Annotated in this window: 98 protein-coding genes, 2 tRNA genes and 1 other RNA gene (2 of these 101 running past the window's edge); 59 read left to right on the top strand and 42 right to left on the bottom strand. The window is 70.7% G+C overall.

Annotated features, from left to right (window positions below; translation table 11 throughout):
- The 3 genes from EBO15_RS00750 to EBO15_RS00740 all read right to left on the bottom strand — a co-directional run.
- Positions 1 to 320, bottom strand: partial view of a WD40 repeat domain-containing protein gene (locus EBO15_RS00750; RefSeq protein WP_147481332.1) — the beginning only. Its footprint begins 2326 nt before the window's first position; only the first 320 of its 2646 coding nucleotides appear in the window; it begins with the start codon at positions 318 to 320; its stop codon lies off the left edge, out of view.
- A gap of 149 nt (positions 321 to 469) precedes the next feature.
- Positions 470 to 1525 (bottom strand): M4 family metallopeptidase, encoded by a 1056-nt coding sequence (locus EBO15_RS00745; protein ID WP_199744256.1) that lies wholly within the window; start codon positions 1523 to 1525, stop codon positions 470 to 472.
- A gap of 145 nt (positions 1526 to 1670) precedes the next feature.
- Positions 1671 to 2771, bottom strand: coding sequence for an ArsR/SmtB family transcription factor (locus EBO15_RS00740; protein WP_122192294.1), 1101 nt, complete (start codon positions 2769 to 2771; stop codon positions 1671 to 1673).
- Between the two features lie 174 nt (positions 2772 to 2945).
- On the opposite strand from EBO15_RS00740, the gene EBO15_RS00735 reads away from it, so the two are divergent.
- The gene (locus EBO15_RS00735; protein WP_122192293.1) at positions 2946 to 4268 is read left to right on the top strand and encodes an MFS transporter; all 1323 of its coding nucleotides are present in this window, start codon (positions 2946 to 2948) and stop codon (positions 4266 to 4268) included.
- A gap of 155 nt (positions 4269 to 4423) precedes the next feature.
- Positions 4424 to 5512, top strand: a complete 1089-nt coding sequence (locus EBO15_RS00730) for an NBR1-Ig-like domain-containing protein (RefSeq protein ID WP_122192292.1) — start codon at positions 4424 to 4426, stop codon at positions 5510 to 5512.
- Between the two features lie 69 nt (positions 5513 to 5581).
- Here EBO15_RS00730 and EBO15_RS45045 read toward each other — a convergent pair whose 3' ends face one another.
- From EBO15_RS45045 to EBO15_RS00715, 3 genes are read right to left on the bottom strand one after another with little or no spacing between them, the layout of a single operon-like run.
- Complete coding sequence (locus tag EBO15_RS45045; RefSeq protein WP_199744255.1) at positions 5582 to 6523, bottom strand: SpoIID/LytB domain-containing protein; 942 nt, start codon at positions 6521 to 6523, stop codon at positions 5582 to 5584.
- A 39-nt stretch (positions 6524 to 6562) separates the two neighbouring features.
- Positions 6563 to 7465 (bottom strand): peptidase inhibitor family I36 protein, encoded by a 903-nt coding sequence (locus EBO15_RS00720; protein ID WP_122192291.1) that lies wholly within the window; start codon positions 7463 to 7465, stop codon positions 6563 to 6565.
- Between the two features lie 38 nt (positions 7466 to 7503).
- Positions 7504 to 8343 carry a peptidoglycan-binding domain-containing protein gene (locus EBO15_RS00715; RefSeq protein ID WP_122192290.1) on the bottom strand — a complete coding sequence of 280 codons (840 nt, stop codon included), beginning with the start codon at positions 8341 to 8343 and terminating at the stop codon, positions 7504 to 7506.
- A gap of 294 nt (positions 8344 to 8637) precedes the next feature.
- Here EBO15_RS00715 and EBO15_RS00710 point away from each other — a divergent pair, with 294 nt between their 5' ends.
- On the top strand, positions 8638 to 9993 hold the full coding sequence (locus EBO15_RS00710) for a pyridoxal-phosphate dependent enzyme (RefSeq protein ID WP_199744254.1): 1356 nt from the start codon (positions 8638 to 8640) through the stop codon (positions 9991 to 9993).
- 342 nt (positions 9994 to 10335) lie between these two features.
- On the opposite strand, the gene EBO15_RS00705 is transcribed toward EBO15_RS00710, so the two are convergent.
- Positions 10336 to 10423, bottom strand: a tRNA-Ser gene (locus EBO15_RS00705).
- 10 nt (positions 10424 to 10433) lie between these two features.
- The gene (locus EBO15_RS00700) at positions 10434 to 10784 is read right to left on the bottom strand and encodes a DUF952 domain-containing protein (RefSeq protein WP_122192288.1); all 351 of its coding nucleotides are present in this window, start codon (positions 10782 to 10784) and stop codon (positions 10434 to 10436) included.
- A 72-nt stretch (positions 10785 to 10856) separates the two neighbouring features.
- Between EBO15_RS00700 and ffs the strand changes: the two genes are divergently transcribed.
- The 5 genes from ffs to EBO15_RS00675 all read left to right on the top strand — a co-directional run bounded on the left by ffs (position 10857) and on the right by EBO15_RS00675 (position 15284).
- An RNA gene (ffs, locus tag EBO15_RS00695) (signal recognition particle sRNA small type) lies at positions 10857 to 10952 on the top strand.
- A 39-nt stretch (positions 10953 to 10991) separates the two neighbouring features.
- A complete protein-coding gene (locus tag EBO15_RS00690; protein ID WP_122192287.1) occupies positions 10992 to 13292 on the top strand; it encodes a DNA polymerase III subunit gamma and tau in 2301 nt (766 codons plus the stop codon).
- 312 nt (positions 13293 to 13604) lie between these two features.
- Complete coding sequence (locus EBO15_RS00685) at positions 13605 to 14021, top strand: YbaB/EbfC family nucleoid-associated protein (RefSeq protein ID WP_122192286.1); 417 nt, start codon at positions 13605 to 13607, stop codon at positions 14019 to 14021.
- Between the two features lie 122 nt (positions 14022 to 14143).
- Positions 14144 to 14743 (top strand): recombination mediator RecR, encoded by a 600-nt coding sequence (gene recR / locus EBO15_RS00680; protein WP_122192285.1) that lies wholly within the window; start codon positions 14144 to 14146, stop codon positions 14741 to 14743.
- The gene (locus EBO15_RS00675; protein WP_122192284.1) at positions 14736 to 15284 is read left to right on the top strand and encodes a DUF5063 domain-containing protein; all 549 of its coding nucleotides are present in this window, start codon (positions 14736 to 14738) and stop codon (positions 15282 to 15284) included. Before recR ends, EBO15_RS00675 begins: the two co-directional genes overlap by 8 nt.
- Before the next feature lie 53 nt (positions 15285 to 15337).
- On the opposite strand, the gene EBO15_RS00670 is transcribed toward EBO15_RS00675, so the two are convergent.
- The 3 genes from EBO15_RS00670 to EBO15_RS00660 all read right to left on the bottom strand — a co-directional run bounded on the left by EBO15_RS00670 (position 15338) and on the right by EBO15_RS00660 (position 17411).
- Positions 15338 to 16420, bottom strand: a complete 1083-nt coding sequence (locus EBO15_RS00670; protein WP_122192283.1) for a hypothetical protein — start codon at positions 16418 to 16420, stop codon at positions 15338 to 15340.
- Entirely contained in the window at positions 16407 to 16970 is a 564-nt protein-coding gene (locus tag EBO15_RS00665) for an RNA polymerase sigma factor (protein WP_122192372.1), read from the bottom strand. Before EBO15_RS00665 ends, EBO15_RS00670 begins: the two co-directional genes overlap by 14 nt.
- A 99-nt stretch (positions 16971 to 17069) precedes the next feature.
- On the bottom strand, positions 17070 to 17411 hold the full coding sequence (locus tag EBO15_RS00660; protein ID WP_122192371.1) for a DUF5713 family protein: 342 nt from the start codon (positions 17409 to 17411) through the stop codon (positions 17070 to 17072).
- A gap of 162 nt (positions 17412 to 17573) precedes the next feature.
- Here EBO15_RS00660 and EBO15_RS00655 point away from each other — a divergent pair, with 162 nt between their 5' ends.
- The 5 genes from EBO15_RS00655 to EBO15_RS00635 all read left to right on the top strand — a co-directional run bounded on the left by EBO15_RS00655 (position 17574) and on the right by EBO15_RS00635 (position 22253).
- Complete coding sequence (locus EBO15_RS00655) at positions 17574 to 18017, top strand: hypothetical protein (protein ID WP_199744253.1); 444 nt, start codon at positions 17574 to 17576, stop codon at positions 18015 to 18017.
- A 107-nt stretch (positions 18018 to 18124) separates the two neighbouring features.
- Positions 18125 to 18721, top strand: a complete 597-nt coding sequence (locus EBO15_RS00650) for a class I SAM-dependent methyltransferase (RefSeq protein WP_122192282.1) — start codon at positions 18125 to 18127, stop codon at positions 18719 to 18721.
- 123 nt (positions 18722 to 18844) lie between these two features.
- Complete coding sequence (locus EBO15_RS00645; protein ID WP_122192281.1) at positions 18845 to 20119, top strand: aspartate kinase; 1275 nt, start codon at positions 18845 to 18847, stop codon at positions 20117 to 20119.
- Positions 20120 to 20251: 132 nt separating this feature from the next.
- A complete protein-coding gene (locus tag EBO15_RS00640; protein ID WP_122192280.1) occupies positions 20252 to 21451 on the top strand; it encodes an FAD-dependent monooxygenase in 1200 nt (399 codons plus the stop codon).
- Between the two features lie 136 nt (positions 21452 to 21587).
- Positions 21588 to 22253, top strand: coding sequence for a TetR/AcrR family transcriptional regulator (locus EBO15_RS00635; RefSeq protein ID WP_122192279.1), 666 nt, complete (start codon positions 21588 to 21590; stop codon positions 22251 to 22253).
- A gap of 24 nt (positions 22254 to 22277) precedes the next feature.
- On the opposite strand, the gene EBO15_RS00630 is transcribed toward EBO15_RS00635, so the two are convergent.
- The 5 genes from EBO15_RS00630 to EBO15_RS43970 all read right to left on the bottom strand — a co-directional run bounded on the left by EBO15_RS00630 (position 22278) and on the right by EBO15_RS43970 (position 27141).
- Positions 22278 to 23069 (bottom strand): hypothetical protein, encoded by a 792-nt coding sequence (locus EBO15_RS00630; protein ID WP_122192278.1) that lies wholly within the window; start codon positions 23067 to 23069, stop codon positions 22278 to 22280.
- Positions 23070 to 23282: 213 nt separating this feature from the next.
- A complete protein-coding gene (locus EBO15_RS00625) occupies positions 23283 to 25043 on the bottom strand; it encodes a S9 family peptidase (protein ID WP_122192277.1) in 1761 nt (586 codons plus the stop codon).
- A 17-nt stretch (positions 25044 to 25060) separates the two neighbouring features.
- On the bottom strand, positions 25061 to 26017 hold the full coding sequence (locus EBO15_RS00620) for a serine hydrolase (protein ID WP_233615840.1): 957 nt from the start codon (positions 26015 to 26017) through the stop codon (positions 25061 to 25063).
- A gap of 80 nt (positions 26018 to 26097) precedes the next feature.
- Positions 26098 to 26931, bottom strand: coding sequence for a MerR family transcriptional regulator (locus EBO15_RS00615; protein WP_233615839.1), 834 nt, complete (start codon positions 26929 to 26931; stop codon positions 26098 to 26100).
- Positions 26932 to 26964: 33 nt separating this feature from the next.
- The gene (locus tag EBO15_RS43970) at positions 26965 to 27141 is read right to left on the bottom strand and encodes a hypothetical protein (RefSeq protein ID WP_158628089.1); all 177 of its coding nucleotides are present in this window, start codon (positions 27139 to 27141) and stop codon (positions 26965 to 26967) included.
- 216 nt (positions 27142 to 27357) lie between these two features.
- Between EBO15_RS43970 and EBO15_RS00610 the strand changes: the two genes are divergently transcribed.
- Entirely contained in the window at positions 27358 to 28491 is a 1134-nt protein-coding gene (locus EBO15_RS00610; protein WP_233615838.1) for a pyridoxal-phosphate dependent enzyme, read from the top strand.
- 45 nt (positions 28492 to 28536) lie between these two features.
- Here the strand turns inward: EBO15_RS00610 and EBO15_RS00605 are convergent, their stop codons facing one another.
- Entirely contained in the window at positions 28537 to 28977 is a 441-nt protein-coding gene (locus tag EBO15_RS00605) for a MarR family winged helix-turn-helix transcriptional regulator (RefSeq protein ID WP_199744252.1), read from the bottom strand.
- Between the two features lie 115 nt (positions 28978 to 29092).
- Here EBO15_RS00605 and rnhA point away from each other — a divergent pair, with 115 nt between their 5' ends.
- Complete coding sequence (rnhA, locus tag EBO15_RS00600; protein WP_233615837.1) at positions 29093 to 29533, top strand: ribonuclease HI; 441 nt, start codon at positions 29093 to 29095, stop codon at positions 29531 to 29533.
- A 19-nt stretch (positions 29534 to 29552) separates the two neighbouring features.
- Here rnhA and EBO15_RS00595 read toward each other — a convergent pair whose 3' ends face one another.
- Positions 29553 to 30182, bottom strand: a complete 630-nt coding sequence (locus EBO15_RS00595; RefSeq protein WP_122192274.1) for a class I SAM-dependent methyltransferase — start codon at positions 30180 to 30182, stop codon at positions 29553 to 29555.
- 109 nt (positions 30183 to 30291) lie between these two features.
- On the opposite strand from EBO15_RS00595, the gene EBO15_RS00590 reads away from it, so the two are divergent.
- Positions 30292 to 31692 (top strand): FAD-binding oxidoreductase, encoded by a 1401-nt coding sequence (locus EBO15_RS00590; protein ID WP_122192366.1) that lies wholly within the window; start codon positions 30292 to 30294, stop codon positions 31690 to 31692.
- A 188-nt stretch (positions 31693 to 31880) separates the two neighbouring features.
- Here the strand turns inward: EBO15_RS00590 and EBO15_RS00585 are convergent, their stop codons facing one another.
- Positions 31881 to 33287: an MFS transporter gene (locus EBO15_RS00585; protein WP_199744251.1), complete on the bottom strand. Its 1407-nt coding sequence runs from the start codon at positions 33285 to 33287 to the stop codon at positions 31881 to 31883.
- A gap of 200 nt (positions 33288 to 33487) precedes the next feature.
- Here EBO15_RS00585 and EBO15_RS00580 point away from each other — a divergent pair, with 200 nt between their 5' ends.
- Positions 33488 to 34618, top strand: coding sequence for a GDSL-type esterase/lipase family protein (locus tag EBO15_RS00580; RefSeq protein WP_122192273.1), 1131 nt, complete (start codon positions 33488 to 33490; stop codon positions 34616 to 34618).
- Between the two features lie 108 nt (positions 34619 to 34726).
- On the opposite strand, the gene EBO15_RS00575 is transcribed toward EBO15_RS00580, so the two are convergent.
- Both EBO15_RS00575 and EBO15_RS00570 read right to left on the bottom strand, forming a co-directional pair.
- Positions 34727 to 35728, bottom strand: a complete 1002-nt coding sequence (locus EBO15_RS00575; RefSeq protein WP_122192272.1) for a DUF5954 family protein — start codon at positions 35726 to 35728, stop codon at positions 34727 to 34729.
- 170 nt (positions 35729 to 35898) lie between these two features.
- Entirely contained in the window at positions 35899 to 36873 is a 975-nt protein-coding gene (locus tag EBO15_RS00570) for a bile acid:sodium symporter family protein (RefSeq protein ID WP_122192271.1), read from the bottom strand.
- A gap of 119 nt (positions 36874 to 36992) precedes the next feature.
- Between EBO15_RS00570 and EBO15_RS00565 the strand changes: the two genes are divergently transcribed.
- From EBO15_RS00565 to EBO15_RS00555, 3 genes are read left to right on the top strand one after another with little or no spacing between them, the layout of a single operon-like run.
- Positions 36993 to 37583 carry an RNA polymerase sigma factor gene (locus EBO15_RS00565; RefSeq protein WP_233615836.1) on the top strand — a complete coding sequence of 197 codons (591 nt, stop codon included), beginning with the start codon at positions 36993 to 36995 and terminating at the stop codon, positions 37581 to 37583.
- Entirely contained in the window at positions 37580 to 38650 is a 1071-nt protein-coding gene (locus tag EBO15_RS00560) for a hypothetical protein (protein WP_122192270.1), read from the top strand. Before EBO15_RS00565 ends, EBO15_RS00560 begins: the two co-directional genes overlap by 4 nt.
- Before the next feature lie 11 nt (positions 38651 to 38661).
- Entirely contained in the window at positions 38662 to 39870 is a 1209-nt protein-coding gene (locus tag EBO15_RS00555; protein WP_147481330.1) for a hypothetical protein, read from the top strand.
- A 49-nt stretch (positions 39871 to 39919) separates the two neighbouring features.
- Here the strand turns inward: EBO15_RS00555 and EBO15_RS00550 are convergent, their stop codons facing one another.
- Together EBO15_RS00550 and EBO15_RS00545 are read right to left on the bottom strand one after the other, a co-directional pair.
- Positions 39920 to 40732: an ABC transporter ATP-binding protein gene (locus EBO15_RS00550; protein ID WP_122192363.1), complete on the bottom strand. Its 813-nt coding sequence runs from the start codon at positions 40730 to 40732 to the stop codon at positions 39920 to 39922.
- A 37-nt stretch (positions 40733 to 40769) separates the two neighbouring features.
- A complete protein-coding gene (locus tag EBO15_RS00545; RefSeq protein ID WP_122192268.1) occupies positions 40770 to 41699 on the bottom strand; it encodes an ABC transporter permease in 930 nt (309 codons plus the stop codon).
- A gap of 185 nt (positions 41700 to 41884) precedes the next feature.
- Between EBO15_RS00545 and EBO15_RS00540 the strand changes: the two genes are divergently transcribed.
- The 7 genes from EBO15_RS00540 to EBO15_RS00510 all read left to right on the top strand — a co-directional run bounded on the left by EBO15_RS00540 (position 41885) and on the right by EBO15_RS00510 (position 64219).
- Positions 41885 to 42487: a TetR/AcrR family transcriptional regulator gene (locus EBO15_RS00540; RefSeq protein WP_122192267.1), complete on the top strand. Its 603-nt coding sequence runs from the start codon at positions 41885 to 41887 to the stop codon at positions 42485 to 42487.
- Between the two features lie 94 nt (positions 42488 to 42581).
- Entirely contained in the window at positions 42582 to 42815 is a 234-nt protein-coding gene (locus EBO15_RS00535) for a hypothetical protein (protein WP_122192266.1), read from the top strand.
- A gap of 271 nt (positions 42816 to 43086) precedes the next feature.
- A complete protein-coding gene (locus EBO15_RS00530; RefSeq protein ID WP_122192265.1) occupies positions 43087 to 48081 on the top strand; it encodes a DUF7507 domain-containing protein in 4995 nt (1664 codons plus the stop codon).
- Positions 48082 to 48392: 311 nt separating this feature from the next.
- Complete coding sequence (locus EBO15_RS00525) at positions 48393 to 61736, top strand: DUF7507 domain-containing protein (protein ID WP_122192264.1); 13344 nt, start codon at positions 48393 to 48395, stop codon at positions 61734 to 61736.
- Between the two features lie 266 nt (positions 61737 to 62002).
- Positions 62003 to 62596: a L,D-transpeptidase gene (locus EBO15_RS00520; protein ID WP_158628088.1), complete on the top strand. Its 594-nt coding sequence runs from the start codon at positions 62003 to 62005 to the stop codon at positions 62594 to 62596.
- A 39-nt stretch (positions 62597 to 62635) separates the two neighbouring features.
- Positions 62636 to 63316, top strand: a complete 681-nt coding sequence (locus EBO15_RS00515) for an SUKH-4 family immunity protein (protein ID WP_122192262.1) — start codon at positions 62636 to 62638, stop codon at positions 63314 to 63316.
- A gap of 342 nt (positions 63317 to 63658) precedes the next feature.
- Positions 63659 to 64219, top strand: coding sequence for a hypothetical protein (locus EBO15_RS00510; RefSeq protein WP_122192261.1), 561 nt, complete (start codon positions 63659 to 63661; stop codon positions 64217 to 64219).
- A gap of 309 nt (positions 64220 to 64528) precedes the next feature.
- On the opposite strand, the gene EBO15_RS00505 is transcribed toward EBO15_RS00510, so the two are convergent.
- Positions 64529 to 65005 carry a GNAT family N-acetyltransferase gene (locus EBO15_RS00505; protein WP_122192260.1) on the bottom strand — a complete coding sequence of 159 codons (477 nt, stop codon included), beginning with the start codon at positions 65003 to 65005 and terminating at the stop codon, positions 64529 to 64531.
- Positions 65006 to 65124: 119 nt separating this feature from the next.
- On the opposite strand from EBO15_RS00505, the gene EBO15_RS00500 reads away from it, so the two are divergent.
- Together EBO15_RS00500 and EBO15_RS00495 are read left to right on the top strand one after the other, a co-directional pair.
- A complete protein-coding gene (locus EBO15_RS00500) occupies positions 65125 to 65865 on the top strand; it encodes an ArsR/SmtB family transcription factor (RefSeq protein WP_122192259.1) in 741 nt (246 codons plus the stop codon).
- 405 nt (positions 65866 to 66270) lie between these two features.
- The gene (locus EBO15_RS00495; RefSeq protein ID WP_122192258.1) at positions 66271 to 67611 is read left to right on the top strand and encodes a tyrosine-type recombinase/integrase; all 1341 of its coding nucleotides are present in this window, start codon (positions 66271 to 66273) and stop codon (positions 67609 to 67611) included.
- 67 nt (positions 67612 to 67678) lie between these two features.
- Here EBO15_RS00495 and EBO15_RS00490 read toward each other — a convergent pair whose 3' ends face one another.
- The 3 genes from EBO15_RS00490 to EBO15_RS00480 all read right to left on the bottom strand — a co-directional run bounded on the left by EBO15_RS00490 (position 67679) and on the right by EBO15_RS00480 (position 70075).
- Positions 67679 to 68122, bottom strand: coding sequence for a hypothetical protein (locus EBO15_RS00490; protein ID WP_122192257.1), 444 nt, complete (start codon positions 68120 to 68122; stop codon positions 67679 to 67681).
- Positions 68123 to 68189: 67 nt separating this feature from the next.
- Entirely contained in the window at positions 68190 to 68813 is a 624-nt protein-coding gene (locus EBO15_RS00485; protein WP_147481329.1) for a 2'-5' RNA ligase family protein, read from the bottom strand.
- Entirely contained in the window at positions 68810 to 70075 is a 1266-nt protein-coding gene (locus EBO15_RS00480) for a hypothetical protein (protein WP_122192255.1), read from the bottom strand. The genes EBO15_RS00485 and EBO15_RS00480 overlap by 4 nt, the downstream gene beginning before the upstream one ends.
- A gap of 654 nt (positions 70076 to 70729) precedes the next feature.
- Here EBO15_RS00480 and EBO15_RS43495 point away from each other — a divergent pair.
- The 5 genes from EBO15_RS43495 (at position 70730) to EBO15_RS00455 (ending at position 74196) form a co-directional block, all read left to right on the top strand.
- Positions 70730 to 71137: a hypothetical protein gene (locus tag EBO15_RS43495; protein WP_147481328.1), complete on the top strand. Its 408-nt coding sequence runs from the start codon at positions 70730 to 70732 to the stop codon at positions 71135 to 71137.
- Positions 71138 to 71285: 148 nt separating this feature from the next.
- Positions 71286 to 71771: a MobC family plasmid mobilization relaxosome protein gene (locus tag EBO15_RS00470; RefSeq protein WP_122192253.1), complete on the top strand. Its 486-nt coding sequence runs from the start codon at positions 71286 to 71288 to the stop codon at positions 71769 to 71771.
- A complete protein-coding gene (locus EBO15_RS00465; protein WP_122192252.1) occupies positions 71768 to 73291 on the top strand; it encodes a relaxase/mobilization nuclease domain-containing protein in 1524 nt (507 codons plus the stop codon). The genes EBO15_RS00470 and EBO15_RS00465 overlap by 4 nt, the downstream gene beginning before the upstream one ends.
- 180 nt (positions 73292 to 73471) lie before the next feature.
- Positions 73472 to 74011, top strand: coding sequence for a hypothetical protein (locus tag EBO15_RS00460; RefSeq protein WP_122192251.1), 540 nt, complete (start codon positions 73472 to 73474; stop codon positions 74009 to 74011).
- Positions 74008 to 74196 (top strand): MerR family transcriptional regulator, encoded by a 189-nt coding sequence (locus tag EBO15_RS00455; RefSeq protein WP_122192362.1) that lies wholly within the window; start codon positions 74008 to 74010, stop codon positions 74194 to 74196. Before EBO15_RS00460 ends, EBO15_RS00455 begins: the two co-directional genes overlap by 4 nt.
- 243 nt (positions 74197 to 74439) lie before the next feature.
- Here the strand turns inward: EBO15_RS00455 and EBO15_RS00450 are convergent.
- Both EBO15_RS00450 and EBO15_RS00445 read right to left on the bottom strand, forming a co-directional pair.
- A tRNA-Pro gene (locus EBO15_RS00450) sits at positions 74440 to 74513 on the bottom strand.
- An 82-nt stretch (positions 74514 to 74595) separates the two neighbouring features.
- The gene (locus EBO15_RS00445) at positions 74596 to 75525 is read right to left on the bottom strand and encodes a metallophosphoesterase (RefSeq protein ID WP_233615835.1); all 930 of its coding nucleotides are present in this window, start codon (positions 75523 to 75525) and stop codon (positions 74596 to 74598) included.
- 99 nt (positions 75526 to 75624) lie between these two features.
- On the opposite strand from EBO15_RS00445, the gene EBO15_RS00440 reads away from it, so the two are divergent.
- Positions 75625 to 76083 carry a GatB/YqeY domain-containing protein gene (locus EBO15_RS00440; protein WP_122192360.1) on the top strand — a complete coding sequence of 153 codons (459 nt, stop codon included), beginning with the start codon at positions 75625 to 75627 and terminating at the stop codon, positions 76081 to 76083.
- 150 nt (positions 76084 to 76233) lie between these two features.
- Here EBO15_RS00440 and EBO15_RS00435 read toward each other — a convergent pair whose 3' ends face one another.
- Positions 76234 to 78537, bottom strand: a complete 2304-nt coding sequence (locus tag EBO15_RS00435) for a penicillin-binding protein (protein ID WP_147481327.1) — start codon at positions 78535 to 78537, stop codon at positions 76234 to 76236.
- Between the two features lie 339 nt (positions 78538 to 78876).
- On the opposite strand from EBO15_RS00435, the gene EBO15_RS00430 reads away from it, so the two are divergent.
- Positions 78877 to 79188, top strand: coding sequence for a WhiB family transcriptional regulator (locus EBO15_RS00430; protein ID WP_117357385.1), 312 nt, complete (start codon positions 78877 to 78879; stop codon positions 79186 to 79188).
- Between the two features lie 514 nt (positions 79189 to 79702).
- On the opposite strand, the gene EBO15_RS00425 is transcribed toward EBO15_RS00430, so the two are convergent.
- Both EBO15_RS00425 and EBO15_RS00420 read right to left on the bottom strand, forming a co-directional pair.
- Positions 79703 to 80857, bottom strand: coding sequence for an ArsA family ATPase (locus tag EBO15_RS00425; RefSeq protein ID WP_122192249.1), 1155 nt, complete (start codon positions 80855 to 80857; stop codon positions 79703 to 79705).
- Positions 80858 to 80999: 142 nt separating this feature from the next.
- Positions 81000 to 81995, bottom strand: coding sequence for an ArsA-related P-loop ATPase (locus EBO15_RS00420; RefSeq protein ID WP_233615834.1), 996 nt, complete (start codon positions 81993 to 81995; stop codon positions 81000 to 81002).
- Between the two features lie 255 nt (positions 81996 to 82250).
- Between EBO15_RS00420 and EBO15_RS00415 the strand changes: the two genes are divergently transcribed.
- Positions 82251 to 83324 carry a slipin family protein gene (locus EBO15_RS00415; protein WP_122192247.1) on the top strand — a complete coding sequence of 358 codons (1074 nt, stop codon included), beginning with the start codon at positions 82251 to 82253 and terminating at the stop codon, positions 83322 to 83324.
- A gap of 59 nt (positions 83325 to 83383) precedes the next feature.
- Here the strand turns inward: EBO15_RS00415 and EBO15_RS00410 are convergent, their stop codons facing one another.
- Positions 83384 to 84628 (bottom strand): MFS transporter, encoded by a 1245-nt coding sequence (locus EBO15_RS00410; protein WP_122192246.1) that lies wholly within the window; start codon positions 84626 to 84628, stop codon positions 83384 to 83386.
- Positions 84629 to 84701: 73 nt separating this feature from the next.
- Between EBO15_RS00410 and EBO15_RS00405 the strand changes: the two genes are divergently transcribed.
- On the top strand, positions 84702 to 85193 hold the full coding sequence (locus EBO15_RS00405; RefSeq protein ID WP_122192245.1) for a MarR family winged helix-turn-helix transcriptional regulator: 492 nt from the start codon (positions 84702 to 84704) through the stop codon (positions 85191 to 85193).
- 36 nt (positions 85194 to 85229) lie between these two features.
- Here the strand turns inward: EBO15_RS00405 and EBO15_RS00400 are convergent, their stop codons facing one another.
- Entirely contained in the window at positions 85230 to 86162 is a 933-nt protein-coding gene (locus EBO15_RS00400) for an NADP-dependent oxidoreductase (RefSeq protein ID WP_122192244.1), read from the bottom strand.
- A gap of 156 nt (positions 86163 to 86318) precedes the next feature.
- On the opposite strand from EBO15_RS00400, the gene EBO15_RS00395 reads away from it, so the two are divergent.
- The 5 genes from EBO15_RS00395 (at position 86319) to EBO15_RS00375 (ending at position 89222) form a co-directional block, all read left to right on the top strand.
- Complete coding sequence (locus tag EBO15_RS00395; RefSeq protein ID WP_233615833.1) at positions 86319 to 86750, top strand: winged helix-turn-helix transcriptional regulator; 432 nt, start codon at positions 86319 to 86321, stop codon at positions 86748 to 86750.
- Between the two features lie 5 nt (positions 86751 to 86755).
- Positions 86756 to 86914 carry a DUF4177 domain-containing protein gene (locus EBO15_RS00390; protein WP_117357377.1) on the top strand — a complete coding sequence of 53 codons (159 nt, stop codon included), beginning with the start codon at positions 86756 to 86758 and terminating at the stop codon, positions 86912 to 86914.
- Between the two features lie 2 nt (positions 86915 to 86916).
- The gene (locus EBO15_RS00385; RefSeq protein ID WP_122192242.1) at positions 86917 to 87378 is read left to right on the top strand and encodes a RidA family protein; all 462 of its coding nucleotides are present in this window, start codon (positions 86917 to 86919) and stop codon (positions 87376 to 87378) included.
- Between the two features lie 74 nt (positions 87379 to 87452).
- Positions 87453 to 88310 carry an NUDIX hydrolase gene (locus tag EBO15_RS00380; RefSeq protein ID WP_233615832.1) on the top strand — a complete coding sequence of 286 codons (858 nt, stop codon included), beginning with the start codon at positions 87453 to 87455 and terminating at the stop codon, positions 88308 to 88310.
- Positions 88311 to 88436: 126 nt separating this feature from the next.
- Positions 88437 to 89222, top strand: a complete 786-nt coding sequence (locus EBO15_RS00375) for an MBL fold metallo-hydrolase (RefSeq protein WP_378239443.1) — start codon at positions 88437 to 88439, stop codon at positions 89220 to 89222.
- A gap of 99 nt (positions 89223 to 89321) precedes the next feature.
- On the opposite strand, the gene EBO15_RS00370 is transcribed toward EBO15_RS00375, so the two are convergent.
- Positions 89322 to 90008 (bottom strand): Crp/Fnr family transcriptional regulator, encoded by a 687-nt coding sequence (locus EBO15_RS00370; protein WP_026412280.1) that lies wholly within the window; start codon positions 90006 to 90008, stop codon positions 89322 to 89324.
- 472 nt (positions 90009 to 90480) lie between these two features.
- On the opposite strand from EBO15_RS00370, the gene nth reads away from it, so the two are divergent.
- A complete protein-coding gene (gene nth, locus EBO15_RS00365) occupies positions 90481 to 91227 on the top strand; it encodes an endonuclease III (RefSeq protein WP_199744249.1) in 747 nt (248 codons plus the stop codon).
- 58 nt (positions 91228 to 91285) lie between these two features.
- Here nth and EBO15_RS00360 read toward each other — a convergent pair whose 3' ends face one another.
- Positions 91286 to 91858, bottom strand: coding sequence for a TIGR03086 family metal-binding protein (locus EBO15_RS00360; RefSeq protein WP_122192240.1), 573 nt, complete (start codon positions 91856 to 91858; stop codon positions 91286 to 91288).
- A 324-nt stretch (positions 91859 to 92182) separates the two neighbouring features.
- On the opposite strand from EBO15_RS00360, the gene EBO15_RS00355 reads away from it, so the two are divergent.
- Both EBO15_RS00355 and EBO15_RS00350 read left to right on the top strand, forming a co-directional pair.
- A complete protein-coding gene (locus EBO15_RS00355; protein WP_233615830.1) occupies positions 92183 to 92848 on the top strand; it encodes an NUDIX hydrolase in 666 nt (221 codons plus the stop codon).
- Between the two features lie 153 nt (positions 92849 to 93001).
- A complete protein-coding gene (locus EBO15_RS00350; RefSeq protein ID WP_199744248.1) occupies positions 93002 to 94198 on the top strand; it encodes a MarP family serine protease in 1197 nt (398 codons plus the stop codon).
- A gap of 63 nt (positions 94199 to 94261) precedes the next feature.
- Here the strand turns inward: EBO15_RS00350 and EBO15_RS00345 are convergent, their stop codons facing one another.
- From EBO15_RS00345 to acs, 5 genes are all read right to left on the bottom strand, one after another.
- The gene (locus tag EBO15_RS00345; protein WP_233615829.1) at positions 94262 to 94576 is read right to left on the bottom strand and encodes a DUF309 domain-containing protein; all 315 of its coding nucleotides are present in this window, start codon (positions 94574 to 94576) and stop codon (positions 94262 to 94264) included.
- A gap of 171 nt (positions 94577 to 94747) precedes the next feature.
- Complete coding sequence (locus tag EBO15_RS00340; RefSeq protein WP_122192238.1) at positions 94748 to 95671, bottom strand: alpha/beta fold hydrolase; 924 nt, start codon at positions 95669 to 95671, stop codon at positions 94748 to 94750.
- 13 nt (positions 95672 to 95684) lie between these two features.
- Positions 95685 to 96143, bottom strand: coding sequence for a phage holin family protein (locus EBO15_RS00335; protein ID WP_122192237.1), 459 nt, complete (start codon positions 96141 to 96143; stop codon positions 95685 to 95687).
- Positions 96144 to 96279: 136 nt separating this feature from the next.
- On the bottom strand, positions 96280 to 97452 hold the full coding sequence (gene nhaA, locus EBO15_RS00330; RefSeq protein WP_233615828.1) for a Na+/H+ antiporter NhaA: 1173 nt from the start codon (positions 97450 to 97452) through the stop codon (positions 96280 to 96282).
- A gap of 347 nt (positions 97453 to 97799) precedes the next feature.
- Positions 97800 to 99767 (bottom strand): acetate--CoA ligase, encoded by a 1968-nt coding sequence (acs, locus tag EBO15_RS00325; RefSeq protein WP_122192236.1) that lies wholly within the window; start codon positions 99765 to 99767, stop codon positions 97800 to 97802.
- A 390-nt stretch (positions 99768 to 100157) separates the two neighbouring features.
- Between acs and EBO15_RS00320 the strand changes: the two genes are divergently transcribed.
- The 13 genes from EBO15_RS00320 to EBO15_RS00260 all read left to right on the top strand — a co-directional run bounded on the left by EBO15_RS00320 (position 100158) and on the right by EBO15_RS00260 (position 114802).
- Positions 100158 to 100958, top strand: a complete 801-nt coding sequence (locus EBO15_RS00320; protein WP_122192235.1) for a Fic family protein — start codon at positions 100158 to 100160, stop codon at positions 100956 to 100958.
- Positions 100959 to 101870: 912 nt separating this feature from the next.
- On the top strand, positions 101871 to 103079 hold the full coding sequence (gene ssd / locus EBO15_RS00315; protein WP_325051856.1) for a septum site-determining protein Ssd: 1209 nt from the start codon (positions 101871 to 101873) through the stop codon (positions 103077 to 103079).
- Positions 103080 to 103081: 2 nt separating this feature from the next.
- On the top strand, positions 103082 to 104413 hold the full coding sequence (locus EBO15_RS45685; RefSeq protein WP_233615826.1) for a TadA family conjugal transfer-associated ATPase: 1332 nt from the start codon (positions 103082 to 103084) through the stop codon (positions 104411 to 104413).
- A gap of 182 nt (positions 104414 to 104595) precedes the next feature.
- Entirely contained in the window at positions 104596 to 105297 is a 702-nt protein-coding gene (locus EBO15_RS45040) for a tyrosine-type recombinase/integrase (RefSeq protein ID WP_199744247.1), read from the top strand.
- Complete coding sequence (locus tag EBO15_RS00300; RefSeq protein WP_199744246.1) at positions 105294 to 107786, top strand: tyrosine-type recombinase/integrase; 2493 nt, start codon at positions 105294 to 105296, stop codon at positions 107784 to 107786. The genes EBO15_RS45040 and EBO15_RS00300 overlap by 4 nt, the downstream gene beginning before the upstream one ends.
- Positions 107786 to 108040 (top strand): hypothetical protein, encoded by a 255-nt coding sequence (locus tag EBO15_RS00295; protein ID WP_122192233.1) that lies wholly within the window; start codon positions 107786 to 107788, stop codon positions 108038 to 108040. The genes EBO15_RS00300 and EBO15_RS00295 overlap by 1 nt, the downstream gene beginning before the upstream one ends.
- Before the next feature lie 117 nt (positions 108041 to 108157).
- Complete coding sequence (locus tag EBO15_RS00290; protein ID WP_407643366.1) at positions 108158 to 108400, top strand: hypothetical protein; 243 nt, start codon at positions 108158 to 108160, stop codon at positions 108398 to 108400.
- Positions 108394 to 109107, top strand: coding sequence for a type II secretion system F family protein (locus tag EBO15_RS00285; RefSeq protein ID WP_122192232.1), 714 nt, complete (start codon positions 108394 to 108396; stop codon positions 109105 to 109107). Before EBO15_RS00290 ends, EBO15_RS00285 begins: the two co-directional genes overlap by 7 nt.
- A gap of 1312 nt (positions 109108 to 110419) precedes the next feature.
- The gene (locus tag EBO15_RS00280; RefSeq protein WP_233615825.1) at positions 110420 to 111040 is read left to right on the top strand and encodes a type II secretion system F family protein; all 621 of its coding nucleotides are present in this window, start codon (positions 110420 to 110422) and stop codon (positions 111038 to 111040) included.
- Between the two features lie 308 nt (positions 111041 to 111348).
- On the top strand, positions 111349 to 111546 hold the full coding sequence (locus EBO15_RS00275; RefSeq protein WP_378239430.1) for a DUF4244 domain-containing protein: 198 nt from the start codon (positions 111349 to 111351) through the stop codon (positions 111544 to 111546).
- Positions 111547 to 111572: 26 nt separating this feature from the next.
- Entirely contained in the window at positions 111573 to 111920 is a 348-nt protein-coding gene (locus EBO15_RS00270) for a TadE family type IV pilus minor pilin (protein ID WP_233615824.1), read from the top strand.
- Positions 111921 to 112210: 290 nt separating this feature from the next.
- Positions 112211 to 112762, top strand: a complete 552-nt coding sequence (locus EBO15_RS47190; protein WP_407643367.1) for an Rv3654c family TadE-like protein — start codon at positions 112211 to 112213, stop codon at positions 112760 to 112762.
- 261 nt (positions 112763 to 113023) lie between these two features.
- Positions 113024 to 114802, top strand: coding sequence for a hypothetical protein (locus tag EBO15_RS00260; RefSeq protein WP_122192229.1), 1779 nt, complete (start codon positions 113024 to 113026; stop codon positions 114800 to 114802).
- A gap of 207 nt (positions 114803 to 115009) precedes the next feature.
- On the opposite strand, the gene EBO15_RS00255 is transcribed toward EBO15_RS00260, so the two are convergent.
- Positions 115010 to 115343, bottom strand: partial view of a GNAT family N-acetyltransferase gene (locus EBO15_RS00255; RefSeq protein ID WP_233615823.1) — the 3' portion only. The gene runs 296 nt beyond the window's last position; only the last 334 of its 630 coding nucleotides appear in the window; its start codon lies off the right edge, out of view; its stop codon occupies positions 115010 to 115012.

Here is a 115343-nt window from a genome sequence, read left to right as displayed (position 1 = left end):
GCGTCGACGGCCGACGCGATCGACGCGTGATCCGCGAAGACTCCCAGGTCGGACGGGGTGGACTCGTCCTCGGCCGAGGGCCCGGCGGCCTTCTCGAGAACCATCCGCAGCGTTTTCCAGTCATAGATCGGAATGCCGCGCGTGCTGGCACTGCCGACTTTGACGCCTCGTACTCCGTGCGCGCGGAAGACGACATCGGTCTTGCCGGACACCGACCCTGATACCCGCGCGCCCAGTGCTTCGAGCCCGGCCTTCGCGGTGGCCTGGGACAGCTCGTGAAACCGTCCCATCAACACCACGGTCTTCCCTTGAAGATCCATGGGCCTCGACCGTAGAGACTCCCTCCGACAATGTGCCACCGACATGACGAAAATGCTCAGCACGGTCGGAACGGTGATCTGAGGGGAGAAATTCGCGGTGTCGTCCGGCCGGGTGCCGGACCGGAAGCGGCCCGGCACCCGGAGGGTCGTCAGAGCCCGGGGATCTGGCGGGCCGCGAAAGCCCGCCGGACGGTCTCGGCGGCCTTGTCGCCGTACATGGTGCGGGCCGTGGCGACCGTGGTCTTCGCGGCGGCGCTGAAGTCGGTGTCCGGCGCGAAGGAGAACTGGGCGTTCACGATGATCCGGTCGGCGACGCGGGCGCCCAGCGCCTGGCGGATGTCCCAGAGCGCGTTGGACCAGATCTCGCCGTCCGCGTGGACCTCGCCCACCTTGTCGCCGTACACCTTGCCCGTGTCGAGGCGGCGCAGGCAGTGCGGGGTGGTGGAGGTGTACGCCGTGGAGTCCCAGTCGCCCACGCAGGCCTCGGGGGTCAGGCGCGGCCAGCCGTACCGGGCGTCCGCGGCCAGGCCGACCTCGACGCCCAGGTAGTCGCCCCACGCCTCGCCGATCGCGCCGGCCTCCTCCGAGCTCCCGAACCCCGGGACCTGGGACTCGTGCACGGCGTGCCCGTACTCGTGGACGATGACCTCGCCGTCCTCGGCGTCGTCCACGCCGCCCTTGCCGAAGCGGATCTCGTCCTTCTTGTCGGTGAAGAACGAGTTGTCGGCGCCGTACTGGTTGATCCGGACGTTCTGCGGCCGGTCGTTCGCGCCGCGGAACTCGCCGCCGAAGCCGAGGCCCTGCAGGTACTCCTGCGCCTCGTTCACCCAGAAGTACGCCATGACCTGCTCGAACTGGTCGGCGTCCCGGGTGTAGGCGAAGGTGCCGGTGGACGAGAACGCGGGCGCCCCGGTCGACGAGCGGATCACGGCCCAGCGTCCGGACAGGTTGCCGCTGCCGTCCAGGTTCCGCAGGGCGACCTTGGCGTACGCGGAGGCGGGGACGGCCGAGGCGGCGTCCTTGTCGTCCGTCAGGTTCTCGTTCCCCGAGGACTGGACGGGGTTGACCATGAAGACCTGGCCGGTGCCGGTGGTGACCCCCGTCGCGGGCGCGGCGAGGGCGGGAGCGGCGGCGAGTCCGGACGCGGTGACGACCGCGCCGACGGCGGCCAGCGCGAGGCGCGGTGCACGGATGAGACGGGTCAAGGCTCCTCCAGAGGGGGTGGCCGAAGGACCGGCCAGGGGGGCAGACCCGGTCCGTTGGGGGATCATGCACCACCGTGGGAGCCCTTGGGTAGAGGGGATGCGCTACGGGCTCTCTGCCCGAAAGATCCCGAACTGCCCGGACGTGTCAGCCCAAGGGAGCGCCCTCGGCCAAGGCGGTGTCGCCGGCCAGGGGAGGGCCATCGGCCAGGGGAGGGCCGTCGGCCAGGAGGCGGCGGCCGAGCTCCGTGGTGGTGTGGCGCACGCTCCGCCCGACGCGATGGGTGGTGACCAGGCCCGCGGCGCGAAGTGCGGCCGCGTGCTCCGACGCCGTGGACTTCCCGACTCCGAGACGTCCGGCGAGTTCGGTGGTCGTGGCGGTTCCTTGGACGGCGCGCAGCGCACGAGCCCGTCCCCAGCCGACGAGGACGGTGAGGGCGTCCTGCCCGTCCCGCCTGTCCCGCCCGTCGCGCCGATCGCGCCCGGTCGCGGTGCCCTGCGGAATGGCGGTGGCGTGGTAGGCGATGACGGCCTGGCGGCCGGCGGTCACCGATCCGGTGATGCTGAGCGAGTCCGGGCCGGTGAACGGGCTCGGCATGAGGAGCAGCCCGTGTCCGGACAGGCTGACGGTCGTCTCCTCGGCGCCTCGTCTCGGGCGGCATCCGTCGAGCCTGAGCGTCAGCGTGTCGTCGTCGCGCCAGGTGAGTCCGCTGCTCAGCCCGGCCAGCATGGACGCCGGGCCCGTGGTCGCCATCTGGGCTCCGCGGCGGGCGATGTCCGCGCGAAGCCGCTGCTCGAACCCCGGCCAGTCCTCGGCCAGGCAGGCGCGGAAGAGCGAGCGCGCCGCGTCGACCAGGCCGGACAGGCCGCGTCCCGGTCCCTCGCGGAGTTCGAGCGCGCTGCGCGGCGCTCCGGGAAGGGCGTCGAGGAAGCGGAGATCGGCCTGGATCCGGGCCTCGCTGAGGGAACGCAGGGCCTCGAGTTCGGTGGCGAACGAAGGACCCGCCCCGTCCCGGGCCGCCGGAAGCACCGGCGTGAGGAAGTCGGGCACGTACCAGGGATGCGCGTTGATCAGCTCGAGCAGCGGAGCCGCGGCACGCGGAACGTGCCGGCGGTGAGCCCGCTGCCACGCCTGGGCCTCCCGTGAGGGCTGATGCCCCCAGAAACCGATGACCAGGTTCTGCAGGGGCGACACCGCGATGCGGGTGCGCCCCAGGTCCTGAGTTTCCGCGACCAGGTTCAGCCGCAAGACGCGCCCCTTTCCCCTGGCGGCCGCCCAACTCCACCGCCGCCGCTGTCCACGGTAGCCCTGGCCATGGGAACACCGACGGTTCGGTACTCCGCCGAACTGCTGGCTTGGCGCGAAGGCGCGGAGTGAACCTGACGGTTCACAAGACCGGACATACCGCACAGGAGAGTTGTGATGCAAGACCAAGATGCGGGCGGCGTCGCCGTCGACGATGCCCGGCACGAAGGCCAGGACCAAGACCGGGACCAAGACGGGGCGCGGCGGTCGGCCGATGACGCGAGTCGTCGCAACGCCCAGGTGCTGGTGGCCTTCACCGCCGTGACGAACCTGACCGACGGCGTCACCAAGGTGGCCCTGCCGCTGATCGCCAGCTCTCTGACGCAGTCCCCGGCCCTGGTCTCCCTGGTCCTGTTCACGATGACCCTGCCCTGGCTCCTCATCTCGCTGCACGTCGGCGTCCTGGTCGACCGCGCCGACCGGCGGCGGCTGCTGTGGGCCGCGAACGTCCTGCGGGTCGCGGCGGTCGGCGTCCTCGTGGCCGCGACCGCGTCCGGCGCGATCGGCCTGCCGCTGCTCTTCGCCTGCGCGGCCGTCCTCGGCGTGGCTGAGGTGGTCGCGCTGACGTCGGCGTCCGCACTCGTCCCGGACGCCATCGCGCCCGCGGGCCGCGAGCGGGTGAACGCCGTGATGACCGGAGTGGAGACGGTGTCGAACGAGTTCGTCGGACCGTTCGCCGGCGGCCTGCTCGTCGCCGCTGGCGCGAGCCTGGCCCTCGGCGTGTCCGCAGGCGGCTACCTGGCGGCGACGGCGCTCCTGCCGCTGCTGGTCGGACGGTTCAAGGTCGTCCGGGCCGCCGGACGCCCGCCGGTCTCGGTGAACCGGCAGATCGGCGAGGGGCTCCGCTTCCTGTGGCGGCAACGGCTCCTCAGGACGCTGTCGCTGTCGGTCGCCGTGCTGGTGACCTGCTGGGCCGCGTGGTTCGCGCTGATGCCGCTGGTCGCGACGAGGGTGTGGGGGCTGAGCCCCACCGGCTACGGTGCGCTGGTCGGCGCGCTCGGCGTCGGCGGACTGGTCGGCACGCTCGTCGTGGGCCACGTCAACCGCCTGCTCGGACGCCGCTGGGCGATGTTCGCGAACATCTTCGCCGCGGCCTCGATGGTGGCCGTCCCGGCCGTCACCGCGAACGTCTGGGCCAGCGGCGCGGCGGCGTTCCTCGGCGGTCTCGGCAGCACACTGTGGGTGGTCAACGCGCGCACCATCGGCCAGTCCCTCGTGGAGCCGGGCATGATGGGCCGCTTCAGCGCGGCCTCCCGGCTGTTCGGATGGGGATCCCTGCCGCTGGGGTCGGCCGCGGCCGGGGCGCTCGCCCAGGCGGTCGGGTACCGGGTCGCGTTCGGGGTCTTCACCGCCGCGGCGGTGGTGGTCGTCGTCCCGTTCCTCCGCGCCCTCACCCCCGAGGCACTGGACGAGGTCGAGGCCCGCCTGCGCGCCCAATGATCGTCCTTTCGCAGGTCACGACGGCGCGGACGAGCCTTCCGCCGATCGGTTACCGATGGGTGCACAGAGAATGCGCGTGGCGGACGATCAGGGTTCGCCCACTGGTCCAAGTTCACGCTTGAGCTATGCGTGTGGGCGCTGTTAGCTTCACGACGGTGGACGCCATTCGTGCGCGCGCGGAGGCGATCGAGCACTTCGCCGAGCTTCTGCGGGAACTGCGCAGTTCCGTTGGCAATCCCTCGTTCCGGGAGATGTCCGGCCGGTCCCGGGCGATCTCGCACGCGACGCTCCACGAGGCCACGCGAGGCAACCGGCTTCCGAGCTGGGCCACCACCGTCGAGTTCGTCAAGGCGTGCGGCGGAGACCCTGAGGCATACCGCGAACGCTGGGAGAAGGCGAACCTCGCGGTCAGGTCGGTGACCACCGGCGGCCACCCCGTCCTGGCCGACCCCGACCCCGACCCCGCGTCCGCGTCCGTGCCCGGCGAAGGCTCCCCGTCCGGGAAGCCGCCAGGCGGAGAAGCCTCCGGCGGCGAGGCCGCCGCGGACGTCCCCCTCGGTGAGGCGCTGCCGGCCGACTGGGGCACGGGCGAGCTCCTGCCGGTCGGGGGCGGTGCGACGGAGCCCCGGCCGGTCGACCTGATCAGCGGCGAGGTCCTGCTCACCGGAACGGCGACGGAGCGGCGGAGGCGCGTCCGTCCGAACCGCCGGGTCACGGCCGTGTCCGCGGCGGTCGGCGTCGGAGTGATCGCCGTCTGCGCCGTCGCCGTCGCCCGCGGCTCCTTCGACTCCGGCGGGCACGCCCTGAACCCGTCCGGTGCGGAGTCCGAGGCCACGGCCGCCTGCCCGGTGGTGCTGCCGCAGCCCTCGCCGACACCGCCCGCGCACGACGGCGACGCGTCCATCTTCGTCATGGACGTCACGCTGCCCGACTGCGCGCACGTCGCCCCGGGCAAGACCGTCACCAAGACCTGGCGGATCAAGAACATCGGGACCGTGCCGTGGACGGGGTACTCCCTGATCAGGCTCGACCTGCCGCAGGGCGACGACGACTGCCGGACCCCCGCCCGCATCCCGGTCAGGGACACGGAGCCGGGCCAGGTGGTCGACATCTCGGCCGACGTCTCCACTCCAGGCAGACCGGGCCTCTGCTACGTCCGCTTCAAGATGCTGGACGCGTCGGGGACGGTCGCGTTCCCCGGAAAGCGTCCCGTCAACTTCCAGATCGTCGTCGACGCGCCCTAGTCGCCCTAGTCCTCCGCCGCGCACGTGCCGCGGCGGAGGACCAGGGCGGTCGTCACGTCCCCTCAGGGATCAGGAGAGGGCGATCCCCCGGTAGTAGTGCTGGAGGATGCCCGCGTAGCCCCAGCCGCTGTTGGCCAGGTCGCGCGAACCGTTCTGCGACATCCAGTCCCCGGTCTTCCAGTCACCGCACGCGCTCGTGGTGGCGCAGTACTGCGCCATGAAGACCGAGCCGCCCCGGGTCATCCGGGTGCCCCACGTCGCGTCCACGGCGGCGTTGGTGGGCGCCGTCGCGGAGCCCGGACGGTACACCTGGCTCGACGTGCTGTCGTAGACGTCGAAGCAGTGGCCGTTGACCTTGCGCGTCGAGTGCAGCGCCCACCACCAGGCGTAGCTCTTGACCGCCACCGCACCGGCCTTGAGGGATTCCCTCGGCCAGCCCGACACCCACTCGTTCGGCAGGACGTTCTTGACGTACGTCTTGAAGTCCACCCGGTCCACCCGGTGCTGGGACACCCGGTACACCAGGATCGACGAGGGCAGCCTGCTGTTCGACCCGTCCGTCTTGCATCCGGTCGACGGCGGCGGGGTGCTACCGAGGAACTGGTGCGAGGCGTTCTGGTTCTTCAGCGTGGAGTCCAGGTTGCCCCGGGCGCCAGGGCCGAAGTCCTGGTAGTGGCCGCCGTAACGGCTGTTGAAGTAGACCCGCACGGTCGAGGACGAGCGGTTCCACACCGAAGCCGCGTTGTTCTTGACGCAGATGCCCTTGCCGGCCCCCGCGCCCTTGAAGTCGTAGCAGGACGGCTGCTTCGCGCCATAGTCGGCGACCGAACCGGTGAAGTCCGAGACCGACCCCTGGGTGTTGCTGTTGAAGTAGTAGCAGAACTCGCCGCTGTCGCAGACTCCGTTGCGTCCCGCCGCCATGGCGGGCGAAGCGGTGGCGAGCACCGCCCCGCTGAGCGTCATCGCGGCCGCCGCCGCGGTGAGCCCCGGGATCAGCCGTGCACGTCGCATCGACACACTCCTCCTTCGCTCGTGGACGTCTGGGGCGCGTCAGCGGACGCTGTAGCCCTGGGAGATCCAGAACGAGGTCGGGTTCGGGTTGTCGAGGTGCCAGTCGTTGACGCTCTTGGCCGCGAGGGTCGTGCGGCCCATCCGCATCTCGACGTGGGTGTGCTCGCCGTTCACGCTCGAGACGCCGCGGTAGGACTCGTTGGCGATGTACTGCCCCTTGTTGATCCACTGGCCGGTGCGCAGCGAGCCCAGCGGGGCCGAGTGCAGGTAGATGATCGTCCGGCCGAGGGAGGCGTTGTACACGGCGATCGTGGACAGCCCGCCCGAACCGGTGTGCCCCCAGACGACGTTGATGATCTGCCCGGAGACCAGGGCGTGGACCTGCGAGTTGAAGCTGCGGGAGATGTCGATGCCCTCGTGGCGTCCGGGGGTGCTGGTGTAGCCGTCGAAGCCGCAGCTGATCCGGCCGCCGCCGGTCTGGTAGAGCGCCCACGACATGGCCGTCTGCCCCGACGGCGGCGGGTTGTTGCCGAGGAACTGGTGCGAGGCGTTCTGGTTCTTCAGCGTGGAGTCCAGGTTGCCCCGGGCGCCAGGGCCGAAGTCCTGGTAGTGGCCGCCGTAACGGCTGTTGTAGTACACGCGGACGGTCGAGGAACTGCGGTTCCACACCGAGGCGGCGTTGTTCTTGACGCAGATGCCCTTGCCGTTGCCGGCGCCCTTGAAGTCGTAGCAGGACGGCTGCTTCGCGCCGTAGTCCGCGATCGAGCCGGTGAAGTCCGAGACCGACCCCTGGGTGTTGCTGTTGAAGTAGTAGCAGAACTCACCGGAGTCGCAGACTCCGTTGCGTCCCGCCGCCATGGCGGGCGAAGCGGTGGCCAGGACGGCCCCGCCGAGGGCCGCCGCGGCGGTCGCCGCGGTGAGGAACTTGTTGAACGTGCGCATGCCTTTTCTCCTTCTGCGGTGCGGGGGATCGGTTTCGGTTAGCGGACGCGCAGGTATTCCTCCCAGGTGCGGATGGGCACCTGGGGACCGTCGTCCTTGCCACGGTTCGCGAGACCGTTCTGGCCGAGGTAGTAGTCGCCGATCTGGTGCTGGGCCTGGCTGGACAGATCGGTGTCGTTGATCGCGGCGGCGTGGATGTGCCACGGCCAGTCGCCCTGACTCGGGTTGCGGACCCAGGCCGCGAACCCGACACGACGCAGCGCCTTGGCCACGGACGTGCGGGTGGCGGCGCTCATCCCCTTGACGTTGACGTCGACGACACCACCGCCGTCATGGGTGCCGGCGGACGTCGGGTCCCCACCGGGGTTGTAAGACCCCTGGTCCAGGACGAGCCTGCGGTGCAGCAGCCGTCCGGCCTCGGCGAGCATGGCCCGCGTCCGGGTGTCGACGACGAACTTCCCGGCGGGGACGCGCGGACCCGGCACGATGACATGGGTGACCTTGAAACGCCCCGCGCCGAGCTTGGTCAGCGACGTCCTCCCCGGCAGCCCGTTGGCCCCGAGCCCGCTGAAGCCCAGCGACTGCTGGTACTTCGCGAAGGCCGTGACCGTCATCGTGCCGAAGTAGCCGTCCACCCACTTCGCGTCGAGCAGGTGCCTGTCCGCGAGGGCCTTCTCGACCAGCAGCACACTGGCCTTCGCGCCGGGCGTCAGCGTGTCGTCGGGCCGCCGCGGGTCGATCTGGGCCGCCTTGACGACGGCCTCCATGTTCACGGTCGGAAGCGGCTTCGTCGGCGCCGCCAACGCCTCCGACGCACCCGCCGGCGACGCGACCATGACGGCCGCCGCGAGCACGGCGACGCTTGTGGGGAGCTTCATCGGATCTCCTGTGCGGACCGGGGGCAGAGCCACGACCACCGGTGGCTCACAAGGCCGAAAGCTTCACGGCTTTCGCAAATGTCAACAACGGATCCGATGTCGTCAACTTGTCAGACCCCCCTCTGACCAGCCCAAATGAAAACCCCCTGACCACTCCCCTGACGCCCCCTGAACACCCCCACCCCTCACACCCCGCCTCCGAACCCACCCACAAGTCCCAGGGAACCCGTCCCCGGATGCCGAGGAGGAGCGCATGTCCGAACCGTCCCCCGACCGACGTCCTGTGGTGGATCGGTGCGCGGGCGGTTGCCGCCCGCGAGATGCGAGGGCATCCTGACGGCTCCGGACCGCAGCGCGGCGCCGAGCTCCACGGCGCCGCCGCCGACCGGAGCAACCTGGCCGGCAGCGGACCGAGACACGACGCTGACCCTCACCGAGCCGCCCCATGCCGAGTCCTGGGCCCGTCACCCGGAGGTGCGGATCGACCTCCAGCCCCACGGCTACGCCGCCCCGTCCGCCGGCCTCGTGGACGGCTCGGTCGCTGTCGCCCGCCTCCGCCTGCCGATCGACGGCGGCAGCGACTGGCTGCCGCCGCAGCGGCCCGGCTCCCACCTCGCGGGTCATGCACAGGAGCTCCATCCCGAAGGACGACAACATCCACCGTGCCCTGGGAGAGATATGACGACCCCGCAGTTGCACCGGCGCTTCCCGGCGCTGGAGCGAACGCTTCCGTTCCTACGGCTGGGGGACGCCCCGACCCCCGTACGGAAGCTCACCGGAACCGGCAGGGACGACCTGTGGTGCAAGGACGACAGCGGCTATGGCTCAGGCGGCTGGGGCGGCAACAAGGTGCGCAAGCTGGAATGGCTGCTGCCCGAGCTGCGCCGGCGCGGGGTGCGCACCGTGCTGACCGTGGGCGCGACCGGGACCAACTGGGGCCTTGCGGCGACACTGTACGGGCGTGAACTCGGCATCGACACCGTCATCGCACTCGTCGACCAACCCGAGGACGAGCACGTGCGCGAGCAACTGCGCAGGCTGCGCCGGTCCGGTGCGACGCTGCACTTCACCCGCAGCAAGCCGCTGACCATGGCTGCCGCGCCCTGGCTCTTCCTCCGGCACGCGCGCGGTCTGCGGCTCCCGTCCTATCTGCCCGCCGGTGGCTCGGCGCCGATCGGCGTGCTCGGCTACGTCGAGGCGGGGCTGGAACTCGGAGATCAGGTGGAAGCGGGCGAACTACCGGAACCCCGGTGCATCGTCACCGCCGTCGGCTCCGGTGGGACCGCCGCGGGCCTGGCCCTGGGCTGCGCGCTGGCGGGCCTGCGCTCGCAGGTACTGGCGGTGGTGGTCAACGAGACGCTGCCGCTGGCCACCGTCGACCTGACCCGGCTCGCCGGCCGGGCCGCCGCCGTCCTGCGCAGGCGCGGGGCCGCCTTCGACATCCCACCGCCACGGCTCACCTCGACGCGCGCCCACCTGGGCCGCGGCTACGGCCACCACACGACCGAGGCCACCGCCGCCGCGCAGGTCGCCGAGGCCGCCGGGCTGCACCTTGATCCCGTCTACACCGCCAAGGCGTTCGCCGCCGCCCTGACCGCCGCCCCGGACGGCCCGGTCCTCTTCCTGAACACCTACGGCCCAAGAACCTGAGCCCTCGGGCCACCTGAGACGACTCGGACCAGCCCCACACGAGCCGTGAGCCGTCACCAAGCCCGACGGAGAACAGGACGAGACAAGCCCACCCCCGCCCGTGCCAGGGAGCAGTGCGCGCAGTCCCCAGATGTTCCCGGGCTGGCTGGGATTGCTCGTGGTCCTTGGGTGATCAAGCGACGCTCTGTGACGCCCGCCACACGGCCGTGACGGTCCTGCTGATCCTGGGGGCTCCGAGGGGGCGAGGTCACCTGACGGGCACCTGAGACCCGAATCGGGACCCAAAGCAGTGAGGGCGGCACCCGGTGGGTGCCGCCCTCGACGTGCTTAGCCTGTTCAGGCTGGCGGAGGATACGAGATTTGAACTCGTGAGGGGTTGCCCCCAACACGCTTTCCAAGCGTGCGCCCTAGGCCACTAGGCGAATCCTCCGCGAACGAGCTTACCGGGTTTCGGGGACTGGTTGGACCTTGATTACCGCCGAGGGCGGGATCGGGCCGTAGATGTGGGGGAAGAGAGTGCCGTCGGCGGGCTCCAGGCGGACGTCCAGGCCGGTCGTGTCGATCGTCAGGAGGGCGAGATCGGACGGGGGGACGTCGCCGTAGAAGGCCGTCAGGACGCCGCGGACCTGATCAAGGTCGGAGGAGCAGTGGATGAAGCCCTCGTCGTCCAGTGTCCGGCCGCGGGTGGACATCGCGTACGACGCGCCGGAGGAGCGGGCGGAATCCCAGTGGACGCGTTCCGCGATGTGCAGGACCGTTTCGGGCGGTGGGGAGGGGGTGTGATCCGTCATGGACGCGGAGCCTACGTCCGGGCGGTGTCCGGGAGGAGGCGCGAGCGGGACCGGGGATGCCATAGACTCTGGGCAGACCCCTCGCACGGCGTCACCCTGTGAACCTCCCCAGGGCCGGAAGGCAGCAAGGATAAGCAGGCTCTGGCGGGTGTGCGGGGGGTCCTTTTCGCTTCTGACGCTCTGCTGCTTAAGGGAGGGCGGCCCCCGATGAGCCTGGCTCTGTACCGCAAGTACCGTCCAGCGACGTTCGCCGAACTCAAGGGGCAGGAACACGTCGCCGAACCGTTGCAGCAGGCGTTGCGCAACGGGCGCATCAACCACGCGTACCTCTTCAGCGGGCCCCGCGGATGCGGCAAGACCTCGTCCGCGCGCATCCTGGCGCGATCCCTGAACTGTGAGCAGGGCCCCACGCCCGACCCCTGCGGGGTCTGCGACTCGTGTGTCGCGCTCGGGCCCACCGGGACGGGCCACATCGACGTCATCGAGATCGACGCCGCGTCCCACGGTGGTGTCGACGACGCCCGTGACCTGCGGGAACGTGCTTTCTTCGCGCCGGTGGCCGCGCGCTTCAAGGTGTACATCATCGACGAGGCGCACATGGTCACCCGGGAGGGCTTCAACGCGCTGCTGAAGCTCGTCGAGGAGCCCCCGCCGCACCTGAAGTTCGTCTTCGCGACGACCGAGCCCGAGAAGGTCATCGGGACGATCCGGTCGCGCACGCACCACTACCCGTTCCGGCTCATCCCGCCCGGGACGCTTCAGGAGCTCGTCGAGGAGATCCTGAAGAGCGAGGACGTCCCCTACGAGGCCGCCGCGCTGCCGCTCGCCGTGCGGGCCGGCGCCGGATCCGCCCGGGACACCCTGTCGATCCTGGACCAGCTGCTCGCCGGGTCGGACGAGCAGGGCATCACCTACACGCGCGCGGTGTCGCTCCTCGGATACACGGACTCGGCGCTGCTGGACGAGGTGATCGCGGCGTTCGCGACGCGGGACGGCGGGGCCGTCTTCGCGGCGATCGACCGGGTGGTCGAGAGCGGGCAGGACCCGCGGCGCTTCGCGGCCGACCTGCTGGAACGCGTCCGGGACCTGGTGATCCTGTCGAACGTTCCGGAGGCCGGGGGATCGGGGCTGCTGAACGTTCCGCCGGACGAGCTGGAGCAGATGCGGCGGCAGGCGTCGTCGATGGGACCGGCGGAGCTCACGCGGGCCGCCGACCTGCTGCACACCGGGCTGACGGAGATGCGGGGGGCGACCTCGCCCCGGCTGCTGCTCGAGCTGATGGCCGCGCGGATCCTGCTGCCGGCGGCGTACGGGGACGAGGCGTCCCTGCTGGCCCGGCTCGACCGGCTCGAGCGGACCGTGGCTTCCGGGGGCATGGCGCAGGGCGGCCCCACTTCCAGTGTTCAGCGCTCCGCGGGGTCGCTGGAGGGCGAACGCGGTTCTGTGGACAACCGGGGTTCCTCGGGTCCTCAGGCTTCGATGCCCCAGGCTTCGGCCGCTCCTCAGGTTTCGGCGCCCCAGGCAGCGGCGTCCCAGGTTTCGGCGCCTCAGGCCCCGGTGGCTCCGACTTCGGGGGCCCAGGGGGGCGCTCCGCAGAGTGCGGTTCCCCAGGCTGCGGCGCCCCAGGCCGCAGCGCCCCAGGCTGCGGCGCCTCAGGCCGCAGCGCCTCAGAGCTCGGCTTCTGGTTCCGCGTCCGGGTGGCCTGCTTCGGGTGGGGGCGCCGCCGCTCCCGCCACCGCGGTCGCCGCCGCTCCGGCGGGGCAGGGCGGCGGGGACGTGTCGACGGTGCAACAGCGCTGGCCGGAGATCGTCGAGGCGGTCAAGTTCAAGAGCCGCGTCGCGTGGGTCTCGATCACGAACGGGGTCCGGCCGGTCGGGCTGGTCGGGAACCAGCTCACCCTCGCCTTCGAGGCCGAGGGAGCGCTCAAGAACTTCACCGCGGGCAACCGTGACACCGTCCTGCGCGAGGTTCTGCGGGAGCGGCTGGGCGTCGACTGGCGCATCGAGGCCGTCCTCGGCGGCGCGGCTCCGGCCGGGCCCGGCGGCGGACGTCCCGGATCCGGGGGCGGTTACGGCGGAGGAAACGGCGGCGGTGGCGTTCCGGCGGCCGGATTCGCCGGAGCGTCCACCCCGGCGCCGCCGCCCGCTCAGGGGCCGCGGCCGTCCGGACCTCCGCAGAGCCCGTCCGTTCCGGCGCCCGCCCAGCCCTCTCCGCCCGCTCAGGCTGTGTCGGGCACCGGTCAGGCGCAGGCGGGGCAGAACGTTCCGGCCAGTAGGCCGGGCACCTCGAACGCCCCGGGCGGCGGCTCGTTCTCGGACCCCGGTCCGCTTCCGCCCCCGCCGGACGAGCCTCCGCCGCCGTCCGAGCCCGGCCCGCCGGACGACATCGACGTGGTCGACCCCGAAGGCGACGCCGACTACGACGGCACGGAGGCGGAGGCCGGCGGCATGGCGCTGATCCAGCGCGAGCTCGGCGGCACGGTCATCCGCGAGATCGACAACACCTGATCGGCGGGGACGGCCTCGTCCCGAGGTCGCCGGCCAAGGGCGGGTTCGGCTCGGTACGTGCGCGGATTCGTCCATCTTCGGCCCAGGCCCGGGAGCTCTCGGGACGCGGGGAGAAGGGCGTCCTAACGGGCGATCGGTACGGTGCGTCGTGGGGAACGAGCGGACGCGTCGTCCGATCCGAGGCGCCGGGGCGGTGAATACCGCATCCGGTTCCAAACCCGTAGTCTCAGGTAGACAAACGTCCGGTGCCGGGCGGACGGGCCGTTCCGCGGTCCGCGCCCGGTTGAGGGATGCGACGGAACGGAGCTCACCGTGGAACCCGGTGGATTCAACATCCAGGATCTGCTGCAGCAGGCGCAGCGCATGCAGCAGCAGCTCCTGGACGCCCAGCAGGAACTCGCCGACGCCGAGGTCACCGGCACGGCGGGCGGCGGGCTGGTCACGGCCACGGTGAACGGCCAGGGCGAGGTCACCGGCCTCACCATCGACCCGAAGGCGATCGACGTCGACGACCCGGCGGACACCGCCGAGACCGTCGCCGACCTGGTCCTCGCCGCGATCCGGGACGCCGGGCGCGCCGCCCAGGAACTCCAGCAGGAGACGATGAGCCCCCTCACCGAGGGCCTGCCCGGCGGCATCCCGGGACTGGGCGGCGAAGGCGGCGTCCCCGGCATCCCCGGCCTTCCGGGCTTCCCCGGCGGCCCCCCGGCCCACGGATCCCCCGAGTAGGACCCGAAGCCTCCGAGGTGACCGCGCGCCGCCGTGCGCGGCGCGCGGGCCCGGCGGCACGGCATCGACTTCGAGCGGGCGGGCACCCGGCCCACCACCTCTGACCAGGAAGGACGCGACCGTTGTACGAAGGGGTCGTTCAGAATCTCATCGACGAGCTGGGCCGCCTGCCCGGCGTCGGCCCCAAGAGCGCGCAGCGGATCGCCTTCCACCTCCTCGCCGCGGACCCGGCCGACGTCGAGCGCCTCGGACGGGCGCTCAAGGAGGTCAAGGACAAGGTCCGCTTCTGCAAGACGTGCGGCAACGTCGCGGAGGAGGAGGAGTGCCGCATCTGCCGTGACCCGCGTCGCGACCCGCAGGTGATCTGCGTGGTCGAGGAGTCCAAGGACGTGGTCGCGATCGAGAAGACCCGCGAGTTCCGCGGCCGGTACCACGTGCTCGGCGGGGCGATCAGCCCGATCGAGGGCGTCGGCCCCGAGGACCTGCGGATCCGCGAACTGATGCAGCGGCTCGCGGACGGGACGGTGCAGGAGCTGATCCTGGCGACCGACCCCAACCTGGAAGGGGAGGCCACCGCCACCTACCTCGCGCGGCTCGTGAAGCCCATGGGCCTCACCGTCACCCGTCTGGCCAGCGGCCTTCCGGTGGGCGGCGACCTGGAGTACGCGGACGAGGTCACGCTGGGCCGCGCTTTCGAAGGACGGAGGCTGCTCGATGTCTGATCCCAACAGCCCGCAGGACTGGAACACCCTGGCCGAGCGCGTGGCCTGTCACGTGGAGAACTACCTGAGCGGGCTGGAGGCCGTGGCGCGCGGCGAGGCCGGGTCGCACACGGTGCCGATGCTGCTGCTGGAGGTGTCCCAGGTCATCCTGGCGGGCGCCCAGCTCGGCGCGAGCGCGGACGTGATCCTGCCGGACAACTGGGAGCCCGAGGTCGGCGACGACCCGGACCTCGACCAGGTCCGCCAGGGCCTCGCCGAACGGCTCCACGACCTCGACGAGTACGTCGAGGTCTTCGACCCCTACAAGGACACCGAGCCCACCGCCTACCGGCTGTCGGACGACCTGGTGGACGTCGCCAGCGATCTCGTCCACGGGCTGCGCCACTACCAGCAGGGACGTCCGCTCGAGGCGCTCTGGTGGTGGCAGTACTCCTACTTCAACCACTGGGGCAACCACGCCGGGGCCGCGCTCCGCGCCCTGCACGCGGTCGTCGCCAACGCCCGTCTCGACGTCTCCGAAGAGGCCGCGGTAGCGGGCTGAACGGCGGCGTCGGCCCAGCGGGCCGGGCGGACGCCGCCGAACCGGCGTGGTCGCTACCAGGCGGCGTCGGTGTAGTCGGTCGCCCGCGACACCCAGGAGAAGCGGCCGTCGTCGACGCGTCCGAGGCGTCCGTCGATGATCTGCAGGAAGTGCCGTCCGGTCGTGTCCGGCTTGACGAAGAACGAGTCGCTGGGCAGCCGGGCCGTCCAGCCGGTCGGCCGCCCGGTCGTCGCGGAGAGCCGGACGAGCCGGTAGTCGGCGTCGTCCCGGGGGCCGTGCTTGGCGCCCTGCACCTGGGCGGTCAGCGTGGTGCCGTCCGGGTCGACGACGAAGACGTTGATCAGCGCGTCGTCCGGCATCGTGGCGCTCCGCAGGAGGCGCGGGGTGAGCCGGTCCGTGTTCGTGTCGAGCAGGTACAGGGCGGGCGGCCGGCCGTCCTTTCCTTCGGCGATGTAGCCGAGGGTCCGGTTGTCGGGCGCCCAGGTGGCGCTGGTGGCCGGAAGGGCGCGGCCGACCTCTTCCATGCTGTGCTGACCACCGGTGCGAACGTCGATGAGCGTGATCTCGGACCGTCCGCCGTTCGCGCCGACGAGGGCGAGCTTGGAGCCGTCCCGGTTGGCCGCGAACCGCTCCGGTTTCCCGAGCCCGGAGTCCATCTGGACGGGGTCGTCCGTCCGGACCATCTCGGGACTCGACGGGGTGCCGTTCGCCGCGAGGGTGACGCGGTAGAAGGTGTGGGTGTTCTTCCCTGACGCCGTCGCGAGGAAGAACACGCGTCCGTCGCCCGTCCCCGCGACGGCCTCGTAGTGCTCGCCGCTGATCCGCGCGATCGCGTGTCCGGCGCCGTCCTCGACGAGGGCGCGGCCGTCGCGGATCGCGAGCACGTGGTCGGGCGCGCCCGCGAGGATCCGCGGACCGGCGGCCGGACGGGGCGACATCCTCCCGCCCAGCAGCGACGTGCCGACCAGGATGAGCCCGAGCGCCCCGGCCACGACGACCGGCACGCCCCAGCTCCGGCGCGCCCGCGCCCGTGCCCGCCCCCGTGACGGGACGGTGAGCGGCGTGAGGGATCCGGGCCGGATGGTCTCGGCGGCGCCCTGGAAGGCGTCGCGGAGGCGTTCTTCAGTCCTGGTCATGGCTCTCCCCGAGGCGCGTGGCGAGCGCGGCGAGCGCCCGCGCGGTGGTGGACCTGACGGTGCTGCCGCGAATCCCCATGACCTCGGCGATCTCGGACTCGCCCAGGTCCAGGTAGTAGCGCAGCACCAGGGCTTCGCGCTGGCGGCGCGGGAGGCCCTGTAAGGCGAGGAACACCTCCCGGCGCTCCTCGCCGAGGATCGCGGCCGACTCGGCCGACCACACGGGAGGCTCGTGCACGCGCGCGATGGAGAACGCGAGTTTTCGTCTCCGCAGGACACTCCGGCACCGGTTCACCACAGAGGCCCGGATGTAGGGCAGCATCCGGTCCGGGTCACGGAGCCGGTCGATCCGGCGGTGCGCCTCGACGAAGGCGTCCTGCACCACGTCCTCGGCCGTCGCCCGGTCGCCGACGATCATCAGGGCCGTCCGCGCCAGCCCGAGCTGATGCTCGCGGAACAGTCTCACCAGCTCGGCCGCCGGCGCGTCGTTCGCGCGTTCACGCTCGTCTGCGCGTTCACGCTCGTGCGTGCTTGATCGGGGAGGGCGCATCGCTCCCACCATGTCGCTTTCCACGCCACTTACACGCCCGGCACCCCCGATCCGCTGCTTCCCCGGCCAAGGAGATTCATCGTGTCGCGCGGACGCCGGTCACCAGTCGCGTGTGGCGACGAGTTCCTCGATGTCGGCGTCCTTGAAGCCGTAGGACTCGGCGACGAAGTAGAAGTCGGACGCGATGTGATCCCGGGCGACCGTCTCGATCTCGCTGTCGGCGTCGAAGAACTCGTCCTGGAGGTCGTTGAAGCTCTCGGTCGCGGCGTGCGTGAGGGCGTACAGCGCGGGAAGGTCGGCGGGAGGATCGGCCTCGATCCGGCCGCACAGCCTCCGCAGGATCCCCTGGCCCTTCGCGACCAGGTGATCGGGGTAGTAGCCGTCGCCGAGCATGCCGTCCAGGAAGGTGTGGCCGACCACCTGAGGGTTGGTGATTCTCACGGGCGCGATCCTGCCGCACGCCACCGACAAATCCGCCTCGCCTTACGGCGACCGTGACATTTGTACCGTCGAGGAGCGGAGGGATGTTCCTGCCGCCGGACGGGGCCCGCGCGACAGGATTCAGGGGTCGGCAGGACGCGGACACGGACCCTGGAGCAGGACATGAGCGAGACCCTCGGGCAGAACGACATCAAGCCCCTTCCGATCTGGTTCTTCGCCTTCGAGGGGACGATGGGGGCGGCGTACGACCTGCTCAAGGCGTGGGACGGCGCCTGGATGGTGCTCGCGGCCCTCGGCGCGGTCAACATGGCCGTCGGGCTGACCGTCCTGCGGCGGCGCAGGCGGCTCGTCAAGGCGATGCTGAAGAACAGCCGGACGCGGAAGATCTTCTTCGCGCTGATCGGCCTGCGGTTCGGGGTGCACCTCGTGCTCGGCGCGGTCGGGGCCCAGGTCACGAGCCCGGCGCTGCACCTGGCGCTCGGCCTGACGATGGCGGCGGTCACCGTGGGCCTGCTCTGGTTCGACCAGCGTGTCACCTTCCGCGTCCTCGGCCTCACGGGCGCCGCGGTGCCCTCCAAGATCGCGACCGTCCAGGCCGCCGCCTGACGTCCCGGGACGGCGGGTTCCGTGGCGACGCCGAGATCGCCTTCGTCCGCGCTGTGTTTCTGGCAGCCTCGTCGGGGAGACATCGCAGCGGCGGGGAGGCGGTCGGGATGGGACGCGACGAACGGTGGAACCACAACATCCACTACCACCCGCGCATCCTCGGGGCCGTTCCCGAGGGCGCGCGGACCGCGCTCGACGTGGGCTGCGGTGAGGGGATGCTGGCCCGCGCGCTCCGCCGGACGGTCCCGGAGGTCATGGGCGTCGACCTCGACGGGCCCAGCATCGAGCAGGCCCGCGCCCACCCGGACGAGATCGACTACGTCCTCGGCGACTTCCTCGATCATCCCTTCGAGCCCGCGTCGTTCGACGTCGTCGCGTCCGTGGCGACCCTGCACCACATGGACGCCGCCACCGGCCTGTCCCGGATGCGGGATCTGGTCCGTCCCGGCGGGGTGGTGGCCGTGGTCGGCCTCGCCCGGAACGAGCTGCCCAGGGACCTGCCGCTCGTCCTGGCCGCGCTGGGCGCCGGGTACGCGTACCGGGCGCGGAAGGGGCACTGGGAGCACCCGTCCCCGACCGTGTGGCCGCCGCCGGTCACCTACCGGGAGATGCGGGCGCTGACCGCCGGGATCCTGCCCGGGGCCGAGTACCGAAGGCACCTCTTGTGGCGGTACAGCATCATCTGGCGGAAGCCGTCCGAATGATGCGCATCTCAACATGTGGACGATTCATCTCAGGCTGACAGTTACCTGGTCGTAATGACACCGTCCAACCTCGGTAGACTCTCGACGGCAAGCCCTGATCCCCGAACCCGAGGAGCGCTGCCCGTGGCCCTTGTCGTGCAGAAGTACGGTGGCTCCTCCGTCGCCGATGCCGAGCGCATCAAGGCGGTGGCCCAGCGGATCGTGGCGACCCGGAAGGCGGGCAACGACGTCGTCGTCGTGGTGTCCGCGATGGGCGACACGACCGACGACCTGATCGACAAGGCGAAGCAGGTGTCTCCGCTGCCCCCCGGGCGCGAGCTGGACATGCTGCTCACCGCCGGCGAGCGCATCTCGATGGCGCTGCTCGCCATGGCGATCTCCAACCTGGGCCACGAGGCCCGTTCGTTCACCGGCTCGCAGGCCGGCGTGATCACCGACGGCGCGCACGGCCGGGCGAAGATCATCGACGTCACGCCGGGCCGGATCCAGACCGCCCTGGCCGAGGGCTCGATCTGCATCGTCGCCGGGTTCCAGGGCGTGTCCCAGGGCACCAAGGACATCACCACGCTCGGCCGCGGCGGCTCGGACACCACGGCCGTCGCGCTCGCCGCGGCGCTCGACGCCGACGTCTGCGAGATCTACACCGACGTGGACGGCGTGTTCACCGCCGACCCGCGGATCGTCCCGGCCGCGCAGCGCATCCCGCGCATCTCCTACGAGGAGATGCTGGAGATGGCCGCGTCCGGGGCCAAGATCCTGCACCTGCGCTGCGTCGAGTACGCGCGCCGTTACAACATGCCGATCCACGTGCGGTCCTCCTTCTCCACGAAGGAGGGGACCTGGGTCGTCGACAGCAGCGAGATCGAAGGGCACGAGATGGAGCAGGCGATCATCTCCGGCGTCGCGCACGACCGGAGCGAGGCCAAGATCACCGTGGTGGGGGTGCCGGACAAGGTCGGCGAGGCCGCCTCGATCTTCTCGGCGCTGTCCGAGGCCGAGATCAACATCGACATGATCGTGCAGAACGTGTCCGCGGCGTCCACCGGGCGCACCGACATCTCCTTCACGCTGCCGGTGACCGACGGGCAGGCCGCGCTGACCTCGCTGAACAAGCTGAAGGACCGGATCGGCTTCGAGTCGCTGCGGTTCGACGACCGGATCGGCAAGGTGTCGCTGATCGGCGCGGGCATGCGCTCGCACCCCGGCGTCACCGCGAAGTTCTTCGGCGCGATCGCCGACGCGGGCGTCAACATCGAGATGATCTCCACCTCGGAGATCCGGATCTCGGTCGTGGTCGCGCAGGACGACGTGGACACCGCCGTCGCCTCCGCGCACCGCGCGTTCGACCTCGACGCCGAGCAGATCGAGGCCGTCGTCTACGGAGGCACCGGCCGCTGACCTGCGGTTTCGTGAAGGGCCGTCCGGCTGACCGGGCGGCCCTTCGCCTTGTCAGCGGGTGGTGCGCGGACGGTCAGCGGGCCCGGCGAGCCTCTGTGTCATCGCAAGGAACGACGACACAGGGAGCACGTCATGAAGGTTCTGATCTCGGGCGCGAGCATCGCCGGTCCGTCCCTCGCCTTCTGGCTGACCCGGTACGGGCACGAGGTGACCGTGGTCGAGCGGGCGTCCGGCATCCGGCCCGGCGGGCAGGCGGTCGACTTCCGCGGGCACGTCCACATGGACGTCCTGACGAAGATGGGCGTCCTGGACGAGATCCGCGCGCACCAGACCCAGAACGGGCCGCTGCACCTGATCGACGGGGACGGCGGCGACCTGGTGGTGCTGCCCGACTCGTTCACCGGCGGGCAGGTCGAGATCCAGCGCGGCGACCTCGCGCGGATCCTGTACGAGCGGACGAAGGACGCCGCCCGCTACGTCTTCGACGACTCGATCACCTCGCTCCGGGAGACCGGGGACGGTGTGCACGCGTCCTTCGAGCGGAGCGCCCCCGAGTGGTTCGACCTGGTCATCGGCGCGGACGGGCTGCACTCCAACGTCCGGCGGCTGACCTTCGGGGACGAGGCGCGGTTCGTGCGGGACTCGGGGTACAACGTGGCGATCTTCAACGCGCCGAACCGGCTCCGGCTGGAGCGCGACGCCCTCCTCTACAGCGAGCCCGGACGCGGCCTGTCGGTCTACCCGCTGGACGGCGGGACGTCCGCGAACGTGATGTGCGTGTACGCCGCCGGAGAGGGCCCGGGCGTCGACCGGCGCGACCTGGAGGGGCAGAAGCGCCTGGTCGCGGAGCGGTTCGCCGGAATGGGCTGGCATGCGGCGGACGTCCTCGGCGACCTGGCGAACGCGCCGTACTTCTACCACGACTCGGTCAGCGTCGTCCGGATGAAGACCTGGACGAAGGGCCGGATCGCGCTGCTCGGCGACGCCGGATACGGCGCGACCTGCGGCGGCATGGGCACCGGGCTCGCGGTCGTCTGCGCCTACGTCCTCGCCGGGGAGCTGGCGGCCGCGGGCGGCGACCACCGGGTCGCGTTCCCCGCCTACGAGGACGCGATCCGCAAGCTCACCAAGGCGTGCCAGCAGGTCGCCGGGGGCGTCGGGCCGTTCTTCGCGCCGAGGACCGCGCGCAGCCTGCGCCGCCGCACCCGGATCTACAAGGTGCTGACCGCCGGTCCGCTGCTGCGGATCCTGGACAAGTTGACCACGAAGGCCGCGACGTCCATCGACCTCAAGGAGTACCCGGCCCCGGCCGGTGTCCCCGCGCACGCGTGAGCCGCGACGATCGCGGGCGGGACCCGCTGCCGGGCCGGGCCGGGCCGGGCCGGGACGTGAACCCCCACGTCCCGGCCCGGCAAATTCGCGTCGAGGGCGACGGCGAAGTGCGTTCATCGGCCTTTAGGGTGAGGACGTGACCGAGACCAGAGCCGTCAGGTCCGAGACCCGGACACAGATCGTCCAGACCGCGCTCCGCCTCTTCCGGGAGCGCGGATACGAGGCGACGACGATGCGGGCCATCGCCAAGGAGGCGGGGGTCGCGGTCGGGAACGCCTACTACTACTTCGGCTCCAAGGAGGAGCTGCTCCAGGCGTACTACGACCAGCTGCAGGAGGAGCACGAGGAGGCCTGCCGGGCCGTCCTCGCGCGCGAGCGCGACTTCGCCGCCCGGCTGCGCGGCGTGCTGCGCGCCCGCGTGGAGACGATGATCCCGTACCACGAGTTCGCCGGGAAGTTCTTCAAGTTCGCCGCCGAGCCCGACAGCCCGCTCAACCCGTTCAGCTCCGAGTCCGGGTCCGCCCGCTCCGCCGCCGTCGCGCTGTACCGCGAGGTCGTGGACGGCTCCAGCCTGAAGATCGACGACGACTTCCGCGCCGAGCTCCCCGAGCTGCTCTGGCTGTACTCGATGGGCATCGTCCTGTACTGGGTGCACGACTCGTCCGACGGCTGCCGCAAGACCTTCCTGCTCGTGGACCGGACGGTCCCGCTGGTGAACAAGATGGTCTCGATGTCCCGGCTGCCGGGGTTCAAGTCCGTGACCCGCGACCTGGTGGGGATCATCCGCGACGTCCGCGCCTGACCCCGGAGCCGTTATCGGGAAGAGTCACGGCATGAGGATGTCCCAATGGCTCGGCTCGCGGGCGAAGACGTCGCCCGTGTGGGAGCGGTAGAGCTCCGCGCCGTCCCCGCGCAGTCCGATGTAGCGGAAGCGGCGGGGGATGAAGCGGTCCAGGCACCTGGTCGGCATCACGTCGAGCTTGTGGCCGGTGCCGTGGCTGAGCCGGCCCCGCGCGTGCCCGCGCTCGGTTCCCCCGGAGACGGTGAGCGGGCAGCGGCTGAGCCGGGCGAAGGCGAACAGGTCGTCCAGCGAGCCGTGCAGCAGCCCCTGGAAGGACGTGCAGGACGGGTTCGCGCGGTTCTCGCAGTGCCCGTTGGAGCGCCAGCGGATGTGGTGCGCGAACAGCATCCGTTCGGCCGTCCCCTGCGAGAGCCGGATCCCGCGGGCGGCGTGGGCCATGCGCGCGGTCAGGTCCGACAGGCGTCTGGGCAGGTCGCCCAGGGCGAACGCGGACGCGGTATGCCGTCCGTCCGGTTCGCGATCCGACGAGCGGTCCAGGTGCGCTCGCGGTCTCCAGGCGGCGATCAGGGCCAGGCGGGCCTGGGACCTGCGGGCCGCCGGGAGCATCCGCTGGGACCTCCGGGCGTCGGAGTGCGACTTCCGGGTTTCCGGGCGCGGTGTCCGGCCTTCCGGGTGCCTGTGCGGGTGTGTCCGGCCGTCCGACGCCATGGCGCGGGGCGTCAACGGCGGGAGATGCGGCCAGGACGGCACGGACGCGGTCACGGCCGCGACCGGCAGGACGGCCATGGCCAGCCCGCAGATGATCCGCTTTCTCACCAGGTCCTCCCGGCTTGGCGGTCACCGCCGGGGGGGACGGCGCTTCGGGCGCCGTGCGGCATTCGGGCGGAACGATTCCCGTGCCGCCCGGCCGCCAAACAAGATCGCCGTCCGGGGCCGTCCCGGCGAGACGCCGGGACGGGTGTCCGGAATGTCGAGAAAGCCGGTCCCTGAGGGGTTCTGGAAGGGGGCCGGCCTTCCGGAGGTGATCTGTTAGAGATTCTTCAAGGCGAAGCCGATCTCCGCTTCCATCTGCTTGATCCGCTCCTCGACGACCAGCGATCCGTGCCCGGCGTCGTAGCGGTAGACCTCGTGCGGACGGCCCAGTTCGGCGAGCCTTCCGAGGTAGTTGTCGATCTGCCGGATCGGGCAGCGCGGGTCGTTCTCCCCGGCCAGGACCAGCACCGGCGCCCGCACCTGCTCGACGTAGGTGATCGGGGATGATTCGCGGTATTTGTCCGGAACCTCCTCGGGCGACCCGCCGAACAGGGACCGGTCGAACGCCTGGAGCGCCTCCATCTCGTCCTCGAACGCGGCGACGTAGTCGGCGACCGGGACGGCCGCGACCGCCACCGTCCAGTCGTCCGGCCGCGTGCCGACGCCGAGCAGGGTGAGGAACCCGCCCCACGAACCGCCGGTCAGGACCAGCCGGTCCGGGTCCGCGAGCCCGGACGCGACCGCCCAGTCGCGGACCGCCCGGACGTCCTCCAGCTCGGTGAGCCCGACGCGTCCCTCGATCGCGTCCCGCCAGGCCGAGCCGTACCCGGTCGAGCCCCGGTAGTTGACCCGGACGACCGCGAACCCGTGGTCCACCCACGCGGCGACGGCCGGAACGAACGAGTCGTCGTCCTGCGCGGTCGGCCCGCCGTGGACGTCGAACACCGTCGGGAACGGCCCCTCGCCCTCGGCCGGACGGCACACCAGCGCGTGGATCCGGCCGCCGGGACCGTCCACCCACGCGTCCTCGACCGGCACCGACGACGGCGCGGCCGGGCCCTCCGGCGCCAGCACGACCCCGCCCGACGACGACCGGATCACCGGCGGCTCGGCCGCCGACGACCAGGAGAACTCGACCGTGCCGTCCGGGCGGGCCGCGGCCCCGCCGATCGACCCGCGCGGCGTCTCGATCCGGGTCAGCTCCCGGGACGACAGGTCGTACCGGTACAGCTCGTCGCGGGCCTCGTGCGAGTGCGTGACCAGCAGCGCCGTCCCGTCCGGGAACCAGGTCGCGTCGATCTCGCCGGGCAGGTCGAAGGTGATCTCGCGCTGCTCGCCGGCGACCGGGTCCCACAGGAGGATCTCGTCGCGGCCGCGCCGCTCGTGGCTGACCAGCAGCCGCGTGTCGCCCGCGACCGGCGCGAACCCGCCCGCGTACACGCCCTTGCCCGGGCCGTCCCACAGCTCGCCGACCGTGGAGCCGTCGTCGGTCCGGACGACGCGGATCGCCATGTGGCGGCTGTCGCCGTGCTCGCTGTGCCCGATCGCGGTGAGCGACTCGTCCCGCGAGAGGGCGCCGACGTGCGCGTCCTCGGTGTGCTCGTACAGCGCGGCGAGCTCGCCGTCGCGGTAGCGGTGGACCGTGCTGCCGTGCTCTCCGGACCGTCCGACCAGCACCGTTCCGCGGCTGCCGAGCGCCAGCCCGGACGGGTACGACGCGTCCAGCCCGGGGACGGCGATCTCGGCGTCCCCCTCACCGGTGAACGGGATGCGCTTCCAGACGCCGAACTCGTCGCCGTCGGTGTCGTCGAACCACCACACCCACCGGCCGGACGGGTCGACGTCGCCCATCCACGTGCCGTTCGCCCGGTCGGTGACCTGACGCCGCTCGCCGGTCTCCCGGTCCCAGACGTAGATCTCCCATGTACCGGTCGCGTTCGACCGGTACGTGCTCCGATGCGGCGCGTCCCGCGCCCATCTGGGAAGACTCACCCGCGCGGCACGGAACCGCGCCTTCCAGCGCTCCTCGTCGACCATTCCCTCAGTATCGGGGATCAGACGTTCGCCGGAACCGATCCGTCCGACCGCTCCCACGGGATGACCGGCACCGAGTCGGTCGTCATGCTCTTCAGACCCGGATTGAGCCCGTGGTGGACGGCCCGCGCGACGCGTTCGATCGTCGTGACGCCGTACCCCATCGTCGGGGTGTCGCGGGTCAGCACGACGATCGTGTACGACTGGCCGCTCCCGGTGAACGCGCCGATGCTGTGCACGCGCCAGTACTTGTTGTGGCGCGGCAGCCAGCCGTTCTTGACGTGCCAGGTGATCCCGGACGGCGTGCCCGCGGGCGTGCCCCAGCGCTGCGACGGGATGACCTGGTGCATCAGCCCGAGCGCGTATTTGCGGGCGTGGTCGGTGAGCAGCTTGTTCGGCTCGGTGAACTTGCGCAGCAGGACGATCTCGTCCCGCGCGGTGATCTGGGTGAGCCCCCAGTAGCCGCCGGATCCGAGCTTCGTGTGGGTCATGCCCACCTGGCCCAGGAAGCGCTGCATGCGGGTGCGGCCGACGTGGTTCCAGAGCTTGGTCGTGGCCGCGTTGTCCGACTTGGTGATCATGCTCTTGGCGAGGGACAGCTCGGACGACGTCATGGAACGCCGCTCGTCGAGCACCTTGCGCAGGAGCGCGCCGAGGATGGTCGCCTTGACCGTGCTCGCGGAGTCGTAGTGGGTGCCGGACGCGACACCGCACCAGAGCTTCCGCTTCAGGTCGTAGACGGCGACGGACTCGGTTCCGGACCGTCCGCGCAGGGCGGCGGCGATCGCGGCGCCGACCCGCTTGGCGGTCGTCGGCGAGGTGGAAGAGGAGCAGATCGCGCCGGACGCCGAGACGCCGGCGGCGGAAGAGGTAGAAGGGACGCCCTTCGCCGGAGCGGCCGTGGCGGCTCCTGCGGTGGACGTGAGCGCGGCGGTGAGGAGTGCGGCGGTGAGCGCACGCGGGACGCGTCGAGTCACCCCTGCCACGCTAGAGATGGTTTGTCACCACATGTGTCAGGCGCGCGGTAACGCTTTGGTATCGGTGGAGACCGATGAACTCAGTCCGAGTGGGCGGCGAGGCCGCCGAGGACGCGGTCGATCTCCGCGCGGACCTGCCGGTCCATCGCGGCGGCGAACCCGGCCTCGACGGTGACCTGCGCGCCCGGACGCAGCCGGGCGAGGGTCTCGGCGAGCCCGTCCGGGTCCTGCCCGGCCGCGCCCCCGACGACGTACTGCGAGGTCAGCCGGACGAACAGCGCGGCCAGCTCGTCCAGCCTGCGGCGCAGCTCGACCCCGGCGGCGAGGACCTCCTCGATCGGCACGCCCGCCTGGACGAAGGCGACCGACGCCTCGAAGTGGCGGCGGCTCCAGTGCGTGACGCGGTCGCCGTCCACCTCGAGCAGTCCGGCGTCGGCGACCGCGCGCAGCCGCTCGCGGGTGATCTGCCCGGGGAACATCGCGTCGAGCTCGTCGTAGGTCAGGGTCAGCGGCTCCTCGCGCGACCACGGGTCGGTGACGGCCCGCTCGACGCCGAGGACGCTGTGGATGTCGCGGCCCTGCTCCCACGCCGACAGCAGTTCCCGGATGCCCTCCAGGGTGTGGCCGCGGTCGAGCAGGCCGCCGATCATCCGGAGCCGCGCGAGGTGCTCCTCGGAGTACAGGCCGATCCGTCCGGTGCGGCGCGGCGGCGGCAGGAGCTTGCGCTCCTGGTAGTAGCGGAGCGTCCGGACCGGCAGTCCCGCGGCCTCGGCGAGCTCGCCGAGCCGGTACTCCCGGCCACCGGACTCCGGGCCTCCGGACTCCTGGTCACCGGGCTCCCGGTCGCCGGGTTCGCGGTCGCCGGCGCCTCCGCCACTCAGATCCCGTTCGGCCAGATCCCGTTCAGCGCGCACCGGTTCAGCATAGTTCGCCCGGCCGGTCTGTGATCACGTGGTGTTGCGAAGAGTGCGCGGTGCGCGTGCCCGGCGGCGCGTCCGCCGGTGTGCGGCGGGCCTCCGCTCGTCGGCGAGCGCGTCGGCGGGCGCGTCGGTCGCCAGGAGTTCGGAGAGGGTGCGGGGCGCGACCCTGGGCTCCGGACGGTCGGCGAAACGGGAGCGGCGCATGTGGTGACTCCTCTCGGTCGAGACCTTGATATCGGCTTTCCTGATATCGACTGTGCAGGCCGCGCGGGTTTGCCGCATCGGTGGAAACCCGCATCCGACATGGGAGCCGACCCTCATGTCCGCAGGGTGAGACGGCCGTGTCCGGTGGCGGTCGGGTGCGCGAGCGGTAGGCGGCGCGCTGTGCCGGACGTGTCGAGGGCGGGAAAGCGGGCGCGTATGCGCTGGACCGGGGAAACGCGCTGCGGGATCGTCGTGCTCATGCAGCCGTCCGCGCCTCACGCCACGACCTCCTCCGACTGGTTCACCGATCCGGCGGCACGTTCCTGGACCTGCCCGCCGCCCGCCCGCGAGGTCGGCGCCTTCCACGCCGCGCTCCCCGGATACGCGCCGACGCCCCTGGTCGAGCTGCCCGCCCTGGCCGCCGAACTCGGCGTCGGCCGGCTCCTGGTGAAGGACGAGTCGTCCCGGATGGGGCTGCCCGCGTTCAAGATCCTCGGCGCGTCGTGGGGCGTGCACCGCGCGCTGGCCGGGCACTACGGGCTGCCCGCCGACGCGACGCGGGACGACGTGCGGGCGGCGATCGTCGCGCGCGGTCCCGTCCGGCTCGTCACCGCGACGGACGGCAACCACGGGCGCGCCGTCGCGCACATGGCGCGGGTGTACGGGGTGTCCGCGCACGTCCTGGTCGCGAGCGGGGTGCACCCGTCCGCGGTCGCGGCGATCGCGGGCGAGGGCGCGAAGGTGACGGCGCTGGACGTCCCGTACGACGAGGCCGTGCGGCTCGCCGCGGCGTCGGGCGGGCTGCTCGTCCAGGACATGGGCCTGCCCGGCTACACCGACGTCCCGCACTGGATCTGCGAGGGGTACACGACGCTGTTCACCGAGATCGACGAGCGGCTCGGCGGGGCGCCGGACCTCGTCGCGGTCCCGGTCGGCGTCGGGTCGCTCGCGCAGGCGGCCGTGACGCACTACCGGAGCGGTCCGGGGCCGCGTCCGGTGCTGCTGTCGGTCGAGCCGGACGCGGCGGCGAGCCTGCTCGCCTCGCTCCGCGCGGGCCGCCGCGCCGAGACGCCGCCCGGACGGACGATCATGGCGGGCCTCAACTGCACCACGCCGTCCGAGAGCGCCTGGCCGTTCCTGCGCGGCGGGGTGGACGCGGCCGTCGCGGTCTCCGACGCCGAGGCCGCGCGCGCGGTCGGCGACCTGGCGGACCTCGGCGTCGACGCGGGCCCGTGCGGCGCGGCGTCCCTCGCCGGGGTGCGCGCCGCGCTCCCGCGCCTGCCCCGGCAGGGGACGGTCGTCCTGCTCAGCACCGAGGGACGCGCGGCCAACCCGGCCTCCCTGAACTGAGCGGGACGGGAACGGGCAGGGAGCAGGCCAGGGGCGGGGGCGGGGTCAGTCGCGGCGGCCCGCGAGCGGGCGCAGGGTGGTGAGCAGGGCGTCCCGGTCGGGCACGGCGGAGAAGAACGCCGTGTCGGCCGCCTCGACGGCGGCGATCGCCTCCTGTGCGAGGACCCGGCCCGTGTCGGTGATGCGCAGCCGCTTGGCGCGCGTGTCGGCGGCGTCGGTCTCGCGGACGAGCAGGCCCTTGTCCTCCAGCCGCCGGACGACCTGGGACGTCATCTTCACGTCGGTGTCGGCGTGCTGGGCGAGGGTCAGCTGGTTCGGCCGGACGCCCTCACGGTCGAGCCACCACAGGCTCGCGAGCAGCACGAACTGGACGTGGGTGAGCGAGAACGGGGCCAGCGTGGCCGTGATCCGGCGCTGCCAGCTCAGCGTCGCGCGCCACAGCAGGTAGCCGGGGCTGTCGTCGGGTTCCATATCGTCGCCTTCCATATCGACTCCGCGCAGATGGTCTCCGCATACCCTAATGCGTGGTGGCAGTGCGGCGGGCCCGGCCGGGCGGGAGGGTAATCTGGCCCGCGTCGATCGCCCGTCCGCTGGAGCCGTGTTGTCCGAACCCGTGATCATCCACACCGACGGCGGATGCAGCCCGAACCCGGGCGCGGGCGGCTGGGGCGTGGTGCTCCGGTACGGGCCGCACGTGAAGGAACTGCACGGCGGCGAGCCCGACACCACCAACAACCGGATGGAACTGACGGCCGCGATCGAGGCCCTCGAACACCTCCGGCGTCCGTCCCTGGTGCACCTGCACACCGACAGCCAGTACGTCCGGCAGGGCATCACGCAGTGGATGCACTCCTGGAAGCGGAACGGCTGGCAGACGTCCGGGCGCAAGCCCGTCAAGAACGCCGACCTGTGGCGGCGGCTCGACGAGGCCGTGAAGCGGCACGAGGTCGAGTGGTTCTGGGTGAAGGGCCACGCGGGCGACCCCGGCAACGAGCGCGCCGACGAGCTGGCGACCCTCGGGCGCGGCGAGTTCGGCGGCTGACGCCGGGCCGCCGCGCTGGTCAGGCGGTCGCGTGGAGGCGGAAGACGGCCGCCCTGGTCGTGTCGCGTTCCTCGAGGTTGCCGGTGTCCGGGACGTCGTACTCGGCCTCGGCCTCCAGGCCGCGCGGCAGGTAGGCGCGGCGCGGGTCGCCGACCAGGACGTGCGCGCCGCGTGCCGCGCAGGCCCGGAGGACGGCGAGCATGGGCGGCGCCATGTCGGGGTCGTAGCAGACGTCCCCGGCGAGGACGACGTCCGCGTCGTCCGGCGGATCCTTCGTGACGTCGCACTGGACGGCGTCGAGCGCGACGCCGTTCAGCGCGGCGTTCTCGCCGATCGCGGACAGGGACAGCGGGTCCACGTCGCAGGCGGTGACGCGGCTCGCACCCGCGAGGCACGCCGCGATCGCGACCAGGCCGGACCCGCTGGCGATGTCGGCGACGCGGCGTCCGGCGACGAGGTGGGGACGGTCGAGGACGAACCGGGCGAGCGCCTGCCCGCCCGCCCAGGCGAAGGCCCAGAACGGCGGGTCCTCGGCGCGGGTGGCGGCCCAGGCCGCGAACGGCTCCTCGGCGAGCCGCAGCCGCACCTCCGGCACCAGCGGCGGCGATGTCGTCCGGGTGAGTTCTCGTACCACCGTCAGCTGGTCCACCCGGTCACCGTAGCCATGCGGGGGACGCGGCGCGCGCCGTCCGGTAAGCGGACGCCGGACGTCGCGGCCGGTAGCGTGGACGAGCCCCTGAGTGAGAGTGAGGGACGCCGTGTCCGCTGAGCGGCTGGCCCGGGCCCTGCCCGGCAGCACCCTGGTCACCGACGCCGACGTGCTGGCGGGCCTCGGGCACGACGAGGCGGAGTGGGCGCCGGCGGGCGTTCCGGCCGCCGCGCTGCGCGCCGCGTCGGCGGGCGAGGTGTCGCGGGCCGTCGCCGCGTGCGCGGAGCTCGGGATCCCGGTGGTGCCGCGCGGCGCGGGCACCGGCCTGTCGGGCGGCGCGAACGCCGTGGACGGCTGCCTGGTGCTCGACCTGTCGCGCATGAACGCGATCGTGGACGTCGACGGGGAGAACATGGTCGCGGTCGTCCAGCCGGGCGTGGTGAACGACGAGCTCAAGGCGGCCGTCGCCGCGGAGGGGCTCTGGTACCCGCCGGACCCCGCGAGCTCGCCGTGGTCCACGATCGGCGGGAACGTGGCGACGAACGCGGGCGGCCTGTGCTGCCTGAAGTACGGCGTGACCCGCGACTACGTGCTCGGCATGGAGGCCGTCGTCGGCGGGCCGGGCGGCGCGTACGGCACGCGGCTCCGGTTCGGCCGCCGGACGACCAAGGGCGTCGCCGGATACGACCTGACCGGCCTGTTCGTCGGGTCGGAGGGCACGCTCGGCGTCGTCACGGAGGTGACGCTGCGGCTGCGTCCGGCCCGCCGGGACGCGCCGCGCACGGTCGTCGGCGCGTTCGGCGACCTGGTCTCCGCCGGACGCGCCGTCGCCGAGGTCACGGCGCGCGGGCTCGTCCCGGCCGCGCTGGAGCTGCTCGACCGGTTCTGCCTGGAGGCGGTCGAGAAGTGGAAGCACCTGGGGATCGAGCCGTCCGCCGAGGCGATGCTGCTCGCGAGCGTCGACGCGCCGGGCGCGTCCGGGGACGAGGAGGCCGCGGCGGTCGCGGCGGCGTTCCGGGACGGCGGCGCGGTGTGGGCGGAGCAGTCCACCGACCCGGTCGAGGCGGAGGCGCTGTTCCAGGCGCGGAAGCTGGCCTATCCGGCGCTGGAGCGGCTCGGCCCGCTGCTGACCGAGGACGTCTGCGTGCCGCGGTCGCGCGTCCCGGAGATGCTCGAGCGCACCGAGGAGATCGGGCGGCGGCACGGCGTCCGGATCGCGACGATCGCGCACGCGGGCGACGGCAACCTGCACCCGCTCCTCATCACCCCGCCCGGCGACGACGCCGCCCGCGAGGCCGCGCAGGACGCGTTCGAGGAGCTGCTCACCGCCGCCCTCGACCTCGGCGGGACGGTCACCGGCGAGCACGGCGTCGGCCTGCTGAAACGGCGCGGCATGCAGCGTGAGCTGCCGGTCGGCGTCCGGGCCATGCAGAAGGCCGTGAAGGACGCGCTCGACCCGCTCGGCCTGTTCAACCCGGGCAAGGTCATCGGCGACGACCCCGACCTCTGACCCCTGATCGCGCCGGTCAGTGTGCACGTGCTGGCCGGGCACATGCTCGGCGCGCCCCGGGTCCGGCCGGGCGGCCGCCTCGGTTGACGCGGCGGCCGCGACGCCGTCCGCCGGATCCGACCGGTACAGGAGAAGGCCCCGCCGAACGGCGGGGCCTTTCATGGGCGGTGCTGTGGTCCGTGGGGGGCTCACCGGGCCTTGGGAAGGGCCTGCACCAGGGCCGCGACCAGGACGTCCAGGATGAGGAGGAAGACCAGCCCGGCCGTGAAGGCGTGCGGGACGCCGCCGTGCGCGCCGTAGAAGACGACCCCGACGAGCGCGACCCCGATCGCGCCGCCCGCCTGCTGCGCGGTGCTCAGCACACCGGACGCGGCGCCGGCGTGCTCGGCGTCCACCCGGCTCAGGACCAGCGCCGGGAGCGGCGCCATGACCAGGCCCATCCCGGCGCCCGCGACGACCAGCCCGGGGATGACCCAGGCGACCGCGCCGTGCTGTCCGAGGTCCGCCGAGGTGACCGCGAGGACCCCGAGGCCGAGCGCCATGGCCAGGCCGCCGACCGCGACGGTCTGCCGTCCGAGCCGCTCCGCGATGGCCGCGGCCCGCGCCGAGGAGACGAAGTACCCGAGGCCCAGCGGGAGGAAGACCAGACCGGACGCCAGCGGCGACAGCCCGCGACCCACCTGGAGGTAGAGGGCGAGGATCAGGAAGAACGAGCCCATGGTCATGGCGTGGACCAGCGAGACGACCGCGCCGACCGGGAACGACCGGTGGCGGAACAGGGCCGGGGAGACGAGCGGGTGGCCCACGCGGCGCTGGTGGACGGCGAACGCGGCGAGCAGGACGGCGGCGGCGCCGAGGCACTCCCAGGTCCACATCGGCCAGCCCTGCTCACGGCCCTGGACGAGCGGGATCACGATGGCGACGAGGCCGAGCGAGACCAGGACGGTGCCGACCGGGTCGAGCCGGGACGCGCCGTTCGCGCGGGACTCCGGGACGATCCGGCGGACCACCGCGAGTGCCGCCGCGCCGATCGGCACGTTGATCCAGAAGATCGCGCGCCAGCCCATCCCGAACAGGTCGGCCTTGATGAGAACCCCGCCGATGAGCTGCCCGAACACCCCGCCGAAGCCCATCGCGATCCCGTAGGCGTCGAACGCCTTCGCCCGCTCCGGGCCGGTGTAGACGGTGGTGATGATGCCGAGGACCTGCGGCATGAGGAGCGCCGCGCCGACGCCCTGCGCGACCCGCGCGCCGATCAGGATCCCGGCGGACGGCGCCTCCGCGCAGGCCGCCGAGGCGAGGGTGAAGAGCGCGAGGCCGAGGGAGAACATCCGGCGCCGTCCGTAGAGGTCGCCGAGGCGGCCCGCGGTGATGAGCCCGGCGGCGACCGCGACGCCGAACCCGGCGACGACGAACTGGATCTGCGACGGGGTCGCGTGCAGGTCCCGCTGGGTGGCGGGGATGGCCACGTTGACGATGAAGAAGTCGAGGGTGGTGATGAAGACCCCGGTGAGCAGGACCAGCAGGGTCCCCCAGCCGGGAACGGCGGCGGCCACCCGTGCGGGTGACGATTCCGGTGCCGAGACGGCGGTCATGTCGCGCTCCTGCGTGTTCGCGGTTTCGCTGATGACCGTGAGCCTGCCGTGGGGCGGTGCGGCGCGGCGATTACGCGGGACGTCATGGAACGTCCTCACTTTCGGGGGGAATTCGGAATCGGCCCCGGCCGACCGGGAATCATCGCCGGTCGTTCCGGGTTCCCAAGATCGAATTGCGGGACGAAGGAGACGAGGCGCAGATGTCGCAGCAGTGGGTGGCGGGCTTCCGCTCTGGCGTGATCAGTCCGTACGAGACGCACAGGCTCTTCGAGTCGCGGGGGTTCGCGGACCAGACCGTCCGGCAGCCGCTGCCGCTGGCCGGGGGCGGCGAGCGGATCCGGGTCCGGCTCACCAACCGGTTCGGGCGGAACCCGCTGCGGATCGGCGCGGCACGGGTCGCGCTCCAGGCGAAGACCGACGCGATCGTCCCGGAGACCGACCGTGAGCTGCGGTTCGACGGCGCGGCGGAGATCACGGTCCCGCCCGGCGGCGAGGTCGTCAGCGACGAGGTCCCGCTGGCCGTCGCGGCCGGGAACCTGCTGTCGCTGAGCCTCTACCTCCCGGACGAGACCGAGCGCGCGACCTACTCGCACATGCCGATGGAGCGCTCGTACGCGGCGCCGGGGAACCAGACCGCCGCCGTCGAGCTGGACGCCCCGGAGACGTTCGAGATCCGCGCCTACGTGTCCGGCGTGGACGTCCTCGCCCCGGAGGGGACGCCCGTCGCGGTCGCGCTCGGCGACTCCTGGTTCGAGGGGACGGGCACGACGGTCAGCGCGAACCACCGCTCGGTGGACGCCCTGAACGACCGGCTCGACCGCGGCTGGGTCGTCAACCTCGGCATCGCGGGCAACCGCCTGCTCACCGACGAGCACGGCGAGCACGCGCTGTCCCGGCTGGAGCGCGACGTCCTGACCGTTCCCGGCGCGACGCACGTCCTGGTCCACCTCGGCATCAACGACCTCGGCCTGCCCGGCATGTACGGCCAGCCGATGCCCACGGCCGAGGAGCTGATCGCCGGATACACCGAGCTCGCCGTCCGCATCCACGCCGCCGGGCTGCGCGCCCTCCTCGCGACGATCGGCCCGTTCGCCGGGGCGATCTACGAGGGCGGCACCTCACCCGAGGCGCAGGAGGTCCGCGCCGCGGTCAACGAGTGGATCCGCACGTCGGACGTGTTCGACGCCGTCTTCGACTCGGCCCGCGCGGTCGAGGACCCGGACGCCCCCGGCTACATCCGCCCCGACCTGGACTCGGGCGACGGCATCCACCTCAACGACGAGGGCGCCCGGCTGCTCGCCGGGACCGTGGACCTCGCCGACCTCTGGTGATCCCGTCCGGCCGCCGGGCCCGAACCCGGCGGCCGGACCCGCGGTGAGCCGGACCCGCGGTGAGCCGGACCCGCGGTGCTTCGGACTCGCGGTCGGTCGGACCCGCGGTCAGCCGTAACGCTCCTGGTCGGACGGGCGGGGCGGCTCGGGGCCGTCCCGCCCGACGCGGATCATCCGCCCGATCCGGACGATCCGGAACCGGCGCGGCGCGCCGGAGATCGTGACGTTCCACTCCGGGCCGGGCTCCGCGTCGATCCGCGCGGCGGCCGACGCCCAGTCCGCGAGCTCCTCCGGCGACGCCGGGTCGCCCTGGAACTCGCGGAGCATCGGCAGCAGCTGCGTGAAGTGCCCGCTCAGCCGCTCCTTCGCCTCGGCCGGGCCGTGCCCGCCGGTCAGCGGCTCCCAGCCGCCCTCGGGGGTGACCTCCACGATCGAGAACGTCGGCGGCAGCATCACGATCCCCGGATGCGTCCGGCACGCGTGCCGCGCCTCGGCCTCCACCTGCTCCGGCATCGTCCCGGGGATCGGCCCGAACCCGGTCAGGTTCAACCGCAGCTGCGCCTCCCAGAACCCGGCCGGCGCGCACGGGTCGATCGGGTGCCCGCGCAGCAGCGACGGCTCGTCCGGCGGCTCGGCGTCGCTGGACCGCGGCGGCTCCATCCCGTCCGAGTTGATCAGGACGAACTTCTCGATCCGGATCACCCGGTAGCGGCGCTCGCCGATCTCCCACTCGTCCTTGGCCAGCGGCTCGCCCTCCTCCGGGTCGAGCCGCCCGGCGGCCGCGAGCATCGCCCGGACGGTCGACACGTCCCGCTCGCGCCGCACCCCGGGCGTGGGCGGGCCCTCCACGGCCCCCGCGGACTTCCGCAGCGTCGCCGCCAGGTCGATCCGCGCCGAGCAGGGATCGCTCGCGCCGCTGCACAGCACCCGCCAGCCCTCGCCGTGCTGCTCGGCGCTGCCGAAGTCCGGCGACCCGCCGGGCAGCATCTTGGGGAAGGCCCCGATCCGCTCCCCGAGGTCCGCGTCCCGCATCGCCGCCATCGGTTCCAGCTCCGTGCTGACGTTGATGGTGTCGAAGCCGCGCATCAGCGGGAACGCCCCGACGTCCATCACCGGCCGTCCCGGTGCCGAGAGTCCATTTCCTGCGTGTCCATGGACTCATGGTGACGTGGCGCGCACCCTTCGTGCCCGCCGAATCCGCGAACTGGCACCGAAGGCGAGTCGCCACCGAAGCCGGGTCGCCGCCGAAGCCGAGTCGCCACCAAAGCCGGGGGCCGCCGTCAGTCGTCCGCCGGGCGGCGCGAGAACCAGGCCGCGACGAGCGCCCCGCTGACGTTGTGCCACACCGAGAAGATCGCCGCCGGGAGCGCCGCGAGCGGGCTGAAGTTCGCCGTCGCCAGCGCGGCGGCGAGCCCGGAGTTCTGCATCCCGACCTCGAACGTCAGCGCGCGGCTGCCGCGTTCGCCGAGCCGTCCGGCGCGTCCGGCGAGGTAGCCGAGCAGCAGCCCGAACCCGTTGTGCAGGACGACCGCGAGGAACACCACGCCCGCCGCCGAGGTGATCGCCTTGGCGCTGCCCGCGACGACGATCGCCACGATCACGCCGATCGCCACCACCGACACCCACGGCAGGACGGGCGCCAGCCGCGTGACCAGCCGGTTCGCGACCGTCCGCAGCACGAACCCGGCCACCACCGGGACCAGCACCGTCTTGAGGATGTCGGTCATCATCGACGCGGCGTGCACCGGCAGGTACTCGCCCGCCAGCAGCAGCGTCAGCGCGGGCGTGAACACGGGCGCGAGCAGCGTGGACACGGTGCCGATCGACACGGCGAGCGCCACGTCGCCGCGCGCGAGGTAGGCCACGACGTTGGACGCCGTCCCGCTCGGCGCGCAGCCGACCAGGATCAGCCCGGCCGCGAGCTGCGGCGACAGGCCGAGCGCGTTCGCGATCAGCCACCCGAGTCCCGGCATGATCACGTAATGCGCGACCAGCCCGAGGCCGACCGCCCACGGACGCCGCACGACGCCCCGGAAGTCCGCGCCGGTCATGGTCAGGCCCATGCAGAACATCACGACGCCCAGCAGGTACGGCACCGCCTCCTTCCCGCCGCGCAGGGTGTCCGGCATGAGCAGCCCGAGCCCGCCGGCCAGCAGGACCAGGACCGGGAAGACGGTGACGGCACGGCGCGCGCGGTGGTCGGGGGCGTTGTTCCCCTCGCTGTCCTTCGGTGTGGACGTTTGTTCTGTCTGCACCCGTCTGAGGTAATCGCCTCCGCCGCTCCCAACGCAAGACGATCTCGGCGACCTGACGTAATCCTGGGCCGCTCTCTGCGACTTCTCGGCGTTAGGGCCCCGAGGGGAGAGGAGGTGGCGTGAACGAGCGCGAAGCCAGGTTCACCCGCCTGTACGAAGCGCATTACCGCAGTGTGTTCGGCTATGTCGTCCTGCGCGTCGAGCGTCAGGCCGCGGAGGACGTCACCGGCGAGGTGTTCGCCGTCGCGTGGCGCAAGGTGGACGAGATCCCGGAGCGGGCGCTGCCGTGGCTGCTCGGCGTGGCGCGGAACCTCGCCCGCCAGTCGCACGGTGCCACCGACCGCGGCCGCCGTCTCGTCGACCGGCTGGCGGCGCTGACCGACCCCGCCGACCGGGACGCCGCCGACGGCGTCATCGCCCGTGACCAGGCGCTCGCCGCGCTGGCCGCGCTCTCGGCCAAGGAGGCCGAGGCCGTCACGCTGACCGCGTGGCACGGCCTCGACCCGGCCGAGGGGGCCCGCGTCGCGGGCTGCTCCCGGGCCGCGTTCCTGGTCCGGCTGCACCGCGGACGCCGCCGCCTGGCCAGAACCCTCGACCCGCCGGCCGCCGAGCCCGCGGGCAGGCCGACCGCCGCGTCCGAGGCCAGGCCGAGCGCCGCAGCTCCTGCCGGGCCGACCGTCCGCCCTCTGGTGAATACGGAGAAGCCATGAAGAACGACCAGGTCACCGCCATGATCGACGCTCTGAGGCCCGCGGTCGACGAGCTCGCCGACGCCGCCTACGAGCGACGCCCGGACCCGTCCGTCCTCCAGCCCCGGGAGGTGAGGGCGCCGTCGCGGCGGCGGCCCGTCCGCGGGATCGCCCTCGGCCTCGGCGCGGCGACGGCCGCCGCGGCCGTGGCCGTCGCCGCGACCCTCCCGAGCGGCGCGGGCGGCCACCACCAGGCGGCCCCGGACACCACGATCGACGCCCGCGCCTTCCTGCTGGCCAGCGCCGACACCGCCGCCAAGCAGCCCACCACCCACGGGACCTGCTGGTACACGCGCACCCGCATGTCCCAGGACCTGGGCGGGCCTCTGCCGGCCAAGGCCAAGCCCAAGGCCACGCCGCTGCCGTTCCGGGCGCGCACGGCCGCCGGCCACGAGGACTGGATCTGCGGCCTTCCCGGCGTGACCGGCCTGCGCCTGCGTTCGCACGGCCCGCTGGACGCCCGCGCCACCTTTCCTACCAAGAGGGACGAGTCGGCCTGGCGCGCGGCGGGTTCCCCGCCCCTGGACGTCAACGGCGGCACCACCGCGACCAAGCCGTTCACCGTGACCTACGACAAGCCCTCGCACATCGCCGACCCGGTCATCGGCTCCCACGAGATCGCGTGGAGGTCCGTCCCGAGCCTGCCCTCCACCAAGCCCGCCCTGGGCTCCTACCTGCGCGAACTCTGGCAGCAGGACCGCAAGGGCGGCGCGCACGGCTACACGGCGCCCGCCGACTACTGCCAGTACGTCTTCGTCGCCGCCTGGGACCTGTTCATGGCCCCGACCTCGCCCGGCACCAGGTCGTCCCTGTTCCGGATCCTGGCCGACTGCCCGTCCCTCCGCGCCACCGGAGGCGTCGCCGACTCCCAGGGCCGTCGCGGCGTCGCCCTCGCCTCCGGGGGAGTCCGCCTCGTCGTCTCCCCGGCGACCGCGCAGCTCCTGGAGTTCGACGAGGCCGGCGCCGACCGCCTCACCTTCGAGAAGCAGGGCTGGGTCGGCGCCGCCGGCGCCCTCCCCACCCGCTGAAAGGTCTCCCCATGCGTAGATCCACGATCGCGGTGCTCACCCTCGCGCTGACGGCGACGACGGCGGCACCGGCCTCTGCGGCACCGGCCTCTGCGGCACCGGCCTCGGCGGCCACCGGCCCGACATGGCGGCAGTTCGACGTGCCCGTCGAAGGCGGCACCAACATCCTCAGCGTCAGCGCGACCGGCCGCGACGACGCGTGGGCCGGTGGCCTCGTCCTCAGGGACGACGGGGGCACCCCGACTCCGAAACCGCCCGCGATGCGGCGGTCGAGCGTGACCAACGACGACGAGTGCGCCAGTCAGGGGATGTTCAGCAGCCTGATGCTGCATTGGGACGGCAGGGCGTGGAAGAAGGTCGCCCTGCCCGAGGTCGGCCGCGTCAACCAGGTCAGCGCCTCGAGCGCGAGCGACGTGTGGGCCTCCGCGGACTGCGCGCTCCTGCACTGGGACGGGCACGCCTGGTCCCGGGTCCCGTACGAGCCGATCCCCGGAGCCCAGCAGTCGGGCAACGAGGCGGTCAAGGCCGTCACCGCCCGGGACGCCTGGATGACGGGCAGTACCTACGACTCGGTGACGCAGGTCGAGCGCGGCTTCGTCCAGCACTGGGACGGCAGGCGGTGGCGGAACGTCCCGCTGCCGAAGCTCGGCGACTCCTTCGGGCTGGACGGCATCGACGCGCGGGGACCGGACGATGCCTGGGCCGTGGGCACGGACACCACGAAGAACGACACCCAGCCCGAGGGTGTGATCCTCCTGCACTGGGACGGACGGGTCTGGAAGCGCGTGCCCGCACCGGACACCGGCGAGTGGACGAACCGGGTCACGCGCGTGCGGATGGCGTCCGGAAGCGACGTCTGGGTCTCCGGCATGGGCAAACGCAGCCCCGCCTGGGAGGAGATCCGGCGTCCGCTGCTCCTGCACTGGGACGGGCGCGCATGGACGACCGCGAAGGTGCCGGACGGGCGCGGTGAGCTGAACGACGTCGCCGTGAGCGGCGGCCACGCCCTCGCCGCCGGTGACACGTTCGCGCCGTCCATGCCGGACTACACGTCCTTCACCCTGCGGCGGACCGCGACGGGCTGGGAGGAGACCACCTCTCCGGTCTCTGGAACGGCGGCCGTCGAGGGCCTGTCCCCGATCCCGGGCGGCGGCCTGTGGAGCGTGGGCGTCAGCGGCGACGACGAGCACATGCGCCCGTTCATCGCCCGCTCGAACTGACGACGCCAGGGGCTGGGACGGTTTCGGAACCGTCCCAGCCCCGACCGGCCTACTTGCGGCCCTTGGCGAAGTCCTCGTAGGCCGCGAGGACCTCGTCGGTGGGGCCGTCCATGCGGAGGACGCCGGACTCCAGCCACAGCGTCCGGTCGCAGGTCTCGCGGATGGTCGTGTTGTTGTGGCTGACCAGGAAGACCGTTCCGGCCTGCTCGCGGAGCTCCTCGATCCGCTCCTTGCTGCGCCGCTGGAACCCGCTGTCGCCCGTGGACAGCGCCTCGTCGATCAGCAGCACGTCGTGCGTCTTCGCGGCGGCGATGGAGAACCGCAGGCGCGCCGCCATCCCGGACGAGTAGGTGCGCATCGGCATGTGGATCGTGAACTCGTCGCGCTCGTTGATCCCGGAGAAGTCGACGATGCCGGAGTAGCGCTCGCGCACCTGTTCCGGGCTCATGCCCATGGCGAGGCAGCCGAGCGCGACGTTGCGTTCGCCGGACAGGTCGTTCATCAGGGCCGCGTTGACGCCGAGCAGCGACGGCTGGCCGTCGGTGTAGACCCGTCCGCGCTCGGGCGGGAGGAGCCCGGCGATCGTCCGCAGCAGGGTGGACTTGCCCGACCCGTTGGTGCCGACGAGCCCGACCGCCTCGCCCCGGCGCGCGACCAGGCTGACGCCCTTGACGGCGTGCACCTCCCGCGTCCCGGGCAGGGTGCGGCGGGTGGCGAGGCGTCCGAGGGCGGACGTGGCGCTCCCGCGTCCCGTGCCCGATCCGTGGACCCGGTAGACGACGTGGACGTCGTCCACGATCACCGTCGGCGCCGACCTGCGCTGCGCGGACGCCTGCTGTGCGGACGCCTGCTGTGCCGATATCTGATGCGCGGATGTCTGCTGTGCGGATGCCTGGTTGTCAGCCACGACCGTATTCCTCCTCGGCCTGCCAGAAGTAGACGTATCCCCCGATGCCGATCACCAGGGCCCAGCCGATCGCCAGCACCCACACGTGCGGGGGGAGGTTCGAGGCGGGCACCGAGCGCATCAGCGCGTAGCGCATCAGGGTGATGTAGACGTGGGCCGGATTCGCCTCGAGGAGCGTCCCGGCCCACCCGGGGGCGTGCTTGGTGAGGGTGGTCAGGTTGTAGAAGACGCCGGAGAAGTACAGCCAGGTCCGCGTCACGAACGGCACCAGCTGCGCGGCGTCGGTGTACTTCGCGCCGACGCGCGCCATCGCGAGCGCGAGGCCCATGTTGAACAGCGTCTGCGCGACCAGCACGGGCGGGACGAGCAGCCAGCGCACGGTGAGGGGCTCCCCGAACGCCAGGACGATCACCGCGAGCACCCCGGTGGAGAACAGCGTCTGCTGAAGCTGGTTGAGCGTCAGCGCGACCGGCAGGCACGCGCGGGGGAAGTGCAGCGCGCGGATCAGGCTCAGGTTCCCCTGCACGGCGCGCGTCCCCGCGAGCACGCTGGCCTGCGTGAACGAGTAGACGAACACCCCGGTGCACAGGTAGGGGATGAAGTTGGTGACGGTGTGCCGGGTGCCCATGAGCACCCCGAAGATCAGGTAGTAGACGCCCGCGTTCAGCAGCGGGGTCATCACCTGCCAGAGCTGGCCCAGCCTCGCGTTCGCGTACATCGAGGTGAGCCGGGCGGTGGCGTAGGCGGTGACGAAGTGCCGCCGGAACCACACCTGGCGGGTGTAGGCGGGCAGGGACGGCCTGGCCCCGCTGACCTCGAGCCCGTACCGGGCGGCCAGGAGGTGGGGCGGAAGGTCGTCCTCGTCGCCCGTGTCGAGGAGGACGCCGGACGGCGGTGACGTGCGGATTCCGGGGTGACTCATGGCGCTCGCCTTCGTCCCGTGGGACCGGTGGGCCCTGGCCGGGCGCGGCCGGGCGGGGCCGGCCGGGCGTCCCGTGACACCGGTCGGTGGATAGAACGGTACCGTTTCGTCGCTTCGTTCTCACGGTAGAACGGCCGACGGACGGAACGCAACCGTTTCGTCCACTCGGGATAGGCTCGGCGTCCATGACGACCCAGCCCCGACCGCGCCGGGCCCCGAGCGGGGCCGCCGTCCTGCGCGAGGACATCACCGACTCGCTCCGCGCCGCGGTCTTCGAGGAGCTCGCCGCGTCCGGCTACGGACGCCTGTCGGTCGAGGCGGTCGCCCGCCGCGCCGGCGTCGGCAAGACCGCCGTGTACCGGCGCTGGCCGTCCAAGCTCGAACTGGTCATCGACGCCGTCTCCGCCGTCGCGGCGCTGCGCATCCCCGTCCCGGACACCGGCTCCCTGCTCGGGGACGTCCAGACCCTCCTGAAGATCCTCGCCCGCGCCCTCCGGCATCCACTGGCCGCCCAGATCGTCCCGGACCTGCTGGCCGAGGCCGCCCGCAACCCCGACATCGCGCGAACGCTCGAGAAGGCCCTCCGCGACACGCAGCGCGACATCACGTCCCAGGTCTTCGGGCGTGCCGTCGAGCGCGGCGAGCTCCCCGAGGGCGCCGGAACCGACCTCGCGCTCGACCTGCTGACGGGCCCGCTCTACTGGCGCCTGACCGTCCTGCGCGCGGCCCCCACCCCCGCCTACCTGGACGAACTCGCCGCCACGATCGTCGCCGCCCTCCGCGCCTAGCACCGGGGTCCGTTTCGCCGCCACCCGTGGCGCGGACGCCGCCGACACGCCACCAATCCCCGTTTCCTTCGAACGGGTGTTCTAGTATGGGCGCATGCACCTCGAGCAATCCGTCATCGCGGTGACCAACGCGTCCGGTCGCCCCGTCCGCCTCACCTGCCAGGACGGCAGCCAGTTCGGCGTCCGCCGGGTCATGGCCGAATGGCAGCCGCCCGGAGCGCCGCGCCTCCTCCGCCTCCAGGTCGTCACGCCGGCCGGGGCGCTGGGCATCGCCGAGGTCACCGCGTCCGCCGCGGACTCCTGGCGCCTCCGCCAGCTCTGGACCTGACCCGCCCGCCGCCCGCTCGCCTCGACGCCCACACCGCGCCGCTCGCCTCGCCGAGCGTGCCGCAACTCGCGCCGCCGCTCGCCCCGACGTCCGCCTCGACGTCCGCTCCGACGTCCGCTCCGGCCCCCATAGTCGGTCGCGGGTCCGTGCGATGAGTCTGTGACCTGCCGCGATGTCCCGCTCGTGATCGACTGACCCCGTAGATCGCGATTGTCGACGATCAGTAACGGGTAGATCACGCGGCGTATTGATCATGTTGTGTGGGGGGAACATGAGCGGTTCACGCCGCGGCGGAACGATCCGCCGTCTGAGCGAAGGCAGATGGTCCGGACTCCTGGCGCTGCTCTGCGCGCTGACGCTGACGGGGGCGCTCGCGCCCTCGGCGTCCGCGCGCGTCGGCGCCGAGGCCTCGACGAAGGCGAAGGCGCGACATAGCGCGCCGAGGACGGTCCCGGGGTCGCCGGGCGTACCGCAGACCCCGACGACGGTGTTCTCGGAGAACTTCGAGAACCGCCAGTCGAACCTGCCCATCCGCCTGAACAACTACACCGGCGTGACCGGCATGACCTACACGGCCGACCAGCCGTGGCTGGAGAACTGCAACGGCTGGGTCGCCGCGTTCTCGGACCCGGCCGGTGGCCAGGCGGCGGTCGCTCCCCAGGTCGCGGACTGCAACCCCCAGGGCGGTCCCGGCGCCACGGGGGTGACGGCGTGGAACAACGTCCGCCAGCTCTCCCGGGCCCTCGGCATCCTCAACGGGACGCCGACCCCCGCGAACAACCACGCGGTCAGCGCCTACACCAACGGGCACGTCAACAACGGCAACCCGGGCGCGAACTTCATCGAGTTCCAGACCGGGTCGGAGATCCCCCTTCCGGCGGCGCAGGACGGCCGGTTCCTGACCTTCTCGGTGAACGCGTCGGAGACCAGCTGCGACACCAACCACAACCACGCCATGCTCGACTTCTTCCTGTTCCATGGCGCGACGGAGACCCCGGTCACCAACGAGTCGATCGACCCGTGCAGCCAGGGGACGCAGGTCTCGCCCGGCTTCTGGGCGGGCACCTTCCCGGGTGACGCGCCGCTGCTGGTCACCGACCCGTCGGTCGGCGTCATGATGCGGAACGCGCAGGGCAGCGGCAACGGCAATGACCACGCGTTCGACGACATCAAGCTTCTGGACGTCACGCCGCAGCTGGACAAGACCTTCGCCCCCGGCACGGTCCAGATCGGCCAGACGTCCCGGCTGACGATCACCATCACCAACACCGACGACCTGCTCGCCAAGTCCGGCTGGGCGTTCACCGACACGCTGCCGGCGGGCCTGGTGCTGGCGACCCCGTCCAACGCGGCCACGACCTGCCCCGCCGGGACGCTCTCGGCCCCCGACGGCGGCAACGAGGTCTCCATCACCGACGGCGCGATCAACGCCGGGCAGGCGTCCTGCACGGTGACCGTGGACGTCACGTCCGAGACGCCCAGCACCTACCACAACGACGCCACGGACATGACCATCCTCCACGGTCTGAACCCGCCGGGCGGGACGGACGTGGTCTTCACCGAGGAGCCCGAGCCCTCGATCTCGCTGCAGAAGTCGGCCGACCCGACGACCTTCACGACGGTCGGGCAGCTCATCAACTACACCTACCTGGTCACCAACAACGGCAGCGAGCCGCTGACCAACGTGAACGTGGCCGACCCGCTGCCCGGACTGTCGTCGATCGACTGCCCGGTGTCGGAGCTCCAACCCGGGGAGAACACGACCTGCACGGCCACCTACACGGTCACCCAGGCGGATCTGGACGCCGGTTCCGTCAGCAACACGGGGACCGCGCACGGCACTCCACCGGAAGGTCCCGACGTGATCGACACGTCGGACGTCACGATCACGTCCGTGCCGAGTACGGCGCTCCACCTCGAGAAGTCGGTGGACCAGACGAGCTTCTCGGCGGCGGGCGAGACCATCACCTACCGCTACGCGGTCACCAACACCGGGAACGTCCGGCTGAACAACGTGACCGTCTCCGACGACACGGTCGGGTTGACGAACATCCCGTGCACGCCGTCGTCGCTGGAACCGGGTGACAGCGCCCAGTGCACCGCCACCTACGTGACGACGCAGGCGGACGTGGACGCCGGTTCCATCCACAACGTGGCGATCGCGCGCGGCACTCCACCAGGGGCGACGACACCGACCGTCTCGAACCCGGGTGAGGCCGTCATCGAGGCGGTCCCCGCCCCGGCGATCACGGTGCAGAAGTCGGCCGACCCGATGACGTTCTCGGCGGTGGGCGAGACGATCACGTACGGCTACCACGTCACCAACACGGGCAACACGACCCTGAACGACGTGGGCGTCACCGACGCGCACGCGGGTCTCTCCGCGATCACCTGCGGGACGACGACGCTGGCGCCGGGCGAGAGCACGGACTGCACGGCGACGTACGTGACGACCGAGCAGGACGTGGACAACGGTTCCATCACCGACTCGGCGACGTCGCACGGCACACCGCCGGGCGCGACGGAACCCGTGGAGTCGCCGCCGGATGAGGTCACCATCCCGGCCGCGTCCGCCCCGTCGATCACGGTGGAGAAGTCGGCGCACCCGACGACGTTCACCGAGGCGGGCGAGACGATCACGTACTCGTACCACGTGACCAACACCGGGAACGTCGCACTGTCCGACGTCGGCGTCACCGACGACCTGGCGGGCCTGTCCGCGGTCACGTGCACGGCGACGACGCTCGCACCGGGTGCGAGCACGAACTGCACCGCCACGTACGTGACGACGCAGCAGGACGTGGACGCCGGTTCCATCCACAACACGGCGACCTCGCACGGCACCACGCCCGACGGCGAGCCGGTCGAGTCGCCACCGGACGAGGCCACCGTCCTGGCCACCGCCAGCCCGTCGATCGCGCTGGTGAAGACGGGCGAGCCGACGACGTTCACGGCGGCCGGCCAGACGATCACGTACACCTACCACGTCACCAACACGGGCAACACGACCCTGGACGACGTGGGCATCACCGACGACCTGCCGGGCCTGTCGGCGGTCACCTGCACGGCGACGACCCTGGCGCCGGGTGCGAGCACGAACTGCACCGCGACGTACGTGACGACGCAGCAGGACGTGAACAACGGGTCGATCCACAACACGGCGACGTCGCACGGCACTCCGCCGGGCGCGACCGAGCCGGTCGTGTCCGAGCCGTCGGAAGTGATCATTCCGGCCGAGGCGATCCCGTCCCTGGCGGTGGAGAAGTCGGCTCACCCGACGGAGTTCACCGCGGCGGGCGAGACGATCACGTACACCTACTTCGTCATCAACAACGGGAACGTTCCACTGACGAACGTGGGCATCACCGACCCGCTTCCGGGCCTGTCGGCGGTCACCTGCGCGCTGACGACTCTCCAGCCTGACGAGACGACCGAGTGCACGGGCACGTACGTGACGACGCAGGCGGACGTGGACGCCGGTTCGGTCCACAACATCGCGACCTCGCACGGCACACCGCCGGGCGAGGAGCCGATCGACTCGCCGCCGTCGGAGACGACCATCGAAGCCGTCCCGAACCCGTCGATCGCCGTGCAGAAGTCGGCCCAGCCGACGACGTTCAACGCCGCCGGTCAGACGATCACGTACACGTACCACGTCACCAACACGGGCAACACGACCCTGGACGACGTGGGCATCACCGACGACCTGCCGGGCCTGTCGGCCGTGACGTGCGCCCATCTGACGCTGGCGCCGGGTGCGAACACGAACTGCACCGCGACGTACGTGACGACGCAGCAGGACGTGAACAACGGGTCGATCCACAACACGGCGACGTCGCACGGAATTCCGCCGGGCGAGACCGAGCCGGTCGTTTCGGATCCGTCCGACGTGACCATTCCCGGTGAGTCCGCTCCGTCGATGGTGATCGAGAAGTCGGTCCATCCGGCGACGTTCACCGCGCCCGGTCAGACGATCACGTACACCTACCACGTCACGAACACCGGAAATGTTCCGCTGCACAGCGTCGGCGTCACCGACGATCTGGCGGGTCTTTCGGCGGTCACGTGCACGGCGACGACTCTGGCGCCGGGTGCGACCACGAACTGCACCGCGACGTATGTGACGACGCAGGCGGATGTCGACGCCGGCTCGATCAACAATGTGGCGACCGCGCACGGCACTCCGCCCACCGGCGAGCCGATCGATTCGCCACCGGACGAGGTGACCGTCGAAGCGATTCCGACTCCGTCGATCGCGGTGCAGAAGTCGGCCGAGCCGACGACGTACAGCGCGGCGGGTCAGACGATCACCTACACGTACCACGTGACCAACACCGGCAACACGACCCTGAATGACGTGGGCGTCACCGACGAACTTCCGGGTCTGTCGGCGATCACCTGCACGGCGACGTCTCTCGCGCCGGGTGCGAGCACGAATTGCACCGCGACGTATGTGACGACGCAGCAGGACGTGAACAACGGGTCGATCCACAACACGGCGACGTCGCACGGCACTCCGCCGGGCGCGACCGAGCCGGTCGTGTCCGAGCCGTCGGAGACGACCGTCGAGGCCGTTCCGAGTCCGTCGGTGACCGTGCAGAAGACGGCCGAGCCGACGACGTTCACGGCGGTCGGTCAAACGATCACGTACACCTACCACGTCACCAACACGGGCAACACGACCCTGAACGACGTGGGCGTCACCGACGTCCACCCGGGCCTGTCGGCGATCACCTGCACCCAGGTGACGCTGGAGCCGGGCGAGAGCGCGACCTGCACGGCGACGTACGTGACGACGCAGGCGGACGTCGACGCCGGCTCGGTCAAGAACTCGGCGACCGCGCACGGCACTCCGCCGGGCGCGACGGAACCCGTGGAGTCGCCGCCGTCCGAGGTCGTCGTCCAGGGGAAGGCCAAGGCGTCGATCCGCATCCGCAAGTCCGTCCACCCGAAGCACTTCTGGAGGGAAGGACAGCACCTGCACTTCAGGTACCGGGTGACCAACACCGGGAACGTCACGCTCACCAATGTGCGCGTCATCGACGATCTGCGCGGTCTCTCGCGGATCGAGTGCCCGCGCCGGACGCTGGCGCCCGGGGAGTCCATGACCTGCGAGGCGACCTATCGAATTCGCGACAGGGACATGTGGGAGAAGTGCGTGCGGAACCGTGCCATCGCTGAGGGGCTTCCGCCGGGGACGCACACTCCGGTGAGGTCCAGGCCCTCGCACGCGATCGCCTTCGGCCACATTCCGGTGACCGGATAACGAACGGCCGGGGAGCGTCAGGAATTCGGCGCTCCCCACCGTGAACCGCACAAGGCGCGGCGGCGGCCCATGGTCGCCGCCGCGCTGAGGGCTGCCCAGTCCCCGATAACCGTAATGGCCCGATCCCGACGCCGGGATCGGGCCATTGCCTGCTTTTTGGCGGGTCGTCCATTTCGGCTTCAGTGCAGGAGAAAACTGACGACCTTTTGATCTTTCTCCCGAGCGTCTCGATGATCAGTAGCGGGTAGATCACGCGGCGTATTGATCAAGCTGGGCCTGGGGGAAAAATGGGTAGTCCACGCCGCGGCGGAATGTTCCGTCGTCTGAGCAAGACACGTGCCTTCACCGCCGTCGTGGTGTCTTTCGCGATGGTGGCGGCGACCATGTCGCCCGCGGTGACCCGCCATTCCCACGCGGCCGCGGCCGTGAAGCGTCCCCCCGCGGCCGTCCCCGCCGCCGTCCCGGCGACGTCCCCCGGGTCGCCGGGCAGGCCTCAGCCCGCGACCGCAGTGTTCAGCGAGAACTTCGAGAACCGCCAGTCGAGCCTCCCCATCAGGCTGAACAACTACACAGGCCAGTTCGGCATGACCTACACGGCAGACCAGGCCTGGTTGCAGAACTGCAACGGCTGGGTCGCCGCGTTCTCGGACCCGGGCGGCAGCTCCCCGTCGGTCGCCACCCAGGTCGCGGACTGCAACCCGGCGTCGGGAGGCCCCGGCACCCCGGGGACACAGGCGTGGAACCACGTCCGCCAGCTCGCCCAGGCGCTCGGCGTCCTCAACGGGACGCCGAACACGGCGGACAACCACGCGGTCAGCGCCTACACCAACGGGCACATCAACAACGGCGACCCCGGCGCCGGCAAGGTCGAGTTCCAGACGGCGAAGCAGATCCCCCTCACCGAGCACGGCCGGTTCCTGACCTTCTCGGTGAACGCCGCCGAGACCAGCTGCGACACCAACAAGAACCACGCCCTGCTCAACTTCTACCTGGTCAACGGGGCGAGCGAGACCCCCGTGACCTCCCAGGCCGTCAACCCGTGCACCCGGGGCTCGCAGGTCTCGCCGGGCTTCTGGGCGGGGACCTTCCCGGGCGACGCGCCGTTGCTGTACTCCGGCGACTCCGTCGGCCTCAAGATGACCAACGGGCAGGGCAGCGGCAACGGCAACGACCACGCCTTCGACGACGTCCGGCTCATGGACGTGACCCCCCAGCTGGACAAGGCGTTCGACCTCACCACCATCCGGGTCGGCCAGACGTCCAAGCTGACGTTCACCATCACCAACACCAGCGACCTGCTCGTCAAGTCCGGGTGGTCGTTCACCGACACGCTTCCGTCCGGCCTCAGGCTGGGGAACCCGGCCAACGCCACCACGACCTGCACCAGCGCCGACATCGGCGCCGCCGCCGGTGACGACAAAATCTCCGTGACCAACGGCTCCCTGGCCGCCGGGCAGGCGTCCTGCACGGTGACCGTCGACGTCACGTCCGGCACCGTGGGCACCTACACCAACGGCCCCTCGGACATCACCGACTCCCTCGGTCTGAACCCCCCGGGCGAGTCGACCCTCCAGGTCACCGACGCCGCCGTCCCCTCGCTCCGGGTGGAGAAGTCGGGCTCCCCGGACACCTTCACGAACGTGGGCGACACGCTCACCTACACCTACCGCGTCACCAACACCGGCAACGTCACCATGAACAACGTGCGCGTCCGGGACAACCTGCCGGGCGTGTCGGCGATCACCTGCGCGGCGACGACCCTGGCGGCCGGGGACGGCACGGACTGCACCGCCACCTACAGGGTCACGCAGGCGGACGTCGACGCGGGCTCCGTCCACAACGTGGCGATAGCGTCCGGCGTCCCGGAGGGCGGGACCGATCCCGTCGACTCGCCACCGTCGGACCTCACCACCAGGGCGCCCGTCGTCCCCGGGATCAGCATCGTCAAGCTGGCCGACCTGAGCAACTACCACGACCCAGGTCAGACGATCACCTACACCTACCACGTCACCAACACCGGCAACGTGGCCCTGAACACCGTGGGCGTCACCGACAACCTGACAGGTCTGTCCGCGGTGAACTGCCCGCAGACGACGCTGGCCGTCGGGCAGAGCATGGACTGCACGGCGACGTACGTGACGACGCAGGCGGACGTGGACGCCGGGGCGATCAGCAACACCGCGACCGCGCACGGCATCCCGCAGTCCCTGACCGAGCCGATCGTGTCCGCGCCGTCCCAGGTGACCATCCCGGCCATCGCGGACCCGGCGATCACCCTGGTGAAGACGCCCGACCCGACGACCTTCTCGGCCCCGGGCCAGCAGATCACCTACTCCTACCTGGTCACCAACACGGGCAACGACACCCTGTCGAACGTCAACGTGACCGACGACCTGCCGGGCATCTCGGCGGTGACCTGCCCCCAGACGACCCTGGCGCCGAACGAGAGCATGACCTGCACGGCGACGTACGTGACGACGCAGCAGGACCTCGACAACGGCTCCGTCTTCAACGTCGCGGTCGCGCACGGCACCGCGCCGGCCGCGACCGAGCCCACGGACTCGGCCCCGGCCGACGCGACCGTGATCGGCAAGGCCAACCCGGGGATCACGGTGGCGAAGTCGGCCGACCGGAGCTCGTTCACCGCCGCCGGCCAGCCGATCACCTACACCTACAAGGTCACCAACACCGGCAACGTGACCCTGAACGACGTGGGCATCAACGACCCGCTGCCGGGCCTGTCGACGCCGACCTGCCTCACCACGACCCTGCCGGCGGGCGGAAGCACGGACTGCACGGCGACCTACACGACGACCCAGGCGGACGTCGACGCGGGCGCCGTCCACAACGAGGCGAGCGCGCACGGCACGCCGCAGGGCGCGACCGGACCGATCGAGTCGCCCCTGTCCGAGGTGACCGTCCCGGCCGTGGCCAACCCGTCGATCGCCCTGTCGAAGGTCCCGAACAGGCTGACCTACCCCGGCGCCGGGGTCGTCATCACCTACCAGTACGTCGTCACCAACACGGGCAACGTGACCCTGACCGATGTGGGCATCACCGACGCCCACACGGGCCTGTCGCCGGTCACCTGCCCGTTGACGACGCTGCCGCCAGGGGGCCGCACGGTCTGCATAGGCACCTACACGACGACCGCGCAGGACGTGCTCAACGGCGAGATCACCAACACGGCGACGGCGCACGGCACCCCGCCGGGCGCGACCGGGCCCACCGTGTCGGCGCCGGCCACCGCGACCGTGAGGGGCGAGGCCAACCCGGCGCTCACGATCGAGAAGTCGGCCGATCCGACGACGTTCACCTTCGCGGGCCAGCCGATCACCTACAGCTACGTGGTCACCAACAACGGCAACGATCCTCTGACCGATGTGGCCGTCCGGGACGACCTGCTGGGCCCGGGGGCGGTCACCTGCCCGGTGACGGTGCTGAATCCCGGTCAGAGCACGACCTGCACCGGCACCTACATACCGACCCAGGCGGACATGGACCGCGGGTCCGTCGTCAACACGGCGATCGCCGTGGGCACCAATGTCGATGGGGCGGAGATCGATTCGGCGCCGTCGGAGGCGATCGTCACCGGCGTGCCCAACCCGTCGATGGCGCTGGTGAAGTTCGGCTACCCGCCGTCGTTCTCGGGCCCCGGCCAGACGATCACGTACACCTACCACATCCTCAACACGGGCGACGTGACCCTCACCAACGTGGGCGTCACCGACGACCTGCCGGGGCTGTCGCCGATCACCTGCAACACCACCACGCTGGCTCCCGGCCAGGCCACGGACTGCTTCGCCACCTACGTGACGACCCAGGCGGACGTGGACTTCGGCTCCGTCCACAACGTGGCGACCGCGCACGGCACGCCGCCCGGCGGCACCGGGCCGATCGACTCGCCGCAGGCCGAGGTGACCATCCCGGCCGTGTCCAGCCCGGCGATCACGCTGACCAAGACGCCCGAGCCGACGACGTTCTCGGCGGTGGGCCAGCAGATCACCTACACCTACCGCGTCACCAACACCGGCAACGTCACCCTGAGCGACGTCGGGATCACCGACGACCTGCCGGGCCTCGGCCCGATCATGTGCCCGACCACGACGCTGGCGCCGGGCGAGAGCATGGACTGCACGGCGGAGTACGTGACGACCCAGGAGGACCTGGACGCCGGGCTCATCCACAACACGGCGACCGCGCACGGCACCGCGCCCGGAGGGACCGAACCCACGGTGTCGGCCCCGGCCGAGGCGGACGTGACCGCCGAGCCCAACCACGGGATCACCCTGGCGAAGTCGGCCGACGTGACCTCGTACTCCAGGCCCGGCGAGACCATCACCTACACCTACAGGGTCACCAACACGGGCAACCAGACCCTGACCGACGTGGGCGTCACCGACAACCTGCCCGGCCTGACGGCGATCGAATGCCCGCAGACCACGCTGGCGCCCGGCGAGTCCATGGACTGCACGGCGACCTACGTCACGACCCAGCAGGACGTCGACAACGAGTCGATCCACAACGTGGCGACCGCGCACGGCACACCACCGGGCCCGGGCACCGAGCCGATCGAGTCGCCGACGTCGGAGGTCACCATCCCGGCCGTTCTCACCCCGGCGATCGAGGTGCACAAGACGGCCGACCCGACGACGTTCTCGGGCCCCGGTGAGACGATCACCTACACCTACAAGGTCACCAACACCGGCGACGTGACCCTGCACAACGTGGGCGTCACCGACGACCTGCCCGGCCTGTCGCCGATCGGCTGCCCGCTCACGACCCTCGCTCCCGACGAGTCCATGGACTGCGCGGCGACCTACGTGACGACGCAGCAGGACGTCGACAACGGCAGCATCCACAACACGGCGACGTCCCACGGCACCACGCCCGACGGGACCCAGACCGTGACGTCGGAGCCGTCCGAGGCGGACGTGGAGCTCGAGCCGCGGCCGGCGATCGAGATCCGCAAGTCGGCCGACCCGATGCTCTACACCACGGTCGGCCAGGGCATCATCTACAGCTACACCGTCACCAACACCGGCAACGTCCGCCTGGACAACGTCGGCGTCAACGACCCGCTGACCGGCATGTTCGGGACCACCTGCGGCGCGGCGACGCTGAACCCCGGTGAGAGTACGGGCTGCACGGCGCTGTACACCGTCACGCAGGAGGACATCGACAACGGATCCATCTTCAACGAGGCGACCGCGCACGGCACCGCGCCGGGCGCGACCGAACCCACGGTGTCGGAACCGTCGGACGTGACCGTCACCGCCGAGGTCACTCCCGAGCTCATGCTGCACAAGTTCGCGGACCTGATGACCTACTCGGCCGCGGGCCAGCAGATCACGTACTTCTACGAGATCACCAACACGGGCAACGTGACGCTCAACGACGTCGGGGTCAAGGACACCCTGATCCAGCCGTTCGAGATCTTCTGCCCGACCACGACCATCGCGCCGCACGAGACCATCCACTGCACGGCGACGTACATCGTGACGCAGCAGGACGTCGACAACGGGTCGATCTTCAACGAGGCGATCGCGCACGGCACGGCGCCCGGCTCGCCCACGCCTACGGAGTCGAACCCGTCGGACGTGACCGTGACCGCCGAGCACAACCCGGGGATCACGGTGGCGAAGTCGGCCGAGCCGCCGACGTTCTCGTCCGCGGGCTATGTGATCACGTACAGCTACCACGTCGTCAACGACGGCAACGTGACCCTGCACGACGTGCACGTCGTCGACGACCTGCCGGGCCTGTCGCCGGTCACCTGCCCGGAGAGCACGCTGACCGCCGGCGAGAGCATGGTGTGCACGGCGACCTACGTGACGACCCAGGCCGACCTGGACGCCGGTTCGATCCACAACACGGCGGTCGCGCGCGGTACGGCACCGGACGGCGGCATCCTCGAGTCGCCGCCGTCGGACGTCATCGTGATCGCCGAGGCGGGCCCGGCGATCACGATCGAGAAGACGCCCGAGCCGCCGACGTTCTCGGCCCCGGGCCAGCAGATCACCTACACCTACCACGTCACCAACACGGGCAACGTGACGCTGACCGACGTGGGCGTCACCGACGACCTGCCGGGCCTGTCGCTGATCACCTGCGGGCAGACGACGCTCGCGCCCGGTGAGACGACGGACTGCACCGCCACCTACATCACGACGCCGCAGGACCTGGCCAACGGCAAGATCACCAACACGGCGACCTCGCACGGCACGGCGCCCGGAGCCACCGAGCCCACCGTGTCGCCTCCGGCGGACGCGGTCGTGACCGTCGAGCCCAACCCGGGGATCACGCTGGCGAAGTCCGCCTCGCCGCAGACCGTCTCGTCGGTCGGCGAGCAGGTCACCTACACCTACCACATCGTCAACACGGGCAACGTGACCCTGTACGGCGTCCATGTCAGCGACGACCTGGTGCCGGTCGGCTGCCCGGGCACGCCGCTGCCGCCCGGCGAGGCCATGGACTGCACCATGACCTACACGGTGACGCAGGCGGACCTGGACGCCGGTTCGATCCACAACACGGCGGTCGCGCGCGGCTCGACACCGAACGGCGACACGATCGAGTCGCCACCGTCGGAGGAGACCGTCCTGGCGGTGCCGAACCCGGCGCTCGTGCTGCAGAAGACCTCCGAGCCGACGACCTTCACGGCGGCCGGCCAGCAGATCACGTACACCTACCACGTCACCAACACGGGCAACGTGACCCTGAACAACATCGGCATCACCGACGATCTGCCCGGCGTGACACCCGCGACCTGCGGGACGACCACCCTGGCGCCCGGTGAGAGCACGGACTGCGTCGCGACCTACATCACGACGCCGCAGGACGTGGCCAATGGCCAGATCCGCAACGTGGCCACCGCGCACGGCACGGCGCCCGGATCGACCGAGCCGACCGTGTCGCCTCCGTCGGAGGCGATCGTGACCCTCGCCGCGAACCCGGGGATCACGGTGGCGAAGTCCGCGACGCCGTCCACGTTCTCGGGGGCCGGCGAGACGATCCACTACAGCTACGAAGTCGTCAACGACGGCAACGTGGCCCTGGACAACGTCCACATCACGGACTCCCTGCCCGGCCTGTCGCCGGTCACCTGCCTGACGACGACGTTGCAGCCCGGCGCGAGCACGACCTGCACGGCGACGTACGTGACGACGCAGGCGGACGTGGACGCCGGAGCGATCTTCAACACGGCGACCGCGCACGGCACGGCACCGGACGGCAACGCGGTCGACTCGCCGCCGTCGGACTTCACCGTCCTGGCGGTGCCGAGCCCGGAGATCCAGCTGCAGAAGTCCGCGGACCCGACGACGTTCTCGGCGGCGGGCCAGCAGATCACCTACACCTACCAGGTCACCAACACGGGCAACACGACCCTGAACAACGTCGGTATCACCGACGACCTGCCGGGCGTGACACCCGCGTTCTGCCCGACGACCGTCCTGGCTCCCGGTGAGAGCACGACCTGCACCGCGACCTACACGACGACCCAGGCGGATCTCGACAGGGGATCCATCCACAACGTGGCGAATGCCCACGGCACGGCGCCGGGGGCGACCGAGCCGACCGTGTCCGGTCCGTCGGAGGCGGTCGTGACCGCCGAGCACAACCCGGGGATCACGGTGGCGAAGTCGGCCGAGCCGACGACGTTCTCCGGCCCGGGTCAGACCATCACCTACACCTACGTCGTGACGAACACCGGCAACGTGACCCTGACCGACGTCGGGATCAACGACGCGCTGCCGGGGCTGTCCGGGGTCACCTGCGACACGACCACGCTGCCCGCCGGTGGCACCGCGACCTGCACGGCCACCTACGTGACGACGCTCGCCGACCTGGACGCCGGTTCGGTCCACAACTCGGCGACCGCGCACGGCACTCCGCCGAGCGGGATCCCGGAGGAGTCGCCGCCGTCGGAGGTCACCGTCCTGGCGGAGGCCGCTCCGGCGCTCGAGATCCAGAAGACCGCCGACCCGGCGACCTACTCGGCGGTGGGCCAGCAGATCACCTACACCTACCACGTCGTCAACACGGGCAACGTGACCATGAACAACGTGGGCATCACCGACGATCTGCCCGGCGTGACACCCGCGCTCTGCGGATCGACGACCCTGGCGCCCGGTGACAGCACGGCCTGCACCGCGACGTACACGGTGACGCAGGCGGATCTCGACAACGGATCCGTCCACAACGTGGCGACCGCGCACGGCACGGCGCCCGGGGCGACCGAGCCCACCGTGTCCGGCCCGTCGGAGGCGGTCGTGACGGCCGTCCCGAACCCGGGGATCACGGTGGCCAAGTCGGCCGACCCGTCCACGTTCTCCAGCGCGGGTCAGGCGATCACGTACTCCTACCACGTGGTCAACACGGGCAACGTGACGCTGACCGACGTCGGCGTCACCGACGACCTGCCGGGCCTGTCCGCGATCAACTGCCCGGTGACCACGCTGGCCGCCGGTGCGAGCACGACCTGCACCGCGACCTACGTGACGACGCAGGCGGACATGGACAACGGCGCCGTCCACAACTCGGCGACCGCGCACGGCACTCCGCCTGGCGGCACGCCGGAGGAGTCGCCGCCGTCGGACGTCACCGTGACCGCCGTGCCGAACCCCGCGATCACGGTGCAGAAGACGGCCGACCCGACGACGTACTCGGCCGCCGGCCAGCAGATCACGTACACCTACCACGTCACCAACACGGGCAACGTGACCCTGACCGACGTGGGCGTCAACGACGCACTGTCCGGCGTCTCGCCGGTCGCCTGCGAACTGACGACGCTGACCGTCGGCCAGACCACGACCTGCACCGCGACGTACACGACGACGCAGGCGGACGTGGACGCCGGTTCGATCACCAACCTGGCGACGTCGCACGGCACCGCGCCGGGCGCGACCGAGCCCACGGAGTCGACACCGGACAGCGTGACCGTCACCTCGGTGCCGAGCCCGGCGCTCACGCTGGAGAAGACGGCCGAGCCCACGACGTACTCGGCCGCCGGCCAGCAGATCACGTACACCTACCACGTCACCAACACGGGCAACGTCACCCTGAGCAACGTCGGCATCACCGACGTCCTGCCGGGGGTGTCCGGTGCGACCTGCGACCTGACCACGCTCGCCGTCGGCCAGAGCACGGACTGCTTCGCCACCTACACGACGACGCAGCAGGACGTCGACAACGGCTCGATCACCAACTCGGCGACCGCGCACGGCACCGCGCCGGGCGCGACCGAACCGACCGAATCGGGACCGTCGGAAGCGACGGTGACGGCGATCGCCAACCCGGGGATCACGGTGGCCAAGTCCTCGGACGTGACCTCGTTCTCCGGTCCGGGCGAGACGATCACCTACACCTACCACGTGGTCAACACGGGCAACGTGACCCTGACGAACGTCGGCGTCGACGACAACCTCGCGGGCCTGACCGGGATCACCTGCGACCGGACCACGCTGAGCGCCGGTGAGTCCGCGACCTGCACGGCCACCTACGTGACCACGCAGCAGGACGTCGACAACGGCCTGGTCCACAACGTGGCGACCGCGCACGGCACACCGCCGAGCGGGACGCCGGAGGAGTCGCCGCCGTCCGAGGTCACCGTCATCTCGGTGCCCGAGCCCGCGATGACCGTCCAGAAGTCCGCCGAGCCGACGACGTACTCGGCGGCCGGACAGACGATCACCTACACCTACGAGGTCGTCAACACGGGCAACGTCACCCTGCACGGCGTGGGCATCACCGACGCCCTGCCCGGCCTGTCCGCGATCGTCTGCGGCACCACGGTCCTGGCGCCCGGTGCGAGCACGACCTGCACCGCGACGTACGTGGTGACGCAGCAGGACGTCGACAACGGCTCGATCACCAACGCGGCGACCGCGCACGGCACGACGCCCAACGACGAGCCGACCGAGTCGGAGCCGTCGGAGGTGACGGTCGACGCCGTCCACAACCCGGGGATCACGGTGGCCAAGTCGGCCGATCCGTCCACGTTCTCCGGCCCGAACCAGACGATCACGTACACCTACCACGTGGTCAACACGGGCAACGTGACCCTGACCAACGTCGGAGTCACCGACGCCCTGCCGGGCCTGTCCGCGGTCATCTGCAACTCGACGACCCTGGCCGCCGGTGAGAGCACCGACTGCACGGCGACCTACACGACCACGCAGGCGGACGTCGACGCCGGTTCGATCCACAACGTCGCCACCGGCCACGGCACACCGCCGACCGGTCCGCCGCTGGAGTCGCCGCCGTCCGAGGACACCGTCATCGCGACGCCCAACCCGGCGATGACCGTGACGAAGACGGCCGAGCCGACGACGTACTCGGCCGCCGGCCAGCAGATCACGTACACCTACCACGTCACCAACACCGGGAACCTGACCCTGAACAACGTGGGCGTCACCGACGCCCACCCGGGCCTGTCCGCGATCACCTGCGGCACGACGACGCTGGCTCCCGGTCAGAGCACCACCTGCACCGCGACCTACGTGACGACGCAGCAGGACGTCGACCACGGCGCGATCATCGACTCGGCCACCGCCCACGGCACGCCGCCCGGCGCGACCGAGCCGATCGAGTCGCCGCCCTCGGAGGAGACGGTGGAGGCCGTCCACAACCCGGGGATCACGGTGGCGAAGTCGTCCGAGCCGTCCGAGTTCACGGGGCCGGGGCAGACGATCACGTACACGTACCACGTGGTCAACACGGGCAACGTGACCCTGACGAACGTCGGAGTCACCGACGACCTGCCGGGCCTGTCCGCGGTCACCTGCGACGCGACCACGCTGGCCGCCGGTGAGAGCGCGACCTGCACGGCGACCTACACGACCACGCAGGCGGACGTCGACGCCGGTTCCGTCCACAACTCGGCCGCCGGCCACGGCACGCCGCCGACCGGTCCGCCGCTGGAGTCGCCGCCGTCCGAGGTCACCGTCCCGTCGGTGCCGAGCCCGGCGATGACGGTGCAGAAGACGGCCGAGCCGACGACGTTCTCGGCCGCGGGCCAGACGATCACCTACACCTACCACCTGGTCAACACGGGCAACGTGACCCTGAACGCCGTCGGCGTCACCGACGACCTGCCCGGCCTGTCCGCGGTCACCTGCGACACGACCACGCTGGCGCCCGGTGAAAGCGCGACCTGCACGGCGACCTACACGACCACGCAGGCGGACGTCGACGCCGGTTCGATCCACAACGTCGCGACCGGCCACGGCACGCCGCCCGGCGCGACCGAGCCGATCGAGTCGCCGCCGGACGAGGCGACCGTGACCGCCACCGCCAGCCCGGCGATGACGGTGACCAAGTCGGCCGAGCCGATGACGTACTCGGCCGCCGGTCAGCAGATCACGTACACCTACCACGTCACCAACACGGGCAACGTGACCCTGACCAACGTCGGGATCACCGACACCCACCCGGGCCTGTCGGCCGTCACCTGCGGCCAGACGACCCTGCCCGCCGGTGAGAGCACGACCTGCCTCGCCACCTACGTGACCACACAGCAGGACGTCGACCACGGCTCGATCACCAACGCGGCCACCGGGCACGGCACACCGCCCGGCGCGACCGAACCGATCGAGTCGCCGCCCACGGAGGAGACCGTGGAGGCCGTCCACAACCCGGGCATCACCGTGGCGAAGTCGTCCGAGCCGTCCGAGTTCACGGCGGCGGGCCAGACGATCACGTACACGTACCACATCGTCAACACGGGCAACGTGACCCTGACGAACGTCGGCGTCACCGACCACCTGGCGGGCCTGTCCGCCATCACCTGCGGCCAGACCACCCTGACCGCCGGCCAGAGCACGAACTGCACCGCCACCTACACGACCACGCAGGCGGACGTCGACAACGGCTCCGTCCACAACTCGGCCACCGGCCACGGCACCACGCCCGGCGGCGAGCCGCTCGAGTCGCCGCCGTCCGAGGTCACCGTCCCGGCGGAGCCCAACCCGGCGATGACGGTGGTGAAGACGGCCGTCCCGTCGACGTTCTCCGCGGCGGGCCAGCAGATCACCTACAGCTACCAGGTCACCAACACGGGCAACGTGACCCTGAAGAACATCGGGATCACCGACACCCACCCGGGCCTGTCGGCCATCACCTGCGACCAGACGACCCTGGCGCCCGGTGACAGTGCGACCTGCCTCGCCACCTACGTGACGACCCAGCAGGACGTCGACAACGGCTCCGTCCACAACGCGGCCACCGGGCACGGCACACCGCCCGGAACGACCGAACCGATCGAGTCGCCGCCGACGGAGGAGACCGTGGAGGCCGTCCACAACCCGGGGATCACGGTGGCCAAGTCGTCCGAGCCGCCCACCTTCACCGGACCCGGCCAGACGATCACGTACACCTACCACGTGGTCAACACCGGCAACGTGACCCTGGCCGGCGTCGGGATCACCGACGCCCTGCCGGGCCTGTCCGCGATCACCTGCGGCACGACCACACTCACCGCCGGTGAGAGCACCGACTGCACCGCCACCTACGTGACGACGCAGGCGGACGTCGACGCCGGATCCGTCCACAACATCGCGACCGGCCACGGCACACCGCCGACCGGCCCGCCGCTCGAGTCGCCGCCGTCCGAGGTCACCGTCATCGCGGTGCCCGGCCCGGCGATGACCGTGACGAAGTCGGCCGGCCCGACGACGTTCGACGCCGCCGGCGAGACGATCACGTACACCTACCACGTGACCAACACCGGCAACGTGACCATGAGCGACGTCGGGATCACCGACGCCCTGCCGGGCCTGTCCCCGATCACCTGCGGACAGACCACCCTGGCCGTCGGCGAGAGCACGGACTGCACGGCGACCTACGTGACCACCCAGCAGGACGTCGCGAACGGCTCGATCCACAACTCGGCGACCTCGCACGGCACCGCGCCGGGCGCGACCGAACCCACGGACTCGCCGCCGTCGGAGGTCACCGTCACGGCCAACGCCAAGCCGGCGATCAGCCTCCGCAAGAGCGTCGTGCCGTCGTCCTTCACCCACGCGGGACAGGACCTCCAGTACCGCTACGAGGTGACGAACACGGGCAACGCGCCGCTCACCAACGTCGGCGTCACCGACGCCCTGCCCGGTCTGTCGGCCATCCAGTGCCCGAGGACGACGCTCCAGCCGGGCGAGAGCGTGGTCTGCACGGCCACCTACCGCACGACCCAGCAGGACGTGGACCGCGGCAGCATCCACAACGTCGCCACCGCGCACGGCACACCGCCGAACGGCAAGCCGATCGAGTCGCCGCCGTCCGAGGTCACCGAGAAGTTCGTCGGGAAGGGCAAGATCAGCATCCGCAAGTTCGTCCACCCGAAGAGCTACTCCAGGGTGGGCCAGGTGCTCCACTTCACCTACCGGGTGACCAACACGGGCACGGCGACGCTGACCGACGTCCGCATCCACGACCGCCTCCGCGGTCTGTCGGCGATCCACTGCCCGAAGCGGACGCTCGCACCGGGCGAGTCGATGATCTGCACCGCCCACTACCGCATCCGCAAGGACGACCTGTACGAGAAGATCGTCCGTAACCGCGCCTACGCCCAGGGCACCCCGCAGGGAACCCACAGGACGGTGACCTCCAGGGAAGCCACCGCGAAGGCGTACGGCCACATCCCGGTGACCGGGTGACGGCCGACTCCGCGAAGCGTCTCCCCTGCGCACTCCGCGCAGGGGGACGCGGGAGCATGGCGGCGCTGACCGCCGCCGCCATGCTCCTGCCCACAACGGCCCAAGCGTCCACACCCGAACCACCCGCACCGGAGACCACGGCACAGCCACCGGGATTCGTGGTCCAGCCACCCACACCAAGAACCACACCGGAGACGCCGGCGGCAAAGCCCGAACGCCCGAAGACGCCCAGGCACAGGCGATCACGAGTGGACGCGGGAACGACGATGGTGGCCACTCTCCGCGTCGACGCCCCCAGGTACAGCCGCCCAGGGAAGCGAGCGAGGGGCAGGGTCCCGTCCTACTGGCTGGGCCGCTCGTCCGCCCTCCCGGTGATCGCGTCCCGTCCGGGCTGGGTCCGGGTCCGCCTGCCCCGCCGGCCGAACGGCTCGACCGCATGGCTCCGGCGGCAGGACGTGACCCTGACCCGCACCCCCTACCGGATCGTCGTGGACCTCTACAGCAGGCACCTGCTGCTCTACAAACGAGGCCGCCTGGTCATGTACGCGCCCGCGGGCGTGGGAGCCCCGAACGACCCCACACCGACCGGCAGGTTCTTCGTCGCGTTCCGCCAGGCCCCGCCCCGCCCTCCCGGCGGCTACGGCCCGTTCATCCTGGTCACCTCGGCCCACTCCCGCCGCATCACGAACTGGCAGCGCTCCGGCGACGCCGTCATCGGCGTCCACGGCCCCCTGGGCCGCGACAGGGACATCGGCATCCGAGGCGCCCGCATCTCCCACGGCTGCATCCGCCTGCACATCAGGTCCCTCCTCCGCCTCCGCAACGTCCCCGCGGGCACCCCGGTGGACGTCATCAGATAGCCCTGGTGCGGTGGCCGGATCCCTGGTTGGCTTCTGCCCATGCTGAGCGACGACGAGGTCCGGGAACAGGCCATCGCGGCCTTCGGCGACTGGGCCCTCTGCCAGGTCGAGGAACAAGCGGTGCTCGCCGCCATCGCGCACGAGCCGACCCGCCGCTTCCTGGCCGAAGTGGGACTGCCGGTCCAGGCCTCCTTCTTCAGCCTCGACACGGACTTCCTCGTACGCCCCTCGTCCTTCCCCGAGCACGTCGCGGACGGGGACCACGCACCGGTCAAGGCCCTCGCCGAGTGGGGCCACCTGCTGATCATCGGCGACAGCGGCGCCGAGACGCTCTGGCTGGACCCGAACTCAGGGGCGGTCCTCGTCTTCATCACCGGCTGGGACGACCCGCCATGCCTCGTCAACAGCACGCTGTCCCACTACGTCGCCGCACTCGCCCACATCGAGCAACAGCGTTTCATCGACGGAATCCCACTAGAAGACCTCGAGGACTCCGAACCCGCCTACGACCGCCTTGAGGAAATCGTTGAGCACCTCAAGCAGTCCGATCCCTCCGCCTTCGACGACTGCGAACACGGCGCCCCCTGGGACGGCTGGCTCGACGACCCCCTCGCCTGGGGCGGCCTCGACTGGAAATGGGAAGAACACGCAATGGAGTACTTCCGAGCCCGAGGCATAGACCCCACCACCCGAACCCCCCACCACCCCACCGAAGACTAGACAAGCCGAAACACCATTGGCCGCATAGTCCCGTCATCGACGTGGGCGTTTTCCTGAAGAGCGCCAGCCACGAAAAGCGCCCGCGCCACAGCGTGCCCCTCCCCGGCAATGAGCCACGCAGCGGCCTCCAGACCCACGTCTGATCCGTGCCTGGCGCCGACAGCGGCGACCACACGCCCCGTGAACCACAACGCCAGGCACTGTGCGCCTGCGGTGATTCACAGAACCGATCCGTGCAGCTACTATGAGTAACTCAACGACCACTCACAGTCGCAGGCACTGCCGGCTTCGCCCACACCTCCGGCGCGAGCGGTGGCAACGTGATCCACGAAGGGGACGCTGATGGAAACGGGCAAGTCATCGAAGGCGGCTCCCACGAACTTCGGCGCCATCGAAGCGATCGTCCATCAAGGCAAGGCCGTCGTCTCCGTGGAGGATTCCGCGATAGTCGAATGGGCCATCAAGGCGATCGTGGAACGCAGAACCGCGACGCTCTACCTCAAGCCCATCGTGTTTCAGGCGATCAGAAAATGGTACTGGACGCCGGAGCGCGTCGAGAGCGTCGGAATGAAGCCCATCCTGGCGGAGCACACCGAGAAGGTTAAGTCCGACTTCGACATAGAGATCGACGGCAACGCCAACACCTTGGACTGTCCCCGCTGCGGGTACTGCTACAGCACGTACGAATTCATCCGGCAGGGCATCGAAGAACACGGCCGAGAAGTCGTGAGAGATACGTTCTCACTCAAGCGGGTGGCCATCCTTCAAATTCATCCTGTGCAGAACCTCGTCTGCCAGAACTGCCGCCTGCACATGCTGATGGCCATCGGGGACGGAAAATCTGGCGGCTACTACTACGACTACTGGTGCGGCCAGGGCAACGCCTACGCCTGCTGCCAGTGACATCGTGCGCCACCGCCCCCGGGCTTCGCCGTGATCAGGCGCGTCGCCCGGCCACAAGCAGCGGACCGACCGCCAGGTGCACGCGTACCCGCCGGCCCCTCCACCGAACCCTGAGTGTCCTGCGTCAAGCCCAGATCGGCGTTGCGATATCCCGGGCGTGCCCACGTGGGGAGTCCGCCTGCCGCCTGGCACGCCCAACCCTTGGCGCCGACGCTGGTACGAACTGTCCGACCGGAGTGGGTAACCATGAGCCTCTTCTCAAAGGTCACGCAGGTGGGCCGGTGACCACCCGGGTGCGGCGCGGCGGATTCAGCGGGCTGTCGGCGGGGCGAGGTCCTTTGTCATGAAGACCCTGCTGGTGCCCGGCGGGTCGCACGGGACCTCGCCCAGGCGCCGCCAGCCGTGCTTCGCGTAGAACCCGGGAGCCTGAAAGCTGATCGTGTACAGCACCGCCGTGCGGCAGCCGCGTGCGCGGGCTTCGTTCTCGGCCCGGCGCAGGATCTCGCTGCCCAGGCCACCACCGCGCAGCTCGCGTGGCAGGAAGAAGAGATCGAGGAAGAACAGTCCGAGCGAGGTGCGACCGGTCAGACCGCCGATCACCTCGCAGGTCTGGGAGTCGCGCACCAGGACGGCCAACGGGCGGCGGTCTTCGATGGCTGTCGTTTCGATGTTGAACCGGTCCAGGGCATCGGAGATGAGCGACACGTCGGTGGGCTTCGGGGTGTCGGTGACGGTGAAGCCGATGCCGGGCCAGGGATTCGGTGGCGTGTTGTCGGTGGCAGGCATGAAGTTCCCATGACGGTTGGCGGAAGGGGGCCGGGGACGCGGTGACCTCGGCTGGTAGGGGACTTTAGGGCGCGGACGCTTCGGCCTAACCCGAAGCGAGATCGACGACAATCGAAGACATGGACCATCAGCGCGAGGGCCGGGACGTCGGTGTGGACCTGGCCGTCGTGGCCAGGTTGCTGGCCGACGGCACCAGGGCGGACTTCTGCCTGGCCCTGCTGGACGGCCGGGCCTGGACGGCCACAGAACTGGCCCGCCATGCCGGTGTCGCAGCCTCGTCCGCGACCGAGCATCTGAACGTGCTCGTACGTGGCGGACTCCTCGTCGAGGAACGGCACGGACGCCACCGCTACCTGCGGATGGCCGATCCGCGCGTGATGGCCCTGATCGAGAGCCTCGCCGCGCTCGCGCCGCGCCACACCCCCAGACCGCGTTCGCTGTCGGGTTCAGTGCGACAGCGGGCCCTGGCCCGTGCGCGCCTCTGCTATGACCACCTGGCCGGGGAACTGGGCCTGGCTGTCACCGACTCGATGGCCGACCGCGGCCTGCTGGAGTGGGGAACCGATCCGTCGCTCACGGTCAAGGGGGCGACCTGGCTCAAAGACCTGGGCATCGCGCTGCCCGACGCCTCCCGCAGACCGCTGGTACGCGCCTGCCTGGATTGGACCGAACGGCGCCCGCACCTGGGCGGTGCCGTCGGTGCCGCCATCTGTGGACACGCTCTGGCCGCGGGGTGGCTGGCCCGGATCGGAACCACCCGTGCCCTCGTCCTCACAGATCTGGGCCGACATGAACTGCGCGACCACATCGGACTGTCTCCGACCACCGAACTGCCGCCCCGGGGCCAGAAGGCGGATTAGCGCCCTTGGGATGAACGGCCCCGGTGCTGGTGGGACCGTGACCTGAGACGGGCTGACCGGCAAGGCGCTGGCAGCGACCTGTGTCGTTCGGGTGGGGTCGGTGACCCGTGGTGGCGTTCAGTTCGGGGGTCAGATGGGGGTCAAACGATCAAAAGGCCGGTTCTCTCTGCGGAGAACCGGCCTCTGACCTGCTACAACCTGTCGGGGTGGCGGGATTTGAACCCACGACCTCTTCGTCCCGAACGCTTATCCACGTTCAGACGGACACTCGATGCTTCCGGAAGGGCACTGTAAAGTCCCAGGTAGATGGCCTAGAAAGGATGTTGGCCGCTCCTGGCGGCTGACAAGTGATCACCAATCGTCCACGGACGAATCGCGGACAAACGATCATCCGGAGGTCGCCGCTTGGGATACACGAAGAAGCGCGTCGGCGGTAACGGGAAGCCTCGCTACACGGCGTGCTACCTGGATCTGAAGGGCAGGCTCCGCTCGGCAGGCACCTACGCGGCCAAGAAGGAAGCCGAGAGGGCGTGGCAGACCGCTGAGGCGGAGCTGGCCAAGGGACGTACGGGAGACCCTGCCCGAGGGAGGCAGCGCTTCCGCGACTACGTCGAGACGACGTGGCTCCCCAACCACGAGATCGAGGCGAGCACCCGCGAGGCGTACACGTACTCCCTCTACAAGCACCTCATGCCGGAGTTCGGCGGCATGCGGATGATCGACATCCTCCCTGAGCACGTCCGCAACTGGGTGGCCAAGCTCAAGGACCTCGGGGTCACCCCCGTGACGATCCGCTACAACAAGATCCTCCTGAGCGCGATCTTCACCACCGCCCTGAACGACCAGATCACCTACATCCACCCCTGTCGAGGCGTGAAGACCCCGCCCGTCCCGAGGAAGCCGCTCCAGATCATCACCCCCGAGCAGTTCGACGACGTCTACCACGCGCTCCCTGATGGAGACTTCCGCCTCGTGGCCGAAACCGAGATCGAAAGCGGCCTCCGCTGGGGCGAGCTGACAGAACTACGCGTGAAAGACCTCCACACGCGGACTCGTATCCTCACGGTGAGCCGTGCAGTCGTACAAGTCGACCCGAAGTTCCACCCCGAAGGTGGACGCTTTCTGGTGAAGGACTACCCGAAAAACAGAAAGTATCGTCGCTTCAAGCTCAGCGCGCAGATCAGCGAGAAGCTGGAAAAGCACATCGACGTCAACGGCCTGGTTTCCGATGACCTCCTCTTCGCCCTCCGCGAGGACGCCATTCCGGCGATCCGCAGCAAGCGCCTCCCGGCATCCGCCGACCTCGGCATGACGGAGCCCAACGAGAATGGACGAAGCTACCGTCACGCGACCCTGAGTGCCTACACGGCAGGCAAGTGCCGCTGCGATCACTGCAAGGCGGCCTTCGCTCGCTATCGAGCCGAGCGACGGGCGAAGGGCAAAGACAACCCCCGTACGCCGCGTATCCCCCAGACGGACGGCCATATCCCGAGCGACTGGTTCCGCCGCCAGATATGGAACCCCGCTATCGAGGCAGCGGCCCTGGACTTCCGCCCTACGATGCGCGACCTACGCCATGCTCACGCGTCCTGGCTCCTCCACGGCGGCGCTGACCTCCAGGTGGTAAAGGAGCGCCTCGGCCATGCCTCCATCGCCACCACCGAGCGCTACCTCCACACCCTCCCCGACGCCGACGAGACCGCTCTCACTGCTCTCGAGAGAACCCGCAGTCGAGCGAGGTCCTGACGGGACGGCTCAACGAGCGTGTCCGCCAGGCGTTGCCCACCTGGTTGCGACCGTGAGGATAAAGTGTTCACGTGCCTTTTGCCGGACTGTGAGTTTGGCCCGAGTGCACCAGGGCCCTGCGATGGAAATGCGGCAGACGATCCAGGTGGGCGAGGCCCAGTCGTGCGGATATCGCGGTCCGATCTCGGTTGTATTGCTCGACGGTCTGCTCCATGAGGTCGAAGAGGTCGTCCTCAAGTGGGCTGCCAGGGCGGACGAAGGCGGCATCGTCGCCCGATGGGTGGGCCCCGGTGCACAGGCGGCCGAGGAACTTGTCGAAGCAGAAGGCCCATTTCCGGCCGACGGCGTCCCTGACGGTCATCATCCCGGTGCCGCCGTCCCGGTAGATGTCGGCCTCGGTGATGCAGAGCGGCGGCTCGGGCCGGACATGCCAGGTCGAGACCTCGGGAGAGCCAGGGACTCCGCCGAACTCCTCGCGTCGCCATTTGGGGTGAGGGCTGTGCGGTGTCACGTGTCCATCATGGGGCCTGCATGGTGAGCAGAGCGTTTGCGAGCAGGACGGATATGGGCTGCTCAGATCAGCCGGTGTCCCCGCAGGTTATGGTGGCCAGTGGTCGCCAGGCCCAGGACCGTTCGGGACCGATCTGGGTCACCAGGTCGAGCGTGTCGAGGGTGAGAGAACGACGGGGTAGCTGTCGGCCGAGGGCGGCGATCAGCGGACCGGCGGGTCGTGAGGCGGTGCTGTACGCCACGGTGATGTGCGGGATCCAAGGAGCCTCGGAGTCGATGCCGTCGCGACCGGTGATCGCACGGGACGCAGCCTGGGCCGCTGTGCGAAAGGGCCGCAGTGCCTCTGAAGGCTCAACGAGCAGAACGATCGCCTCGGGGTGGTAGGCCACGCTGCCGGTCCCGACATGGGCGGGCGCGATGGGGGCGAGGTGCTTGCGCGTTTCTTGGAGCAACTTCGTCGGGGCCGCGTTGGAGGGATGGCCCACGACCATCGTGGTGATATGGAGCCACTCCAGCGGGGTGAAGTGGAGATCGGCGGCGAACGGCGCGAGGCGTTCCTGCGCGAGCCGGGCCAGAGCGACGGCTTCGGGCTGATCGCGCAGGAGGATGTGCCAGTAGAGGACCTCCTCACCTGGTAGCTGGTCACCGCGGTTCTGCCAACGGTCGATCATTCGGGTCGGCAGTGGGCTCACGGGTGCTCCTGCGGGAGGGGAGGAAAGGCAGCGGCGTTGAAGTCGCGGATGGACTCGCGGAGATGGGCTGCCTCCGCGCTGCGACGAAACCGGCGTTCATGCAGCCGCCGGTCGAGTTGCGTCAGGTACCGGGTGACAGTCGAGATGCGGAACTCGGGCGCCAGAGTGAACACCGGAGCGACCTCACTGGCGGCCGCATCCAAGGATCCCTTCATGACGTGCGCGATGCCTGCGCCGATGCGTATCTGTGCCCAAGTCGTCCTCGCGGATGACGGCGGCTGCGGCGCCGAGGCCGCATCGGCCATCTCCACTGCTCGAAGGGCAGCATCGGGGTCTCCAGTGCGGTACGCGACTGAGATCGCATAGACGGCCTGGCGAGGTACCGGGCAGGACCAGGCGGAGGAGCCGGGATGCTCGGGAGCTGTCGCGGCGAGTGCTGTGGCCCTGTTGACGGCCTGGCGCGCCCGTTCTGCGTTGCCCATGAGCGCCGCGGCATTGGCCTCCTGGTAGGCGAGAAGGATGCGGGTCGAGGGCGGTGCGCTGCATACGAACCCGTGAGCGGCGAAGTCGGCCGACTCCGCGAACCGTCCGGTCCAGCGAGCGGTCTTGGCCAGAGCGCTGAGAGTGCGCGCGGGGCTGGCCTCGGCCTCTCGGGTGCAGAGGTCCGATGCTTTGCCGAAGGCGACGGCCGAGGTGTCCTGTTCCACGTCTCCCAGTAGGAGGCAGGCGTGCGCGAGCAGGCTGGCATCGATGCTCAGCAGTTCCCGGGTCTGCCGTAGACGCTGCCGACCGGAACGCAGAAGGCGTTGTGTCCGGCCGTGTAGGGCCATGACCTCGGTCAGTAGCTCGGCGGGAGGGTGCTGGGTGTGGTGATCGGCGAGGGACGCGGCCGCTTCCGCCAAGTGCACAAGTCCGTCCTCGCTGACGTTGGTGGTGGTGAGCCAGGCGGTGAGGTTCGCGGCGTCATGTTCGGTGGGCTGCGAGGGAGGTGGCTCGAGCTGGCAGGTCCCGAACAGGACGGCGTGGTCGAGGCCGAAGACGCGACAGTACAGCGACGCGTACAGGTCGCCGGGATGGTGCTCGCCGGCCTCATAGCCGCGGACGTAACGCTGGAGGGTCGCGATCGACGGCAACAGTGCCTGCGCCTCTCCGTCGGCCGCATTGCGGAGCATGACCGCCATCGTCTTCTGGCTCCACAGGCGCGCTCGGCGTTCGGCCCGCAGCCGGACCGCCCATGCCGGTGGTTGTTCGCTCGTCGCCATCGCGTGACCTCGGCCGTCGCTATGGATCTCGTGTCCTAACGTACCCCCTTCCTCACAGCACGTGACCGGTCGTTCCATGAAGTCGCAACTTCACTGGTCGGCGGTCATGTCTCACCGTCGCCGGACACCGAAAGAGGGGGAAGAGGATGTCGGCGAGCGAATACGGCGACAGGGGCCAGCGTCCGTGTGGCACAACGGACAACGCGGACGAATGGGCGCCGCCGTCGTTGTATGTGTGGGACGTACTGACCGGCGCTGGTGACCACCGCGCCGGGGGCGTCACGGACGAGCGAGAACGAGCCCTCATGGTGCTCGGCGAAGCCATGCGTCAGGCCCCGCTCGGATCGCGTGGAACGGTGCAGCGGGCTGAACTGTCCCTGTTGGGGGCGGCCGAATACTGCTACCTCAACGTGGTCGCCTACGCCTGGACCGAGGTCTCGTCCGGCACCTTGCACTGGGCGGGCTGAGCACCATGGAGACCATCGACGTGGTCCGCCTGGCCGAACTTCGGCGCGACTTCCCCACGTGGGGAATCCTCTACATCCCGTGGATCGGCCGCTGGGTCGCAGTACGCGGGCGAAGCCGAACACTCGCGGCTGCGAACCCTGGGGAGCTGCGCCGTCACCTCCTCAGCCAGAGCGGCGAGGTGGATAGATGAGCGCTTCGAAGTGGACGGCAGTGAGCGACCTCGATCGTCTCGCGCGGCAGCTGACAGCCACGGGGCTCTCGGTCGAGGCACATTACGGCGAGCCGCTCGCATGGCTGAAGGTCTACGACGAGGCGGCACCTCGCCACGGCGAGACGGTGCGTGTCGGCCCTGGGAGTGGTGCTGATCCCTGGTTCATCTCTTCGACAGGCAGGCCGCTGTCCCCGGTGTGGGACACCCCCTTCGCCGCCCAGCGGATCGCCGCCCAGATAGCCCGGCACCACCCGGCAGCTGCTCGGCTGGGGGCCGCCGCAGCTTCTCGTGACGTGGTTCGGGGGCAGGGGGTGCTCAAAGACATCCGTTGCCGACTCGCGGAGGCGGCCAGACGGATTGCATTCCCTCCTCGGACAAGGTGATATTCGCCGGAACCCAGAGGCGGCCTGCCGCCACGTATTGGATGAATCCAATACGTGGCGGCAGTCTTTGTAAGTCGCCGCAGAAGTTCCGGGTGCGACCGCTGCAAGATAGAGCTGTGTTGCCACTTAACGCTGGACGCTGAAATGAATGTCGACCACACTTGTTCTCCACGGGACCGGGCGCGGTCCCGAGGCGAGTCAGGAGGTGGCTGCCACGGAGGTCAGTGCTGGTGGGGGCAGGTCGTCGCGCCGCGTGCGGCGCTCGCCGATGCCGAAGGGGCGAGAACGAGAACGGGTGATGCGATTCCGCGTCAACGACGAGGAGTACGCCTTCATCTCCGAGCAGGCCAAGCAGCAAGGGATGGCGTACGGGGCCTTCATCGCGCATACGATCCGAGTTGCGGGACGTCACGGTAAAGCAGGTGATTCTGCGGCACTCGCTGACCTGATCGAGAGCATGCAGGCACTCGATCGGCAGATGAACCGGATCGGTGTCAATCTCAATCAGCTCGCCCGCATTGCTAATACCACCGGATACGTGCCGGACGAATTGGCCGGGACGCTGATATACCTCACGCGGACGATCCGGCAGGTGGACGACCTGATCGTCCAGGCCGGGCGGTCGCTGCGGTGATCGGGAAGGTGACCCGGGGGACGGACGTCAAGCGGCTGTTGCACTACCTCTACGGCCCCGGCAGGCACAACGAGCACACCAACCCCCACCTGATCGCCGGATTCCGGCTCCCTGCCGCGCTGGAACCCGGATCCCGCCGCGAACTGAACCGGCTCTCCGACGTCCTCACCGCACCGATGGACACACTGCGGCACGCCCCGTTGGACCAGCCGATCTGGCAGTGCTCGATTCGTGCCGCACCAGGTGACCGACTGCTGGAGGACGCCGAGTGGGCCGAGGTGGCAGAAGAGGTCGTCCACCAGACCGGCTTCGCGCCGCGTGGCGACGACCGAGCCTGCCGCTGGATCGCCGTCCGGCATGCCGACGACCACATCCACATCGCCGTGGTCCTGGCGCGCGAGGACGGCCGCAACCCGGCGGTCTACCGCGACTACCTGAAGGTCCGCGACGCCTGCCGGAAGGTGGAAGCTCGGTTTGGGCTGACTGCGACTGCACCCGCTGACAAGACCACCGCTCCGCGTCCGACCCGTGCCGAGACCGAACGTGCTCACCGACGAGGTGTTGCCGAGCCGCCGCGCGTTCTGCTGCGCCGGGAGGTGATGACGGCGGCCATCGCTGCCACTGATGAGCAGGTCTTCTTCGCCACGTTGCGCGAGCGCGGTCTTCTGCTCCGGCTGCGATTTAGTGCTCGCGCGCCCGGCGAGGTCACCGGATACGCGGTGGCTGTGCCCGGCGACTGCAACCAGTCCGGCGAACCGGTCTGGTTCTCCGGGGGCAAGCTGGCGCCGGAGCTGACGCTGCCCAAGTTACGGCCACGCTGGGGAGGCGGCATTCTCGGTCCACGCACCAACCGTTCTGCGGAGGGCGCCCAAGAAGCTCCCCGGACGCCCACGGCCAGCCCACGTGAGGCCATTCACAGCGCCTACGGCTTGGCTGTCCGCACGGCGGTACTCGCGGAACAGGAGATGCGCTGGAACGGCGACCCGCTGCACCGGGCCGACCTCGCGGCAGCCGCATCCGACATGCTGCACGTCACCGCGGCGATCACCGGCCATCGACAACTCACCCGTGCCGCCGGCGCCTGCAGTCGGGCTGTTCGCGAACCCCACGGGCATCCACCTCCCCGGACCCGCCTGGGGGCCGCGCTACGGATGGCCGGGAGGGCACTGCTGGTGACCTGCCTCGGCCGCCCTGACCAAGGCGGACGCACTGGATCCGAGCTGTCGATGCTCCTGTCCCTGCTCGCCGGCCTTCTCGACATCTTCGCCGGTCACCGCCAAGCCCAACGTCGCGATGCTCAGGCCGAAGCTGCTCGAAGGGCCGCCGCTCGGATACGCGCGGCCGCCGAGCCCGAACAGTCGGTGCTGGTCGGTCATGTGGTGGACGCCCGAGCCGTCGAAGTGGCTCGCCTGATGGCGGCGGAGCGACCGATCAACCAGACGCCGCCGCTGGCCGAGCCACGCGACCAATGGCGTCCACCTCGTCCGTCCCCAGCCCCACGCAGAGGACACTACCGATGAATGCAAGCAATCAAACTAGTCATCATTGTCTTTAGGTGACAGTCATGGGATCATAACGGAGCGTCATCATTCCTGCGGGTGCAGCCGCACCCGCGCCAGAGCAGAGAGGTGAGCCCAACATGACCACCAACTTCCACGTCCGGCCGTCGCTCCCGCGACGCACCCCACAGGAGGTCGTCCATGGCCAACGACCGTCACGAGCCCAGGTACACGCCCCATGATGCCGGGACCGAACGGCTCTCCCGCGACCTGGCCGAGAACGTTCGCCAGCTCAATCACGCCACTGCGGCCCCTCTGGGGCTGACTCAACCCGGCACCGTCTACACGGTTCTCGGAAACCTCACCAGCGCCGCCCACGGCCTGGACCAGACCCTCGACCAGCTCAACACCTTCCTCCTCGAAGCGGAGCAGGCCGGTTCCCTCAACCATGACAACGGCCTGCCCGTAACAGGTGCGCTCGCCGACTGCTCCAAGGCCCTCACCGCCGCCCGGAATCATGCCCGCGACCTCGGCGCCGCCCTTGGGCAAGCACAGGTAGCGATCAACGCCGTGCATGGCACCTGTGCGCTGGACGGTGGCCTTCATCCCGCGCGTCTGGCCGCCCAGGACTGCCCGTACAGCATCGAGGAACTCCTGGCCAGGGAGTGGTCCGCGCAGCACCAGCAGATCCCACCAACTCCGTCGACCCCGGGAAGGGGGCCTGATTCATGCAAGCCATGACCCGCGACGAGTTGCTGTCCTTGCCCACGACGACCAGCGTCGAGACCGCTGCTCGTGCACTCGGCATGGGACGCACCCGCGCATACGAACTCGCCAAGCTCGGCCAGTTCCCCTGCAAGGTCATCCGCATCGGCGTCAGCTATCGCGTCGTCACCGCTGACCTTCATCGGTTGCTGGCCATGTGATCGCGGCTCAACGTGAGGCGGGCTCCACCTCGGGGCCCGCCTCTCGCGTTCTTCCTGGGTGCTCACGGGTCGGCGGTGGTCTGAACAGGGGGCCACTGCTGACGGCAGGGGGGAGGCGCCTGTGCCTCTTGCGGCACGGACGATGTCGGGGGATGGCGTTCAGTTCCGCGGACGAATCGCGGACAAACGATCAAGAGGCCGGTTCTCCTGCTGGAGAACCGGCCTCTGACCTGCTACAACCTGTCGGGGTGGCGGGATTTGAACCCACGACCTCTTCGTCCCGAACGAAGCGCGCTGCCAAGCTGCGCTACACCCCGGTTGGTGGCTGCCCGGGAAGTCGTACGTTCCTCCCGGCGCCTGAACCAACTCTAGCGGATGTTGGGGAGTGGTGCGGACGGGTTATCGGGGTGAAGTGCGCCCCTTTGCCGGGTCGGGGCGGGGGACGAGGGTCAGGAGGCTGGCCTCCGGGGGGCAGCAGAAGCGCATCGGGGCGGTCGGGGAGGTGCCCAGGCCCGCGGAGACGTTGAGCCATGCGCCGGAGTACGGGTGCAGGCCCTTCACGCGGGGACGGTCGATGCCGCAGTTGGTCGCCAGGGCGCCGTAGAACGGGACGCAGACCTGGCCGCCGTGGGTGTGGCCGGCGAGCATGAGGTCGTAGCCGTCGGCGACGAACCGGTCCAGGTTGCGGGGCTCCGGGGAGTGCAGGACACCGAGGTGGACGTCCGCCTGGGGGTCCACCGGGCCCGCGATCTTGTCGTAGCGGTCCCGGTTGATGTGCGAGTCGTCGATGCCGCCGAACTCGACGTCCAGGTCGCCGACCTTGAGGCGGCCGATCCGGTTGTTGAGGTCGAGCCAGCCTGCGGCGCGGAGCGAGGACGCCAGCTCGCGGTACGGCAGGTCGGGCTCGCGGCGGCGCTTGGCGTAGTCGGACTTGCTGGTGCGCCAGATGTACCGGAGCGGGTTCTTGAACGTCGGCGAGTACAGGTCGTTCGAGCCGAAGACGAACACGCCGGGACGGTCCAGGAGGGGGCCCAGGGCGTCCAGGAAGGGGCCGACGGCGTCGCGGTGGCCGAGCGAGTCGCCCGTGTTGACGACGAGGTCGGGCTCCAGGGCGTCCAGGGCGCGGACCCAGTCGATCAGCCGGCGGCGCCCCGGGGTGAGGTGCGCGTCCGACACGTGCAGGATGCGGACGGACGGTCGGCCCGGCGGCAGGACGGGGACGTCGAGCCGGCGAAGCCGGAACCAGTTCCGCTCCACCAGCGAGGCGTAGCCGAACGTCGCGGCGCCCGTGCCCGCCAGAGCCAGGGGCACGCTGTAGAGCTTTCGCACGGTTCTCCCTCCGGGGTGGTCCCCTCCAATGCTTCCAGAGTCCCGGGCCACGCGGTAATCCTGGTGAGGCCACGGGGGCACAGCGGGCATCATGTGACCATGAGTGCCCTGAAGGAGAAGCTGGAGGCCGACCTCTCGGTCGCCATGAAGGCCCGCGACGAGGTGCGTACCCGCACCCTGCGGATGGCGCTGACGGCGGTCAAGAACGAGGAGGTCGCCGGGAAGCAGGCTCGCCGGCTGTCCGACGACGACGTGGTCAAGGTCCTGACCCGCGAGGCCAAGAAGCGGCGCGAGGCCGCGCAGGCGTTCGCGGACGCCGGACGGACCGAGCAGGCGCAGGCCGAGCGCGACGAGCACGAGGTGCTGGACGGCTACCTGCCCGCGCAGCTCAGCGACGTCGAGCTGACCGCCCTGGTCGCCGACGCGATCGCCGAGACCGGCGCCGAGGGCCCGCGTGCCATGGGCCAGGTCATGAAGGTCGTGAACCCGAAGGTCGCCGGACGCGCCGAGGGCGGACGCGTCGCCGCCGAGGTCAAGCGCCAGCTCACCTCTGCCTGACCGGCGCTGCCTGACCGGCGCTGCCTGACCGGCCCGGGCGGCCGATGATCGGAGAAACGGGGAGGCCCTGGCAGCGGATGCCGCCGGGGCCTCGTCGTGCGTGCGGGCGTGGATCAGACGGCCCGCGTGGCCTCAGAAGAGCTGAGTGGGTCAGAAGGGCCAGGGCCAGCCGTTGGCGTTCTGGGTGGGCTTCTGGGCGGGCTGGTTCTTCGCGGAGCCGTTGCTCAGGTAGATGATCACGAGGGTGTTGGCGTCGGCGTCGGTGCCCGCGCCGGGTGAGGTGGACGCGACCGTGCCCTTGGGCTGGTCGGAGTTCACCGGCTTCGGCGAGACCTTCACCTTGAACCCGGCGGACCTGAGGGCCGACTGGGCCGTGCCGAGCGACTGGCCCTTCAGGTCCGGGATCTTGGTGGTGTCGCCGAAGTTCTTGGTGGGCGAGGTGAAGCCTGGGCCGGGCTTGCCCGAGAGGGCGCCGCGCATCGAGGTCGCCCAGATCGGGGCGGGGATGTCGGCGCCGTAGACGCCGTACACCGGGTGCGACCAGGGGCCGCGGAAGTCCCAGTAGGCGACCGCCGCGGCGAGGTTCGGGGTGTGGCCCGCGAACACGGCGCAGGTGAAGTTCTCACAGGTGCCGGTCTTGCCCGCGGCCGGACGGCCGATGCTGCCGATGTTCTTCGCGGTGCCCTTGGTGAGGACGCCGCTGAGGATCGAGTTGACCTCGTCCGCGACGCTGGAGTCGACGGCCTGGTGGCAGTCCTGCGCGGGGAGCTTGAGCTGCTTGCCCTGCGGGTCGACGATCTGGGTGATGGCGACCGGCGCGCAGTACCTGCCGCGCGCGGCGAAGCCCGCGTAGGCGGCGGCGAGGTGCACCATGTCGATGTCGTTGGTGCCGAGCACCTGGGACGGGTTGGGGTCGAGCGGCGCGCCGGTGGCCTTGCGCATGCCGAACTTCTCGGCCATCTTCACCGCGTTGCAGACGCCGACCCGCTTCTCCAGCTCGGCGTAGAAGGTGTTCACCGAGTGCCAGGTGCCGCTCTTGAGGTCGAAGTTGCCCGCCTCGGAGTCGCCGGCGTTGCTGACCGAGGGCCAGGGGCCGCCGCCGCTGAGCTTGCCGATCTTGCACATCGGATAGGTGACCGAGGTGGTCTGCGGCGAGTTGATCGTGGTGCTGACCGGGATGCCCTGGTCGAGCGCCTCGGCCAGGGTGAAGACCTTGAACGTCGAGCCGGCGGAGACGCCCGCGCCGCCGCCGTGCGAGGTGTCGGCGGCCAGGTTCAGGCTGGTGCGGCCCTTGGAGTCGCCGAACCGCTTGCTCTGCCCCATCGCCACGATCTTGCCGGTGCCGGGCTGGACCATCGCCTCGGCCGCGACCTTGTTGCCGGACGGCGCGACCCTGTTCCGCAGGGCGGAGTCGAGTGAGCGCTGGGCGTCCATGTCGAGCGTGGTGCGGACGGTGTAGCCGCCCCGGTTGAGCTTGTTGACGAACTCGACCTGCTGCTTGCCCGGCAGCGACCAGTACTTGCCGTCCGAGAGGACGTTGAGGACCTCGTACTTCACGTACTCGCAGAAGAACGGAGCCTTGCTGGTCTCGCAGCCGCCGGCGGGGTCGGTGCGCTTCAGCTTGACCGGCTTGGCGATCGCGGCGTCGGCCTGCGCCTTGGTGATGTGCTTGAGCTGCTCCATGCGGCGCAGCACGGTGTCGCGGCGCGTCTTGGCGGCGTTCGGGAAGCGGATCGGGTCGTAGGCGTTCGGGTTCTGCGTGATGCCCGCGAGCAGCGCCGCCTGCTCCAGCGTGAGCTGGGCGGCGGGCTTGGTGAAGTACCGCATGGACGCGGCCTGGATGCCGTACGCGCCCGCGCCGAAGTAGGCGATGTTGAGGTAGCCCTCGAGGATCTTGTCCTTGGACATCTTGCGCTCGATGTCGAGCGCGTAGCGCAGCTCGCGCAGCTTGCGCCCGGCCGTCGGGGCGGTCGCCTCCTGGTACTCCTTCTGGTTGCGCGCGCGGTCGACCAGGATGTTCTTCACGTACTGCTGCGTGAGGGTGGACCCGCCCTGCGTGCCGTCGGACTCCACGTTCGACGCCAGGGCCCGCACGGTGCCCTTGAAGTCGAGCGCGCCGTGGCTGTAGAAGCGGTAGTCCTCGATGTCGACCATCGCGTTGCGCATGATGGGCGCCACCTGGTCGAGCCGGACCGACTCGCGGTACCGGTCGAAGAACGTCGCGACCTGGGTGCCGCTCGCGTCGTACACCACCGTCTTCTCGGACGGTGGCGTCGAGTCGAGCTTGCTGTCCATGCTCTCGAAGTTCTCCGCGGCGTCTCGCGCGGTCATGCCGGTCGAGCCGACCCCCGGCAAGGCGATCAGCGCGACCAGGACACCGGCGGCGATACTCGCCGCGAGCAACCGGATCAGCGTGGAGAAGACGTTCCCCCGACCCTCGTTCGCATCATGCACCCGCCTAGAGTACGCGGGGCGACCAGTGCATTCGGGACAGGTTGCCCCGCCACGCCGCGATTTAGCCCGAACATGGTCCTCCCCGCCCGTGTCTTCCCGTAGGCGTGCCTCGTGCGCGTGGCAACCGGCGGCATGGCTCACGCGTCAAGTACAGGTAACTAGTCCGTTCCGGCGGTATGGCCCCGGTGGGCTATATCGAGAATGGGCCCATCGGGGACTGTTGAATCGTCCCTCGCTTCCGTAAGTTCTTCCCCACGGCTTTCGTTTGGCGGCCCGACGTCCGCGCCCGTCTGGCCATAGAGCGCAAATCGACACAGACCCTAGGGGAGTGGGGCCAAGATGTGGATCACGGATTGGACCGCCCGCGCCGCCTGCCGTAACGCGGATCCGGACGCCCTGTTCGTGCAGGGTGCGGCGCAGAACCGGGCCAAGCTCATCTGCCGCGGCTGCCCGGTGCGGACCGAGTGTCTCGCCGACGCCCTCGACAACCGGATCGAGTTCGGAGTGTGGGGCGGCATGACCGAGCGGGAGCGGCGCGCGTTGCTGCGGCGGCGACCGGACGTGCTCTCGTGGCGCGACCTTCTGGAGACCGCCAAGGAGGAGTACGAGCGGTCGGTGGACGGCGACGAGAGCGAACTCGTCGCGAGTTGACCCCCGTGCCCCGCGCCCGGCGAGGGCGTTCGCACGGCGACGGACAAGCGCTCCTGGGAGGGCGGTCGGCGGCAGTCGACCGGACGCGCGAACTCCGCGAGCCAACCCCATGCGAACGGACGCGTGAGCGCCGGACATCGAGCCGGACGCGACCGCACCGGACGCGAGCACGGACGACATGACTCACGGCCGTGGACCCGAGATGGGTCCGCGGCCGTTGTCGTCCCTGGTCAGGCCGCAGTTTCGGACCGGATCGAAAGCGAAACGACGCCACCCCGAAAATGCGTCCTGACCGGATGCGGTCACGACCTTGTGGTTTGTCCGTCGTCTGCCGGGGTCAGTGCCGATCCGGCGCGCATCGCGGCCGCACGACGACGAATGCCCGGCGGGAGCCATTCACCCGCCGGGCATTCGCCACAAATCCAGAACAACCCCACCGATTACTGCGCGCCCAGAAATACGCAGAACCATCCCCGCAAACCCCCAGGTCAGCGGTCCTCGTGCCGGCGCGCGGTCAGGTCGCCTGCGGTGGTGCGGGGGTGGCGGCGAGGGCGGTGCCTACGCGGTCGAGGCCTTCCAGGTCGTGGACATCCTCGGCTTGGGCGGGGACGGCGATGACCGGGACGGTCGGATGGGCGGACGAGAAGTGCTCGCGCAGCCGCTCCTCGCGCGCGGCGAGCTGGACGCGGTCGGTGTGCAGGCGCAGCAGGGCGGCGGTGAGCGGGTGCTCGCCGCGTTCCTCCAGGGTCTCGGCGGCGGCCTGGGAACGCGCGGCGGACAGCAGGTCGTCGGCCTCGTGGACGCGGTTGACGACGAGGCCGGCGAGCGGCATCCGCTCCTCGGCGAGGCGCTCCACGAAGTAGGACGCCTCGCGGAGCGCGTCCGGCTCGGGGGCGGCGACGACGAGGAACGCGGTGCCCGGGGTCTGGAGCAGGCGGAAGGTCTTCTCGGCGCGCTCGCGGAACCCGCCGAACATCGTGTCGAACGCGGCGACGAAGGTCTGCACGTCGCGCAGCAGCTGGACGCCGAGGACCTTGTTGATGACGCCGGTGAACATGCCGAACCCGGCGCTGATCACCTTCACGCCGAACCGTCCGCCGGTCTTGGCCGGGGCGGCGAGGATCTTCATGAAGCGGCCGTCGAGGAAGCGGCCCATGCGTTCGGGCGCGTCCAGGAAGTCCAGCGCGTTCCGGGACGGCGGGGTGTCGACGATGATGAGGTCCCAGGCGCCGGAGCGGTGCAGCTGGCCGAGCTTCTCCATCGCCATGTACTCCTGCGTCCCGGACAGGGACGAGGAGAGCGACTGGTAGAAGGGGTTGGCCAGGATCTGGCGGGCCCGGTCCGGGTCGGCGTGCGCCTCGACGATCTCGTCGAAGGTGCGCTTCATGTCGAGCATCATCGCGTGCAGTTCGCCGTCGCCGCCGACCTCGATGCGGCGCGGGCTGTTGTCGAGCTCGGACAGGCCCATCGACTGGGCGAGCCGCCGGGCCGGGTCGACGGTGAGGACGACGACGTCGCGGCCGCGCCGGGCGGCGCGCACGCCGAGCGCGGCGGCCGTGGTGGTCTTGCCGACGCCGCCGGAGCCACAGCAGACGATGATCTTGGTGCGCGGGTCGTCCAGCAGCTTGTCGACGTCCAGCGCGGGCGGGGTCTTGCCGGTCGGGCTCATCAGACAGTCTCCGTCGAACCAGTGATCGTGCGGCGCGTCCGGACGCCGCGGTCCTCCCCGTGTGCCCGCGCGTCCGGGCCGCGCACCGCGTGCGCGCGCGCCGGACGGGGGCGCGGGATCATGCGGCGCCCTGGGCGCGGAGTCATGCGGCGCCCTGGGCGCGGAGGGACTCGGCCAGGTCGTAGAGTCCGGCCAGGTCCATGCCGTCCGGGAGCAGGGGGAGGGTGTAGCGCGGGAGGTCGAGGGTCTCCAGGCGCTCCTTCTCGCGGGCCTGGAGGGCCGTGCGGCGGGCGTGCTCGGTGGCCTCGGCGGTGAGGACGGCGGCGATCCGCTCGGCGCCGTGCTCCAGCCCGGCGGCCTTGACGCCGCGGACGATCTCCTCGGAGTCCAGCTCGCCGGCGGCGGCCGCGGCGAGGTCGTCCGGCGACAGGACGGGCGTGTGCTCCATGTTCACGATCACGCCGCCGACCGGGAGCCCGGCTTCGCGCAGGTCGTGGATGCCGTCCATGGTCTCCTGGACGGGCATCTCCTCCAGGAGCGTGACGAAGTGGACGGCCGTCTCCGGGCTGCGCACCACCTTCATCACGGTGTCGGCGTGGTTGCGGACGGGGCCGACCTTGGCGAGCCCGGACACCTCCTCGTTGACGTTGAGGAACTTGGTGATGCGTCCGGTGGGCGGGGCGTCCATGACGACGGCGTCGTAGATGAACGAGCCGTCCTTGGTCTTCCGCCGGACGGACTCGGAGGTCTTCCCGGTCAGGATGACGTCGCGCAGCCCGGGCGCGATCGTCGTGACGAAGTCGACGATGCCGAGCTTGGTCATCGCCTTCCCGGCCCGCTTGAGGTTGTAGAACATCTCGAGGTACTCGATGAGCGCCTCCTCGGTGTCCACGGCGAGCGCGTGGACGTCGCCGCCGCCCGGGGCGACCGCGACCCTGCGCTCCTCGTAGGGCAGCGGTGGGACGTCGAAGAGCTGGGCGATCCCCTGCCGCCCCTCGACCTCAACCAGCAGTACCCTGCGGCCTCCCGCCGCCAGGGCCAGGGCGAGGGCGGCGGCCACGGTGGTCTTGCCCGTGCCGCCCTTGCCCGTGACCACGTGGAGGCGTACGCCGTCCCAGTCGGTGTCTCTCGCGCTCACCCGATCGACCATATCGTTCGCTCGGCAAGGACTTCAGAGCCCGGCTCCCGTGAGATAAGTGATCCCTGACACGATGCCCTCTCCGGGTGCGGACCGTTGTTTCGGACGTGCCCACGCGGTTAGCTGGGAAACGCGAACCGGTCGCCGGCCCGCCGTGGCCATCATCGAAGTGGGCGCGGCGCGGACACCGGGCGGACGGTCCGCGCGGGTCCGGGCGTCGGACCCGGGGAAGTACATCTGAAAGGTGGGCCCGCCATGGAGGTGGTCCTCTTCCTCGTCATAGTGATCGGAGTGCTCGCACTGGTCGGACTGGCCTCGTCGGTCAGGATCGTGCAGCAGTTCGAACACGGCATCGTCTTCCGGTTCGGCCAGGTGCAGCGCGGTGGCCGGCTCCGCCCTGGGGCGGTGCGCCTGCCCGGCCTGACCGTCATCATCCCGATCGCCGAGCGGATGCAGAAGGTCAACCAGCAGACGGTGACCATGGGAGTGCCCGCTCAGGAGGGCATCACCCAGGACAACGTGAGCGTCCGGGTGGACGCGGTCGTCTACTTCCGGGTCGTGGACCCGGTGAAGGCGATCGTGAACGTGCAGAACTACGGCTACGCGGTGTCCACCGTCGCGCAGACCTCGCTGCGGTCGATCATCGGCCAGTCCGACATGCAGGAGCTGCTGGGCGAGCGCGAGAAGATCAACACGCGGCTGCGCGGGATCATCGACAACATCACCCAGGACCCGTGGGGCATCCTGATCGAGCGCGTCGAGATCAAGGACGTGTCGCTGCCGGAGGGCATGAAGCGGTCGATGGCCCGGCAGGCCGAGGCCGAGCGTGAGCGGCGCGCCCGGATCATCACCGCGGACGGTGAGTTCCAGGCGTCCAAGCGGCTGGCCGCGGCGGCCGAGATCATGTCGCAGGACCCGGCGGCCCTGCAGCTGCGCCTGCTGCAGACCGTCGTCGAGGTGTCGGCGGAGAAGAACAGCACGCTGGTCATGCCGCTGCCGGTCGAGATCCTGCGGTTCTTCGAGCGCGCGGCCGGCGGGTCGGCGTCGGTCCAGGCGGGCGGCGAGAGCGGGCCGAAGCAGGACCTCAGCGCGCGCCTCGCCAAGGCGGAGGAGGACCTCGCCAAGGCCACCGCGAAGGACTCGGAGATGCAGTCGGTCAAGGAGGTCCCGCCCGTCCTGGGCCTGGACGAGCCGCAGCGCCACGCGCTCGACGAGTCGAAGCAGGCCGACGAGGACGCGCCGGAGCTGACCCGCCCGGAGTACCCGCGCCCGATCGCGGGTGGCGACGAGGGCGGCTCCGGCGGACAGCCGGAAGCTCCTCAGCAGTAGAACTGTCGGCGTCCCCGGCCACCAGTACAGGCCGGGGACGCCGTCCTCATCCGTGTGCGTTAGGCGGGTTGGGGTTCGGGGGTAGGGCTGGGGTCTTTGGCGGCGTCCAGTGTGAGGCGGCGGACGCCGGGGGCCGCGAAGGTGCCCAGGCAGGACGTGGCGACCAGTACGGCGGCGACCAGGAGCGGCGCGCGCGGACCCCACAGGGAGGCCGCCCATGGGCCGAGCGTGTAGCCGAGAGGCGCGGCGGCCATGGACAGCAGCCAGTCGTAGGAAGAGACCCGTGCGAGGGCCCTTTCGGGGATGAGGGCCTGGACGGTCGACTCCCACGTCGGATTCAGGAATCCGAGGCCCGCCAGGGCCAAGGCGTAACAGGGCACGAAAACCATGGCCGGCGCGTAGAAGGCGAGCGCGGTCAGCGGAATCGCGTAGGCGACGAGGCCCGCGTTGGCCACGGCCACCGGACGGCGCGGTCGGAAGCGTCCTGCTAGCAGGGACCCAACGAAGACCCCCGCCGCGCCCGCTTCCGTTGTGACGATCCAGACGGATTCGCCGCCGAGCCGCTGGACGGCGATCACCGGTGCGAGCGTGAGCATGGCACCCTGCGCGCCGTTCCATATGCCGTGCGCGATGAGGCTCGTCCAGTACCAGTCGCGTGCGCGGACCTCCGCCCATCCCTCTTTCAGGTCATCCCGAAGCGATGTCGCAGGTCCCTCGGGATCCGGGGCCCTCCGCTGTACGCGCGTGCACGAGATCAGGACGGCGCTCGCCCCGAAGGACGCGGCGTCGAGCAGGAACGTCCAGCCGGGGCCGACGGTCAGGACGAACGTGCCCGCGATGGCCGGGCCGAGCAGCCTCGCCCCGCCCGCGACGGTGCCCAGGAGCGCGTTCGCGCGGGGCAGGGCGTCCGCCGGGACGGTCCCGACGACCAGTGGCGACAGCGCCGGCAGCGCCAGGCCGGACGCCGCGCCGCCGACCGCCTGCGCGATCGCGAGCTGCCACAGGGACGGGTGCCCGCCGAGCAGCAGGACCGCCGTGCAGACCTGCGCCGCGCAGGCCAGCGTGTCCGTGCCGATCGCGATCGGGCGGGCGCCCCGGCGGTCGGCCAGGACTCCGCCGAGGGGGAGCGCGACGAGCCGGGGGAGCATCGCCGAGGCCAGCACGATCGCGAGCCCGGAACCCGACCCGGTCACCCGAAGCACGGCCAGCGCCAGCGCGGCCGGGACGACGGCGTCCCCGGCCAGGGAGAGCGCCCGGGCGCCGAACAGCAGCCGGAAGTCCCGGCCGCGAAGGGGATGCGTCATGACGGCCGAGAGTAGTTCGGTGGAGAACTATTCGTCAACGAATAATTCCGGGGCGAACCGGTATCCTCCTCCCATGCCGATGCGCGACTCCGTGGACGACCACGTGGACCTGTGGATGCCGATCGTCCCCGACCTCGATCCCGACGTGGAGGGCGCGATCACCCGCATGCACAAGATCTCCGCGCACCTGCGGAAGGTCCGGGAGCGGGCGCTGGCGGACTTCGACCTGCAGCTGCACGAGTACGACACCCTCCAGGCCTTGGGCGCGCGGGACGGCCGGGCCGCCCCGTCACGGCTCGCGGCCGACCTCGGCATCGCGCCGAACTCCGTCACCGGACGCCTCGACGGCCTGGCCGCGCGCGGGTTCGTCCAGCGCACCCCGTCCGAGGTCGACCGCCGCCGCGTGATCGTCGAGCTCACCGAGAAGGGCCGCGCCGCCTGGCTCGGCGCGATGTCGCCCCAGGGCGAGGAGGAGCATCGGATCCTCGGCGCCCTGACCCCCGAGGAACGCCGCCACCTCTCCGACCTGCTCCGCCGCGTCATGCTCCTCGCCAACCCCCGCTGACCAGGCCCCCCGCTGAGGTGGGGTTCCGGTCGGTGGTCAGGAGGGGCGGAGGACCAGGCGGCCGCGGAGGCCGCCTTCGGCGAGGCGGATATGGGCCTTCGCGGCGTCCGCCAAGGGCAGGACGTCGGCGACGCGGGTGGTGAGGCGCCCGGCGTCGACAAGGGAGACGAGGTACTCGAGCTGGGCGGTGTCCGCGTGGAACCAGACGTTCTGGACGCGGGTGCCGCGCAGGTTCACCGGGACCGCGTCACCGCCGTTGACCGAGACGAACGCGCCGCGACTGCGCAGGGCGTCCAGGGCGCGGACGCCGAGCCCGGCCGCGTCGAGGACGCCGTCCACCCCGCCGGGGACCAGGTCCCGGACGGCCTGGCCCAGCGGCCGGTCGCGTCCGACGACGTGCGTGGCGCCCGCCTCGCGCAGCGCCGCCTCGTCCGACGGGGACGCCGCGGCGACCACGCGGAGCCCGTGCAGCGCGGCCAGCTGTACCGCGAACCCTCCGACGGCCCCAGCGGCCCCTGTGACCAGCACGGTCGCCCCCGGACGCAGATCCAGGAGTTCCAGGCCCTGGAGCGCCGTCAGGCCGTTCAGGGGCAGCGTGGCGGCGTGTGCGGCGTCCAGGGTGCGGGGCGCGTGGACGACGGCGCTCGCGTCCAGGACGATCGCCTCGGCGTGCGCGCCGGTCGCCATGAGCAGGCGGTCGCGGAGGCCGATGACCTTGTCGCCGACGGCCAGGCGGTCGACGCCCGCGCCGACGGCGTCGATCTCGCCCGCCGCGTCCCGGCCGAGGCCGAGGGGGAGGTCGGGGGCGATGGCGGCGAGGTGTCCCTCGCGGGCGGCGATGTCCACGGGGTTGACCGTGGCGGCCTCGATCCGGATCCGCACCCGTCCCGGCCCCGGGACCGGCTCCGGGACGTCCGCCACCCGCAGCGTCTCCGGCCCGCCGTACTCCGTCACACTGATCGCGCGCATGCCAAATACTCCCTGGTCAGATGGTGTTTTCTTGAGATCATCGACAGGATCGAGGATGCGCGGAAGAGACGATGGGCGGAAGAGGTTACTTCGGAGTGCGTACCCGACCCCGGGGTGGGGCGCGCCGAAGTCGAAGCTGGGGGGACCATGGCCACGATGACCGCGGATCAACGTCGCGCGCGGGCGAAGGCGGAGTTCGACGAGTACATGGAGATGTGCCCGACGAGCCGTCTCATGGCCGTCCTCGGGAACAAGTGGACGACGATGCTGCTGAACCGGCTCGCCGGCAACGGCACCATGCGGCACGCGGAGCTCGCGCGGTCCGCTCCGGGGATCAGCGCGAAGATGCTCACCCAGTCGCTTCGCGCGCTGGAGCGGGACGGCCTGGTCACGCGGCACGTCACCCCCACGGTCCCGGTTCAGGTGGACTACACGCTGACCGTCCTCGGCGAGAGCCTGATGCCGGTCGTCGCGGGCGTCCAGAACTGGGCGGAGCTGCACATGCCGGACGTCGAGGTCGCGCGCGTCCGCTATGACGGCGCCCAGGCCGGGGAGGCCGTTCCGGCTCCCGCGCGATCGCTAGGCTGAGCGCCATGAAGAAGTGGGAGTACGCGACCGTTCCTCTGCTGGTCCACGCGACCAAGCAGATTCTTGACAACTGGGGCCAGGACGGGTGGGAGCTCGTCACCGTGCTGCCCGGCCCGAACCCGGAGAACCTGGTGGCCTACTTCAAGCGCGAAGTGGAGCCGTAAACGTGAGCACTCCCGAGGAGCGGATCGCCGAGCTGGGGCTCGAACTGCCCGAGGTGGCCCGTCCGCTGGCCGCCTACGTCCCGACCGTCCGCACCGGATCGCTGGTCTACACGGCCGGGCAGCTGCCGCTGGTCAAGGGCGAGCTGCCGGTCACGGGCAAGGTCGGCGCCGAGGTCAGCGCCGAGCATGCCGCCGAGCAGGCGCGGGTCTGCGCGCTGAACGCGATCGCGGCGCTGAAGGCCGAGGTCGGCGACCTGTCGAAGATCGTCCGGATCGTCAAGGTCGTCGGGTTCGTCGCGTCCACCGCGGACTTCACCGGCCAGCCGCAGGTGGTGAACGGGGCGAGCGACCTGCTCGGCGAGGTGTTCGGCGAGGCCGGCGTGCACGCGCGCAGCGCGGTCGGCGTCGCGGTCCTGCCGAAGGACGCGCCGGTCGAGGTCGAACTGATCGCCGAGGTCTCCTGACCCGGGACGACCGCCGAGATGCCCCCGGACGTCCCCTCGGACGGATCGCTACCCTTGACGGAATGTGATTCGGTATGCCCGAATTGGGCGTCATGAACGGGTTGAGGTTGCCGGACGGGTTCCGGGAGCAGATCGAGGGCATCGCCGCCGGGACGATCGAGCCGGTCCGGCCGCGGCACGCCGCCACGGTGGTCGTGCTCCGCGACCACGCCGAGCACGGGCTTCAGGCGTTCATGCTGCGCCGCGTGGGCTCGATGGCGTTCGCGCCCGGCGCGTACGTGTTCCCCGGCGGCTCGGTCGACCCGCGCGACGGCGAGGCGAGCCCGGCCTGGACCGGTCCGTCCCCGGCCGAGTGGGGCCGGGCCTTCGGGGCGGACGAGCCGCTCGCCCGCGAGCTGGTCTGCGCCGCCGTCCGGGAGACGTTCGAGGAGACCTGTGTGCTGCTCGCCGGTCCGACCGGCGGGTCCGTCGTGGACGACACGCGCGGCGACGAGTGGGAGCGGGGGCGCGAGGCGCTGCTCGACCGCTCCCTCTCGTTCGCCGAGTTCCTGGACGAGCGCGGCCTCGTCCTGCGCTCCGACCTGCTGCGTCCCTGGGCGCACTGGGTGACCCCCGCGATCGAGCCGAAGCGCTACGACACGCGGTTCTTCGTCGCGGCCATGCCCGCGGGCCAGCGCGCCCGGGACGTGAGCACCGAGGCCGACCGGGTCGCGTGGGTGCGTCCGGCCGAGGCCGCCGCGCGCGGGCGCGCGGGCGAGTGGCCGATGCTGCCCCCGACCCTCGCCACGCTGGACGATCTGTCCCACTTCGAGAAGGTCGCCGACGTCCTCGCCGCGCCACGCGAGATCAGCGTGCTGGAGCCGGAGGGACGGATCATCGACGGCGACCCGTACCTCGTCCTGCCCGAGGACGCGGCGCGCTACGACGCCTAGACCGGTATGACGGGGGCGCGGGCTCGGCCGGCCTGGTCACTCGGGCTCCGCCTGGCCGGAACGTCCCTGCCGCGACGGTCGGCCCGGATCGGGCTCGGCCCGGGCCGGTCGGGCAGGATGGGGAGAATGAGGGAAATCGACGGGACTGGTACGGATCGGGCGAGATGTGTGCTCGCTCCGAATCCGTCCCCGATGACGCTGGACGGCACGAACACCTGGATCCTCGGCGAACCCGGCGCCGAGGAGGTCGTGGTCGTCGATCCCGGCCCCAAGGACCGCGCGCACCTGCGCCGCGTCCTGGCCGAGTCCGAGACGGACGGACGGCGCGTCGGTCTCGTCCTGCTCACCCACGGCCACCCTGACCACTCGGCGGGCGCCGCGATGTTCGCCGAGATGGCCGGGCCGGACGTCCGGGTGCGGGCGCTCGACCCCCGGCACCGGCTCGGCGACGAGGGCCTGGTCGAGGGCGACGTGGTGACCACCGGCGGGCTCGAGCTGCGGATCATGGAGACGCCCGGCCACTCCGACGACTCGCTGACGTTCTGGCTGCCCGCCGACCGCGCGATCCTGACCGGCGACACCGTCCTCGGCTACGGATCGACCGTCCTGGAAGGGCGGCTCGGCGACTACCTGGCGTCCCTGGACCGGCTGCGCCGCTTCGCCGGCGACAACGACGCCGTCGCCGTCCTGCCGGGCCACGGCCCGAAACTGGACGACCCGCTCGGCGCGATCGACCACTACATCCAGCACCGGCGGGAGCGCCTGGCGCAGGTCGAGGCCGCCGTCCGGTCCGGTGCCCGGACCGCCCGCGAGGTCGTGGAGATCGTGTACGCCGACGTGGACCGCAACCTGTGGCCCGCGGCCGAATGGTCGGTCCAGAGCCAACTCGACTACCTGGCCGAGCGCACCTGACCCTCACACAAGCACCCCGAACACACGCGAACGCGCGCGCAGGAGCTTGGGCTCGTGCGCGCGCGTTCGCGGTCGTGCTTGGCCTGAACGGCGGTGCGCCTACTTGGAGCGCTTGCGGAGGCGCTCGATGTCGAGGATGACGACGGCACGCGCCTCGATGCGCAGCCAGTTGCGCTGCGCGAAGTCGGCGAGGGCCTTGTTGACCGTCTCGCGGGACGCGCCGACGAGCTGCGCCAGCTCCTCCTGGGTGAGGTCGTGGTGGACGTGCAGCCCGGCCTCCGACGGCTGGCCGAAACGCTCGGCCAGGTCGAGCAGCGCCTTGGCGACGCGGCCGGGGACGTCGGTGAAGACCAGGTCGGCCATCACGTCGTTGGTCTTGCGGAGCCGCTGGGCGAGCGCGCGGAGCAGCTGCACCGCGACCTCCGGGTGGCCGGTCAGCCACGGCCGCAGGTCGTCGTGGCCGAGCCCGGCGAGGCGGCACTCGGTGACGGCGACCGCGCTGGCCGTGCGGGGCCGCGGGTCGAACAGCGACAGCTCGCCGAACATCTCGGACGGGCCGAGCACGCTCAGCAGGTTCTCCCGGCCGTCCGGCGCCGTCCGGGTGAGCTTGATCTTGCCCTCGAGCACGACGTACAGCCGGTCGCCGGTCTCACCCTCGTTGAACAGCGTCTGACCGCGGGCCAGCCGCACCTCGGTCACGTTGGCGCGCAGCGCCTTGGCACCCTGCTCGTCCAGGGCCTCGAACAGCGGAGCCCTGCTCAGAACGTCCACGTCGCGGTCGGTCACGCTTCTCCTCCTCGAAAACCCACATGCCTAGTGTGACGTACGTCCCACCGCGTACGTGAAGGCAGGGTCCACGGCGCGCCGAAACCGGACGGTCCGGGCCCGTCCGCCCGCCTTGTGCGGCGGTGCTTCCGGGAGATCGTCCCCGCAGCGGCGTCCCGTTGCCTGAACGTCACCTGCGCATCCAGTGTACGGATGCGCGGGTGAATGCGGTCACAAACGTACCGTTTCTCCTCTTCGGACGTGGTTACTCGCCAGTCACATGATGTTCGCCGGACGGTCGCCGGAGTGAGACATCGCCGTTGCCCAAGGGGAAGCGGCCCTATCCGGCGGATACCTCGCCCACCTCGTGCGCGCCCGCGCCGGGCAGCCCGTGATGCTCGACACGTTGACCTTGGTGAGGGGCTCTGACGTCGTCCGGACCGGGGATCTGGTTGAGGCACGGCGCTTGGCATCGGGTTCTAGGCTGAACGCCATGGCGACGAACACGGAGAGCAAGCCGCGTCCTCGTGCGCGCAAGTGGCAGGAGGAGACGCGTCTGGGGCTCGTCCGGCGCGCCCGCCGGATCAACCGGGAATTGGCCGATCTTTACCCGGACGCGCACTGCGAGCTGAACTTCACGTCGCCCTTCGAGCTGCTCATCGCCACCGTCCTGTCGGCGCAGACCACGGACAAGCGGGTCAACCAGACGACGCCGCAGCTGTTCGCCGAGTACCCCGGACCCGAGGACCTGGCCGCCGCGAACCCCGAGGACCTCGAGGCGATCCTCAAGCCGCTCGGGTTCTTCCGGTCCAAGACCAAGTCGGTCATGGGGCTGTCGAAGGCGCTGGTCGAGCGGTTCGACGGCGAGGTCCCCGGCCGGCTGAAGGACCTGGTCACCCTGCCCGGCGTGGGGCGCAAGACCGCGAACGTCGTGCTCGGCAACGCCTTCGGCGTCCCGGGGATCACCGTGGACACCCACTTCGGCCGCCTCGCCCGCCGGTTCGCCTGGACGACGTCCGACGACCCGGTCAAGGTCGAGCAGGACGTCGCGGACCTCATCCCCCGCAAGGAGTGGACGATCCTGTCGCACCGGATGATCTGGCATGGCCGCCGTGTCTGCCACTCGCAGCGTCCGGCGTGCGGGGCGTGCGCGATCGCCCACCTGTGCCCGTCCTATGGAGAGGGTCCCACCGACGCGAAAACGGCCGCGACGCTCGTTCGCGACCGTTCCTTCGCCTGAGAGGGCCGTTCAGGCCGTCCGCCCAGCGGCCGGTGGTCAGGACGCCCAGTGGGGGTCGTCAGGACGCCCAGTGGGGGTCACGGCCCAGGTAGCGCATCAGGGAGGCCACCTCGTCCCCGGACGTGGCGGGCAGCGCCGTCGCATAGGCGCCGAACGCCCGCAGCGGCTCGACGATCTGCTGCGCGACCGGCAGGAGGTCGCGCGCGAGGGTGGTCGGCAGGGGCGAGGGCGCTCCGGCGGATTTCGCGAGGTCCCAGGCGTGGACGGCGGCGTCGAGGGCGCACGCGCCGACGCCGAGCCCGGCGGGCATGTCGTTCGGCGGGACCGGGATGTGCACCGTCTCGTGGCTGGTGGCGACGCCCGCCCACGCCTCGGCGGCGAGCTTGAGGGCCGGTTCGAGGAGGTCTTCGGGCGGACCGTCGAGCGTCCCGGACGGCGAGAACGGGTCGAAGGACGGCCCGTCCCCGCCCGTGAGGAAGGCGGCGAAGGCGATCTGGTCGCCCACCGCGTGCTGGAGCACCTGGGCGGCGGTCCAGCCGGCGCAGGGCGTCGGCGCGTTCCAGTCGGTGACCGCGGCCACCGCGGCGCGGAGCGCGTCGTGGGAGTCCACGAGAATCGGCCAGTTTGTCATGTGAGGCTCCTGCGGCGTTGGCTCCCGGCCGAAGACGATCAACGCCGGTCAACGGGGTTTCTATCGCGAATCCGGAGGTTTTGGCAGTGCTTCCGGGCATCGGGTTCCGAGGTGGGACGCGGGTCCGCGGAACGGGTGCGCGGCGCGGGGCGGGCGTGCCAGGGTGAAGCGCCGCCGCTTCCGGTCCTCCGCTGTGGATTTGATGGGATTCGCGGTGGTTCAGACCATCGTGACGGCTTTTGAGGGAGGCCCGGCCGCCGGATATCGGACGGTCGGATTTCGCCCGGCGGGAAGCAACACGCCCGCCGGCGGGTTGGGAGAGATGTGATCGACGCCGCTGCCCCTTCGTACCCCGCCTGGCTGGAGCGCTTCGTCCACGAGGCGCCGCTGATGCAGGTGCCGGAGGACGTGCCGCCCGTGGCGGCGGGCGGACGGCGCGCGGCGGTGCTGATCCTCTTCGGCGACGGCCCGCACGGCCCGGACGTGCTGCTCACCGAGCGCGCCGCGACCCTGACCAAGCACGCCGGGCAGCCCGCCTTCCCCGGCGGGCGCATCGACCCGGGGGACGACGGCCCGGTCGCCGCCGCGCTGCGCGAGGCGCAGGAGGAGGCCGGTGTCGTCCCGTCGGGCGTGGACGTGCTGGTCACGCTGCCCGAGCTGTACCTGTCGCACAGCGAGCACCTGGTCACGCCGGTCGCGGGATGGTGGCGCGAGCCGTCCGATGTCGCGCCCGGGCACCCCGGCGAGGTCGCGACCGTCGCGCGCGTCCCGATCGCCGAACTCACCGACCCGGCGAACCGGCTGACCATCCGGCACCCGTCCGGGCTGAGGCTCGGCCCGGCGTTCCGCGTCGGAGGCATGCTGGTCTGGGGATTCACGGCGGGGCTGCTCACGGCCGTCCTCACGGCGGGCGGCTGGGACCGTCCGTGGGACCCCGGTCACGTGGAGGACCTCCCGCCCGAGGTCCTCTCCCTCTCGTTCGGCGGTTGACCGAATGGCGCCCGCGTCCGGCACAACGGGCGTTATGGCGTTCTGTAGCGGCTCGTGCGTGCGCGCGTATCGCTCCGCATGACTACGCGCGTCCGTTGAAACTGGTCCAGCGAGGGGACGTGCGCAGCCCCGTTGTCGCTATACGGTGAAGCGGTGCTGGGCGACCACCTTCTGGATTTGATCCTGCTCGTGCTGATACTGCTGTTCGCGGTGTCCGGCTACCGGCAGGGCTTCATCGTGAGCCTGCTGAGCTTCGTCGGCTTCGTCGGCGGCGGCGTCGTGGGCGTGCTGATCGCCCCGCCGATCGCCGAGGCCACGGTGAGCGGCGCCGCGCAGCAGGCGCTGCTCGCCATCGTCATCGCGTTCCTCGCGGCCACCCTCGGGCAGCTCCTCGCGTCCTCGGTGGGCGCGGTGCTGCGCAACCGGGTGACGCACAACAACGCGCGCACGGCGGACGCCGTCGGCGGCGGAGTCGTCTCGGTCCTGTCTCTGCTCATCGTCGCCTGGTTCTTCGGGTCGCTGGTCGCCAACTCGGAGTTCAAGTCGGTCCGGACGCAGGTCAAGGGGTCGTCCATCATCAGCGGCGTCAACGAGCTGATGCCGCAGCAGGCGCAGACCTGGTTCTCGTCCTTCCGCGGGTTCGTGGCCAGCAGCGAGTTCCCGCAGGTGTTCAACGGCCTCGGCGGCGAGTCGGTGGCGAAGGTCCCGCCGCCCGACGACGCGATCCTCAACACCGGAACGCTCCGCGCGGCCAAGCAGTCCATCGTGAAGATCACCAGCACCGCGCCGGACTGCCAGCGGCGCATCGAGGGCACCGGCTTCGTGTTCGCGCCCGAGCGCGTGATGACGAACGCGCACGTGGTCGCGGGCGCGCGAGGCCCGTCCCGGGTCGACTCGCTGGACGGCAAGAACCACAACGGCAAGGTCGTCCTGTACGACCCGCAGCGCGACGTGGCCGTCCTGTACGTGCCGGGGCTGAACGCGACGCCGCTGAAGTTCGCCGGTCCCGCGCGCGTACGAGACGACGCCATCATCGCGGGCTACCCCAAGAGCCGCCCGTTCACGGCGCTCGCCGCCCGGGTCCGCGCCCGGCAGATCTCCAAGGCCCCGGACATCTACCACTCGCCGCAGGTCACGCGCGAGATCTACGCCATCCGCGGCGACGTGGAGCAGGGCAACTCGGGGGGGCCGCTGCTGTCCAGCGACGGCCGTGTCTTCGGCGTCATCTTCGCCGCCGCCCTCGACTCGCCGCAGACCGGTTACGCGCTGACCGCCGGGGAGGTCGAGCCCGACGCGCGCGCCGCCCAGGGCGCCACCATCTCCGTCTCCACCGAGGGCTGCGCCGACTGACGCGAATACCTGCCGTAGGGCCGGGGTAGCGCAGAAGGGCCCGGGTAGCGCAGAAGGGCTGAGCTATCGCAGGGTCAGCTTGACCGGCGTGTCGAGCGGGAGCTCTTCGGCGATGGCCCGGACGCTGGACGTCAGCCTGGGGACGTCGATTCCGTGTGTGTCGTCCGCGTAGTCGTCGAGGCGGTCGGCGGCGCGTGAGAGAAGCGCCTGAGCGCCGCGTGGGTTGCCTCGGCGTAGGTGGGTGATCCCGACGGCGACCTGCGCCAGGGCCCGCCACAACTCGCGTTCGTTCTCCGGGGACGACTTCCAGACCGCTTCCAGCACCTCGTGCGCGTGGAACGGACGGTCCGCGTCCAGGAGTCGCTGTGCCTCCGCCAACGCTTCGTCCGGCGGCAGATGGAAATCGTCTGGAGTGGTCGGGACGCCGCCTGGTGCGCCATGGGGGAGTGGACGTCCGTAAGCGTCCCGGGGACGCGCGTTACGGGCGCGTCCCTGCGGGTCCCGATCTCGCCCCGGCTCGTGCGTGCGCGCGTTCTGTTCGGGCATGGGTCAGCGTTCGGGTTCGGGGTCGTTGATCCAGCCGATGAGTTCGGCGTCGAACGCGCGTGGACGCTCCTCGTGCGGGAAGTGGCCCGCGCCTTCGATGAGCTTCCAGCGATAGGGCGCGGTGACGTACCGTCCGGAGCCCTGGGCACTGGCGGGGAGCGTGCAACGGTCCAGCGAACCGTGCAGCTGAAGCGTCGGCACCTGGATGGGCGCGCGCATACGCCGCGCATAGCGGATGCCGTCCGGACGCGGTTGCGAACGGACGAGCCAACGGTGGTACTCCAGCGCGCAGTGGGCGACACCGGGGATGCGTATCGCGTCGCGCACGAGCCGCTCGGTCTTCTCGTCCGGCCAGCCGGGACCGGACCAGTCGTGCAGGAGGCGCCCCACGAGAGCGGCGTCGTCCTGGACGAGACGACGCTCCGGCCATACGGGAACCTGGAAACCGAGCGTGTGCCGGGTGGCCCAGAGCTGCCCGCGCGGGTTTCCACGGAGTGCCTGCCGCAGCCGCAGCGGATGCGGTGCGCTGACCGTCACGAGCCTCTGGACGACCTTGGGATGGTAGGCCGCCATCGTCCAGGCGAGCAGCCCGCCCCAGTCGTGGCCCACGACGATCGCGTTCGCCTCTCCGAGCGCGCGCACGAGGCCCGCCGCGTCCGCCGCGAGGGTGACCAGGTCGTAGCCGCGCGGCGGCTTGTCGCTGGCGCCGTACCCGCGCAGGTCGACGGCCGCCGCACGGAACCCGGCGGCGGGCAGCGACACGAGCTGGTTGCGCCAGGCCCACCAGAACTCCGGGAACCCGTGCAGAAGCAGCACGAGCGGCCCCTCACCCGCTTCCGCGACATGGAAGCGGGTGCCGCCCGCGCTCACCGAGCGGTGCGTCCAGGGGCCCTCGATCTCGACGAGCGAGGCGTCCGGTGCGGCCATGGTGCGTGTCCGCTCAGTCCGCCAGGGCCGGGGTGTCCGAGGCGTCGTCGACCGCGTCGGCGTCGCCGCCGCCGCGGTGCCGGAGCATCTCGAAGTCGGCGCGCAGCTGCGCGCGCGTCCGCTGCGCCCCGCGGATCTTGCGGATGCGCAGGTACCCGATCCCGACCAGGGCGGCCGCGAGCAGCAGGTAGACGCCCGCGACGATGAGGAACGCGGCCCAGTGCCAGACGCCGAGCGCGACCAGCCCGTAGGCGGCGGCGATCGACAGCAGGATCACGATGAGCCCGGCGCACAGCCCGGCGATCGCGAACATCCCGCTGCCCAGCGCGGCCTTCTTGGCGTCGTCCTTCAGCTCCAGCTTGGCCAGGTCCAGTTCGGCCCGGATCAGGCTGGACACGTTGCTGGACGCCATCGCGACGAGCTCGCCGAGGGACTTGTCCTCCACGCGGTCGCCCGGCAGTGCCTCCGACATAGCGTTCTCTCCTTCCAGGACCCCGGTCACCAGGGCCGAACCCAGCCTGGCAGCTTCTCCGCCGCCGCGGCCACCCGGCCCGTCCGCACGGGCCGCGCGCGCCGGCGGTGCGAGCCGTCCGACATGCCGGTGAACATCAGCCCGCCCTCACCGAGCGGGCGCGTTGGCGTACCCGGTGCCGGAAGACCACGGACGCGGCCACCGAGGCGATGAGGCTCGCGATCAGGACCGCTGTCGTCACTCTCTCGAATTGTGCCGGGTCGGGGTAGGCCAAACCGCCGATCAGCAGCGAAACGGTGAAGCCCACTCCGGCCAGCGCCGCCACTCCGGCGAGCTCACGCCAGTGCAGGCCCTCCCCGAGCGAGGCCAGGCCGAGCCGGACGGCCGCCCACGCGCCGCCGAGGACGCCGACGAACTTGCCCACGACCAGTCCGACGATCACCCCGATCGCGACCCGGTCCTGGAACACGCCGGCGAGCGCGGACCCGCTGAGCGCCACGCCCGCGCTCAGGAACGCGAACAGTGGCACGCACAGACCGGCCGATATCGGGCGCAGCACGTGGTCGGCGCGCTCGGCGTTCGTCGGACGCCCGTCCGGGGTCTCCCGCGTCGACGTCAGCATCCCGAGCGCGACCCCCTCGACCGTCGCGTGGATGCCGCTGCGCTGCACGAAGTACCAGGCGACGAGGGCCAGCGGGACGTACGCCCACGGCGTCCGGACGCCCCGGGACTGGAGCACCCCGTACACCGCGACCAGCGCGACGCCGGCCAGTAGCGGCGCGACGGCGAGGCCCGAGGTGTAGAAGATCGCGATGATCATGATGGCGATCAGGTCGTCCACGACGGCGAGGGTCAGCAGGAACGCGCGCAGCGGGCCGGGGCAGTCGGAGAACGTCACCGCGAGCACGGCCAGCGCGAACGCGATGTCGGTCGCGGTCGGGACGGCCCAGCCGCGCATGCCGTCCCCGGTCCCCGCGGTGATGGCGAGGAAGATCAGCGCGGGCACGGCGACGCCCGCGGCGGCCGCCACGACCGGCAGCACGGCGGCCCGCCGGTCGCGCAGGGAGCCGTGCGTGAGCTCCTCGCGCAGCTCGAGCCCGGCGATGAAGAAGAACACCGCGAGCAGCCCGCTGGACGCCCAGTGCGCCAGGTCCATGTGGTGCAGGCCCAGCCGGTCCGGGCTCAGCTCGTAGTCCCGGATGCGCGTGTACGCCTCCGACCAGGGTGTGTTCGCCCAGACCAGCGCGGCGACCGTGGCCAGGAGCATGATGACGCCGCCCACGGTCTCCGTGCGCAGCGCCTCGGTCACATGTCGGGCGTATCGGACGGTGGGTCGCACAGGTCGGCTGTTGCGTACGCGCGTCAAAAGAGTCCCCCGAATGGCAGGCGAGCCGTCGTCCGGGGGCCTGACCGCCCTCGTGCGCGCACGAGACGGACTCGTGCGGGCACGTGACGGATCCGCCCCCTCGCCGACCAGACTTCCCGGCACACCTGTTCCGAGCGTACCGGGATGATCGTCGCCTACGTCCCTTGTGCCCGCCTCTGACCATGTGAAACGGGCGCCCGGCGGTGTCCGTCGGGCGCCCGTTTCAGATGCGCGCGTTCTCGCTCCTCACGCCTTGCTCACAGGCGCTCCGGTGCGCCCGCGCGTGCGCGTCAGTCCTCGGACTTGGCACTGGGGAGCTTCTCGGAGATGAGGTTCATCACCGTGCTGTCGGCCAGAGTGGTGACGTCGCCGACGCTCCGGTTCTCCGCGACGTCCCGCAGCAGACGGCGCATGATCTTGCCGGACCGGGTCTTCGGCAGCTCCGGAACGATCATGATCTGGCGCGGCTTGGCGATCGGGCCGAGCGTGTGCGCGACGTGGTTCCGCAGCTCCTTGAGGAAGTCCTCGCCCTCGACGTCCTCGCCCGCCGAGCCCCGCGGGATGACGAACGCGACGATCGCCTGCCCGGTGACCGGGTCGGTCGCGCCCACGACGGCCGCCTCGGCGACCTTCGGGTGCGACACCAGCGCCGACTCGACCTCCGTCGTGGAGATGTTGTGGCCGGACACCAGCATCACGTCGTCCACCCGGCCGAGCAGCCAGATGTCGCCGTCCTCGTCCTTCTTCGCGCCGTCCCCGGCGAAGTACAGGCCCTCGAAACGCGACCAGTACGTCTTGACGTACCGCTCGTCGTCGCCCCAGATCGTCCGCAGCATGGACGGCCACGGCTCCTGCAGCGTCAGGAACCCGCCGCCGCCGTTCGGCACCGGCCGCGCCTGGTCGTCCACGACGTCCGCGGCGATGCCCGGCAGCGGGCGCATCGCCGCGCCCGGCTTGCCCGCCGTCACGCCCGGCAGCGGGCTGATCATGATCGCGCCGGTCTCGGTCTGCCACCACGTGTCCACGACCGGGCAGCGGCTCGCGCCGATGTGCTCGCGGTACCAGACGTACGCCTCCGGGTTGATCGGCTCACCGACCGACCCGATCACGCGCAGCGAGGACAGGTCGTACTGCGCGGGGATGTCGTCGCCCCACTTCATGAACGTCCGGATCGCGGTGGGCGCGGTGTAGAAGATCGAGACCTTGTACTTCTGGATGATCTCCCACCAGCGGCCCCGGTGCGGCGTGTCCGGAGTGCCCTCGTACATGACGGACGTCGCGCCGTTCGCGAGCGGCCCGTACACGATGTAGGAGTGCCCGGTCACCCAGCCGATGTCGGCCGAGCACCAGTACACGTCCGTTTCCGGCTTCAGGTCGAAGACCGCGTGGTGCGTGTAGGCGACCTGCGTCAGGTAGCCGCCGGTCGTGTGCAGGATGCCCTTCGGCTTACCCGTCGTCCCGGACGTGTAGAGGATGTACAGCGGGTGCTCGGAATCGTGCGGCTCGGCCGTGTGCGTGTCGTTCTGCCGCTCAACGACGTCATGCCACCAGACGTCCCGCTCGTGCTCCGCGACGGGCTCGCCGGTACGCCGTACGACAAGAACCTTCTCCACGGACGGAGTGCTCTGCACGGCCTCGTCGACGGTCGGCTTCAGGGCGGACGGCTTGCCGCGCCGGTACCCGCCGTCCGCGGTGATGACCAGCTTGGCCGCGGCGTCGTCGATGCGGGTGCGCAGGGCGTCCGCGCTGAACCCGCCGAACACGACCGAGTGGGTCGCGCCGATGCGCGCGCACGCGAGCATCGAGATCGGCAGCTCGGGAATCATCGGCATGTAGATGGCGACACGGTCGCCCTTGCGGACGCCAAGCTCAAGGAGGGCGTTCGACGCCTTGGCGACCTCCTTCTGAAGGTCGGCATAGGTGAGCGTGCGGGCGTCGCCCGGCTCGCCCTCCCAGTGGTAGGCGACACGGTCGCCGTGCCCGTTCTCCACATGGCGGTCAACGCAGTTGTAGGCGATGTTGAGCTCGCCGCCCACGAACCACTTGGCGAACGGGGGATTGCTCCAGTCGAGCACGTCGTCCCAGCGCTTCGTCCAAGTGAGGCGGTCGGCCTGCTCGGCCCAGAAGCCCAGGCGGTCGGCCGCGGCCCGTTCGTAGGCCTCGGCGGTGACATTGGCGGACTCCGCGAGCTCGGCCGGCGGGGGGAAGCGCCTCGTCTCCTGCAGCAGGTTCGACAGTGTCTCTTGGCTCTCGCTCACGCGTACTCCTCGCTGTTCAAAGAGGGGGCGCCTTCCACGGCCCACTCCATCAGCGATCGTCCCGTGCGGACAAGGGCTTGCCGGTTTTGTGGGCGCAAGGGGCGAAAGGGGCTCCCCGGCTTCGAGTTGGATGCTATGTGATGCCAGCCACACGTGGCCTTCCCAGGTTCGGCCTTCGGGAATCAGTGCTTGTGCCGGCGTCCGGACGGGGCGGGGAGTGAGGTGATCTGACCTGCGAATATGCGGTTCCGGCGCGGGCCGGATTACTCGAAACAAACTTTCCGATTTCGGTCTTCGGGGGCGTGTGGGACGCCCCGCGCGGGCGGGCGCCGGAGCATGCGCGGAGGGCGGCGGCCGGGGGCGCCGCGGTGACCGCATAAGGTCGGGCCCGTGACCGATGTCGATGCCTTCGCCAACGTCGCCGACCTGCCCGGAGTGGAGGAGGCCGTCGCCGACGCCCGCAAAGCGGTGGACCGCCTGCTGGGCCACCGCATCCTGAGGCGGCGCAGCGCGGAGGTCTCCACGGAGTCGGCGCTGCGCGGGGCTCGCGCGTCCGCCGTCCTGGAGGGCGAGTCCGTCACGATGGACGAACTGCGCTCCGCGGTCGAGGGGCATGCCGCCCCCGTCGTCCAGGGCTCGCTGCGCGTCAGCGCCGAGCTGGGCTCACTGGCCGAGACGTGGCGCAAGGCACCGCGCCAGGTCCTCGCGCGCCTGCACGTGCTGGCCGCCGCCGGCCTGGTGGACGAGCCGTCCCTCGGGCGCCCGCGCACCGACGGGGACGACGTCTCCGACCCGCTCGGGCTGGGGGCCGCGCCGTCCCCCGCCGAGGTCTCCCAGAGGCTGGACGCGCTGTGCGACCTCCTCGTCCGTCCGAGCAAGGCCCCGGCCCTGGTCATCGCCGCCCTCGTCCACGGGGAGCTGCTGACGCTCCGCCCGTTCGGCGTCGCGGACGGCGTGATCGCGCGCGCGGCGCAGCGACTCACGTTCGTCGCCCGTGGCCTCGACCCCAAGTCCCTGACCGCCCCCGAGGTCGGCCACCTCGAACTCGTGGCCGAGTACCCGGACGCCCTGCGCGCCTACGCGTCCGGCACGTCCGAGGGTCTGGTTCAGTGGGTCCGGCACTGCGCCGACGCCACGGTCGCCGCCGCGCGCGACTCCCAGGCCATCTGCGAGGCCTACCTCCGCGGCTGACCACGCCGCATCTCCCCGGCCCCCAGCACCGCGCCACGCCCGGCGCCCTGCGACGCGTGCGCGGGTGTGGCGATCGTGTGTGCGTGGCGCGCCTGGCTGGTGTGCGACGCGCCCGGCAGGTGTGTGCGACGCGCCCGTCCCGTGAAGGCGTTGGAACAAGTGAACGGCACCCCGCGCTCGGCGGGGCGCCGCCCTAGTCACGTCACACCGGGTTACCAAGCGTGCAACTGATATCCGTCGGAGCGGGTCAAGCCCGTCTCGACGCGCCTCCCGCGGCTGGTCGCGCGTGGGTACCCGGCTGCCGTGCGCGGACACCTGGTCCGTAGAACCTGTCTACGCCTCATTTGTCCAGTTGACAAGCCCTGAATCGGTAAAAGAAACCCTCCGGCGAGGGCCCTTGGACAGGGCCTGGAGGAGTGGCCGGAGAGGCGGATCATGGGGCCTGGGAGCCTTCGCCGAGGGTGGACGGGTGCCATTCTCGGGTACTTCGCGATCGCCGATTCCGATCACGCAGTGTGATCGATTCCCATTCCATCCGCTCGTGCGTGCACGGGCGCATGTGAGCGTTCTCGGGCGTGACCGTCCGGCTCTGTGGACGACCCGGCGGGGGTCAGGTGAAGCCCTGATGCGCGCGGGAGTACGGTCTTCCCAACCAGGCTAGAAAAATTCGTCCTCGCAGAGGGACTTTCCCGCTCGACGGAACTCTCGACGATCGGGCAGCATATGTTGTATCTGCTTAGACTGTAGATGGCGAGATTGCTACTCCTGTAGATCAAACTGGTGTACCACTTAGTGCGATCTGCCCGAGACTTTCTTGGGATAACGGGCCGGCTCTACCCCCCCCGGAGCCGGACCGTTCGGCGACCCCCGCTCTCCCCCCCCTGCGGGGGTCGCCTTACGTGAACGGCCCGGGTGGCGGTTACCGCCCCCCGGAACCCCACCCGGGCCTTCACAAAATCCCCCACACAACGCTTGACCTGTGGTTTCGCCAGGCTGAACAGAAGTTATCCACAGTTCGGGAGTGCGCTTCCGGCGGACGTGGCGCGCGGCGCATCGTGGAACTCCACCGATGCGAGGGGAGAGCGCGATGACCGCCGCGCTGATCGTCACCGAAGACCCGGCCACCGCCGACGACCTGCTGCGCCTCGCCGCCGCGGCCGACGCGCCCGCCGAGGTCGCCGGCTCCGTGGGCGACGCCCGGGCGGGCTGGTACCAGGCCCCGCTCGTGCTCGTCGGCGCCGACGTCGCGGCGGCCAGGCCGCCCGCTCCGGCGAGGGCGCCGACGTCTACCGCCTCGCCCTCGGCGTCGGGGCGGGCGACGTCGCCGTCCTGCCGGGCGACGAACCCTGGCTGACCGACGCGATGGCCGCCGCGGCCGAGCCCGCCGACGCCCGCGGCCTCGTCGTCTGCGTCACGGGCTCGCGGGGCGGCGCCGGCGCGAGCGTCCTGGCCGCGGCCCTGGCGCACCGCTCCGCGCAGGACGGCCTGCGCACCCTCCTCGTCGACGGCGACCCGCTCGGAGGCGGCCTCGACCTGCTCCTCGGCCTCGAGGGCCACGAGGGCGCGCGCTGGCCCGACCTCGCCCAGCGAAAGGGCCGGATCAGCGCCGCCACCCTCCGCGACTCGCTGCCGAGCTCGGGCGAGCTGTCCGTCCTGTCGTGGGGCAAGACCGAACCCGTGGCGGTCGATCCGGGCGCCGTGCGCTCCCTGCTCGACTCGGCGTCCCGCGGCTTCGACCTGACCGTCGTCGACGTCCCCCGGTACCTGGGCGACATCGGCCGTCCCGCGCTGCGCGCCGCGCACACCTGCTACCTGGTCGTCCCCGCCGAGGTCCGCGCCACGGTGGCCGCCGGCGTCCTGGCCGGGTTCCTGCGCCGTGAGACCGCCGACGTCCGCCTCGTCGTCGGTGGCCGGCCGCCCGGCGGCCTCCGTCCGGACGCGGTGGCCCGGCACCTCGACCTGCCCAGCATGGGCACGCTCGACCGTGACCGCCGCGTCCCTCCGGCCCTCGAACAGGGCGGCCTCTCCCGAATAGCCCGCCGAGGCCCGCTGCGCGACCTCTGCGACCACCTGCTCGACGCGCAGTCCCCGGCCCCCGCCGCTCCCGTGAAGGCGGCCTGACGATGAACGGCACGTTCTCCGAGGCCGTCCGCGGCAGGCTCGCCGAAGGCGGCATCGAGCCCACGGCGGGCCGCGTCGCGGCGGCTCTGCGCGCCGAAGAACGCCTGCTCGGCGACCGCGAGGTCCTGGCCCTCGCCGACGAGTTACGCGCCGAGTTCGTCGGCGCGGGCCCGCTGGAACCGCTGCTCCGCATCCCCGAGGTCACCGACGTGCTGGTCAACGGCCCGGGAGAGGTGTGGGTCGACGCCGGTGCCGGGCTGGTCCGAACGACGACCGGCTTCGCCGACGAGGCGACGCTGCGCCGCCTCGCTCAGCGCCTCACCGCCGCCGCGGGCCGTCGGCTGGACGACGCGTCCCCCTACGCCGACGCCCGCCTGCCGGGCGGGGTGCGGCTGCACGCCGTCCTGCCGCCGGTGGCCCCGAACGGCACCTGCCTCTCCCTGCGGCTGCCCCGCCGTCGCGCCTTCACCCTGGATGAGCTGGTCGCGAGCGCGACCGTCCCTCCCGAAGGAGCGGTCCTGCTCGGCGCGCTGGTCAAGGCCCGTGTGGCGTTCCTGATCAGTGGAGGCACCGGCACGGGCAAGACGACACTGCTGAGCTGCCTGCTCGGCCTGGCCGACCCGTCCGAGCGCCTGCTGCTGGTCGAAGACTCCGCCGAGCTGAGCCCCGACCATCCCCATGTCGTCCGGCTGGAGACACGACCACCGAACGTCGAGGGCGCGGGCGGCGTGACGCTGCACCAGCTCGTCCGGCAGGCCCTGCGCATGCGTCCCGACCGGCTGGTCGTGGGCGAGGTCCGGGGCGCCGAGGTGGTCGACCTCCTGGGCGCCCTGAACACCGGCCACGAAGGCGGCTGCGGCAAGTTAACTGAACTACAAAGAGAGTTTTTCCAGGTCACAGGCGCTTCTGCTGTTCCGTTGCTAACGTCCGCGCCGTGGTCAATGAAGGGGACGGCCCGCGGTGTCTTGCGGGGATGGCGGTGCGTGCCGTCGGTCGGCTCGTTGCTACGGGTGACCCATGGGAGCCGTTCCGGCTACTGGATGCTGAGGGTGCGGTTGTCGAGCCGGTCGCGGTGTTCTTCAGCGAGTTGCAGGCCCAGGACAAGGCTGAGTCGACGCTCAAGTCGTACGGAAACGACCTGTTGTTGTGGTGGAGGTGGCTGGCGGCCGTCGGCGTTCCGTGGAACCGGGCGACTCCGGTCGAGGGACGGGACTTCACTCGGTGGATGGCGATCGCGGACAAGCCGCCGCGGACGCACTGGCGGCGAGAGGGCCAGGCTGACGCCACCGATGATCGGGGCTTGGCTAGGGGGAGGTCGAAGACCGGGCCGGTGAATCTGGTGACCGGGAAGACGCGGCCGGGCCGGAAGTTCTCGAAGGCGTCGAGAGCGCACGCCGAGACGGTGCTGCGTGGGTTCTACAGCTTCCACCTCGAGTCGGGGACTGGTCCGATCATCAATCCCTTCCCTCTGAGTCGATCGCGGCGAGCTGGTCGCGCCAACGCTCACCACAACCCGATGGAGCCGTTCAAGAACGAGCAGGCGGGCCGCTATCGGCCTCGGGTCCCGAAGAGGGTTCCCCGCCGGATCCCGGACGACAAGTTCGACGAGGTCTTCGCCGGCCTCAACTACAACCGTGACCGGGCGCTCCTGGCGTTCTGGGTCTCATCCGCAGCCCGCGCCACCGAGCTGCTGACCGTCCCGCAGGACCGGGTGAAGCCTGGAGACCAGCTGATCGGTGTGATCCGTAAGGGCAGCGGGGAGTTGCAGTGGCTGCCGGCCTCGCCGGACGCGTTCGTCTGGCTGCGGATCTATCAGCAGGAGCTCTGGCGGCTGGATGCCCCTCGCGGCCGCGAGGTTCCGTTGTGGTTGACCCTCCGCCGCCCGTTCCGGCAGCTCAGTTACCACGCCGCTCGAGCCATGTTCATCCGCGCGCAGATCTTGCTGGGCTCCGACTGGACGATCCACGACATGCGGCACACCGGAGCTTGGCGGATGGCGCAAGACCCCAACATGCCGATCACCGACGTCCAGGAGATCCTCGGCCACGCGAGCCTGAGCACCACTCAGCTCTACACCACCCCGGACCAGGACGAGGTGATCGCCCGAGCCCGTGCCCACCACGCCCAACGGCAACGGAGGGCTCCCTCCGCGGCTCCGCCTCCAGCCCCCGGCTACGACCCTCGATCCCTCGACATCCTCTTCGGACGGAACTCATGACAGCCCAGCCCCAGGGTCTGGACCAGCTGCTGGTGAAGTCGGAACCCCGATCGTTCCTGGTCGGCGAGACGATCAAGAATCTGCGGGCGAGGTTCCCTGCTCGGCAGCCCTCGGCCATCTGGCCGGAAACCACGCAATCCATGCAACAGATCATCGACCACATGGACCAGCATCCCCATCGAGCACCTGGAAGCACTCACGACCAGAGGCGACGCGGAGCCCAGAGGCTCCTGCTCTGGCTCGAGACCTTCCCCGGCGCGACATGGCAAGAGCGCTGGCACGCGGCACCCGCTCATGCCCTGGGCCGAGGATGGGAAGAAGAATGCCGCACCTGGCTGGCCTTCCAAGGAATGCCACCGGGCGAAGGAGCCCTCCAATCGGGGCTCCTCTGGCTGGTTTGCGCGGAAGTATTCCGGCCGGATACGGAGTGGCTATCGACGATCGTGCGATCCCGTTACTGGCGGCGCGCAATGATCACCTACCGGGATCCTGCCGGATTCGCTGAGCTGCAGGCCGCACTGGACCGCCAAGGAGTCCGCGAGAAACGCGGGCATGAAGCCCTTCTCAAGATCGCCACGATCCTGGCGGCCAAAGGCGGCACGATCGCCGACATCACGGTTGGTGACTGCCTTGAGCTTCGCGACGTCGAGAGCCGGACTCGCACTCAAGGCGGCTCGGGCCTTACCTTTTTCTACGACCTGCTTCAAGGAGAGGGGCGCTTTCCTGAGGATGCGCCACCCACGTTGCGACATGTGACAGCGCACACGGCGCAGGTGAGTCCGGCGCAGCTGGTGGATCGGTATGCCCTCGAGTGCGGGCCCGTCCGCGACCTGATCGTCGACTATCTGAACGAGCGCCAACCGGTCCTCGACTACAACAGCCTGAATCATCTCTCACGGTCCTTGGCCCTGCTCTTCTGGAAGAACATCGAGACCCACTATTCAGGAGCCGACTCCCTGCGGCTGCCCCCCGAAGTCATTGCGGCCTGGAAGGCCCGGCTGAAGGTCAAGACCGTTCGTCGACGACAACCCGACGGGAGCGTTCGCGAGGTCACCAGCCCACGAGCCAGCTACATCGACACCCTGACCTATATCCGGGGGTTCTACCTCGACATCGCCCAGTGGTCGACGGAAGACCCTGCCCGCTGGGGCCCCTGGGCCGCGCCCAGCCCGATCTCCGTGGCAGAGATCTCCAGCACGAAGTACTACTCGGGCCGAAAGTCCCGCATGGACCAGCGCACTCGCGAACGGCTACCCAACCTGGCAGCCCTGGCCGAGATCGCCTACCAGCAGCGAGTCGATGCCCAGGCCCGGGTCGACGCGCTCCGCAACGCCGCACCCGGCCAGACGTTCACCGTCCTGGGCGAGACCTTCACCAAGGCAGCTGGGGAGAAGAACCCCCAACGCGAAGGCACCGACGTCGCCTTCGACTCGACCGGCCGCCGGCGGAACCTCGCCATGGCCGAGAACCGGGCGTTCTGGGCTTGGGCGACAGTCGAAGTCCTGCGGCACACCGGCGTCCGCATCGAAGAGCTGCTGGAGATCAGCCATCACAGCATCACCCAATACGTCGTCCCCGACACCGGTGAGCTCATCCCCTTGCTCCACATCGCTCCGTCGAAGACGGACCAGGAGCGTCTTCTCGTCGTCGATATCGAGCTTGCCGACGTCCTCGCCACGATCGTTTCCCGGGTTCGCGACCGCACGGGCGCGGTTCCGTTGGTCGTCAGCCGTGACAACGGCGAGAAGACCTGGAACCCACCGATGCCCATCCTGTTCCAATGGCGGACAGGGGACCAGAACCGTCCCCTCACCCAGAGCATGGTCCGCAAGGTTCTCAACGAGCTTCTGTTGGTCAGCGGACTCACCGACGCCGCCGGGCAGCCCTTGCAGTTCCAGCCCCATGACTTTCGAAGAATCTTCACAACAGAAGCGATTTTGAATGGGATGCCACCCCACATTATTCAGTTGATCTTGGGGCACAAGTCGCTCGATACGACCATGGGCTATCACACCGTCTATCCCCAAGAGGTCATCAACGGTCACCGATCCTTCATCTCCCGCCGCCGGGCCACGCGCCCTAGCGAGGAATACCGCACTCCGACCGATGATGAATGGGAGGAATTCCTCAGCCACTTCGTTCGCCGCAAGCTCGCGCTCGGCGACTGCGGGCGAGCCTATGGGACGAGCTGCGAGCACGAACACGCCTGCGTTCGCTGCCCTCTCCTTCGAATGGACCCCAACGAGCGGCCCCGGCTGGAACGGATCCACGACAACCTCGTCGAACGCATCACTGAAGCGGAGGAGCACGGCTGGCTCGGCGACCTCGAACAGCTCGGAGTCACCCTCGCCGCAGCCAAAGGGAAGCTCGCCCAACTCGACGCCCGCGCGAAACACGCCGGCGCTCCCAACCTCGGCATGCCAACTTTCCGTGAGGTCGCCGGACGCACCGCCACCCTCCCGCGCGACCAGACCAGGAAACCCGACTGATGACCGACCTCGAACACGTCCTGGCCAAGGCGCTCACCGAACTGCTGGTCGGCATCGACCTCGCCGACGACGAGGACATCGAGCCCGAGACCGCCATGAGGTTGCTCGAACCCGTCGCGACGCTCATGGAGGCCCTTCCCGCACCACAGCAGCTCGCCCTGGCCAACATCATCACGAGCTGCGCCGAAGAAGAGACCGACTCGGGCCGCCGAATGACGGCCCTGGACCTGCCCTACGCCATCGGAATCCTCTGAACAGCCAGCTCAACCGACAGAGGCAAGATCAACACTTAGTTCAGAGAAGGCACCCTGCACGCGAACGCCGCGACCGACGTCCCCGCTCGTCTCGAAGCCCTGGCCTGCGCCGCGGGGTTGAGCCGCGAGGGGGTCCACAGCCAGCTCGCCGCGGCGCTCGACGTGGTCGTCCACCTGGTCAGAACCCCGGGCACCGGCAGACGCCACGTGGCCGAGATCTGCGTCCTCGAGCGCGCGCCCGACGGCCTGGTCACCGCCGTTCCCGCCGTGACCGTCACCCCGTCCGGCGTCTTCGCGCCGTCCGAAGCGGCCCCGGCTCTGTCCCGCCTGCTCCACCCGCATTGGCCACTGCCATGGTGACCGCCGCCATGATCTGCGCCGCCCTGGCCGCCTGGCTGTTCTACGGCCCGTCCGAGGCGTCCGTCCGCCTGCAACGAGCCCTTCCGTCACCCACGGCGCCCACGCGGATCTCAACCCTGCTCAGCCGGGCGTCCAGCACCCGCACGGCCGTGCTTGACCAACGCCGGGCCCCCGCTCGATGGCGAGCGTCCGCGGTCGAACTCTGCGAAGGCATGGCCGCCGAACTCACCGCGGGTCGAACCCCCGAGGAGGCCTTCTCCGCGACGGCCGCCGTTCTGAGCCCTCCCCTGGCCAGGGCCTTACGCGCCCCGCCGCACCACGACCCCACCCACCACCTGGAACACCTCGCCGCCACCCGACCAGGCGCGGAGTCACTGAGACTCCTGGCCGCGACCTGGCGCCTGGGCGCCGAACGAGGCGGCACCCTGGCCACCGTCCTGGACGGCCTGGCCGCCGCCCTCCGCGACGAGGAAACCCAACGGCAGGAGGTCGCCGTCCACCTGGCCGCTCCAAGAGCCACGGCCCGCCTCCTCGCCGTCCTCCCCCTCCTGGGCCTGGCCATGGCCACGGCCCTGGGCACCAACCCCCTCCCCTACCTCCTCACGACCCCACCCGGCCTGGCCTGCCTGACCACCGCCCTGGCCCTGGACGCCACCGGCCTCTACTGGACCCACCACCTGGCCACCAAAGCCGCCACCCACCCCTGACCACCGACACACCCCAACCGGAGCCCCCATGACCACCCACCACCGAACCCGCCCACCCACCCTCACGCGCGACCCCGACGCCACACGCCCCTCCGCACCCGTACCAGCACGCCACGAGGCAACACGAACGGAACGCGGCATCGAACCTCGTCACAGGCCCGGCCCCCAGCCCACGACATCAGGCCACAACGCGGACGGCGGTGCCGGACCGTGACCACAGACGCCACCCCGCCCGACACGTAGGGGACGTTACAGGCGATGCATGGCATGGCGAAGCCAGGCCGCGTCAGGCCGCGCCGCTGGGGCTGGCTGGCAGGGCGCGGTGCTGGCTCGGGCGCTGGGCTGCCAAGCCCATGCAGTCAATCCACGGCAGGGGCGACGCCTGCGAACCTGCGGAAGGAGGAACGTGAAGCGAGGAACCGGGACGTAGGCGCCTGGACCGCCCGCCGGGACGACGTGGGGGACGTAGCGCGGGTGACCTCGTCCGATCGGCGCAGCGGACCAGTTTGCTCGCCGAACGCCGATGACGTCGGCATCCGACTTTGATGCCAGGCCCCAAGTCAGTGCGTGATGCCGTGCTTCACACCTGTGCGCTGTGCCTTTTGCGTCGTCGGGACGTCGTGCGGGGCGGCGTTTGCCCCGATTCGCGGAGCCGGCGCGGGGTTCGTTGAGGCGAGCAGCCATCCGCTGCTGAGCCGCCGACCGTGCACTCGGGTGGGTTGAGGCGGGCCCTGTTCGGCTGTGGTGTGCGCGTTTGTCTTCAGATCAACGACTACATCAGTCGGGAGTACACATGCTGTGGATAGCGGTTCTCTGCTTCGCGACCAGCGCCTACCTGGCTACGAAGCCGTCTCGGACGGCGGCTCGTCGGCTTGCATCCGTTCGTTCGTCCAACGGAGTTGGGGAGCGGGGTGAACCAAGGCAGGCGAGCGGACGCTCGGCGCGAAGGAACCTGCCCCGGGATGTGCTTCGGCGGCGAAGACCCGGTCAAGGCTCATCTCCTGTGCTGGTGATGGCCCGCGCTGGTACGGGCTTCAGAAGCTTCGGCGTCGAGAACGTTCATCGCGGCTTGGGTTCCGTGACGCCCCGTAATGCGGCCGCTCAAGGTGCTGCCAGTGCGGCGCTTCGGTGGTCGGGAGGAGGGCGGGGCGGGGCACAAGGGCGAAGTGGCTGGTCCTTACCAGTGGGGGTGGGATGGCGGGCCGGCCGAGGCACGGATCGAGGAGGGAGGGCTCGCGGCCGGCTCTGGAGGTCTGCCCGTGCTGGCGCCGCTGGGAGCGGCTCAGTGTCCGCTGCCGGAAACTCTGCCTCGGTGGGTGTGGAGCGAGATCGGGTGCTTCGGGGCGCGGCGGCGTTGGTACCGGCGCTGGTCGTGGTGTGGGTGGTCGGAGGCTCGGGAGGATGGATCGTCGGCACTGTCGTGGGGGTGGTGCTCACCCGGTGGTCGGCGAACCTGGGGAAGGCGGACGAACGGGAGCGGCGGAGCCGGATCGTCCATGAGCTTCCGGTGACCGTGGACCTGCTGGCCGCCTGCCTCAAGGGTGGGATGCCATGGGATGAGTCGGTCGAGGCCGTGGCGGGCACCATCGGTGGCCCGCTGGGCGAAGAACTCGGGGCGGTCTCCGTCCAGATCCGCCTGGGAGCTGATCCGGTGCGAGTCTGGCTTGACCTGGGCGAACGACTGCCGGAGCTGGCGCCGTTGGCGCGTACCGCGGTCCGTGCATCGCGTGGCGGGACGGCGCTGGCCCTCTCGCTGGGGCGTCTGGCTCAAGAGCAACGCCGGACGGCGAGAACGGCGGCCGCCGCGCGGGCCCGTTCGGCGGGTATTCGTGCCTTGATGCCGTTGGGCTTGTGCTTTCTTCCGGCGTTCGTGTTGCTGGGGATCGTCCCCGCCATTGTTGGAATCGCTTCGTCGATGTCGCTCCCTTGGTGAGAACTTACGTGCAATTCTCACGCGCGCCGGAGAGACTCTTCCGTTGCCGTGATTTCTCCAGAGTTCGCGTGGCGAGGATGTTTCGGCGTATGTCCCAGGGGCCTCTGATTGCGGGACGCACGTCACCCGCTGAGGAGAGCTGGCGCGTCCAGTGGTGCGCGTGTTGATTCCGTGCTGACCAGGGGGTTCGTGGTCCGCGCCTACGGGATGGACAGAGTTATCCACAGTTCGGCGGTCGGCTTGGGGTTGGGACCTCCGTGCAGCAGGCTCGTCACAGGGCGTGAGAGGCGCCCGAGTGAAAGGAGATCATGATGACGAGCATCGCCAAGGTGGTCCGGCGTCGGTGTCGTGTCGCCCGCGACGCCGGGATGTCCACGGCCGAGTACGCGGTCGGCACGATCGCCGCCACCGCGTTCGCGGGTCTGCTGTACAAGATCGTCACGAGTTCCGAAGTTCAGAAGGCCCTCTTAGGGATCATCCAGCGGGCTCTTCAGCTGGCCGGGTGAACATGGGGTGGCGACGTGATCGCGGCATGGCCACCGCGGAGATCGCGGTCGCGCTGCCCGCACTGGTCCTGGTCACGGTGCTCGCGCTGTGGGCGGTCGCGGTCGCGTCCACGCACATGTCGTGTGTGGACGCGGCCCGCGCGGGCGCTCGAGCCGCAGCACGCGGTGAGTCTCTCGACGCCGTTCGGGCCCTCGTGAGCCGGTCGGCCCCTCAAGGGGCCACGGTCGCCGTGCAGCGCGACGCGGAACGCGTCCAGGTGACGGTGTCGACCGCGGTGCGTCCGCCGGCGATGTCGGGCCTGCCGTCCCTCGACGTCCAAGCACACGCCGAAGCCGAGACCGAGCCAGGAACCCCGCCCGAGCCAGCAGCCTAAGCCGACCCGCGAGCCCGGCCGGAACCTGCGCCCGGGCTGCGGCCTGCGGCCTGCGGACATTGGGGTGGGATCTGCGCCGCAGGGGTCGTGATCTGAGAGCTGGAGGCGGTGTCTGAGGCATAGGCGCCTGGGACTTGAGGTGTCTAGGGGCTTGAGGGCCCGTGCCCGGATGGCCTGTCCGATGACCGTCCTGGATTCGGGGGGTTGCGGCCTGCATCGCCTGCCTCGCGACGGGCGCTGTGGGTGCTTGCGCGCCAGGGGGGCCGGGGTGAGGCCGGGGCGTGCGACAGATGCTGACGGCGCCGAGGTGGAGGGGAGGTGGGAGGTGGGTTCTGGGGTGGTTGGAGGTGTGGCCTGGGGGAGACATGGTGCGGACGGTGAGGGGAAGCGTGGTGTGGACGGTGAAGGGGAGTGTGGCGTGGGCGGTGAGGGTGGGGCCGCGAGTGGTGAGGGGTGGGAGGGGGCGTAGGTGGTGTGGGGGTGGTGCGGATCGGGGGGCGGGGACGGTGTGGGTGTTGGCGTTCATGGGGGTGATCTGGGTTGTGGGGGTGGCGGCGATGGTGGTCGGGGGTGTGCGGGTCGCTCGGCATCGGGTGGAGGCCGCGGCCGATCTGGGGGCGTTGGCCGGGGCCCGGCGGGTGAGCGAAGGGGAGGAGGTGGTGTGCCGCGTGGTGCGGGAGGTGGCGGCGGATTCTGGAGGACGGGTCGCGTCCTGCCTGGTGCGTGGGAGGATCGTGGAGGTCTCTGCGGACGCTGTGGTGCGACTGCCGTTCGGGATGCGTGGGGTCCGGGTCGTGGCGCGGGCCAGGGCTGGTCCTGTGGGATGGGACGGCGTACCCTGACTGGTCTCGACTCTTGAACCAGATGTCAATAGAGAGCCGGAAGAGCGGCGCGGGCCGGAGAAGGTTGAAGTCGCGTGGGTTTGTCACTCTTCCGTGACTTTCGCTACCAAGTAGTACGTTACGCTGCCGTAAGCCCAGAGTTATCGCGTGAAACGGTGGCTGCTACGGCCCCTCGCCCCTCCCGAGGCCGGACACTCCCCAGACGGGCTCGGCTGCGCGGACGGTGCGGGTCCGGTCGGGTGCTGTTGGAGGTATGTGGCTGTGACGAGGATTCGCAGGATCGGCGCGATCGCTCTCGCGACGCCCCTTGCGATGGCCTTCCCCGTGCTCGGCGTGATGCCCGCCGGGGCGTCCACCGGGATCTCCGCGCCGCAGAACGGCAGCGTCATCACGAGCGGGTCCCAGGTGACCGTCCGCGCCACGTACGACTTCGCGTTCCAGATGCAGCTGCGGGCCAAGATCCCCGGGTCGGGTGACACCTTCCTGACGTCCGGCGGGGTGCTCGACCACTCCCTTTCCGCGCCGCTCTCGCTCGACCGCAACGGCCGCTACACGGTCTACATCAAGGGCAGTCAGAGCAAACACGTCTACGCGTCCAGCACCTTCACGGTCCGGATCGCGCCGTCCCCGCCGACCGGAGTGTCCGGCGTGGTCTCCGGAAGCAAGATCAAGGTCAGCTGGAACCTCGGCCTTGAGGACGACCTGACGGGCTACTCCGTGAAGGCGTCCAGTGGGGGGTCGGCGAGCGGCACTGTCGGCGGCCTGTGCTCTGGTTCGAGTTGCTCGGCGTCGATCCCGGTCGGCTCGGCGAGCGGATCGGTGTCGGTGCAGGTCCAGGCGCGGCGTTCCACCGGCCTGGGGGGAACCGTCAACTCCGCTGCCTCGTTGGCATCCGTCTCCGTCGGTGGTGGCGGGAACGGGCCGAACACGAGCGTCCCGCCTGGCACGACCGTTCCTCCGGCGGGGAACAACGGATCCGACCGGAGCTCGCCGCTCACACCGTTCAACAACCAGTCGCCGGTCACGCTGCCGTCCGTCCAGCCGAACGACGCGACACAGGGGTTCACCTATCCGACGCCGCAGGTCGCGTCCGGTCAGTCCCCGAAGGCGGCGAACGCCTCCGCGTCCACTCAGCTTCAGTGGGGTCGCAGTATCGGCATCGCGCTCGTGCTGCTCGTCGCCGCCGCCCACCTCGGCACGTGGACGCGCCGTCTGCGCACCGCGCAGGCCGGGGTGAGCGAGAAGGGCATGGCCGCCCGCCTGGCCCGCAGCGGCTCGGCGCGCAGCCGCGTCCGCAACGCCAAGCAGCACATCGCGCAGGCCGAGGAGATGGCGAAGACCACGGTTCTCGCTCCTCCGGCTCCTGGCACGTCCGCGGTGCCTGGTGCGTCTACGGCGTCCGGGACGTCCACGGTCTCGGGTGCGTCCACCGTCTCCGGTGCTTCCTCGGCTTCTGGTGTGTCCACCGCGTCGGCGGGTGAAGGTACGGGTGGCGTCGGTGGAGCGGGTGTTGCGGAGTCTGGGGGCACGGCGGCCCTCACTGCTCTTGCGAATGCCGGTTCGGTGAGCGCCGGCGGTGCTTCGGACGGCTCGAAGGGGACGGTCAGGACGCCGAGCGTGGTTCAGGGGGCTGCCGCGACTCCCGGCGCGCGGCGGTCGTCGCGGCGTCCGGCCCGGCTCGGCAAGCGTCCGGGCGGTGTCGACGTCCGCATCTCGGACAAGCGCGCGGGTGCCGCGAGCGAGCCGACGTCCAGTGACTCCTCCGCCAAGCAGTCCGGCGACTCGCCTGCCGGTCTTGCGGCTCCGGCCAGCTCCTCTGGGGGAGCGACGGCGGGCATGCCGACCGGTGGACGGCTTGGTGACGCGGCGGCTCCGGACGCGGGCACGCGTCCGCTGAAGCAGCGGGACATCTTCAGTGTCGCCTCGGCCGTCGAGGGCGTTTCCGAGGCGGACGACTCGTCCCCCAAGGGGGAGGCGGCGGCGCTGGAGAACAAGGCCGATGAGCGTCGCTCCGGCCGCAGTCGGCGACGCAAGAAGTAGCCCGCTCGCTCGGCCGAGCCCGCTCGTTCGCGTCCGCTCGTTCGTGTCGGTTCGGCCGTGTTGTTGCAGGTCATTCGGTTCGAAGCGGCCTGCCGGTACCAACGGTGACGACGATGCTGGATGAACCGCCGCGTGCCGTCTCTGTTGGCATGGCGGGGTGGTGCTGGTGGACATCTAGGGCTGGCTCTGGGGGGCCTGTGGGGCGGGTCATGGGGTGAGGCTTAGGCGGTTCTGGAGTCGTTGCCGGATCTCGGGCCATTCGGCGCGGACGATCGAGAAGTAGGCGGTGTCGCGGACGGTGCCGTCGACGGCGCGGACGTGTGCGCGTCGGACGCCTTCGAAGTGGGCGCCCAGGCGGGTGATGGCGGCGCGGGAGCGGGAGTTGCGCGCGTCGGTCTTGAGGGTGACGCGATGCACGTTCCAGGTGTCGAAGGCGTGGCCGAGCATGAGCAGCTTGGCCTCATGGTTGGCTCCGGTGCGGCGTGCCGATGGCGCCAGCCAGGTGCTGCCGATCTCGGCGACGTCGGGGACGTCGCCGACC

The organism is Actinomadura harenae (assembly GCF_003696215.1).
In the GTDB taxonomy this organism is placed as follows: Bacteria; Actinomycetota; Actinomycetes; order Streptosporangiales; family Streptosporangiaceae; genus Spirillospora; species Spirillospora harenae.
Note: the sequence above shows the minus strand (reverse complement) of the source record. Positions and strands in the feature narration are given on the sequence as shown.

Bases quoted from the DNA above. Each gene is read 5' to 3' on its own strand.
- EBO15_RS00440 (WP_122192360.1), top strand. From the start codon at position 75,625: ATGAGTGCCCTGAAGGAGAAGCTGGAGGCCGACCTCTCGGTCGCCATG.
- EBO15_RS00295 (WP_122192233.1), top strand. From the start codon at position 107,786: ATGACCGACCTCGAACACGTCCTGGCCAAGGCGCTCACCGAACTGCTG.
- EBO15_RS00675 (WP_122192284.1), top strand. From the start codon at position 14,736: ATGTCTGATCCCAACAGCCCGCAGGACTGGAACACCCTGGCCGAGCGC.
- EBO15_RS00410 (WP_122192246.1), bottom strand. From the start codon at position 84,628: ATGACGCATCCCCTTCGCGGCCGGGACTTCCGGCTGCTGTTCGGCGCC.
- nth (WP_199744249.1), top strand. From the start codon at position 90,481: ATGGCGACGAACACGGAGAGCAAGCCGCGTCCTCGTGCGCGCAAGTGG.
- EBO15_RS00555 (WP_147481330.1), top strand. From the start codon at position 38,662: ATGCGTAGATCCACGATCGCGGTGCTCACCCTCGCGCTGACGGCGACG.
- EBO15_RS00665 (WP_122192372.1), bottom strand. From the start codon at position 16,970: ATGCGCCCTCCCCGATCAAGCACGCACGAGCGTGAACGCGCAGACGAG.
- EBO15_RS00640 (WP_122192280.1), top strand. From the start codon at position 20,252: ATGAAGGTTCTGATCTCGGGCGCGAGCATCGCCGGTCCGTCCCTCGCC.
- EBO15_RS00585 (WP_199744251.1), bottom strand. From the start codon at position 33,287: ATGACCGCCGTCTCGGCACCGGAATCGTCACCCGCACGGGTGGCCGCC.
- EBO15_RS00540 (WP_122192267.1), top strand. From the start codon at position 41,885: ATGACGACCCAGCCCCGACCGCGCCGGGCCCCGAGCGGGGCCGCCGTC.
- EBO15_RS00285 (WP_122192232.1), top strand. From the start codon at position 108,394: ATGGTGACCGCCGCCATGATCTGCGCCGCCCTGGCCGCCTGGCTGTTC.
- EBO15_RS45045 (WP_199744255.1), bottom strand. From the start codon at position 6,523: ATGCGACGTGCACGGCTGATCCCGGGGCTCACCGCGGCGGCGGCCGCG.
- EBO15_RS00605 (WP_199744252.1), bottom strand. From the start codon at position 28,977: ATGGAAGGCGACGATATGGAACCCGACGACAGCCCCGGCTACCTGCTG.
- EBO15_RS00470 (WP_122192253.1), top strand. From the start codon at position 71,286: ATGTCGACCACACTTGTTCTCCACGGGACCGGGCGCGGTCCCGAGGCG.
- EBO15_RS00335 (WP_122192237.1), bottom strand. From the start codon at position 96,143: ATGTCGGAGGCACTGCCGGGCGACCGCGTGGAGGACAAGTCCCTCGGC.
- EBO15_RS00715 (WP_122192290.1), bottom strand. From the start codon at position 8,343: ATGAAGCTCCCCACAAGCGTCGCCGTGCTCGCGGCGGCCGTCATGGTC.
- EBO15_RS00610 (WP_233615838.1), top strand. From the start codon at position 27,358: ATGCGCTGGACCGGGGAAACGCGCTGCGGGATCGTCGTGCTCATGCAG.
- EBO15_RS45040 (WP_199744247.1), top strand. From the start codon at position 104,596: ATGGAGCCGTTCAAGAACGAGCAGGCGGGCCGCTATCGGCCTCGGGTC.
- EBO15_RS00535 (WP_122192266.1), top strand. From the start codon at position 42,582: ATGCACCTCGAGCAATCCGTCATCGCGGTGACCAACGCGTCCGGTCGC.
- EBO15_RS00460 (WP_122192251.1), top strand. From the start codon at position 73,472: ATGGCCAACGACCGTCACGAGCCCAGGTACACGCCCCATGATGCCGGG.
- EBO15_RS47190 (WP_407643367.1), top strand. From the start codon at position 112,211: ATGCTGACGGCGCCGAGGTGGAGGGGAGGTGGGAGGTGGGTTCTGGGG.
- EBO15_RS00625 (WP_122192277.1), bottom strand. From the start codon at position 25,043: ATGGTCGACGAGGAGCGCTGGAAGGCGCGGTTCCGTGCCGCGCGGGTG.
- EBO15_RS00360 (WP_122192240.1), bottom strand. From the start codon at position 91,858: ATGACAAACTGGCCGATTCTCGTGGACTCCCACGACGCGCTCCGCGCC.
- EBO15_RS00515 (WP_122192262.1), top strand. From the start codon at position 62,636: ATGCTGAGCGACGACGAGGTCCGGGAACAGGCCATCGCGGCCTTCGGC.
- EBO15_RS00525 (WP_122192264.1), top strand. From the start codon at position 48,393: ATGTTCCGTCGTCTGAGCAAGACACGTGCCTTCACCGCCGTCGTGGTG.
- EBO15_RS00580 (WP_122192273.1), top strand. From the start codon at position 33,488: ATGTCGCAGCAGTGGGTGGCGGGCTTCCGCTCTGGCGTGATCAGTCCG.
- EBO15_RS00520 (WP_158628088.1), top strand. From the start codon at position 62,003: ATGGTGGCCACTCTCCGCGTCGACGCCCCCAGGTACAGCCGCCCAGGG.
- EBO15_RS00545 (WP_122192268.1), bottom strand. From the start codon at position 41,699: ATGAGTCACCCCGGAATCCGCACGTCACCGCCGTCCGGCGTCCTCCTC.
- EBO15_RS43970 (WP_158628089.1), bottom strand. From the start codon at position 27,141: ATGCGCCGCTCCCGTTTCGCCGACCGTCCGGAGCCCAGGGTCGCGCCC.
- EBO15_RS00340 (WP_122192238.1), bottom strand. From the start codon at position 95,671: ATGGCCGCACCGGACGCCTCGCTCGTCGAGATCGAGGGCCCCTGGACG.
- EBO15_RS00480 (WP_122192255.1), bottom strand. From the start codon at position 70,075: ATGGCGACGAGCGAACAACCACCGGCATGGGCGGTCCGGCTGCGGGCC.
- EBO15_RS00400 (WP_122192244.1), bottom strand. From the start codon at position 86,162: ATGCGCGCGATCAGTGTGACGGAGTACGGCGGGCCGGAGACGCTGCGG.
- EBO15_RS00560 (WP_122192270.1), top strand. From the start codon at position 37,580: ATGAAGAACGACCAGGTCACCGCCATGATCGACGCTCTGAGGCCCGCG.
- EBO15_RS00510 (WP_122192261.1), top strand. From the start codon at position 63,659: ATGGAAACGGGCAAGTCATCGAAGGCGGCTCCCACGAACTTCGGCGCC.
- EBO15_RS00670 (WP_122192283.1), bottom strand. From the start codon at position 16,420: ATGACCAGGACTGAAGAACGCCTCCGCGACGCCTTCCAGGGCGCCGCC.
- EBO15_RS00530 (WP_122192265.1), top strand. From the start codon at position 43,087: ATGAGCGGTTCACGCCGCGGCGGAACGATCCGCCGTCTGAGCGAAGGC.
- EBO15_RS00415 (WP_122192247.1), top strand. From the start codon at position 82,251: ATGGAGGTGGTCCTCTTCCTCGTCATAGTGATCGGAGTGCTCGCACTG.
- EBO15_RS00375 (WP_378239443.1), top strand. From the start codon at position 88,437: ATGAGGGAAATCGACGGGACTGGTACGGATCGGGCGAGATGTGTGCTC.
- EBO15_RS00720 (WP_122192291.1), bottom strand. From the start codon at position 7,465: ATGCGCACGTTCAACAAGTTCCTCACCGCGGCGACCGCCGCGGCGGCC.
- EBO15_RS00275 (WP_378239430.1), top strand. From the start codon at position 111,349: ATGATGACGAGCATCGCCAAGGTGGTCCGGCGTCGGTGTCGTGTCGCC.
- EBO15_RS00650 (WP_122192282.1), top strand. From the start codon at position 18,125: ATGGGACGCGACGAACGGTGGAACCACAACATCCACTACCACCCGCGC.
- EBO15_RS00425 (WP_122192249.1), bottom strand. From the start codon at position 80,857: ATGAGCCCGACCGGCAAGACCCCGCCCGCGCTGGACGTCGACAAGCTG.
- EBO15_RS00405 (WP_122192245.1), top strand. From the start codon at position 84,702: ATGCCGATGCGCGACTCCGTGGACGACCACGTGGACCTGTGGATGCCG.
- EBO15_RS00500 (WP_122192259.1), top strand. From the start codon at position 65,125: ATGGACCATCAGCGCGAGGGCCGGGACGTCGGTGTGGACCTGGCCGTC.
- EBO15_RS45685 (WP_233615826.1), top strand. From the start codon at position 103,082: ATGAACGGCACGTTCTCCGAGGCCGTCCGCGGCAGGCTCGCCGAAGGC.
- EBO15_RS00505 (WP_122192260.1), bottom strand. From the start codon at position 65,005: ATGCCTGCCACCGACAACACGCCACCGAATCCCTGGCCCGGCATCGGC.
- EBO15_RS00575 (WP_122192272.1), bottom strand. From the start codon at position 35,728: ATGGACGTCGGGGCGTTCCCGCTGATGCGCGGCTTCGACACCATCAAC.
- EBO15_RS00395 (WP_233615833.1), top strand. From the start codon at position 86,319: ATGACCGCGGATCAACGTCGCGCGCGGGCGAAGGCGGAGTTCGACGAG.
- EBO15_RS43495 (WP_147481328.1), top strand. From the start codon at position 70,730: ATGAGCGCTTCGAAGTGGACGGCAGTGAGCGACCTCGATCGTCTCGCG.
- EBO15_RS00655 (WP_199744253.1), top strand. From the start codon at position 17,574: ATGAGCGAGACCCTCGGGCAGAACGACATCAAGCCCCTTCCGATCTGG.
- EBO15_RS00380 (WP_233615832.1), top strand. From the start codon at position 87,453: ATGCCCGAATTGGGCGTCATGAACGGGTTGAGGTTGCCGGACGGGTTC.
- EBO15_RS00390 (WP_117357377.1), top strand. From the start codon at position 86,756: ATGAAGAAGTGGGAGTACGCGACCGTTCCTCTGCTGGTCCACGCGACC.
- EBO15_RS00300 (WP_199744246.1), top strand. From the start codon at position 105,294: ATGACAGCCCAGCCCCAGGGTCTGGACCAGCTGCTGGTGAAGTCGGAA.
- EBO15_RS00270 (WP_233615824.1), top strand. From the start codon at position 111,573: ATGGCCACCGCGGAGATCGCGGTCGCGCTGCCCGCACTGGTCCTGGTC.
- EBO15_RS00700 (WP_122192288.1), bottom strand. From the start codon at position 10,784: ATGACGGATCACACCCCCTCCCCACCGCCCGAAACGGTCCTGCACATC.
- EBO15_RS00735 (WP_122192293.1), top strand. From the start codon at position 2,946: ATGCAAGACCAAGATGCGGGCGGCGTCGCCGTCGACGATGCCCGGCAC.
- EBO15_RS00690 (WP_122192287.1), top strand. From the start codon at position 10,992: ATGAGCCTGGCTCTGTACCGCAAGTACCGTCCAGCGACGTTCGCCGAA.
- EBO15_RS00455 (WP_122192362.1), top strand. From the start codon at position 74,008: ATGACCCGCGACGAGTTGCTGTCCTTGCCCACGACGACCAGCGTCGAG.
- EBO15_RS00430 (WP_117357385.1), top strand. From the start codon at position 78,877: ATGTGGATCACGGATTGGACCGCCCGCGCCGCCTGCCGTAACGCGGAT.